At 47.2% G+C, this 113,189-nt stretch carries 121 protein-coding genes, 4 tRNA genes and 1 pseudogene (2 of these 126 cut by a window edge); 81 read left to right on the plus strand and 45 right to left on the minus strand.

The annotated features are described in order from the left end of the window. The 6 genes from mnmE to B5066_RS02980 form a co-directional block, all read left to right on the plus strand. A protein-coding gene (gene mnmE / locus B5066_RS02955; RefSeq protein WP_079474473.1) for a tRNA uridine-5-carboxymethylaminomethyl(34) synthesis GTPase MnmE crosses the window boundary here: on the plus strand, positions 1 to 553 show its 3' end. 824 nt of this gene lie to the left of the window's left edge; 553 of the gene's 1,377 nt are visible here — the last part of the coding sequence; its start codon lies off the left edge, out of view; the stop codon is at positions 551 to 553. A gap of 46 nt (positions 554 to 599) precedes the next feature. Further along, on the plus strand, positions 600 to 2,480 hold the full coding sequence (gene mnmG / locus B5066_RS02960; RefSeq protein WP_079474474.1) for a tRNA uridine-5-carboxymethylaminomethyl(34) synthesis enzyme MnmG: 1,881 nt from the start codon (positions 600 to 602) through the stop codon (positions 2,478 to 2,480). 118 nt (positions 2,481 to 2,598) lie between these two features. Continuing rightward, positions 2,599 to 3,312: a 16S rRNA (guanine(527)-N(7))-methyltransferase RsmG gene (rsmG, locus tag B5066_RS02965; RefSeq protein WP_079474475.1), complete on the plus strand. Its 714-nt coding sequence runs from the start codon at positions 2,599 to 2,601 to the stop codon at positions 3,310 to 3,312. 117 nt (positions 3,313 to 3,429) lie between these two features. Then, positions 3,430 to 4,272 carry a nucleoid occlusion protein gene (gene noc / locus B5066_RS02970; protein WP_079474476.1) on the plus strand — a complete coding sequence of 281 codons (843 nt, stop codon included), beginning with the start codon at positions 3,430 to 3,432 and terminating at the stop codon, positions 4,270 to 4,272. Between the two features lie 40 nt (positions 4,273 to 4,312). Beyond that, on the plus strand, positions 4,313 to 5,086 hold the full coding sequence (locus tag B5066_RS02975; protein WP_079474477.1) for a ParA family protein: 774 nt from the start codon (positions 4,313 to 4,315) through the stop codon (positions 5,084 to 5,086). Beyond that, entirely contained in the window at positions 5,067 to 5,915 is an 849-nt protein-coding gene (locus B5066_RS02980) for a ParB/RepB/Spo0J family partition protein (RefSeq protein WP_079474478.1), read from the plus strand. The genes B5066_RS02975 and B5066_RS02980 overlap by 20 nt, the downstream gene beginning before the upstream one ends. An 82-nt stretch (positions 5,916 to 5,997) precedes the next feature. Here the strand turns inward: B5066_RS02980 and B5066_RS02985 are convergent, their stop codons facing one another. Beyond that, positions 5,998 to 6,456, minus strand: a complete 459-nt coding sequence (locus B5066_RS02985) for a GNAT family N-acetyltransferase (protein ID WP_079474479.1) — start codon at positions 6,454 to 6,456, stop codon at positions 5,998 to 6,000. 393 nt (positions 6,457 to 6,849) lie between these two features. Here B5066_RS02985 and B5066_RS02995 point away from each other — a divergent pair, with 393 nt between their 5' ends. Beyond that, positions 6,850 to 7,560: a DUF554 domain-containing protein gene (locus B5066_RS02995; RefSeq protein ID WP_079474481.1), complete on the plus strand. Its 711-nt coding sequence runs from the start codon at positions 6,850 to 6,852 to the stop codon at positions 7,558 to 7,560. Here the strand turns inward: B5066_RS02995 and yyaC are convergent. Then, entirely contained in the window at positions 7,498 to 8,220 is a 723-nt protein-coding gene (gene yyaC / locus B5066_RS03000) for a spore protease YyaC (protein ID WP_079474482.1), read from the minus strand. The two genes, B5066_RS02995 and yyaC, sit on opposite strands and share 63 nt — an antisense overlap. Positions 8,221 to 8,429: 209 nt before the next feature. Between yyaC and B5066_RS03005 the strand changes: the two genes are divergently transcribed. The 22 genes from B5066_RS03005 (at position 8,430) to rlmH (ending at position 26,874) form a co-directional block, all read left to right on the plus strand. After that, complete coding sequence (locus B5066_RS03005) at positions 8,430 to 8,618, plus strand: DUF951 domain-containing protein (RefSeq protein WP_079474483.1); 189 nt, start codon at positions 8,430 to 8,432, stop codon at positions 8,616 to 8,618. A gap of 152 nt (positions 8,619 to 8,770) precedes the next feature. Then, on the plus strand, positions 8,771 to 9,871 hold the full coding sequence (ychF, locus tag B5066_RS03010; protein ID WP_079474484.1) for a redox-regulated ATPase YchF: 1,101 nt from the start codon (positions 8,771 to 8,773) through the stop codon (positions 9,869 to 9,871). Between the two features lie 138 nt (positions 9,872 to 10,009). After that, a complete protein-coding gene (rpsF, locus tag B5066_RS03015) occupies positions 10,010 to 10,297 on the plus strand; it encodes a 30S ribosomal protein S6 (RefSeq protein ID WP_022792961.1) in 288 nt (95 codons plus the stop codon). Positions 10,298 to 10,324: 27 nt separating this feature from the next. Further along, the gene (gene ssb / locus B5066_RS03020; protein ID WP_079474485.1) at positions 10,325 to 10,813 is read left to right on the plus strand and encodes a single-stranded DNA-binding protein; all 489 of its coding nucleotides are present in this window, start codon (positions 10,325 to 10,327) and stop codon (positions 10,811 to 10,813) included. A gap of 44 nt (positions 10,814 to 10,857) precedes the next feature. Then, positions 10,858 to 11,094 (plus strand): 30S ribosomal protein S18, encoded by a 237-nt coding sequence (gene rpsR, locus B5066_RS03025; RefSeq protein WP_079474486.1) that lies wholly within the window; start codon positions 10,858 to 10,860, stop codon positions 11,092 to 11,094. 163 nt (positions 11,095 to 11,257) lie between these two features. After that, positions 11,258 to 11,395 carry a hypothetical protein gene (locus B5066_RS16650; RefSeq protein ID WP_158219096.1) on the plus strand — a complete coding sequence of 46 codons (138 nt, stop codon included), beginning with the start codon at positions 11,258 to 11,260 and terminating at the stop codon, positions 11,393 to 11,395. A 249-nt stretch (positions 11,396 to 11,644) separates the two neighbouring features. Then, positions 11,645 to 12,583 carry a YybS family protein gene (locus B5066_RS03030; RefSeq protein WP_079474487.1) on the plus strand — a complete coding sequence of 313 codons (939 nt, stop codon included), beginning with the start codon at positions 11,645 to 11,647 and terminating at the stop codon, positions 12,581 to 12,583. Between the two features lie 12 nt (positions 12,584 to 12,595). Continuing rightward, the gene (locus B5066_RS03035) at positions 12,596 to 14,566 is read left to right on the plus strand and encodes a DHH family phosphoesterase (protein WP_079474488.1); all 1,971 of its coding nucleotides are present in this window, start codon (positions 12,596 to 12,598) and stop codon (positions 14,564 to 14,566) included. Beyond that, positions 14,563 to 15,006, plus strand: coding sequence for a 50S ribosomal protein L9 (gene rplI / locus B5066_RS03040; protein ID WP_079474489.1), 444 nt, complete (start codon positions 14,563 to 14,565; stop codon positions 15,004 to 15,006). The genes B5066_RS03035 and rplI overlap by 4 nt, the downstream gene beginning before the upstream one ends. 95 nt (positions 15,007 to 15,101) lie before the next feature. Then, positions 15,102 to 16,466, plus strand: coding sequence for a replicative DNA helicase (dnaB, locus tag B5066_RS03045; RefSeq protein ID WP_079474490.1), 1,365 nt, complete (start codon positions 15,102 to 15,104; stop codon positions 16,464 to 16,466). A gap of 220 nt (positions 16,467 to 16,686) precedes the next feature. Continuing rightward, positions 16,687 to 17,979, plus strand: coding sequence for an adenylosuccinate synthase (locus B5066_RS03050; RefSeq protein ID WP_079475045.1), 1,293 nt, complete (start codon positions 16,687 to 16,689; stop codon positions 17,977 to 17,979). A 142-nt stretch (positions 17,980 to 18,121) separates the two neighbouring features. Continuing rightward, positions 18,122 to 18,197 (plus strand) — tRNA-Lys (locus tag B5066_RS03055). A 5-nt stretch (positions 18,198 to 18,202) separates the two neighbouring features. Then, positions 18,203 to 18,277: transfer RNA gene (locus B5066_RS03060), tRNA-Glu, on the plus strand. Between the two features lie 60 nt (positions 18,278 to 18,337). Beyond that, a tRNA-Asp gene (locus B5066_RS03065) sits at positions 18,338 to 18,413 on the plus strand. Between the two features lie 182 nt (positions 18,414 to 18,595). Further along, positions 18,596 to 18,671 (plus strand) — tRNA-Phe (locus B5066_RS03070). Between the two features lie 226 nt (positions 18,672 to 18,897). Next, positions 18,898 to 19,608 carry a response regulator YycF gene (yycF, locus tag B5066_RS03075; RefSeq protein WP_079474491.1) on the plus strand — a complete coding sequence of 237 codons (711 nt, stop codon included), beginning with the start codon at positions 18,898 to 18,900 and terminating at the stop codon, positions 19,606 to 19,608. A 3-nt stretch (positions 19,609 to 19,611) separates the two neighbouring features. After that, positions 19,612 to 21,462, plus strand: coding sequence for a cell wall metabolism sensor histidine kinase WalK (walK, locus tag B5066_RS03080; protein WP_079474492.1), 1,851 nt, complete (start codon positions 19,612 to 19,614; stop codon positions 21,460 to 21,462). After that, entirely contained in the window at positions 21,459 to 22,823 is a 1,365-nt protein-coding gene (locus tag B5066_RS03085; protein WP_079474493.1) for a YycH family regulatory protein, read from the plus strand. The genes walK and B5066_RS03085 overlap by 4 nt, the downstream gene beginning before the upstream one ends. A 1-nt stretch (position 22,824) precedes the next feature. Further along, a complete protein-coding gene (yycI, locus tag B5066_RS03090) occupies positions 22,825 to 23,760 on the plus strand; it encodes a two-component system regulatory protein YycI (RefSeq protein ID WP_158219095.1) in 936 nt (311 codons plus the stop codon). 18 nt (positions 23,761 to 23,778) lie between these two features. Then, the gene (locus B5066_RS03095) at positions 23,779 to 24,573 is read left to right on the plus strand and encodes an MBL fold metallo-hydrolase (protein ID WP_079474495.1); all 795 of its coding nucleotides are present in this window, start codon (positions 23,779 to 23,781) and stop codon (positions 24,571 to 24,573) included. Between the two features lie 213 nt (positions 24,574 to 24,786). Further along, complete coding sequence (locus tag B5066_RS03100; RefSeq protein WP_079474496.1) at positions 24,787 to 26,043, plus strand: S1C family serine protease; 1,257 nt, start codon at positions 24,787 to 24,789, stop codon at positions 26,041 to 26,043. Between the two features lie 351 nt (positions 26,044 to 26,394). Next, entirely contained in the window at positions 26,395 to 26,874 is a 480-nt protein-coding gene (gene rlmH / locus B5066_RS03105; protein WP_079474497.1) for a 23S rRNA (pseudouridine(1915)-N(3))-methyltransferase RlmH, read from the plus strand. A gap of 549 nt (positions 26,875 to 27,423) precedes the next feature. Here the strand turns inward: rlmH and B5066_RS03115 are convergent. Next, entirely contained in the window at positions 27,424 to 27,696 is a 273-nt protein-coding gene (locus B5066_RS03115) for a DUF4190 domain-containing protein (RefSeq protein WP_079474499.1), read from the minus strand. A gap of 199 nt (positions 27,697 to 27,895) precedes the next feature. Here B5066_RS03115 and B5066_RS03120 point away from each other — a divergent pair, with 199 nt between their 5' ends. Together B5066_RS03120 and B5066_RS03125 are read left to right on the plus strand one after the other, a co-directional pair. Continuing rightward, complete coding sequence (locus B5066_RS03120) at positions 27,896 to 28,585, plus strand: uracil-DNA glycosylase (protein ID WP_079474500.1); 690 nt, start codon at positions 27,896 to 27,898, stop codon at positions 28,583 to 28,585. Further along, positions 28,582 to 29,424, plus strand: a complete 843-nt coding sequence (locus tag B5066_RS03125) for an aldo/keto reductase (protein ID WP_079474501.1) — start codon at positions 28,582 to 28,584, stop codon at positions 29,422 to 29,424. The genes B5066_RS03120 and B5066_RS03125 overlap by 4 nt, the downstream gene beginning before the upstream one ends. Before the next feature lie 55 nt (positions 29,425 to 29,479). Here the strand turns inward: B5066_RS03125 and B5066_RS03130 are convergent, their stop codons facing one another. Then, positions 29,480 to 29,968: a glutathione peroxidase gene (locus tag B5066_RS03130; protein ID WP_079474502.1), complete on the minus strand. Its 489-nt coding sequence runs from the start codon at positions 29,966 to 29,968 to the stop codon at positions 29,480 to 29,482. Between the two features lie 176 nt (positions 29,969 to 30,144). Between B5066_RS03130 and B5066_RS03135 the strand changes: the two genes are divergently transcribed. From B5066_RS03135 to B5066_RS03175, 9 genes and pseudogenes are all read left to right on the plus strand, one after another. Then, positions 30,145 to 31,194: an AbrB family transcriptional regulator gene (locus B5066_RS03135; RefSeq protein WP_179124019.1), complete on the plus strand. Its 1,050-nt coding sequence runs from the start codon at positions 30,145 to 30,147 to the stop codon at positions 31,192 to 31,194. A 333-nt stretch (positions 31,195 to 31,527) separates the two neighbouring features. Beyond that, complete coding sequence (locus tag B5066_RS03140) at positions 31,528 to 32,808, plus strand: ammonium transporter (RefSeq protein ID WP_079474504.1); 1,281 nt, start codon at positions 31,528 to 31,530, stop codon at positions 32,806 to 32,808. Between the two features lie 3 nt (positions 32,809 to 32,811). Further along, entirely contained in the window at positions 32,812 to 33,825 is a 1,014-nt protein-coding gene (locus B5066_RS03145) for a DUF294 nucleotidyltransferase-like domain-containing protein (protein WP_079474505.1), read from the plus strand. Next, positions 33,826 to 34,533, plus strand: a complete 708-nt coding sequence (locus B5066_RS03150) for an exonuclease domain-containing protein (protein WP_079474506.1) — start codon at positions 33,826 to 33,828, stop codon at positions 34,531 to 34,533. 48 nt (positions 34,534 to 34,581) lie between these two features. Continuing rightward, positions 34,582 to 34,827: pseudogene (locus B5066_RS03155) on the plus strand (MerR family transcriptional regulator); the annotation flags it as partial. A gap of 130 nt (positions 34,828 to 34,957) precedes the next feature. After that, positions 34,958 to 35,143, plus strand: a complete 186-nt coding sequence (locus B5066_RS03160) for a hypothetical protein (RefSeq protein WP_022792988.1) — start codon at positions 34,958 to 34,960, stop codon at positions 35,141 to 35,143. Positions 35,144 to 35,323: 180 nt separating this feature from the next. Then, the gene (locus B5066_RS03165) at positions 35,324 to 36,790 is read left to right on the plus strand and encodes a nicotinate phosphoribosyltransferase (RefSeq protein WP_079474508.1); all 1,467 of its coding nucleotides are present in this window, start codon (positions 35,324 to 35,326) and stop codon (positions 36,788 to 36,790) included. Positions 36,791 to 36,962: 172 nt separating this feature from the next. Continuing rightward, a complete protein-coding gene (locus B5066_RS03170) occupies positions 36,963 to 37,262 on the plus strand; it encodes a DUF5327 family protein (protein ID WP_079474509.1) in 300 nt (99 codons plus the stop codon). 18 nt (positions 37,263 to 37,280) lie between these two features. Beyond that, positions 37,281 to 37,658 (plus strand): DUF423 domain-containing protein, encoded by a 378-nt coding sequence (locus B5066_RS03175; protein WP_079474510.1) that lies wholly within the window; start codon positions 37,281 to 37,283, stop codon positions 37,656 to 37,658. Between the two features lie 67 nt (positions 37,659 to 37,725). Here B5066_RS03175 and B5066_RS03180 read toward each other — a convergent pair whose 3' ends face one another. The 5 genes from B5066_RS03180 to B5066_RS03200 all read right to left on the minus strand — a co-directional run bounded on the left by B5066_RS03180 (position 37,726) and on the right by B5066_RS03200 (position 43,348). Further along, positions 37,726 to 38,553 (minus strand): DUF368 domain-containing protein, encoded by an 828-nt coding sequence (locus B5066_RS03180; protein WP_079474511.1) that lies wholly within the window; start codon positions 38,551 to 38,553, stop codon positions 37,726 to 37,728. A gap of 144 nt (positions 38,554 to 38,697) precedes the next feature. Continuing rightward, positions 38,698 to 39,012, minus strand: coding sequence for a DUF3817 domain-containing protein (locus B5066_RS03185; protein WP_079474512.1), 315 nt, complete (start codon positions 39,010 to 39,012; stop codon positions 38,698 to 38,700). Between the two features lie 99 nt (positions 39,013 to 39,111). Then, positions 39,112 to 39,618: a GNAT family N-acetyltransferase gene (locus B5066_RS03190; protein WP_079474513.1), complete on the minus strand. Its 507-nt coding sequence runs from the start codon at positions 39,616 to 39,618 to the stop codon at positions 39,112 to 39,114. Between the two features lie 63 nt (positions 39,619 to 39,681). Beyond that, the gene (locus tag B5066_RS03195; protein WP_079474514.1) at positions 39,682 to 40,731 is read right to left on the minus strand and encodes an NAD(P)/FAD-dependent oxidoreductase; all 1,050 of its coding nucleotides are present in this window, start codon (positions 40,729 to 40,731) and stop codon (positions 39,682 to 39,684) included. Between the two features lie 436 nt (positions 40,732 to 41,167). Continuing rightward, complete coding sequence (locus B5066_RS03200; RefSeq protein WP_079475046.1) at positions 41,168 to 43,348, minus strand: ATP-dependent Clp protease ATP-binding subunit; 2,181 nt, start codon at positions 43,346 to 43,348, stop codon at positions 41,168 to 41,170. Between the two features lie 405 nt (positions 43,349 to 43,753). On the opposite strand from B5066_RS03200, the gene B5066_RS03205 reads away from it, so the two are divergent. Next, positions 43,754 to 44,023: a hypothetical protein gene (locus B5066_RS03205; protein WP_143745386.1), complete on the plus strand. Its 270-nt coding sequence runs from the start codon at positions 43,754 to 43,756 to the stop codon at positions 44,021 to 44,023. Positions 44,024 to 44,040: 17 nt separating this feature from the next. On the opposite strand, the gene B5066_RS16555 is transcribed toward B5066_RS03205, so the two are convergent. Continuing rightward, positions 44,041 to 44,223, minus strand: coding sequence for a hypothetical protein (locus tag B5066_RS16555; RefSeq protein ID WP_143745387.1), 183 nt, complete (start codon positions 44,221 to 44,223; stop codon positions 44,041 to 44,043). Positions 44,224 to 44,410: 187 nt separating this feature from the next. On the opposite strand from B5066_RS16555, the gene B5066_RS03210 reads away from it, so the two are divergent. The 5 genes from B5066_RS03210 to B5066_RS03230 all read left to right on the plus strand — a co-directional run bounded on the left by B5066_RS03210 (position 44,411) and on the right by B5066_RS03230 (position 48,592). Continuing rightward, entirely contained in the window at positions 44,411 to 45,766 is a 1,356-nt protein-coding gene (locus B5066_RS03210) for an aspartate aminotransferase family protein (RefSeq protein ID WP_079474516.1), read from the plus strand. A 160-nt stretch (positions 45,767 to 45,926) separates the two neighbouring features. Then, a complete protein-coding gene (locus tag B5066_RS03215) occupies positions 45,927 to 46,727 on the plus strand; it encodes a helix-turn-helix domain-containing protein (protein WP_079474517.1) in 801 nt (266 codons plus the stop codon). Between the two features lie 59 nt (positions 46,728 to 46,786). Continuing rightward, positions 46,787 to 47,191 (plus strand): VOC family protein, encoded by a 405-nt coding sequence (locus tag B5066_RS03220; protein ID WP_079474518.1) that lies wholly within the window; start codon positions 46,787 to 46,789, stop codon positions 47,189 to 47,191. 44 nt (positions 47,192 to 47,235) lie between these two features. Further along, positions 47,236 to 47,643, plus strand: coding sequence for a VOC family protein (locus tag B5066_RS03225; RefSeq protein WP_079474519.1), 408 nt, complete (start codon positions 47,236 to 47,238; stop codon positions 47,641 to 47,643). A gap of 61 nt (positions 47,644 to 47,704) precedes the next feature. After that, a complete protein-coding gene (locus B5066_RS03230; protein ID WP_079475047.1) occupies positions 47,705 to 48,592 on the plus strand; it encodes a DUF5996 family protein in 888 nt (295 codons plus the stop codon). Positions 48,593 to 48,633: 41 nt separating this feature from the next. Here B5066_RS03230 and B5066_RS03235 read toward each other — a convergent pair whose 3' ends face one another. The 3 genes from B5066_RS03235 to rpiA all read right to left on the minus strand — a co-directional run bounded on the left by B5066_RS03235 (position 48,634) and on the right by rpiA (position 50,507). Beyond that, on the minus strand, positions 48,634 to 48,954 hold the full coding sequence (locus B5066_RS03235) for a hypothetical protein (protein ID WP_079474520.1): 321 nt from the start codon (positions 48,952 to 48,954) through the stop codon (positions 48,634 to 48,636). 172 nt (positions 48,955 to 49,126) lie between these two features. After that, positions 49,127 to 49,663, minus strand: coding sequence for a macro domain-containing protein (locus B5066_RS03240; RefSeq protein WP_079474521.1), 537 nt, complete (start codon positions 49,661 to 49,663; stop codon positions 49,127 to 49,129). Between the two features lie 160 nt (positions 49,664 to 49,823). Further along, the gene (rpiA, locus tag B5066_RS03245; protein WP_079474522.1) at positions 49,824 to 50,507 is read right to left on the minus strand and encodes a ribose-5-phosphate isomerase RpiA; all 684 of its coding nucleotides are present in this window, start codon (positions 50,505 to 50,507) and stop codon (positions 49,824 to 49,826) included. 241 nt (positions 50,508 to 50,748) lie between these two features. On the opposite strand from rpiA, the gene B5066_RS03250 reads away from it, so the two are divergent. Both B5066_RS03250 and B5066_RS03255 read left to right on the plus strand, forming a co-directional pair. Next, on the plus strand, positions 50,749 to 51,807 hold the full coding sequence (locus B5066_RS03250; protein ID WP_079474523.1) for a sulfotransferase family protein: 1,059 nt from the start codon (positions 50,749 to 50,751) through the stop codon (positions 51,805 to 51,807). Positions 51,808 to 51,900: 93 nt separating this feature from the next. Continuing rightward, positions 51,901 to 53,034: an alcohol dehydrogenase catalytic domain-containing protein gene (locus B5066_RS03255; RefSeq protein WP_079474524.1), complete on the plus strand. Its 1,134-nt coding sequence runs from the start codon at positions 51,901 to 51,903 to the stop codon at positions 53,032 to 53,034. 160 nt (positions 53,035 to 53,194) lie between these two features. Here B5066_RS03255 and B5066_RS03260 read toward each other — a convergent pair whose 3' ends face one another. The 10 genes from B5066_RS03260 to B5066_RS03305 all read right to left on the minus strand — a co-directional run bounded on the left by B5066_RS03260 (position 53,195) and on the right by B5066_RS03305 (position 60,138). After that, positions 53,195 to 53,743 (minus strand): GNAT family N-acetyltransferase, encoded by a 549-nt coding sequence (locus B5066_RS03260; RefSeq protein ID WP_094908153.1) that lies wholly within the window; start codon positions 53,741 to 53,743, stop codon positions 53,195 to 53,197. Between the two features lie 96 nt (positions 53,744 to 53,839). After that, positions 53,840 to 54,031, minus strand: a complete 192-nt coding sequence (locus B5066_RS03265) for a YwbE family protein (RefSeq protein ID WP_079474526.1) — start codon at positions 54,029 to 54,031, stop codon at positions 53,840 to 53,842. A gap of 96 nt (positions 54,032 to 54,127) precedes the next feature. Continuing rightward, on the minus strand, positions 54,128 to 55,054 hold the full coding sequence (locus B5066_RS03270; RefSeq protein WP_079474527.1) for a prenyltransferase: 927 nt from the start codon (positions 55,052 to 55,054) through the stop codon (positions 54,128 to 54,130). A gap of 123 nt (positions 55,055 to 55,177) precedes the next feature. After that, a complete protein-coding gene (locus tag B5066_RS03275) occupies positions 55,178 to 56,353 on the minus strand; it encodes a chromate transporter (protein ID WP_179124020.1) in 1,176 nt (391 codons plus the stop codon). A 17-nt stretch (positions 56,354 to 56,370) separates the two neighbouring features. Further along, positions 56,371 to 56,676 (minus strand): PadR family transcriptional regulator, encoded by a 306-nt coding sequence (locus B5066_RS03280; RefSeq protein ID WP_079474529.1) that lies wholly within the window; start codon positions 56,674 to 56,676, stop codon positions 56,371 to 56,373. Between the two features lie 155 nt (positions 56,677 to 56,831). Then, positions 56,832 to 57,572: a class D sortase gene (locus tag B5066_RS03285; protein WP_079474530.1), complete on the minus strand. Its 741-nt coding sequence runs from the start codon at positions 57,570 to 57,572 to the stop codon at positions 56,832 to 56,834. A 131-nt stretch (positions 57,573 to 57,703) separates the two neighbouring features. Continuing rightward, positions 57,704 to 58,717, minus strand: coding sequence for a DUF6612 family protein (locus B5066_RS03290; protein WP_079474531.1), 1,014 nt, complete (start codon positions 58,715 to 58,717; stop codon positions 57,704 to 57,706). A 197-nt stretch (positions 58,718 to 58,914) separates the two neighbouring features. Beyond that, complete coding sequence (locus B5066_RS03295; RefSeq protein WP_079474532.1) at positions 58,915 to 59,280, minus strand: DMT family transporter; 366 nt, start codon at positions 59,278 to 59,280, stop codon at positions 58,915 to 58,917. A 16-nt stretch (positions 59,281 to 59,296) separates the two neighbouring features. Then, entirely contained in the window at positions 59,297 to 59,608 is a 312-nt protein-coding gene (locus tag B5066_RS03300; RefSeq protein ID WP_079474533.1) for a DMT family transporter, read from the minus strand. Continuing rightward, on the minus strand, positions 59,608 to 60,138 hold the full coding sequence (locus B5066_RS03305; RefSeq protein ID WP_079474534.1) for a TetR/AcrR family transcriptional regulator: 531 nt from the start codon (positions 60,136 to 60,138) through the stop codon (positions 59,608 to 59,610). Before B5066_RS03305 ends, B5066_RS03300 begins: the two co-directional genes overlap by 1 nt. A 175-nt stretch (positions 60,139 to 60,313) precedes the next feature. On the opposite strand from B5066_RS03305, the gene B5066_RS03310 reads away from it, so the two are divergent. The 8 genes from B5066_RS03310 to B5066_RS16655 all read left to right on the plus strand — a co-directional run bounded on the left by B5066_RS03310 (position 60,314) and on the right by B5066_RS16655 (position 67,032). Further along, on the plus strand, positions 60,314 to 61,408 hold the full coding sequence (locus B5066_RS03310) for a GGDEF domain-containing protein (RefSeq protein WP_079474535.1): 1,095 nt from the start codon (positions 60,314 to 60,316) through the stop codon (positions 61,406 to 61,408). Positions 61,409 to 61,539: 131 nt separating this feature from the next. Next, positions 61,540 to 62,454: a methyl-accepting chemotaxis protein gene (locus tag B5066_RS03315; protein WP_079474536.1), complete on the plus strand. Its 915-nt coding sequence runs from the start codon at positions 61,540 to 61,542 to the stop codon at positions 62,452 to 62,454. Positions 62,455 to 62,610: 156 nt separating this feature from the next. Continuing rightward, complete coding sequence (locus B5066_RS03320; RefSeq protein WP_079474537.1) at positions 62,611 to 63,678, plus strand: NAD(P)H-dependent flavin oxidoreductase; 1,068 nt, start codon at positions 62,611 to 62,613, stop codon at positions 63,676 to 63,678. 62 nt (positions 63,679 to 63,740) lie between these two features. Further along, positions 63,741 to 64,160, plus strand: a complete 420-nt coding sequence (locus B5066_RS03325) for a DnaJ family domain-containing protein (RefSeq protein ID WP_079474538.1) — start codon at positions 63,741 to 63,743, stop codon at positions 64,158 to 64,160. Between the two features lie 265 nt (positions 64,161 to 64,425). Further along, positions 64,426 to 65,406 carry a sodium:calcium antiporter gene (locus B5066_RS03330; RefSeq protein ID WP_261763955.1) on the plus strand — a complete coding sequence of 327 codons (981 nt, stop codon included), beginning with the start codon at positions 64,426 to 64,428 and terminating at the stop codon, positions 65,404 to 65,406. 199 nt (positions 65,407 to 65,605) lie between these two features. After that, positions 65,606 to 66,142 carry a MarR family winged helix-turn-helix transcriptional regulator gene (locus B5066_RS17070; RefSeq protein ID WP_425320077.1) on the plus strand — a complete coding sequence of 179 codons (537 nt, stop codon included), beginning with the start codon at positions 65,606 to 65,608 and terminating at the stop codon, positions 66,140 to 66,142. Positions 66,143 to 66,282: 140 nt separating this feature from the next. Next, positions 66,283 to 66,831, plus strand: a complete 549-nt coding sequence (locus B5066_RS03340; RefSeq protein WP_079474541.1) for a DUF2812 domain-containing protein — start codon at positions 66,283 to 66,285, stop codon at positions 66,829 to 66,831. A 33-nt stretch (positions 66,832 to 66,864) separates the two neighbouring features. Next, a complete protein-coding gene (locus B5066_RS16655; protein ID WP_158219092.1) occupies positions 66,865 to 67,032 on the plus strand; it encodes a hypothetical protein in 168 nt (55 codons plus the stop codon). Positions 67,033 to 67,051: 19 nt separating this feature from the next. On the opposite strand, the gene B5066_RS03345 is transcribed toward B5066_RS16655, so the two are convergent. Further along, positions 67,052 to 67,687, minus strand: coding sequence for a class I SAM-dependent methyltransferase (locus B5066_RS03345; protein ID WP_233133247.1), 636 nt, complete (start codon positions 67,685 to 67,687; stop codon positions 67,052 to 67,054). A gap of 231 nt (positions 67,688 to 67,918) precedes the next feature. Between B5066_RS03345 and B5066_RS03350 the strand changes: the two genes are divergently transcribed. From B5066_RS03350 to B5066_RS03370, 5 genes are all read left to right on the plus strand, one after another. Beyond that, positions 67,919 to 68,179 carry a metal-sensitive transcriptional regulator gene (locus tag B5066_RS03350; RefSeq protein WP_079474543.1) on the plus strand — a complete coding sequence of 87 codons (261 nt, stop codon included), beginning with the start codon at positions 67,919 to 67,921 and terminating at the stop codon, positions 68,177 to 68,179. A 512-nt stretch (positions 68,180 to 68,691) separates the two neighbouring features. Further along, positions 68,692 to 69,144, plus strand: a complete 453-nt coding sequence (locus tag B5066_RS03355; RefSeq protein ID WP_079474544.1) for a hypothetical protein — start codon at positions 68,692 to 68,694, stop codon at positions 69,142 to 69,144. Between the two features lie 88 nt (positions 69,145 to 69,232). Further along, entirely contained in the window at positions 69,233 to 69,580 is a 348-nt protein-coding gene (locus B5066_RS03360; RefSeq protein ID WP_079474545.1) for a YflT domain-containing protein, read from the plus strand. A 139-nt stretch (positions 69,581 to 69,719) separates the two neighbouring features. Then, positions 69,720 to 70,526 carry a ZIP family metal transporter gene (locus B5066_RS03365; RefSeq protein ID WP_244897337.1) on the plus strand — a complete coding sequence of 269 codons (807 nt, stop codon included), beginning with the start codon at positions 69,720 to 69,722 and terminating at the stop codon, positions 70,524 to 70,526. Positions 70,527 to 70,796: 270 nt separating this feature from the next. Further along, positions 70,797 to 72,176, plus strand: coding sequence for a sigma-54-dependent transcriptional regulator (locus tag B5066_RS03370; protein ID WP_079474547.1), 1,380 nt, complete (start codon positions 70,797 to 70,799; stop codon positions 72,174 to 72,176). A 90-nt stretch (positions 72,177 to 72,266) separates the two neighbouring features. Here B5066_RS03370 and adhP read toward each other — a convergent pair whose 3' ends face one another. From adhP to B5066_RS03385, 3 genes are all read right to left on the minus strand, one after another. Then, entirely contained in the window at positions 72,267 to 73,283 is a 1,017-nt protein-coding gene (adhP, locus tag B5066_RS03375; protein ID WP_079474548.1) for an alcohol dehydrogenase AdhP, read from the minus strand. 215 nt (positions 73,284 to 73,498) lie between these two features. After that, a complete protein-coding gene (locus tag B5066_RS03380; protein WP_079474549.1) occupies positions 73,499 to 73,780 on the minus strand; it encodes an iron-sulfur cluster assembly accessory protein in 282 nt (93 codons plus the stop codon). A 266-nt stretch (positions 73,781 to 74,046) separates the two neighbouring features. Next, complete coding sequence (locus B5066_RS03385; RefSeq protein WP_079474550.1) at positions 74,047 to 75,345, minus strand: arsenic transporter; 1,299 nt, start codon at positions 75,343 to 75,345, stop codon at positions 74,047 to 74,049. A 170-nt stretch (positions 75,346 to 75,515) separates the two neighbouring features. Here B5066_RS03385 and B5066_RS03390 point away from each other — a divergent pair, with 170 nt between their 5' ends. From B5066_RS03390 to B5066_RS03400, 3 genes are read left to right on the plus strand one after another with little or no spacing between them, the layout of a single operon-like run. Continuing rightward, positions 75,516 to 76,100, plus strand: a complete 585-nt coding sequence (locus B5066_RS03390) for an NADPH-dependent FMN reductase (protein ID WP_079474551.1) — start codon at positions 75,516 to 75,518, stop codon at positions 76,098 to 76,100. 32 nt (positions 76,101 to 76,132) lie between these two features. Beyond that, entirely contained in the window at positions 76,133 to 76,630 is a 498-nt protein-coding gene (locus tag B5066_RS03395) for a cation:proton antiporter regulatory subunit (RefSeq protein ID WP_079474552.1), read from the plus strand. Between the two features lie 5 nt (positions 76,631 to 76,635). After that, on the plus strand, positions 76,636 to 77,793 hold the full coding sequence (locus B5066_RS03400) for a cation:proton antiporter (RefSeq protein ID WP_079474553.1): 1,158 nt from the start codon (positions 76,636 to 76,638) through the stop codon (positions 77,791 to 77,793). A 139-nt stretch (positions 77,794 to 77,932) separates the two neighbouring features. On the opposite strand, the gene B5066_RS03405 is transcribed toward B5066_RS03400, so the two are convergent. Together B5066_RS03405 and hemQ are read right to left on the minus strand one after the other, a co-directional pair. Continuing rightward, complete coding sequence (locus B5066_RS03405; RefSeq protein ID WP_079474554.1) at positions 77,933 to 78,538, minus strand: trimeric intracellular cation channel family protein; 606 nt, start codon at positions 78,536 to 78,538, stop codon at positions 77,933 to 77,935. Between the two features lie 402 nt (positions 78,539 to 78,940). After that, complete coding sequence (gene hemQ, locus B5066_RS03410; protein ID WP_079474555.1) at positions 78,941 to 79,690, minus strand: hydrogen peroxide-dependent heme synthase; 750 nt, start codon at positions 79,688 to 79,690, stop codon at positions 78,941 to 78,943. Positions 79,691 to 80,050: 360 nt separating this feature from the next. On the opposite strand from hemQ, the gene pta reads away from it, so the two are divergent. Beyond that, complete coding sequence (gene pta, locus B5066_RS03415; protein WP_079474556.1) at positions 80,051 to 81,055, plus strand: phosphate acetyltransferase; 1,005 nt, start codon at positions 80,051 to 80,053, stop codon at positions 81,053 to 81,055. Between the two features lie 46 nt (positions 81,056 to 81,101). Here the strand turns inward: pta and B5066_RS03420 are convergent, their stop codons facing one another. From B5066_RS03420 to B5066_RS03430, 3 genes are all read right to left on the minus strand, one after another. Next, positions 81,102 to 81,968, minus strand: coding sequence for an MBL fold metallo-hydrolase (locus B5066_RS03420; RefSeq protein WP_079474557.1), 867 nt, complete (start codon positions 81,966 to 81,968; stop codon positions 81,102 to 81,104). 109 nt (positions 81,969 to 82,077) lie between these two features. After that, entirely contained in the window at positions 82,078 to 83,424 is a 1,347-nt protein-coding gene (locus B5066_RS03425; protein ID WP_079474558.1) for a sugar porter family MFS transporter, read from the minus strand. Between the two features lie 133 nt (positions 83,425 to 83,557). After that, positions 83,558 to 84,400, minus strand: coding sequence for a lipoate--protein ligase family protein (locus tag B5066_RS03430; RefSeq protein WP_079474559.1), 843 nt, complete (start codon positions 84,398 to 84,400; stop codon positions 83,558 to 83,560). A 238-nt stretch (positions 84,401 to 84,638) separates the two neighbouring features. Here B5066_RS03430 and B5066_RS03435 point away from each other — a divergent pair, with 238 nt between their 5' ends. The 6 genes from B5066_RS03435 (at position 84,639) to speB (ending at position 90,297) form a co-directional block, all read left to right on the plus strand. Further along, entirely contained in the window at positions 84,639 to 85,883 is a 1,245-nt protein-coding gene (locus B5066_RS03435; RefSeq protein WP_079474560.1) for a dicarboxylate/amino acid:cation symporter, read from the plus strand. A gap of 146 nt (positions 85,884 to 86,029) precedes the next feature. Then, positions 86,030 to 87,343, plus strand: coding sequence for an HD domain-containing protein (locus B5066_RS03440; protein ID WP_079475048.1), 1,314 nt, complete (start codon positions 86,030 to 86,032; stop codon positions 87,341 to 87,343). 71 nt (positions 87,344 to 87,414) lie between these two features. Continuing rightward, positions 87,415 to 87,918, plus strand: coding sequence for a YwgA family protein (locus B5066_RS03445; RefSeq protein WP_079474561.1), 504 nt, complete (start codon positions 87,415 to 87,417; stop codon positions 87,916 to 87,918). A gap of 52 nt (positions 87,919 to 87,970) precedes the next feature. After that, a complete protein-coding gene (locus B5066_RS03450) occupies positions 87,971 to 88,519 on the plus strand; it encodes a YwhD family protein (RefSeq protein WP_079474562.1) in 549 nt (182 codons plus the stop codon). A gap of 60 nt (positions 88,520 to 88,579) precedes the next feature. Then, complete coding sequence (gene speE / locus B5066_RS03455; protein WP_079474563.1) at positions 88,580 to 89,419, plus strand: polyamine aminopropyltransferase; 840 nt, start codon at positions 88,580 to 88,582, stop codon at positions 89,417 to 89,419. A gap of 2 nt (positions 89,420 to 89,421) precedes the next feature. Then, positions 89,422 to 90,297 (plus strand): agmatinase, encoded by an 876-nt coding sequence (speB, locus tag B5066_RS03460; RefSeq protein ID WP_079474564.1) that lies wholly within the window; start codon positions 89,422 to 89,424, stop codon positions 90,295 to 90,297. Between the two features lie 56 nt (positions 90,298 to 90,353). Here the strand turns inward: speB and B5066_RS03465 are convergent, their stop codons facing one another. Then, complete coding sequence (locus tag B5066_RS03465) at positions 90,354 to 91,565, minus strand: cytochrome P450 family protein (RefSeq protein ID WP_079474565.1); 1,212 nt, start codon at positions 91,563 to 91,565, stop codon at positions 90,354 to 90,356. Positions 91,566 to 91,733: 168 nt separating this feature from the next. On the opposite strand from B5066_RS03465, the gene B5066_RS03470 reads away from it, so the two are divergent. After that, entirely contained in the window at positions 91,734 to 92,321 is a 588-nt protein-coding gene (locus B5066_RS03470) for a hypothetical protein (protein WP_079474566.1), read from the plus strand. A gap of 18 nt (positions 92,322 to 92,339) precedes the next feature. Here the strand turns inward: B5066_RS03470 and eutB are convergent, their stop codons facing one another. Then, a complete protein-coding gene (gene eutB / locus B5066_RS03475) occupies positions 92,340 to 93,302 on the minus strand; it encodes a hydroxyectoine utilization dehydratase EutB (protein ID WP_079474567.1) in 963 nt (320 codons plus the stop codon). Between the two features lie 147 nt (positions 93,303 to 93,449). Between eutB and B5066_RS03480 the strand changes: the two genes are divergently transcribed. Further along, the gene (locus tag B5066_RS03480) at positions 93,450 to 94,319 is read left to right on the plus strand and encodes an NAD(P)-dependent oxidoreductase (RefSeq protein ID WP_079474568.1); all 870 of its coding nucleotides are present in this window, start codon (positions 93,450 to 93,452) and stop codon (positions 94,317 to 94,319) included. A gap of 46 nt (positions 94,320 to 94,365) precedes the next feature. Here the strand turns inward: B5066_RS03480 and B5066_RS03485 are convergent, their stop codons facing one another. The 4 genes from B5066_RS03485 to B5066_RS03500 form a co-directional block, all read right to left on the minus strand. Further along, positions 94,366 to 95,841: an MDR family MFS transporter gene (locus tag B5066_RS03485; RefSeq protein WP_079474569.1), complete on the minus strand. Its 1,476-nt coding sequence runs from the start codon at positions 95,839 to 95,841 to the stop codon at positions 94,366 to 94,368. After that, a complete protein-coding gene (locus tag B5066_RS03490) occupies positions 95,838 to 96,719 on the minus strand; it encodes a TetR/AcrR family transcriptional regulator (RefSeq protein ID WP_079474570.1) in 882 nt (293 codons plus the stop codon). The genes B5066_RS03485 and B5066_RS03490 overlap by 4 nt, the downstream gene beginning before the upstream one ends. 143 nt (positions 96,720 to 96,862) lie before the next feature. Then, positions 96,863 to 98,524 carry a putative ABC transporter permease subunit gene (locus B5066_RS03495; RefSeq protein ID WP_079474571.1) on the minus strand — a complete coding sequence of 554 codons (1,662 nt, stop codon included), beginning with the start codon at positions 98,522 to 98,524 and terminating at the stop codon, positions 96,863 to 96,865. Further along, a complete protein-coding gene (locus tag B5066_RS03500; RefSeq protein ID WP_079474572.1) occupies positions 98,521 to 99,294 on the minus strand; it encodes an ABC transporter ATP-binding protein in 774 nt (257 codons plus the stop codon). Before B5066_RS03500 ends, B5066_RS03495 begins: the two co-directional genes overlap by 4 nt. A gap of 118 nt (positions 99,295 to 99,412) precedes the next feature. On the opposite strand from B5066_RS03500, the gene B5066_RS03505 reads away from it, so the two are divergent. Together B5066_RS03505 and B5066_RS03510 are read left to right on the plus strand one after the other, a co-directional pair. Beyond that, on the plus strand, positions 99,413 to 99,655 hold the full coding sequence (locus tag B5066_RS03505; RefSeq protein ID WP_079474573.1) for a hypothetical protein: 243 nt from the start codon (positions 99,413 to 99,415) through the stop codon (positions 99,653 to 99,655). Positions 99,656 to 99,673: 18 nt separating this feature from the next. Next, positions 99,674 to 99,862 carry a hypothetical protein gene (locus B5066_RS03510; protein WP_079474574.1) on the plus strand — a complete coding sequence of 63 codons (189 nt, stop codon included), beginning with the start codon at positions 99,674 to 99,676 and terminating at the stop codon, positions 99,860 to 99,862. 33 nt (positions 99,863 to 99,895) lie between these two features. Here B5066_RS03510 and B5066_RS03515 read toward each other — a convergent pair whose 3' ends face one another. Beyond that, the gene (locus B5066_RS03515) at positions 99,896 to 101,092 is read right to left on the minus strand and encodes a DUF418 domain-containing protein (RefSeq protein ID WP_079474575.1); all 1,197 of its coding nucleotides are present in this window, start codon (positions 101,090 to 101,092) and stop codon (positions 99,896 to 99,898) included. A gap of 233 nt (positions 101,093 to 101,325) precedes the next feature. On the opposite strand from B5066_RS03515, the gene B5066_RS03520 reads away from it, so the two are divergent. The 3 genes from B5066_RS03520 to B5066_RS03525 all read left to right on the plus strand — a co-directional run bounded on the left by B5066_RS03520 (position 101,326) and on the right by B5066_RS03525 (position 102,914). Further along, on the plus strand, positions 101,326 to 101,655 hold the full coding sequence (locus tag B5066_RS03520; RefSeq protein ID WP_079474576.1) for a hypothetical protein: 330 nt from the start codon (positions 101,326 to 101,328) through the stop codon (positions 101,653 to 101,655). 97 nt (positions 101,656 to 101,752) lie between these two features. Then, complete coding sequence (locus B5066_RS16660; RefSeq protein ID WP_158219090.1) at positions 101,753 to 101,917, plus strand: hypothetical protein; 165 nt, start codon at positions 101,753 to 101,755, stop codon at positions 101,915 to 101,917. A gap of 277 nt (positions 101,918 to 102,194) precedes the next feature. Beyond that, positions 102,195 to 102,914, plus strand: a complete 720-nt coding sequence (locus tag B5066_RS03525) for a Na-translocating system protein MpsC family protein (protein WP_079474577.1) — start codon at positions 102,195 to 102,197, stop codon at positions 102,912 to 102,914. Between the two features lie 61 nt (positions 102,915 to 102,975). Here B5066_RS03525 and B5066_RS03530 read toward each other — a convergent pair whose 3' ends face one another. The 3 genes from B5066_RS03530 to B5066_RS03540 all read right to left on the minus strand — a co-directional run bounded on the left by B5066_RS03530 (position 102,976) and on the right by B5066_RS03540 (position 107,198). Continuing rightward, the gene (locus tag B5066_RS03530) at positions 102,976 to 103,944 is read right to left on the minus strand and encodes a S8 family peptidase (RefSeq protein WP_079474578.1); all 969 of its coding nucleotides are present in this window, start codon (positions 103,942 to 103,944) and stop codon (positions 102,976 to 102,978) included. A gap of 123 nt (positions 103,945 to 104,067) precedes the next feature. Continuing rightward, entirely contained in the window at positions 104,068 to 105,780 is a 1,713-nt protein-coding gene (locus B5066_RS03535) for a bifunctional metallophosphatase/5'-nucleotidase (RefSeq protein ID WP_079474579.1), read from the minus strand. Between the two features lie 209 nt (positions 105,781 to 105,989). Next, positions 105,990 to 107,198, minus strand: coding sequence for a multidrug effflux MFS transporter (locus B5066_RS03540; protein ID WP_079474580.1), 1,209 nt, complete (start codon positions 107,196 to 107,198; stop codon positions 105,990 to 105,992). A gap of 205 nt (positions 107,199 to 107,403) precedes the next feature. Here B5066_RS03540 and B5066_RS03545 point away from each other — a divergent pair, with 205 nt between their 5' ends. Continuing rightward, a complete protein-coding gene (locus tag B5066_RS03545; RefSeq protein ID WP_079474581.1) occupies positions 107,404 to 108,102 on the plus strand; it encodes a TVP38/TMEM64 family protein in 699 nt (232 codons plus the stop codon). A 35-nt stretch (positions 108,103 to 108,137) separates the two neighbouring features. Further along, positions 108,138 to 108,929, plus strand: coding sequence for an SDR family oxidoreductase (locus tag B5066_RS03550; RefSeq protein ID WP_079474582.1), 792 nt, complete (start codon positions 108,138 to 108,140; stop codon positions 108,927 to 108,929). A 278-nt stretch (positions 108,930 to 109,207) separates the two neighbouring features. Here the strand turns inward: B5066_RS03550 and B5066_RS03560 are convergent, their stop codons facing one another. Next, the gene (locus tag B5066_RS03560) at positions 109,208 to 110,227 is read right to left on the minus strand and encodes a zinc-dependent alcohol dehydrogenase family protein (protein ID WP_079474584.1); all 1,020 of its coding nucleotides are present in this window, start codon (positions 110,225 to 110,227) and stop codon (positions 109,208 to 109,210) included. 226 nt (positions 110,228 to 110,453) lie between these two features. Between B5066_RS03560 and yidA the strand changes: the two genes are divergently transcribed. Continuing rightward, positions 110,454 to 111,269, plus strand: coding sequence for a sugar-phosphatase (yidA, locus tag B5066_RS03565; RefSeq protein WP_079474585.1), 816 nt, complete (start codon positions 110,454 to 110,456; stop codon positions 111,267 to 111,269). Positions 111,270 to 111,329: 60 nt separating this feature from the next. Here the strand turns inward: yidA and B5066_RS03570 are convergent, their stop codons facing one another. Together B5066_RS03570 and B5066_RS03575 are read right to left on the minus strand one after the other, a co-directional pair. After that, positions 111,330 to 112,295, minus strand: coding sequence for a Gfo/Idh/MocA family protein (locus B5066_RS03570; protein ID WP_079474586.1), 966 nt, complete (start codon positions 112,293 to 112,295; stop codon positions 111,330 to 111,332). A gap of 99 nt (positions 112,296 to 112,394) precedes the next feature. Beyond that, positions 112,395 to 113,189, minus strand: partial view of a potassium channel family protein gene (locus B5066_RS03575; RefSeq protein WP_079474587.1) — the 3' portion only. Its footprint extends 243 nt past the window's final position; the window shows 795 of its 1,038 coding nt (coding positions 244-1,038); its start codon lies off the right edge, out of view; the stop codon is at positions 112,395 to 112,397.

Consider the following 113,189-nt stretch of genomic DNA (forward strand, 5'->3'; position numbering starts at 1 on the left):
TGCCGGTATACGCGAAACCGAAGATATTGTGGAAAAGATTGGCGTAGAGCGTTCCCGGCAAGTACTTCAGGAAGCGGAACTGATCCTTCTTGTCATTAACAGCGCAGAGCCGCTGTCTGATGAAGACCGAGCATTATTTCAGGCAGTTCAAGGCATGAATGTTATTGTTATAATGAACAAAACGGATCTCCCCAAGCAAGTAGACGAGGAAGAACTCCGGGAGTTTACATCTGGCCGGCCGATTATTGCTGCTTCTTTTCTGAATGATGAAGGCATCGACAGTCTTGAAGAAGCGATCGCCCATCTCTTTTTTGATGAAGGGGTGGAAGCGGCAGACATGAATTATTTGTCCAATGCCCGTCATATCGGGTTATTGAATCAGGCCAAACGTTCGGTGAATGATGCTTTGGAAGCTGTGGAAATGGGAGTGCCTGTAGATATGGTACAGATTGATATTACGCGGGCCTGGGAACAGCTCGGCGAAATTGTCGGGGAAAACGTACATGATGGATTAATTGACCAGCTGTTTGCCCAGTTTTGTCTCGGAAAATAGATATATCCGCTGTAGGCGGAGGAAAATACTAGAAGGAGGAACCGTAATGAGTTACAACGGAGGAAATTATGACACGATCGTCATCGGCGCCGGACACGCGGGAGTAGAAGCAGGGCTTGCTTCTGCACGCATGGGGGCCAATACATTGATGCTGACGCTGAACCTGGACGCCGTAGCTTTTATGCCCTGTAACCCGTCCGTAGGAGGACCGGCAAAAGGGATCGTCGTCCGTGAAATTGATGCACTCGGTGGAGAAATGGCTAAAAACATCGATAAAACGCATATTCAAATGCGAATGCTTAATACGGGGAAGGGCCCGGCAGTCCAGGCACTTCGTGCGCAGGCTGATAAGTTTCTTTACCAGCAGGAAATGAAGCGGACTCTTGAGAACACAGAAAATTTAACGATTCGCCAGGGGCTGGTAGAGGAATTGATCGTTGAAGATAACGTTTGTAAGGGTGTAGTGACTAATACTGGTGCCAGCTACTACGCTTCATCGGTTGTAGTAACTACGGGCACCTACCTGCGCGGTAAAATTATCCTCGGAGAACTGGCTTATGAAAGCGGGCCGAATAATATGCAGCCTTCCATCAATTTATCGGACAGCATTAAAGCACTCGGCCTGGACATGGTCCGTTTTAAAACTGGCACGCCGCCACGGGTAAACAGTAATTCTATTGATTACAGCAAAACAGAAATTCAGCCTGGCGATGAGCAGCCGAGAGCCTTTTCCTACGAAACGGTGGAATTTATTACTGATCAGCTGCCATGCTGGCTTACCTATACCGGTTCGGAGACACATGAGTTGATTACAAACAACCTGCAGCGTTCGCCGATGTATTCGGGTATGATCGAAGGAACCGGACCGAGGTATTGTCCTTCAATTGAGGATAAAATCGTGCGTTTTAATGACAAACCAAAGCACCAGATTTTCCTTGAGCCTGAAGGCAGAAACACAGATGAAGTATACGTACAGGGGCTGTCCACCAGTCTTCCGGAAGACATTCAGTTCGGTATCCTTAAAACGATCCCGGGGCTCGAAAACGTAAAAATGATGCGTCCGGGCTATGCGATTGAATATGATGCCATTGTACCGACGCAGCTTTGGCCGACGCTTGAAACCAAAACGGTGGAAGGTCTATTTACCGCAGGTCAGATTAACGGTACGTCCGGGTACGAAGAGGCTGCCGGGCAGGGAATCATGGCCGGTATTAACGCAGCCCGCAAGGCTCAGGGCAGGGAAGGCGTTATCCTCGACCGTTCGGATGCCTATATCGGTGTATTGATTGATGACCTGGTCACTAAGGGCACTAACGAACCGTATCGCCTGTTAACGTCGAGAGCGGAATACCGCCTCCTTCTCCGTCATGATAATGCTGACCTGCGTTTAACCGAAACCGGCCACGAAATCGGATTAGTCCCGGAGGCCCGCTACGAGCGATTTATTCATAAAAAAGAAGCGATCGAAGCCGAGAAAAAACGACTGGAAAGCTTTACCTTGAAGCCCCATGAAGCGATTAATGAAATGCTTATTTCCCAGGGATCTACAGCGATGAAGGAAGCAGCTTCGGCAGCCCACCTGATGAAGCGGCCGGAAATCGGTTATGCTGACATCGCTCCGTTTGCTGAGGCGCCTTCGTCAATTGCGCCGGATGTAGCCGAGCAGGTGGAAATTCAAGTGAAATACGAAGGATATATTTCGAAACAGCTTGAACAGGTGGAGCGTATGAAGAAAATGGAAGAGAAAAAGATTCCGGAGAGCATCGATTATCATGACATTTCGGGTATTGCAATCGAAGCAAGACAAAAGCTTTCAGAAGTACGTCCGCTGTCTGTCGGCCAGGCTTCCCGTGTATCCGGGGTGAACCCGTCCGACATATCTATACTGCTTGTATATATCGAACAGGGCCGTATGGCAACAACGTAACAGTAGCGCATGACTAAGCCCCTGCTTTCAGTAAGCAGGGGCTTTTTTCAAGATATCTCTATTCCCGGAAGAAAGTCCGGGAGTGTTGTATTATCCAGTGAAGGGCAGGAAAGATAAAATGAGTAAAGAAGCGTTTCCAGAATGGCTTCAAGCCATACATATTACTTTGGATGATAAACAGAAAAAGCAGTTTGAGCAGTATTATCAACTGCTTGTTGAATGGAATGAACGCATGAATCTGACAGGGATTACCGAAGAACAGGAGGTGTATGAGAAGCATTTTTATGATTCTCTCACCGGAGCTTCTCTCCCGGCTTTCAAGGCAGAAGGATCTTTTATCGATGTAGGATCGGGGGCCGGATTTCCGAGCCTGCCGCTAAAAATATGCTTCCCGGAACTCCAGGTTACGATTGTTGATTCTTTAAAAAAACGTATTGGTTTTCTGGAAGAAATCGTAAGTGAGCTTGGGCTTGAGGGAGTGACTCTAATCCATGACCGGGCCGAACAGCTTGCACGGCAAAAAGCGTATCGGGATCAGTTCGATATGGCCAGTGCCCGTGCTGTGGCCAGACTTCCGGTGCTTTTGGAGCTATGCCTGCCTTTTGTAAAGCCGGGAGGCGTATTTATTGCATGGAAGGGAGCAAGTGGCGAAGAGGAACTTCACACTGCGGAGAACGCCCTGGCAAAATTAGAAGCAGAAGCCGGGAGCCCGGAGAAAATGAAACTCCCGAAAGAAAACAGTGAACGAGTGCTTCTAACATTCGCAAAAAAGAAAAAAACCCCAAAGGCGTATCCAAGAAAATCAGGAACACCGGCAAAAAATCCTTTATAATCACTACCGGCTCATTCGACAACCTTTAGAAACGTGATAGAATGAAAATAGCAAAGGCACGAAATCCACTAGTGAAGCATCAAGGGTCGCAGTTTTTAAGTGAGGTGATATACGGGTATGAAACAGTCGATTCAAAAATGGTTCGGCCTGGGCGATAATCAGGCTGAAAAAAGCGGCATTAATGAACACGAAGTCAAAATGATTCCAATTCATCAAATCATGGCTAACCCATTTCAACCGCGGACGATCTTTTCAGATGAAAAGCTTTCGGAGTTAGCCCAGTCGCTGCAGACGCACGGGCTCCTGCAGCCAATTACGGTCAGAAAGCAGTCCGGGGGGTACGAAATAATTGCCGGTGAAAGGCGTTGGCGTGCTTCGCAAAAGCTTGACTGGAAAGAGATACCGGCGCTGGTGAAAGAATTTAATGATACACAGACGGCTTCGATTGCGCTTATTGAAAATTTGCAGAGGGAAGCGTTAACTGCGCTTGAAGAAGCAGCTGCTTATGCCAGGCTGCTCGAAATGAATCAGCTCACGCAGGCAAGTCTGGCGCAGCGGCTGGGGAAAAGCCAGTCTACGATCGCTAATAAGCTTCGTCTTTTACACCTGTCTGAGTATGTGCAGGATAAGCTGTCAGAAAAAACTATTACAGAACGACACGCCAGAGCACTTCTAAAGCTTCCGGATGCAGAGCGCCAGGATCGTATCGTTGATGAAGCGATAGAAAAGGACTGGAATGTAAAACAGACGGAAGATAAGATTGCTGCTTTGCTCGATCCTAAGCCGAAAAAAACAAAGCAGCCGAAGAAGCATGTCTCCAGGGATACCCGTATTGCCTTAAATACGATCCGCGAGTCAATAGAGATGGTAACAAAAAGCGGTATGGTGATTGATACAAATGAGGAAGACTACGATGGTTATTATCAGGTGACTATTCGAATACCAAAATCAAAGCAGTAAACAAGAAGAACAGCATGGAACTTGGAAAGTAGGTGTATCGATGGCAAAAACTGTTGCTATCGCCAACCAGAAAGGCGGCGTTGGGAAAACAACAACAGCAGTAAACATAAGCGCCTGCCTGGCGCATGTAGGCCAGCGGGTGCTTCTCGTAGACATTGACCCGCAGGGAAACGCCACCAGTGGGGCCGGTATTGAAAAAGGGGACGTGGAGCGGTGCATATATAACGTTCTCGTCGAAGACACGGACATTCGTGATATTGTGCGGGGGACTGCTTTGGAACAGTTGGACGTAGTACCTGCCACTATTCAGCTGTCCGGAGCAGAAATTGAACTGGTTTCCACTATTTCCCGGGAAATAAGACTAAAAAATGCTCTGGAGGATGTGGCTGAGCAGTACGACTACATAATAATCGATTGCCCGCCCTCTCTGGGACTTCTAACGATTAACGCGCTTTCTGCTTCGGATTCGATTTTAATTCCGGTACAGTGTGAATACTACGCTTTGGAAGGATTAAGTCAGCTGCTCAATACGGTCCGTCTCGTACAGAAGCACTTAAATCATGATTTGGAAATTGAAGGAGTGCTTCTTACGATGCTCGATGCAAGGACCAATCTTGGTTTCCAGGTCATAGAAGAAGTAAAAAAATACTTTCAGGAAAAAGTATTTGAAACGATTATCCCCCGGAATATACGACTTGGGGAAGCTCCAAGCCACGGTCTTCCAATTATTATGTATGACGCGAAGTCTAAGGGTGCCGAGGTCTATTTAGAATTAGCAAAGGAAGTGGTTGCTGGTGGCCAAAGGTCTAGGTAGAGGGTTGAACGCTTTTTTTCCGGAAGAAACAGGCAGCAACGAAGATCAAATCACTGCGGTACCAGTACAGGAATTGCGGCCCAACCCTTATCAGCCGAGAAAACGGTTTGAAGAAGAAGCCATTGAAGAGCTGAAGCAGTCTGTGGCAGAGTTTGGCGTTCTGCAGCCAATTCTTGTCCGCAAAAGTATTAAAGGATATGATATTGTCACCGGAGAGCGGCGGTTCCGGGCTGCTTCGGCAGCGGGATTAAAAGAAATTCCGGCAATCGTAAAGGATTTAAGCGATGAACGGATGATGGAAGTCGCTTTGATTGAAAACTTGCAGCGGGAAGATTTGAATCCCTTGGAAGAAGCCCATGCGTATCAGCGCCTGGTGGAGTCACTCGATATTACTCAGGATGAACTGTCTAAGCGTCTCGGGAAGAGCAGACCGCACATTGCCAACTATATCCGGCTTCTGCAGCTGCCAGCAGAAGTACAAAAGCTCGTGGAAACAAAGGGAATTTCTATGGGGCATGCCAGAACGCTTCTTGGATTGAGAAAGAAAGAGCTGGCCGCTAAGGTGAGCGAGCAGATTGTTAAACAGTCTCTTAATGTAAGGCAGACGGAAAAGCTCGTTCAGCAGATGAATGAAGGTGTTCCACGTGAAACAAAGCAGAAGCAACCTGCTTCTCCTTTTCTCGAGCAGAAAGCAGAAGAGCTTCAATCGTATTTCGGAACTTCTGTTTCTATTCAACAGGGGAAAAATAAAGGCAAAATTGAAATTGAATTCTTTTCGGATGAGGATCTCGATCGGATCCTCCAGCTTCTGAGCGAAGAGAAAGAATAACGAAAGGGCTTCCAGTTATCAAAACGGGAGCCTTTTCTAATTTTTATAGTTCAAAAGAGGCCTCCCGGGGAAAAAGACCTTTTCAGGCATAGGAAGAATAGCGTTCTAGCACTACCATAGGATGCCCGTCCGGGAGATTGAATTTACGGGATATGACAAATCCAAAAGAATAATAAAGATCGATCGCCGGCTGATTCTTTTCGCTCGTATGAGCGTAAATTAAAGTATCGAGATGGTGGTTTAATAGATATTTCATCAGGTAGGAAGCAAAGCCCCGCCGGAAAAAATCCGGATGCACGACGAGCCTTGTAATTTGCAGCTTTTTTTCCTGGTGTTCATAAGCAATTAAAGCACGGAGTTCACCCTCTACAAAATAACCTACAAAAGTTTCCTTCGAAGAGCGGATGGCTTCTACTGATTCGTTTAAAGCAGGGATATCAAAATTATCTATAAGCACAGCCTCTGTATAGTAGGATTGCTGCTGCAGAGCAAGTATGCTTTTTGCGGTTTCGTATTTATGATTGGATAACTGGACAATCATAACGATCTCTCCTTGAAATGAAAGAGGCGGGGGAACTGTAAAAGATCTTGGCTATGTAACTTTTGCCGTATAGTACGGGCCCGCTCTATTTCATTTTATAGTAAAATATTTAAAGCCCAGCCGTTACTAACAAAGGTGAACGGCAGTTGGAGAGTGCCTGCCAGAAGAGACGGGGCACGGAGATCTTTAAGACATGCTGTATGCAAGCAAAAAGGAAAGCTTTTATCCAACCTGGAAAGAATGAAATGACAGCTGAAAAGAACTCCCGAAAGAAAACGAAGAGGAAAGCAAAGCCTGTTCCTGCTTCTGACAAACGTTTACCGTTATGATTTTGAGTTCTGGATGGGCACATATAAAAACAAAGAAACAAGCAGGAAAAGGGAGCGGACGTTTATGGTGCTTACAGGAACGCTGGTTAACGGAGTGACCATTATTATTGGATCGTTAATGGGATTGTTATTTCACCGTATTCCGGAAAGAATGAAAACTACCATTATGCAGGCATTGGCGCTGGCTGTTGTACTTCTCGGCATACAGATGGGACTGCAGACAGAACAATTTTTAATTGTCGTAGGCAGCCTGGTGACAGGAGCCTGGGCAGGAGAACGGATACGAATTGAGGACAAACTGGAATCTCTTGGGCGGTGGGTGGAAAAACGGATTGGAAGCGGTAGTGCAGATAATAAAGTAGCCAAAGGTTTTGTAACGGCCACGCTGGTTTACGTGGTGGGAGCGATGGCGGTTCTTGGAGCAATGGACAGCGGCCTGCGCCAGGAACACGACGTTTTATTTACAAAATCAATGCTGGATGGGTTCTCAGCGCTTATCTTTACAACGACGATGGGGATAGGTGTGCTTTTTTCATTTATACCTGTTGTCCTCTATCAGGGATCAATCGCTCTTTTTGCTGTCCAAATTGACAGGCTGGTACCCCAGGAAGCCATGGATACCTTTATTACCGAAATGACGGCTACTGGCGGCGTGATGATTATCGCCATTGGATTGAAGTTAGTGGGGCTTTTAGAAATCCGGGTAGCCAATCTACTTCCGGCGATACCGATGGTGGCTTTTTTTGTGTTTATTATCCGCCTGTTCGGCGGATGAAGCTTCACGCAGAAAACGGATATGATCATCATCATTATGAAATGTAACGGGAAGAGCAGCAGCTTTTCCCCTGCGTAAAATATCCTGCTTTGATAATGACTGATCAACGAGAAGAAAGGTGTCTGCTATTAAAGAAGCCATCGTATTGATAGTATAAAGCCGGGTGTTTTGCAGTACAAAATATTCCATCATCCCACTGACATTCACTATGCCGTTAATGTGCATATCTCCAACTATAGGGAGTTTCTTTTTCATCGCAGCCCCTGGAGTTACTCCTCCTTCATTCAAAGTAACTTTTCCGACATTCTGCAGATAGCCAAGGCAGGCGTCGACAGCGATAACAAAAGCATGCGGATGGTCTGCTTCAATGAGAGAGAGCGTTTCCTCCAAATTAACAGCGTGTACTGGGTATTGGAGAGTACCATATACATAAAAATTTTCCAGTCTTTTTTCAAGAAGCTTGCTGCCAGTCAAAGGGCCGAGTGAATCTCCGGTGGATCGGTCTGTTCCGATACACACGACTATAATGTCTTCGTCTGTGACACGCTCACGGAGATGGCTGGTCAGGCATTTTGCCAGTTCTCCAGCGCTTTCGGGCTCATTCATGCTGACATGGCAGTGAGTACGATAGGTTTCACGTGAAACAGCTTTTTTCCCCATAGCAGATAGCCCCTTTCCGGAATTGCAGCCAAAAATAAATGATATTAGCCTACTATACCCGCGTGTGGGCAAAAATAACGGTTATATTTAAGCGACAGGCTTCGTGAATAAGGAAATGCTGGTTTTATTGAGGTTTGCGGCGGAGTAAGATAGGATAAAAAGTATCAAATTGTTCAGGTAAAAATGATGGGAAAGGAGAAACGGGAGCTATGGCGGAAAAGCAGCCTTTTGAAATCAATAATATTGTAGAAATGAAAAAACAGCATCCGTGCGGAGAAAACCGCTGGAAAATTATTCGGATGGGCGCCGATATCCGGATTAAATGTGAGGGGTGCGGGCACAGCGTGATGCTTCCGAGAAAAGAGTTCAATAAAAAGGTAAAAAAGGTGCTCGAATAACCATCGAAGCCGCTCTTGTTGTCGCAGAAAAGAAATTATACTATACTCAAAGCAATATACTAACGATAAAGAGTTGCTTTACAGGACAGCTGCGGTTGTCCTCTTTGTTATGTTTAGAGAAATATTAATTGAAAGAAAGAAGGAAATAATAAATGGCTTTAACTACAGGTATAGTCGGGCTTCCAAATGTCGGGAAGTCAACATTGTTTAATGCGATTACGCAGGCAGGGGCGGAGTCTGCCAACTATCCGTTCTGCACCATTGACCCCAACGTAGGCATAGTAGAAGTTCCGGACAGCAGGCTCGAGCAGTTAACAAATATGTTTCAGCCGAAAAAAACGATTCCTACCGCATTTGAATTTACAGATATCGCCGGCATTGTGGAAGGCGCAAGCAAAGGGGAAGGCCTCGGGAATAAATTTCTGTCTCATATCCGGGAAGTGGATGCGATATCCCATGTAGTACGCTGCTTTGATAGTGATGACATCACCCACGTGTCCGGGAAAATAGATCCGATTAACGATATCGAAGTAATTAACCTTGAACTGATTCTTGCAGACCTTGAAACAGCAGAAAAGCGGATTGATAAGGTAGCAAAGCTTGCCAAGTCCAAAGATAAAGACGCGATGCAGGAGCATGCGGTTCTCGAAAAAATCATCGAAGCATTAAAAGAAGAGCAGCCAGTGCGCAGCCTGGAGTGGACCGAGGAAGAGCTGAAAATCGTCAAGGGCTTCCAGCTCCTCACGATGAAGCCGGTATTGTACGTAGCCAATGTCAGTGAAGACGACTTAATGGAGGAAGGGGACAATGAACATGTCTCCCGCGTAAAAGAATTTGCAGCAGCTGAAGGCGCCGGCGTGGTCGTTATTTCCGGGAAAATTGAAGAGGAGCTTGCAGAGCTTGAGGGAGAAGAAAAAAATGAATTTCTTCAGGATCTCGGCATTGAAGAACCGGGACTCGACCAGCTGATCCGGGAAGCTTATTCCCTGCTTGGGCTGCAGACGTACTTTACTGCAGGCGAACCTGAAGTGCGCGCCTGGACGATCCGCAAAAATACAAAAGCACCGCAGGCAGCCGGAGTTATTCACAGTGATTTTGAAAAGGGCTTTATTCGTGCAGAAGTAGTCGGTTATGAAGACCTAATGCAGGCAGGTGCAATGAACAGTGCCAAAGACGCAGGCAAGGTAAGGCTTGAGGGCAAAGAATATATTGTTAAAGACGGGGACGTTGTCCACTTCCGCTTTAACGTTTAATTTTTCTGCCGGGAATATTGTAAAATGAAAGTCAAGCTGATATAATTTTAACTTGCGAGTTAAAAACGGATAAGCGTTTTTTGCTCCTTGTTCTTTTCCACTGGAAAAGAGCCGAAGACCAAAAGGAGGTGACGCAGCATGCGGAATTATGAGGTACTTTACATTATCAGCCCGAATGTTGACGAAGATGGTGTGAAAAACACAATCGAACGGTACAACAAAATCTTAACAGATAACGGCGCTGAAATTGAAAAAGTAGACGAAGTAGGGAAAAAACGTCTCGCATACGAAATCAATGATTTTCGTGACGGGTATTACGTTGTAACTTACATTAAAGGCACCGCGGACGCTACCAACGAATTTGACCGTCTGGTTAAAATCGATGATAACGTAATCCGCCACTTAGTTGTTCGTAACGACGACTAATTTCATTAACAATCAGGAGGGGTTTAAATGATAAATCGTGTCGTGTTAGTCGGCAGGCTGACCGCGGACCCTGATCTGCGTTATACCCCGAACGGCGTAGCAGTCGCTAACTTTCGCCTTGCGGTAAATCGTCCATTTACCAACCAACAGGGCGAACGTGAAGCAGACTTTCTTAACTGCGTCATTTGGCGGAAGCAGGCAGAAAATGTGGCCAATTACTTGAAAAAAGGAAGCCTGGCCGGTGTAGACGGACGTATGCAGAGCCGGAGTTATGAAAACCAGGAAGGCCGTCGTGTAACAGTAGTAGAAGTTCAGGCGGAGAGCGTGCAGTTCCTTGAGCCGCGCGGAGCATCCGGAGGCGGAGGTTCTTCGCAGGGAGGCGGCTATTCTCAGCAGCAGAACAGCCAAAGCTCAGGTTCAGGCCAGCAAAATCGCGATTCGTCTAATTTAAACGATGATCCGTTTTCGGACAACGGGCAGCCAATCGACATTTCAGATGACGATTTGCCATTCTAAAACCCCTGAGAGCATAAACAATCTTTTATAAAGGAGGATAAACAATGGCAGCAGCAGCACGTCGTAGAGGAAAAAGACGGAAAGTTTGTTACTTCACAGTAAACAAAATTACTCATATCGATTACAAAGATACTGAACTCTTGAAGAAGTTTATTTCAGAAAGAGGGAAGATTCTTCCACGCCGCGTAACTGGAACGAGTGCGAAATATCAGCGTAAGTTGACCCGCGCTATTAAGCGTTCCCGTCACGTAGCATTGCTTCCTTATGTGCGTGAGCAGTAAGGAAAACATCTAAACACCCTTTTCCAGGTTTCATGCCTGGAAAAGGGTGTTTGTTTTTTTCGGCGGAGCTGTTTTGCATCGTCTCGATGTTTAGTGTTTTTCCTCCGGGGTATACATAAAGTAATCGTTGACGCACTTTATACACCAAGAGGGAGGCTTTTGTATGGACGTTCAGTCTTATATTACAAAAATTAATAAACAGCTGGAAGAACTGAAACAGGATGATATTCAGGCCGCAGAGGAAAACATAGAAGCAGAAGTGCCGGATAACTCTTCTTTCAAACTGCCGAAGGAAGAATAGAAAGAAGCTTTTCAGCAAGCAAATAAATGAAACAGGGCGCTGGCGGAAGTCAGCGCTTTTTAAATATGGACAGCCTTTGACTATTCGGCTGTTCGTCTTTCTTTTTGAAAAGGAATAAGCTAAAATGAACGAATGGAATTTCCATGAATACGAAGGAATAAAGGCAGCACGGGGATAATGTTGGAGTGAAAGCGCTGAGCGGCTGCTGTACATTTATTTGACTGCCTTTGCAAATGAGGTGAACGTGAAGTGAGAAACGCTAGAAGTGTCGCAGAAGCAGCTGTTTTTAGCGCTGTGTTCCTGGTGCTGGTACTGCTGTTGATTTTTGTGCCGGTCCTGGGGAGTTTATTAACGATAGCGATGCCGCTTCCGTTTATTATTTTTGTAGCAAGAAACGGATGGAAGCCGGGCATTTTTATGTTTATTGTCTGTGCGCTGCTTGCCACTCTGTTTACGGGTGGAATCGGCTTTCCGACGGCTTTGATTTTCGGTCTTGGAGGCATTGCGGCCGGGGCACTTATTCATCAAAGGAAACCCGCTTTTGCTGTGTTTGCTGCGGGGACTGTGGCATATATAACCGGCCTGGTTCTATTTTATTTGAGCTCCGTTTTTCTGTTTGATATTGACCCTATCCAATTAATACAACAAACACTGAACGAGTCTATTTCCCAGGCGAGAAGCATGATGGAAAGCATTGATCAAAATACCTCGAACCTGGACGCCCTGGCTGAGATGGTTACGCTGATTCAATATATCGGCCCAGTTCTCCTTATCGGTACAGGCATTATTCTTTCGTTTATAACTCAGGCGTTTGCCCACATTATTCTGAAGCGTGTCCGGGTGGATTACCAGCAGTTTCCGGCATTTCGAAACTGGAACTTTCCGAGGTCCCTTATATGGTATTATTTGACCGGTTCTATATTTATTTTGATTGGGCTTGAAGAAGGCACCGCTATGTATATTGTTGTCATGAACCTTTTTCCTCTTTTGGAGCTTGCTGTAGCGATTCAGGGCTTTACCGTTATTTTCTATTTTCTGCATGCCAAATCCTATCCAAAATACTACGGGGTTCTCATTATCGTCGGGAGTATATTATTATCAACAATAGCATTATTTTTAGCCCGCATTTTAGGTATAATAGATTTAGGTCTAAATTTGAAGCAACGCATTCAAACCGACACGAAGTAGGGGTTGAGTTACATGCCGAAGTTTTTAATACGGCGGTGGTACGGCTATCATATCGTCGGATTGTTCATACTAGCCGGAATAGCCCTGGCCTTTCTCACATGGTTTCAATGGGAAATAGGGGCTGTAGGTTTTATTTTGCTCGGAGCTTTGGCTGTTTATGTTATCCAGGCGGAGCGTTCATTTGAAAAAGAGCTGGAGCGGTATATATCTACGCTGACCCACCGGGTGAACAAGGCGGGGGAAGAAGCAGTCACTGAAATGCCCATAGGCATACTGCTGTACGACAGGGATTATCAAGTACAGTGGGCAAATCCCTTTATTCTTTCCTATCTACCGAAAGAGTTCATGGGAAAACCGCTCAGTACTGTTTCTGAACGTCTGTCTGCAGCGATTAAGCAGGGCGAAAGTGAAATACAGCTGACGATGAGAAATCGCCATTACACAGTGTATATTCACCGCGAAGAACGCCTGCTGTACTTTTTTGATATGACCGAAACGATAGATACCCAGGCGCTTTATCAAAAAGAAAAATCCGTTGTATCATTTATTTATTTAGATAATTTCACCGAAGTCACCCAGGGCATGGATGATCAGACAAGAAGCCGGCTGATGAGTCATGTAACCACCGCTTTAAATGAATGGGCGGGCGATCATGACATTTTACTGCGAAGTATTGCAGTGGACCGGTTTATTGCTGTCATGAATCAGGGGGCCCTTGATCATCTCGAGCAGACAAAGTTTGAACTGCTCGATTACGTTCGTGATATTACCAGTAAAGAAAAAGTAACCATTACGCTGAGCATTGGCATTGGAGCGGGCGAGCCTTCGCTCCAAGAGCTTGGTTCGCTGGCTCAGTCCAGTCTGGATCTGGCGCTTGGACGTGGAGGCGACCAGGTAGCCATCAAAGATGCTAATGGAAAAGTGCGTTTTTATGGCGGAAAGTCCAACGCAGTCGAAAAACGCACGAGAGTTCGCGCTAGAGTTATTTCCCACGCGCTGCGTGATTTCGTGCTTGAAAGCGACCAGGTTATTGTAATGGGGCATAAGAACCCGGACATGGATGCGATTGGCGCTGCGATCGGTGTACTTAAAATCGCGGAAGTAAACAATACGGATGCGTATGTTGTAGTGGACCCGGATGAAATTAATCCGGACGTGAAAAAGCTGATGGAAGAAATCGAAAACCATGAATATCTGTGGTCTCAATTTATTACGCCTTCAGAAGCAATGGATGAAGTGACAAAGCATACGCTGCTTGTTGTCGTGGACACACACAAACCATCCATGGTTATTGAGCCGCGGCTGATTGACCGCGTGAACCGTACGATTGTGCTTGACCATCACCGCCGGGGGGAAGAGTTCATTGAAGACCCGGTGCTTGTATATATGGAGCCGTACGCTTCCTCCACAGCCGAGCTTGTAACGGAGCTTTTGGAGTATCAGCCGAAAAAGCTCAGCATGGACGTGCTTGAAGCAACAGCAATGCTCGCAGGCATTATTGTGGATACGAAAAGCTTTGCCATCCGGACAGGATCGAGAACATTTGATGCAGCCTCATTTTTAAAAATGCACGGGGCCGATACGACGATGGTGCAGATGCTGTTAAAAGAAGATCTCGATCAATACGTGGAGCGGTCGCACCTTATCGAACGGGCAGAAGTGTACCGGGATGGAATGGCTGTCGCAGCAGCAGCAGAAGACGAAATGTACGGCCAGATTTTAATCGCCCAGGCAGCAGACACCCTGCTTACGATGAATGATATTAAAGGTTCTTTTGTGATATCTAAGCGCCAGGATGATAAAATTAGTATCAGCGCCCGTTCACTGGGTGAAGTGAACGTGCAGTTAATAATGGAAGCTTTAGGCGGAGGCGGTCATTTGACGAATGCAGCAACGCAGTTGACCGATGTTACGATTGATGAAGCGGAAAAACGCCTGAAGCAGGCCATTGATGAATATTTGCAAGGGGGCACAACCGAATGAAAGTTATATTGAAGCAGGACGTAAAGGGTCAGGGGAAAAAAGGTGAAGTTGCAGACGTTTCCGAAGGATATGCCAGAAACTACCTGTTAAAGAAAAACCTTGCCGTAGAAGCGAGCAAAGGCAACCTGCGGGACCTGGAAGCTACGCAGAAAAAGCAAAAAGAGCGGGAGCAGGAAGAGCTCGAGCAGGCGAAGAAGTTTAAAGAGCAGCTCGAAAAAACAGATGTGGAGCTCACAGCTAAAGCGGGCGAAGGCGGCCGTTTGTTCGGAGCGGTTTCTACAAAACAAATTGCTGAAAAACTGAAGAGCATGGACATGAAAGTAGATAAAAGAAAAATAGAAATTGACCAGCCAATTCGTTCGCTTGGCTACACAAAAGTACCAATCAAGATCCATCCTGAAGTCACGGCTGTCGTAAACGTACACGTGACCGAAGAGTAACAGCTGCGTGGATGAATAAAGAGCCTGTTTCCCCGTCATAAACAGAGGGTAAGAACCAGGCTCTTTTTTCAACACGTTCTATCGAGGTGAAAGCAATGAATGATATTTTCACAGAACGGGTCCCCCCGCAGAATATTGAAGCAGAACAGGCCGTTTTAGGTGCTGTCTTTCTAGAGGGAGAAGCACTCATTACTGCCACGGAGCATTTGATGCCGGAAGACTTCTATCGCCAGTCGCACCAGCGTATTTTTAATACGATGATTGAGCTGTCTGAACGGGGAGAACCGGTCGACCTTATTACAGTCAGCACGGAACTGCAGACAAAGCAGGCACTTGAAGAAATCGGCGGCCTGTCGTATCTGACCGATCTGGCAAATGCTGTACCGACAGCAGCAAACGTTGGATATTACAGCCAGGGTGTATACAGCAAATCCCTGCTTCGGCGGCTGATAAGGGCAGCAACCAACATAGTAAATGAAGGCTACAGCGGAGAACACGATGTAGAGGAAGTACTTAATGAAGCTGAAAAAACCATTATGGAAGTATCACAGGAACGCCGGTCCTCGGCCTTTGTTTCTATTAAAGACGTACTCATTGAAACATATGACAATATTGAAATGCTGCAAAACCGGGAAAATGATGTCACCGGAATCGCAAGCGGCTTTGCCGAACTTGACCATATGACAGCCGGTTTTCAGCGCAGTGACTTAGTTATTGTAGCTGCCAGGCCTTCGATGGGGAAAACAGCTTTTGCCTTAAATATCGCCCAGAACATTGCGACAAAGTCTGAAGAAAACGTAGCAATATTCAGCCTGGAGATGGGTGCTGCCCAACTTGTGCAGCGTATGCTCTGTGCGGAAGGAAATATTGACGCCAATCGTCTTCGTACCGGTGCTTTGCAGGAAGAGGACTGGGAAAAGCTGACGATGGCGATGGGAAGCTTATCTTCGGCTGGCATTTTTATTGATGATTCCCCGGGCATCCGGGTAAACGACATACGCGCAAAATGCCTTCGTTTGAAGCAGGAACGGGGTATTGGCATGATTTTGATTGATTATCTGCAGTTGATCCAGGGAAGCAGCAGGGGCGGAGAAAGCCGCCAGCAGGAAGTCTCGGAAATTTCCCGTAATTTAAAAGCTCTTGCCCGTGAACTCAATGTGCCAGTGATTGCGCTGTCCCAACTTTCCCGCGGAGTAGAGTCCAGGCAGGATAAACGCCCGATGATGTCTGACCTGAGGGAATCTGGAAGTATCGAGCAGGACGCAGATATCGTATCGTTTTTGTACCGTGATGATTACTATGACCAGGAATCTGAAAACCAAAATATTATTGAAATTATTATCGCCAAACAACGTAATGGCCCGGTCGGTACGGCAGAGCTTGCTTTTATTAAGGAATACAATAAATTCGTTAATTTGGACCGGCGACATGACGATAATCAAATCCCGCCCGGAGCTTAAGCTTCGGGCTTTTTACATAAACGAACAAATTAAGCTAATAAAACTTTTAACGTTCGTGTTTTATTGACTTTGTCAGCCGTGGTTGATAGACTATCTAAGGGATTTTCTCCAGAGTGGAATTCATATGAAAGTTTTAAATGAAGCCAACTGAACGTTATCGAATAAGCAAAGAAAAAACATGCCTAAGGTGCCGGCAGGAGAGATTGTGGAGGTGGACGCTGTGTCGTCAATAGTAATTGTAGGAACTCAGTGGGGAGACGAAGGAAAAGGAAAAGTGACGGATTACTTATCAGAAAATGCAGAGGTTGTGGCTCGTTACCAGGGTGGAAATAACGCGGGTCATACGATTGTGTTCGGGGGAACTAAATACAAACTTCATTTAATTCCGTCCGGAATTTTTTATGATGACAAGACGTGTGTCATTGGAAACGGCATGGTTATCGACCCGAAAGCGCTTGTCGAAGAGCTGGAATATCTTCATGAGCGCGGGGTGGATACAAGCAATCTGCGTATCAGCAACCGGGCGCACGTTATTCTACCGTATCACCTGCGTCTCGATGCTGTGGAAGAAGACAGCAAAGGCACAAATAAAATTGGAACGACCCGAAAAGGCATCGGCCCGGCGTATATGGATAAGGCGGCGCGTGTCGGCATCCGTATTGCGGACCTTCTGGACAAAGATGAATTCCGGGAAAAGCTGTCACGGAATTTAAAAGAAAAGAATCGCCTGCTGGAAAGAATGTATGACGCAGAAGGATTTGAACTTGAAGATATTTTGGATGAATACTACGACTACGGCCAGTTTTTTGCGAAGTACGTATGTGATACCTCGGTAGAATTGAATGAAGCGATCGATAAAGGCCGCCGTGTACTGTTTGAAGGCGCGCAGGGTGTCATGCTTGATATTGACCAGGGCACATATCCATTTGTAACGTCTTCGAATCCTATTGCCGGCGGCGTAACTATTGGCTCCGGGGTAGGACCGTCCAAAATTCAGCATGTGGTGGGTGTTTCTAAAGCATATACAACCCGTGTGGGCGACGGGCCGTTTCCAACAGAGCTTTCCGACGAAACCGGAGAGCAGATTCGTGAAGTTGGAAACGAATACGGAACTACTACCGGCCGGCCCCGCCGAGTTGGCTGGTTCGACAGCGTTGTCGTACGCCATGCGCGCAGAGTGAGCGGTATTACCGATTTATCCTTAAATTCCATTGATGTTTTGACCGGTATTGAAACATTGAAAATATGTAAAGCCTACAAGTATCGGGGAGAGATTATGGAAGAATTCCCTGCGAGTCTTAAAGTACTTGCCGAGTGCGAGCCGATTTATGAAGAACTGCCCGGCTGGACAGAAGACATCACCGGTGCTTCTTCGCTCGGGGACCTTCCAGTAAACGCCCGTCACTACATTGAACGTATCTCCCAGCTGACCAACATTCCTATCAGCATTTTCTCCGTAGGCCCGGATCGGAATCAGACAAATATGGTCCGCGGTGTATGGGCGATTCAATAAAAATCACTAAGCATCTGCCACAGAGGCGGATGCTTTTTTCCAAGAATCATTTTTTTCATATAAAACTAGTTGAAATTGATACTGTGACGTGATAATATTACTCATGTTGTCGTTATCCACAGCGACAATTTCTTCGTATCAAGAGCCATTAGCTCAGTTGGTAGAGCATCTGACTTTTAATCAGAGGGTCGGAGGTTCGAATCCTCCATGGCTCACCATGAAAGGCCCGTTGGTCAAGTGGTTAAGACACCGCCCTTTCACGGCGGTAACACGGGTTCGAATCCCGTACGGGTCACCATTTTCTTTAGCAAAAAGAAATGGAACAGACGAAAAGATTCACGGTGTATTCTTTTTAAAAGGGCCTGTGGTGTAGTGGTTAACATGCCTGCCTGTCACGCAGGAGATCGCGGGTTCAAATCCCGTCAGGCCCGCCATTTTAATTTTCTGATTTGCAAATTTTAAGGCGGCTCGGTCAGTAGAACAACAAGCATTACTTCTCCGAATGTTCTGCGAGTTGTCCGTCCCTAATTGCTTCATCGAATAAGCAAAGAATGAGGATAAGGACAATTAGTCTAAAGGCAAGACAAGCATTCAAGCAGAAATACTCTTTTATTATGGCTCGATAGCTCAGTCGGTAGAGCAGTGGACTGAAAATCCTCGTGTCGGCGGTTCGATTCCGTCTCGAGCCACCATTTTATAAGATAACCAGCGCCTGGACTTCAACGTCCAGGCGCTTTTTTCACAGGCTCCGGGCCTCGATAGGAAGAGATAAAGAGCTATGTTACAATATGAAAGAGTATTGTAATCCGCTTAAATATTTTGCAATAAACATAAAAAGGCATGCCCGTGCTGAGTGTTACTACACATAGATGAGTGAATTTATGCCTTTTCACATTTGAGGAATGGAGCGGTGGGAACATGGACGAGAAAATATTAGTAGTCGATGATGAACAGCCAATTGCTGATATATTGGAGTTTAATCTTCAAAAAGAAGGGTTTCAGGTCGTTTGTGCTTACGATGGTGATGAAGCACTAGAAAAGGTGGACAATTTCGGTCCTGACCTTATTCTTCTCGACGTCATGCTTCCAAACAAGGATGGCATGGAAGTATGCAGAGAAGTCCGAAAACGGTTTGATATGCCGATTATTATGTTAACCGCCAAAGACGGGGAAATCGATAAGGTTCTCGGCCTGGAGCTTGGAGCAGATGATTATGTAACAAAGCCGTTCAGCAACCGGGAGCTTCTGGCCAGAGTGAAAGCCAATCTCCGCAGGAAACAGCCGGCAGCGGAAGAAGGAAGTACGGAGCCCCAGAACGCTATAAAAATCGGCGACCTTCTAGTAGATCCGGATGCGTATTTGGTAACAAAACGCGGGGACCCGATGGATCTTACGCACCGTGAATTTGAGTTGGTGCTATATCTTGCCCGCCACATCGGCCAGGTGATGACGAGAGAGCATCTTCTTCAGGCGGTGTGGGGCTACGATTACTTTGGGGACGTACGTACCGTGGACGTAACGGTACGCCGTCTGAGAGAGAAAGTAGAAGACAATCCGAGCTTCCCTGAATGGATTGTGACAAGACGTGGGGTAGGTTACTACTTAAAACATCCAGAACAGGAGAAGTAAGGTATGAAGATTATCGATTTTTTCAAATCGATTCATTTTAAACTCATTTTGATCTTCGTGCTGCTGATTTTTGTAGCGATGCAGTTCATTACCGTATTCTTTACGAGCGCGCTTGAAGATACGCTCGTAGAGAATTTTAATGATACGCTCGCCGAGCAGACAGATCTTCTGGAGTATAATGTGCAGGAGGAACTGACACAGAGTCGGGGAGAAGACGATAATACGGTTCAGGAAGATATCGACAGTTTATTAAGCCAATTTGCCAACTCAGGAGCCAACAATGATCCCGGCCACTCGAGTCCGGAAGCAAGGGTCATCGGCTCTAATCAAATTATTTTAGGTACGTCGAATATAAATGAGCAGGATATCGTCAATAATCAATCGAACGATGACCTTGTGCAGCGGGCGTTATTAGGAAATACGCTGGAGGAAGTACGCTGGGATGCCGAGAGCGGCCACAGGGTCAGCTTAATTGTGCGGCCGATCGAAGAGGATGGGGAAATTCTGGGCGTATTGTATGTGCGTTCTGACATGTCGAGCGTATACAGCCTGGTAAACGATATTAGCAGTATCTTGATTGCAGCAAGCATTATCGTGCTGATTTTAAATGCCATCCTTGGAATTCTGCTTGCGCGCACAATTACGCGCCCAATCGCAGATATGCAGCGCCAGGCGAAAATTATGGGAGAGGGAGACTTTTCCCGCAGAGTTCGTGTGTATGGTAACGATGAGATTGGGCAGTTGGCCCATTCCTTTAACCAGCTGACGCTGAAATTAAAAGAAAGCCAGGCAAGCACCGAAGACGAGCGAAAGAAATTAAGCTCGGTGTTGACCCATATGACGGATGGCGTTATAGCTACTGACGAACTTGGCCGTATTATTTTGATGAACAAGCGTGCCGAGCAGCTGTTGAACAAAAACAGCGATGAAATGGAAGGCACGTACATTACGGAGGCGCTGCACCTGTCAGAGACGTTAACGTCGAGTGATCTGTACGATTATAATGAAGCGATTATGCTTGATTTCAGCAGCGAGGAACAGGATTTTCTGCTGCAGGCAAACTTTTCGATCGTACGGAACGAAGACGGGCCGGTGACCGGGCTGATTACAGTGCTTCATGATGTCACGGAGCAGGAAAAAATCGAAAGAGAGCGCCGGGAATTTGTATCGAACGTCTCCCATGAATTAAGAACTCCGCTGACTACGCTGAAAAGCTACATGGAAGCCCTGGAAGACGGAGCGATGCAGGACGAAAATCTTGGGCCCCGGTTTTTACAGGTAACCCAGAATGAAACGGACAGAATGATCCGGCTCGTGAATGATCTGCTTCAGCTTTCACGGATGGATAGTGACGAAATCAGCCTGGAGTTTTTTACAGTGGATCTGTCTGAAATGATAAACCAGGTCATTGAACGTTTTGAAATGATTAATAAAGATAAAAACATTGCTTTCTATAAAGAGGTCCCCTCCTACCCGGTATATGTAGACATGGACAAAGACAGAATTTATCAAGTATTTGATAATGTGCTTTCGAATGCCGTGAAATACTCACCGGATGGCGGAGAGATCAGTGTGCAGATGTTTACGCGTGCCGACGCTGTAGATGTTGAAATCAGCGACCAGGGCGTTGGAATTCCAAAAGAAAGCCAGCACCGTATTTTTGATCGCTTTTACCGGGTGGATAAAGCAAGAGCGAGAAATCTTGGCGGTACCGGCCTGGGGCTTGCGATCGCCAAAGAATTTATCCATGCACATGGTGGAAGAATTGCGGCTGACAGTGAATGGAAAAAAGGAACCACTATATTAATTACGCTGCCTTATTCAGTAATTAATAAAGCGGAGGCTGGATCATGAAAGAAACCATTAAATCCTGGGTGTTGACGATTCTAGTGCTGGGAAGTCTGCTTCTTACCTGGCAGAATTGGTCGTTTCAGCCCGAATATGATAATGTCAATTCCTCTGAAAGCGTACAGGAAACGACGGAAATAGCAGAGACCCGGGAAGCAGGAGAAGTCATCCGCCCGAATCAGGCAGTCGTGCGTTCAAACGGAAGAAATGTTCTCATGACAGAGGACCAGGCTTCAACCGATCTGGATAAAGCCTTCCGGCAGCTTGAGGAAGCGAGTATTACAGAAACAACAGCAACCGATCTCGATCATGATGAACTGTATCAAAACGCTTCCTCAGCGGAGTACTCCACGGAGTTTGTATTTCCGTCACCGGTGTCGTGGTCGATGGTAAACGAGTTGTTCAGCTTTGAAGATGAAAGCGAGGAAGCCTCCAGCATCCTGGACGGCTCAATTGACCGTATTATATTAACAGCTTCACCTGGAAGCGAAGAACTGAACGCTGCATTTGTTTCCTATAGTGAAGGTGTCGTTGTAAACAGCAATACAAGCCTTGATAAAAACGATGTAGAGTACGAACGGTATCTCACAGAGCACGAAAGCATGCTCACATACAGCACTGATGAGGAAGGGTATGAAAAGCATATTTATATTCCTGAGAATCCCGGCTCCCGTACGAACTATACCTACGCTTCAACTAGTCTGTCAGCCGACAGCTTTCAGCAGGTATTGCTGCCGGAAGGAAATGGCCAAAACCTCCAGACGTATAACTATGACTCATCAGAGGTTATTACAGACGGCACGAGAGAGCTGCGGATTAACAACGCCGGCGATTATCTTCGCTACGCTAATCCGACCTACTCCGAACAGACAGAGGGAAATAACACGAGCAGCCTGGTTTCATCATTTGAATTTGTAAATAATCACGCCGGCTGGTCGGATGATTACCAGTATTATGATTCTAATACCCTGGACGGGGAAACGACAGTTACATTCAGGATGAATAAAGGGGGGCTGCCTGTTTTTCGTGATTCCAACGGCAGTGACTTTGCTTCCATTCAGGTGTCTAACGTGGGAACGCAGACGAGTGGATACTCGCGCCCGCTGTTTGATTTAGAAAACAATCCGGTCAGAACCGGGGACGCTGGTGTTTCCACCGATCTTCCCACTGGGGAAGAAACGCTTAACGCGGTCCAGGAGCAGTGCAGTTCCTCCCTGATCGAAGATATCCAAATTGGATACAGCATTTCAAGGAACGGGGAGAATTCCGGCTATTATGACTTGGAGCCCGGATGGTTTGTCCGCTGCGACGGCAGCTGGTCTCCTGTGGACTTTAATGGAGACGACAACGGAGAAGGAGGAGAATAAGATGGACTGGGCAAGAACAAAGACCATTTTTATTATTGTTTTCCTGCTTCTTAATACGTTTTTGCTCTCTAGCTATTTAGAACAGCAGACCAACTACCAGCAAAGCTCCGCCTCTCAAACGAGCGGAGAAGAATCGGAACAGCGGCTTTATGGTTACGAGGAAGAGGAGCTTCCGGAGCGGATTGAACAGCTTCACCTCGAAGCGAGCTACATGGATTTTGAAAGCGGCAACCGCTCCCAGAAAGTAGAGGGTAATTCAAACATCAACGATATTACGTATATATCAAACGAACGATTGATTGGAATGAGCGCTACCCTCGAGGAGCCGGTAGAAATATCTGAGGATAACCGGAACGAAGATTTGGCTGCCTTTTTAAACAATTATGTCTGGAGAGCGGAAGACTATGAGCAGGGCCAGATGGATGAAGAGTTAAACAGGCAGTATTACTACCAGACATTTGACAATAAACAAATATATAAGCCGGAGACGTCTGCTCAGCTTGAACTGGTGTTTAACGACCAAAACGAGATTGTCGGCTTCCGCCAGTCATATTTTGAGCTCGACGCCACTCCTGCCGATAGTACAATTCCCCCAGAGGATGCTATCGAAGCCCTGGGGAACCCAAGTAACGGTATTTTGCAGACTAACGATACGGTGACCGATGTGAGCGTCGGTTACTTTAACCAGGTGACACCACAGGGGGAAAACGTTTATTTATATACACCCATGTATATTGTAGAAGTAAATGGAGAATCCAGGTACCTGGTGAACGCAAGAACTCAGCGTGTCCAGTCATGGGATCAGGTTATGGAGAATAACGGCGAAGAAGACGTTATGGTCGAGCCGGAAGTGCCTGAGAACGGCACCGGCTCTGAGGAAAATGCGGAAGAGAATGGACCGGCAGAAAACGGGGAAGAAGCACCGGCCGGTGAATAGAGAAAGCAGGAGGATAGAATGACATTGCAGTTCAGCGTACTTGCCAGCGGCAGTACAGGTAATGCCATATACGTACAGACCGGAAAGCAGCGTTTGTTGATTGATGCAGGCTTGAGCGGCAAAAAAATAGTGGAGAATTTATGTGCCATCGGCGTTGATCCAGCGGCACTGGATGCCTTGATTATCACGCATGAACACAGCGACCATATTAAAAGTGCGGGAGTATTAAGCCGAAAATACCAGCTGCCGGTTTATGCCAACCCAAAAACCTGGCAGGCCATGGAAGGGCTGATCGGCAAGGTGCCTCTCGAACAAAAATTTCATCTTGAACGGAATCAGCCGGCGTTGTTCGGAAACATTGAGCTCGAACCGTTCCATGTATCGCATGATGCTGTGGATCCAATGTTTTTTGTTTTCCATCATGAAGGTAAAAAGTTGGCGCTTGCCACAGACATGGGGTATGTCAGCGACCAGATCAAAGGCACGGTAAAAAATGCCGATGCGTACATTTTTGAGTCAAATCATGATATTAATCTGCTGCGCATGGGCCACTATCCGTGGAATGTTAAAAAACGTATCCTTGGTGATTCCGGCCACGTATCGAATGAAGACTCCGCCTATGCACTCGCTGATGTTGTCGGTGACCGGACGAGTAGAATTTATCTTGCTCACTTAAGTCGGGATAATAATATGAAAGACCTGGCACGAATGACGGTGCAGCAGGTACTTGAGGAAGAGGAAACAGGGATAGGCCATACGTTTCACCTTTACGATACGGATCCGTTTGTTCCCACCAGCCTGCATACCCTCTAACCTAAGACATGTAGTACACCTGCCGGGTATTTTTTATAAACGTAAAAAATTATCAAAAGCACGCCCTTTTACTAGACGGAGCTTGCTTTTTCTTCGTACAATAAATATACATCCCGGCACCCGAGACGGGTATGATAAAGGGCTCTTGTTTCAACCTGCATCAAAAGCACTGGAAGAAGTCCCGGTATCTTATGGAAAAGGAAGTGTCGGAATATGGGTTATTATGATGATCATGCAAGAAAAGAAAGCCATAAACAAAAAAGAAGTCGCAGAAATGTAGGTATCGCAGGCTTTGTGGGGGCCATTATCGGTGCAGGGGTAATGACAGTATCAGCACCTTTTATATATGATTCAGTTTCAGGGGAAAACACGGAAACGGTTGATGGGACGGCTGATCTTTCAAACGACAGCTCCGGGTCCAATGTTTCCACGGAGGAAGTAAGCGCTGATTCCGGTACGGTGACAGCAGCAGCGGATAAAGTCTCCGGAGCTGTAGTTGGAGTATTTAACCAGGTACAGGCACAAAACGCCGGCGTTCAAGGCAGCCAGGGAAGTGAGGGGCAGGAAGATGGCTCTGTGGAACAGGGAACCGGCTCTGGTGTCATTTATAAAAAAGAAAACGGCTCGGCATTTATTGTTACCAACAATCATGTAGTGGAAGGAGCCAATTCTGTAGAAATCAGCTTAGCGGATGATACCCGGCTGGAAGCAGAAATTGTCGGCACCGATCCTTATACTGATCTGGCTGTGTTAAAAGTAGACGGCGAAAAAATAAATACCGTCGCGGACTTTGGCAGCTCCGAGGATGTGCAGGTTGGCGACCAGGCTATCGCTATCGGGAACCCGCTCGGTACAGATTTAACACGGACGGTAACTGAAGGGATTATCAGCGCAAAAGACCGAAGTATCCCTGTCGATTACAACGGGGACGGCCAGAATGACTGGGAAGCAGACGTTATGCAGACAGACGCTGCGATTAACCCAGGTAACAGCGGAGGCCCTCTGGTTAATAGTGCCGGCCAGGTAATCGGAATTAATTCGATGAAAATTGCACAATCTTCCGTGGAAGGAATCGGCTTTTCAATCCCGACGTCGGTAGCTGTGCCGATCATTGAGGATTTAGAAGAAGACGGTGAAGTAGAACGCCCGCAGCTGGGAGTAGCCATTCAATCTATTTCTGAGCTGTCAAGCTATAACTGGACGGAAGAATTAGGGCTTCCGGAAGACGTGGATCACGGAGTATATGTGACTCAGGTACAGCCAAATTCTGATGCCCAGGAGGCAGGCCTTGAGCAAAACGACGTGATTACGCAAATTGATGGTGAAGAAGTGCAGGGAGGCAGCGATCTCCGGGAGTATCTGTATAATAGTGCTGAGATTGGGGATACGGTTACTATAACGTATTACCGGGACGGAGAGAAGCAGACTACAGAGATAGAATTAACCCAAACTGCATCCACAGGTGAATAAATTATTTAAAGACCTTTTAACGAAGGTCTTTTTTTGTGGATAAATAGGGAGGGCGATGGCTGGAAAAAGAATTTGTGCTACAATGGATGCTGAAAAAATCGGTAAGCGAAACAACGGAACCCCTTGGTATACTGCTGTGAAGAACGCTTAGAAGAAGCGTTGGATGATGCCGTGGAAAACGGTAGAGAAAAAGCTCCGGGTGTGTATAAAATTGTGGATAAACACTAAAAAATATCCACAGTCTGTGAGTATTTTACAAAAAGATCAGTATTTACCGTGTCAATTTAAGGTCGTTCACTTGTGAATATGTGGACAATTTCTGTGGAAAATTAAGACTTTGGAGGAGTACCTGTGAATATATTAATCATTGCTGTCGGCAAATGCAAAGAAGCATTTATCAATGAAGGAATCGCTGAGTATAGAAAAAGACTGACGAAACAAGGCTCAGTGGAAATTGTGGAAGTAAAGGATGAAAAAACACCGGAACAGGCAAGCGAGAAGGAGAAGGAGCAGGTGAAGGAGACAGAAGGGGCACGTATTCTCAAAAAGGTTCCCGAACGTGGGTATGTGATCGCTCTTGAGCCGGAAGGCAGAATGATTTCTTCTGAACAACTGGCTGCAACCTTTCACGAATCAGCTGTACAGGGAACCAGTACTATCATTTTTGTTATAGGGGGATCGCTCGGTCTTTCTGAAGAAGTATTAAAACGGGCTGATTTTAAATGGTCATTCTCCAAATTGACTTTTCCGCACCAATTAATACGCTTGATGCTTACAGAACAGATTTACCGGGCTGTACAGATTAACGCAGGAAGTCCGTATCATAAATAAAAGCTATGCAAAAAGCGCTTATTCTTGAAGGAGTATGCGCTTGAGTGAGTTTTAATCATTGTAGCCACTTAATTGTTCTTCATATGCGAATTCGACTATAACAAAGATGTATTTCCGGTGTCATAAGCATGTTGCAGCAGTGTTTCTTTCGAACCGGTATTGGATGGAAAGCTCTGATAAGTTTTGATAGGCGGTCGTCTGCGTCGCTTTCCGTAATAGAAGCAATAACGTTGGTGTAGCTTCTGTCTCTTTGCTGGGTTCAAGGAAAGTTTCTGCCGTTTCTTCCTGCAGTTCTTCTTTCGCAGAAGATCCCTCCAGCAGCTTCAGAATTTGCGGAAGTGCTGCAGGCTGACAATGAGAGTAAAGAAACAAGACCTACGGAAAGGGCAAACTTTTTATTCGTATACCTCTCTGTAAAATGTATTTAGTGGTTATATAGTACTGTTTTAGCAGAGGATAAACAAACATTTATTTGCCAGGTGCTTCTTTTTTTATGCAAAAAAGGCCGGCGCTATCAGAATATACACATCTGAAACCGCCGGCCTTTTCTCATAGCACAAATACATTTAACGTAATAATGGCTCCTGTCACCATTCCAATTAAGCTGAAAATCACTCCGGCCCAGGCCGCTTTTCTGCCTCGGTAATGATGGTTCTTAATATCCTTCAATGCTTTGAGGCCGGTCCACAAACCGATAATGCCAAAAATTAGGCTGAAAGGAAAAAGAATTACAAGAAAAATAAATGCATCAAAACCAAGTACTAACGAAATAATGGCTTTAATGCTGCTTGGCTGTCTTGCTTCTGTATGAGTATCGTTCATGGCCTGCCGCTCCTTCACTTTCCTGTCTCACATTCATGTTCTTTTATCGTAACGCGCCCGTAAAGCAAAAACAATGGATAGGAGTGGCTTTCTATTGACAATTCTGGGTCGGGCTACGTTTGATCTGTCGAAAAAAAGGATATTAATGATTTAGGATGGACAGTAAAAGAAGTCAGCTGATGAAGGAGTCGACGCCGTGATGGAAATTCTGCAGAATGACTGGGATCCTGTACTCAAGAAAGAGTTCGACAAAGAATACTATCAGGAGCTGCGGGAATTTTTAAAAAAGGAATATCAGGAGCATGCCGTCTATCCTGATATGCACGACATCTTTAATGCGCTGCATTACACTGGCTATGAAAATACTAAAGTAGTTATACTCGGCCAGGACCCTTATCATGGGCCAAACCAGGCTCATGGGTTAAGTTTTTCAGTGAATCCGGAGGTCTCTATTCCGCCATCGCTAAAAAATATTCACGCAGAGCTTGAAGAAGATCTGGGATGTGAAAGGCCCCGGCATGGGTCTTTGGTTTCCTGGGCAAAGCAGGGAGTGCTTCTGCTAAACACAGTACTTACGGTGCGAAAAGGGGAAGCAAATTCGCACAAAGGAAAAGGGTGGGAAGACTTCACGAATGAAGTTATCCGGCTGACGAATGAAAAAGAGTATCCTGTTGTATTTATTTTGTGGGGGCGCCATGCTCAGGCGAAAGAAGAACTTATTACTAATGAGCACCATTTAGTCATTAAATCACCACATCCGAGTCCGTTTTCCGCAAACAAGGGATTTTTCGGCAGCCGTCCATTTTCAAAAACAAATCAGTTTTTAAAAGAAGCCGGGCGGCCGGAGATTGACTGGTGTATTCCAACAGAGGAGGAAGATCAGACATGAGTATCCAAACATCTGCAACAACGTTAGCAAACGGAGTAAAAATGCCTTGGCTCGGCCTTGGTGTCTACCAGGCAGAAAAGGGCGATGAGGTGAAAAATGCTGTGTTAACAGCCCTGCAGACAGGCTACCGCTCTATTGACACTGCATCCTTTTACGACAACGAAGAAAGTGTCGGAGAAGCGATTCAGGAAAGTGGAGTGCCGCGTAATGAATTATTTATTACCACAAAGCTCTGGAACAACGAACATGGCTTCGACGAAGCGCTGGAAGCCTTTGAGCGTTCCCGTAAAAAACTCGGTGTCGATGTAGTGGATCTTTATTTAATCCACTGGCCGGTGCCCGGAATGTTTAAAGAAACCTGGGGAGCGCTCGAAAAGCTGTATAAAGATGGCAAGGTGCGCGCCATAGGCGTCAGTAACTTTACGGACCAGCACCTCGAAGAGCTGCTAAAAACAGCGGAAATCACACCGATGGTTAACCAGGTAGAGTTCCATCCGCGCCTGTTCCAAAAAGCGCTGCTGGAATATTGCCAAAACCATGACATTCAACTTGAAGGATGGAGACCGCTTGGCAAGGGCGACCTTCTCGAACACGATGCTGTGAAAGAAATTGCTGACAAGCACGGCAAAACGCCGGCACAGGTTCTCGTACGCTGGGCACTCCAGCACAACGTTGTGTCTATTCCTAAATCAGTAACAGCCGAACGGATCCGCTCCAATGCGGAGGTCTTCGATTTTGAACTCGATACGAAAGATATGGACACCATTAACGGCATGAACGAAAACGCCCGTTACGGGATGCACCCGGATGAATTCGATTATGCATCAACGACAAAATAACGCAGTAAAACAGCCGGCACATTCGTGATGCCGGCTGTTTTTTTATGTGAAATTTTTAAGACTGTTCAAGCCCGGTTTCGATCATACTTGTTATTTGCGGATCAGTAGGCCTGGTGCTGCTTTTGAAGCTGCCTAAAACTTCGCCGCGGCGGGAAACAAGAAACTTTTCAAAATTCCATTCGATCTCGCGGCCGGGGGCAGTCTGGTCCAGAAGCCAGGCAAACAATGGATGCTTTTCATTTCCTTTGGCATGGGTTTTGTCAAAAATGTCAAAGCTGACTCCGTAGTTGGTTTCACAAAACTCCGTGATGTTTTCAATAGTGTCTGGTTCCTGGCCGCCAAAATCGTTTGAAGGAAAGCCCAGTACCTGAAAGCCCCGATTTTTGTAGCGTTGGTACAGCTCCTCCAGTTCCTCATACTGCGGAGTGAATCCACATTCTGAAGCGGTATTGACGATTAAAAGTACATCTCCCTGGTACTCACTTAGCGTTTTTTCCGTGCCGTCAGCCTCGACGGCCTCGATATTATAAATGCCGGCTGTCATATGTTTCCTCCTTTAGAGTGAATGATACTTTCCGTATAACCTTCGTATTTTCCGTTTAAACTCCTCTGCTGTGAACAAAATGCAATTAATGCAGGAAATAGCAGGAAGGTTTTTCAATTGCACCAGGGTGCTATAATAGTAACCGATATGGATGAATGAGGAAAGAAGGCATCATGATGAAGGGAACAAAACTACTTTTATTGGCAGCTGCCATATTCACAGGCAGCTTGTTCTCCTACTTACAGATTCCGGCAGGATGGCTGCTCGGCGGGCTTGTCATAGGAGTTACCTGCGGCATGGCATATAGACGGCTCGTCTTTGATGGCTGGCCGTTCCGCACCGTCCTTGCCCTGATTGGATGCAACATTGGTTTTATGATGGAGCCCGGCATCTTTGCCCTTCTAGGGCAGTACATTTTTCCGCTGATTCTTACGCTCAGCTTAACGATGGCGCTTGGTGTCGGGCTTGGATGGCTGATGAACCGTTGGACGGACCTGGATCCGCTGACGGCTTATTTTTGCTGTGTGCCGGGAGGGGCTTCGGAGGTGATCGGCTTAAGCAGTGATTACGGAGCTGATAACCGGATGGTTGCTGCCTTTCACACTACGCGTATAACGCTGTTTGTGTTAACAATACCAATTTTTATTGGTCTTACGACCCCGGCAGACATTGGTTCGATGGGAAATGCCGGACCGGCAGTGTCCGAAGTTTCTCCAGTAGTAATGGGAGTGTTTGGCATTTGCGTTGCAGTGACAGTCCTGCTGTATTATTTGTATAAAGTGCCGGCGGGAACACTGTTTTACGGTTTGGTTATCGGGTTTGTGGCCGGCCACTGGGTGGTGACCACAGACCATGGGCTGCCGTCTGTTATTGGCGGAGCCGGACAGGCTCTGCTCGGTGCGATGGTTGGTATCCGCTTTGACCGCCCGACATTTTACAAATTAAAAGAAATCGGGCGGCCAAGTGCGGTACTTCTGACTTTTTACTTTGTTTTCAGTCTGCTGCTTGCTCTGATGTTTCACGCTGCGACCGGCCTGCCGTACGTAACGAGTCTGCTCAGTACAGTACCGGCAGGGGCAGCGGAGATGAGCAGCACAGCGATTGCGTTAGACCTTGAGCCTACTCTTGTGTCGAGCCTTCACATTATAAGAGTGCTTGTGTTATTTATCTGCCTGCCGTTTTTTGTACGTCTGCTGCAGAAACTGATCCAGAAGCAGTCTGCATAGCTGAAACAAATAGATATAAACAGCTGGGACGATATTTAATTTTATCGTCTTTTTTTGTTGTCTTTGGAGGCGAAAATGTTAAAAAGAGCTGGCTTTTTACGATAACGCTTCAATGATAATAGAAATAAAATTATTTCGTAAAAAGCAAACCTTTTGAACTCCTTATGTATCACTGGTTTTTCGAATTTTTAAATAATCAGGGCAATATTTTTGTGTGAGATTATCTTACACAATACTAGATTCTGAAAATTTAAACGGTAAAATACTATTTAACGCAAGATGTTAACTAAGTTCACATGAATCTTGCACGATAATAACAGAGGGGGAAAAAACGTGGATCCGATAGTATTGCTTGATAACCTTTGGGTTATGATTGGATTTATTTTAGTTATTCTTATGCAGGGTGGATTTATTCTATTGGAAGCAGGTTCGACCCGGATGAAAAACGCGGGTCATATTGCAGGAAAAACAATCTTCACACTGGGAATTTCCTCACTTGTCTTCTGGGCTGTCGGGTACGGTTTTATTTACGGCAACGATGTCGGTGGTATCATTGGGCTTTCGAACTTCTTTTACGGAGATGCAAGCACTGCAGACGGTTTAACGCCTGCCGTCGACTTTATCTTCCAGCTGGCGTTTGCAGCGATTGCCCTTACGATTGCTTTCGGCGGATTCGCTGAACGTGCCAAGCTTGCTGCTTACGTAGTATTCGCTATTTTATTCTCTGCTATTGTATACCCAATCGTAGCACACTGGATCTGGGGCGGCGGCTGGATCTCCGGTCTTGGCAAACAGGACTTTGCCGGTTCCACGGTAGTCCACCTCACTGGTGCAATGGGTGCTCTTGCGGCAACAATTTTACTTAAGCCGCGGATTGGGAAATATAATAAAGATGGCTCAGTTAACAACCTTCCAGGCCACAACCAGGTATTTACTGCCTTAGGTGTACTTCTGCTGTGGGTCGGCTGGTTCGGCTTTAACGGTGCCAGTACATTTGGGGTAGCGGACGGATTCTTTGGTTACGTTTCTATGAACACGCAGCTTGCAGCTGCAGCAGGTGCTTTTGCAGCGCTTTTGATTGCCTGGGCGGTACTTGGGAAAGCAGACGTACCAAGCATGCTCAATGGAGCACTTGCAGGGCTGGTAGCAATTACCGCTTCCTGCGCATTTGTAGCACCATGGGCATCTGTGGTTATCGGTGCAATTGGCGGTATGCTCTGCTTCTTCAGCGTTCGTTTCTTTGAAAAACGCAACATCGACGATCCGATCTTCGCCCTTTCAGTGCACGGCATGGCCGGCGCCTGGGGAACGATTTCTACCGGTTTCTTCGCTACACCACAGCTTGCTGAGATGAATGGCGGCCGCGCCGGGTTGTTCTACGGCGGCGGGTTAACCCAGCTTGGGGTACAAATTATCAGTGTCGTAGCATGCGGGTTGTTCGCTTTCATTGCTTCGTATATTCTACTCTTGATTACGAAATCGATTATCGGCGGACTTCGCGTATCGGAGGAAGAAGAAATTATGGGTCTTGATATGAGTGAGCACGGTGCATACGGTTATCCGGAGAACGTGCAGCCTACTCTGGACAATTCTTCAGAAAGAACAGGAGCATAAAATATGTCGAATTCTTCATTCTCACAAGTACAGGGATTTTCACCAGAACCTTCCTTTAAGAGCTATGAAGAAATAAAAAAAGACAAAGAAGAGAAGATGAATGATTTGGCGGGAGAGCCAGTAAAGCTTAATGAAGCCCACGATAAGTGGATTTCAGAGACGGTTACTCTTGCTGTTCATCATCACCAGAGTGAGCGGGGAGACCTTCCTGCTCACTTTGCTTTTTTTCTTATGGGAAGCGCAGGAAGGCAGGAGCAGGCAAAATTCAGTGATCAGGACCATGGAATTGTTTTCGAGGGCAGAGACGATGAACATCAGGATTATTTTCTCGGCCTGGGAGCGGAAATACGGGAAGGGATGGCGATTGTTGGCTATCCGCGGTGCGAAGGGTTGGTTATGGCTTCACATAAGCGCTGGTGTCACGATGTGGAAGGATGGAAAAAGCAGGTGGACGGCTGGATTGAAGCCGATGAATGGGGGCCGTTCCGCCACCTCCTCACCTTCATCGATGCCAGAACGCTGCTTGGAGAAGATAAGCTTCTTGAGGAAGTGAAGGAGCATGTCTTTGAGCAGGCCGGCCGGGAAGACGTGTTAAGACGGTTATCGGAAAATACCGCGTACCTGCACAAGGGGCTCAACGCTTTCAGGCAGCTTCTTCCGGAAGAGAAAGGGCCGTATGCGGGTTCGATGCATATAAAAGACGTAGGTTTTTTCCCGTATGTTCATGCCCTTCGGCTGCTCGCCATTTATGAAAGAGTGTATGCTTCTTCCACGATAGAACGTATCCGCCAGGTGTCAGAAAAGCATGCTTATGTCCAGGGCAAAGACGTACATTTTAAAAATTTGCTGGAGCTGCGGGCCTCGTTTTCCGAGCAGCAGCACGCCTATGAAGACGTTCACTACGTGCCGGTACAGCAGCTTTCGAAAACCCAGAAGTCCGAACTGAAGTCTGCGTTAAAAGAAGGAAAGCACCTGTTTCAGCATACAAAAAAAATCATGGAGTCGGGTGATTTTTAAATGTTCCAATGGATGCGCAGTATTTCGAGTCGGTTTGGCGGCCTGGACTCCACGAACCCCCAGCACCAGTCTTTCATGCGCCAGCTGCAAAAAGACGTAAAAGCGGAGCAGCCTCTGCAGAAATCGGTTTCTTCGCTGAATGTTACCGTCCTTGACCTGGAAACCTCGGGCTTTAATGCGGATGCCGGAGATAAGATATTGTCGATGGGAGCTATTAAAATTAAACACAACCGGCTGGTGCGGGATGACGCCTTTTATACGCTTGTTCGTGAACCGGAGGCTGTGTCCCCGGAGGTAAGCGAGGTTACCGGATTAACAGCGGAGGAGCTAGCGGCGGACGGCCAGCCAATCAGCGAGGCTCTCGAGCAGTTCTATCAATTTGCCCAGGCAGATATACTCGTAGCCCATCATGCCAGTCATGAACGAAAGTTTTTGCAGAAGTATACGTACCGGACAATGGGGTCGAATCTTCAGCACCGCCTGCTTGATACTTCATTTGTGTTCAGTATTGCTGCGCCGGACTTTGAGTTTCGTTCGCTTGATGATTGCTGCAGCTATTACGATGTCCCTATAAAGGGAAGACACAATGCTCTCGGGGATGCCATTATGGCTGCCGAGCTCTGGGTACGTTCCATTCAGACAGTCCAGGAGCTCGGATACGAAACACTTCAAGACGTCTATGCCCATCTCAGTCACCGCCGTAAATGAACGGCCCCGTACGGCCGGCTGAAAAAATTTAAAAAGGAGGAGGGCGCGGTGAAAGGTAATATCCCTCGTAGCGCTGCCTGTTTTCCCATTAGCGTGGTACAAGAAATCACATCATTGTCAGCTCGCCAAATCCGTTACTACGAAGAGCAGGGGCTGGTTGATCCGGAACGAAACCAAGGAAACCAGCGCCTGTTTTCGATGAATGATATTGACCGGTGTCAGGAAATCAAAGAGCTTATTGACCAGGGGTTAAATATTGCCGGCATTAAAGCCGTGCTCTCCGCCCGGAACAAAAATTCCGGCTGACAATTAGAAGGCTGGAAATGTATTAATAAAAAAGTCCCTTTTTCAAAAAAATTCTTTATATTTGTTTGAATAAAGAAATGAACGGGAACACTTTCGAAACAACGGAGGTGTTTTATTCATGTCATTTATCATTGTAGAAGATATTCAAGTGCCGGCGAAAAAATTCGACGAGCTTGAGAACGCCCGTGAAGACGCATCGGAAAAGGAAGTTATTGTGCGCAATAACGATGGCCAGTACTGGGTGGTTGATGAGGAAGACTACGCAAAGATCGAAGCCTATGGCTATGAGCTTGTAGAGAAGTAAACACACGTATAAGAGTCCGCACCTAAATTTTAGGGCGGACTCTTTTTTAAATGTAAATAAATCCGGAAAAAAGCGGAAATGGAAACGGGTTTCAAAGGAAAGAAGAAGTGAAAAAGTACAAGTAGTGCAAAAACGGCTCAGGAAAGTATAAATGACAGGTTTTTTAGGAGGGGGACTGGAATGACACGCTATGAAGATGACAGTTTATCGCTGCATACGGATTTGTATCAGGTGAATATGGTGGAAACGTATTGGCGAAGCGGTATGCATACCCGTAATGCCGTATTTGATCTATACTTTCGGGAGCTTCCGTTTGGTAATGGCTTCGGCGTATTTGCCGGGCTGGAACGGGTGGTGAATTTTTTAGAAAACTTCCGGATGACAGAGGAGGATCTTGCCTACTTGCGGGAAGCAGGCTACGGAGAAGATTTTCTTTCCTATTTAGAGGAACTCAGGTTTACCGGCAGCGTTTATGCTATGAAAGAAGGCGAGCTTGTCTTTGGCAACGAGCCGCTGCTCAAAGTAGAAGCGCCGCTTGGAGAAGCCCAGTTAATCGAAACGGCGCTTTTAAACATGGTGAACTATCAAACGCTGATCGCTACGAAAGCAGCCCGGATTAAACAGGTGACAGGGGGAAATGGGCGCGCGATGGATTTTGGCCTGCGGCGGGCCCAGGAGCTGGATGCCGGCTTATGGGGAAGCAGAGCAGCCTTTGTCGGCGGTTTTGAAGTAACGAGCAACGTCAGGGCAGGAAAGGTATTCGGACTCCCTACAGCAGGCACACATGCGCATTCTATGGTTCAGGCCTGCGAGACTGAATATGAAGCTTTTAAAATGTATGCTGAGCACCATACGGATTGCGTGTTCTTAGTGGATACGTACGACACCCTTCGTTCCGGAGTTCCTAACGCAATTAAGGTTGCAGAAGAAATGGGAGAAAATATCCGCTTTAAAGGCGTGCGTCTCGACAGCGGGGATCTGGCCTATCTATCCAAAGAAGCGAGGCGAATGCTCGATGAAGCCGGCTTTACCGACACCCAGATTATCGCTTCCGGAGATCTGGATGAGTACACGATCACCAATTTGAAATCCCAAGGAGCAGAGATTGATACGTGGGGCATCGGAACAAAGCTTATTACTGGCTATGACCAGCCTGCTCTTGGGGCAGTATACAAGCTTGTAGCCATTGAGGGCGATAACGCCCGCATGCGTGACACGATGAAGATTGGGGCAAAAAAATCCGGTAATCTGGAGAAAATGACTACACCCGGTGTGAAAAACGTCTATCGGATTATAAATACTGAAAACAAACGCTCAGAAGGAGATTACGTTACGCTTGCCGGGGAAGAGCCAAACGAGCAGGAGGAACTGCATATGTTCCATCCCGTGCATACGTACATCAGCAAAAAGGTCCGGAATTTCAAAGCTGTGAATCTTCATGAAACAATATTTAAAGATGGGAAGCTGGTTTACAGCCTGCCTTCCATGGCAGATATCCAGGCCTATATGCAATCAAATCTTCCGCTTTTATGGGAAGAATACAAACGTTCGTTAAACCCGGAAGAATACCCGGTCGACTTAAGCCCGAAATGCTGGGAAAATAAAGTGCAGAAAATGCATGAAATTCAAAATGAGTTCAGTCAATAAGCAATTGCCTGCCGGGCCGGTTTTTCCGCCCCGGTATTTCTTTTGCATCAGCCAATTGCGAACGTCTCGTGACAATAAGAGGAAACGTAAGGCTGCGGGCTGCACATATGATATAATTTGGCAGGATCCTAATTGTACTATGATGAACGCAAAGAAAGGGAGGGCAGAGCTTATGCAGATATCTGTTCAGACCGTGATTGAAAAAATGGAAGAGGAATTGCTCCAGCTCGCCGAGCAGGGGGAAAAAGGAGACGAGCGGGCGCTGCAGGAGCATGCAAGAACGCTTCGAAACTACTGCGATATTCTGCTTTCTTCAAGGGAGGCTGAAGTGAAGCAGCCAGTTGCATCGCCCCCTCGTTCCGGGGCGCCAGCTTCTGCTTCGGGAGTGACTGCGGCAAGGAACCCCCGCCGGGAACCGTCCGGGGAGGAAGAGGAAATTCCGTCCACGGAAGGTAATTTACTGGATTTTTAAAAAGAAGGAGATTTGGGCATGCTTTGGAAAGTACTCGTGATATTAGGAGCAGTGAACGCTGCGATGGCTGTAGGAATAGGGGCATTCGGAGCCCACGGCCTGGAGGGCCGGCTTTCAGACCGTATGATTGACACGTATCAGACTGGCGCGCAGTACCATATGTATCATTCCCTGGGGCTGATCGCTATTGGTGCAGTCGCAGCATACACCGGCGGAGGTTCAGCACTGGTGGGGTGGTCCGGATGGCTTTTATTTGCAGGTATCGTTTTGTTTTCAGGCAGTTTGTACGCATTGTCGCTTTCAGGCATTTCCTGGCTGGGGGCCGTCACTCCTTTAGGCGGAGTTGCTTTTATTGCCGGTTGGATTTGTTTAATTATATATGTGCTGAAAGCCTAAAAGGCATAAAAAGGGCCGGCTGCGGGTGGTTTATCCGCGGCCGGCCTTTTTCTGTTTGTAATAAAAACTATACTGCTCTTGTGCGGTCAATCCGGCCAAGAAAAAGTGCCAGGCCGAGGCCGGTAACAAATGTTACGAGACTTACGACGAAAGCAATTACGCCGTCATTTAAACCTGGAAATATAACATAAAGCGAACCAACAAGCAGGCCGGTAATTACTGCATACGTTCCCACCGTATGAGCATGCAGCATGTAGCGCAATAGCTTGCTCATGATCGCTATTCCTACAAGAACGCCAACGCCGAAGGTGAAGAGCACCGGCAGGTTCAATTCTGTCAGAGCATTAATGACGGTTTGATAAACGCCAATAATCACAAGCACAAATGAACCACTGATGCCGGGAAGAATCATCGCTGTGCTCGCAAGCCAGCCTGAGAAAAACAAAATGGCAAAGCTTCCTGCGCTCCCGGTAGCAATCACAGCTGTCTCCTCATCCCCCTGGAAAAGGCCGGAGAGTAAGACAATCACGGCTGCGAGCAGTAAAATGACGTAATGGTTCTTTTTGAAATTTGTTTTATAATTCACTTTATACAAAATAAAAGGAATCGTTCCGAGTATCAGCCCAAAAAAGAAGAAAAACGTTGGCTGTGGATGTTCGGCAAGCAGCCATTCGAGCAGATGGGCAAGCGACAGGATAGCTGCCCCCATTCCTACTCCCAAAGGAATTAAAAAGCCGAGCTGCTGCTTCCACTGGCGTGAAAAAAGCAGGCTGATCGCAGACAAAAGCCGGTAGTAAATGCCAAGTATCAATGCCAGAGTGCCACCGCTCACGCCCGGGATAACGTCACTGGCGCCCATGGCCATGCCGCGTAAAATATTTTTCCATTCAATCATGTACATCGAGACTCCTCGTTCATCAGAAATTGGTTTATGTAAAAACTGCAAATTTTTCACAGCTTCAATTCTTTATATCACGTTTTAAAAGAAATTACTATAACCCTCAGCAGTCCATGAAAAAAACCGAACAAAGGGTTCGGTTTAAAAAACGGCGTCAGGCTCGAGCTCGTCATTTTCTTCGCGGCGGAGGCTTCGTTCAAACACGAACGGGCCAAACGGAATGACAGATACAATAACAGCAATGAGCATACGCAGAAACGGCCAGCGTTTTTGGATCCAGACAAAAAGAGCAATAGCTACATATAAGATAAACAATCCACCATGGGCAGCTCCAACAACGGTAACAGCCATGTCAAAGCCAGCTCCATACTTTAACGGCATGGCAATAAAGAGCAGGAGCAGAAACGAGATTCCTTCAATAATACCGGCCCACCTAAGCGATTGGAGAGAATTCATGCACGGCCTTCCTTTCTAATAGCAAAATCACGATAAGAATACATCGTTAACATAGCACAAGAGGGAAGCCGGAACAATGGACGAATTGTGACAGTTGCGTTAGGAGCGTTCAGCCGCATATAAGCTTAAGGAACGGTTCCACCGCCTGACAGGGCGCTGGTAGGTCATCCCGATGTTTTCTGCTACTTTAATAGAAGGCGTATTGGCAGGATCGATGACTGAAACAAGCTTTGGGATGGCAAGTGAATAGAATGCAAAATCCCGGACCATAGCTGCTGATTCAGAAGCATAGCCCAGTCCCCAGTTTTCAGGGGTGAGCAGGTACCCAAGTTCAATAGAAATGTTTCCTTCTATTCTTTCGGGCACAAGTCCGCACTGGCCGATAAAGCTTTGAGTGTGCCGGTCTTCCACTATCCACATCCCGACCCCGTATGATAGATAGTGACTTTTGTTCCAATGGATCCATTCATTGATTTCTTTTTCGGACTTTAAGTCGGCGTAATAGCGCATAACGTCTTTATCCTGAAAAATATTTTTCAGCAGTGGGTGGTCTTTATGCTGCATAGAACGAAATGAAAGACGTTCTGTGGAGCGGGGGAGTCGCAACGCTTTCACCTCTTTGATTAAAATTAGCAGCTGGCGGGTCTCCCAGTCTTTCGGTAAACTCTTTTAAAGTTGCTTGGAAAGAAGATTTTTTTGAATTTCCTGGTTTTTTTCTGCGAATCGTTCGTTATGGGAAGAAACCATTGCTTTCGCCCCGGCGCCGGGTTCCAGGTACTGCTTGACGCTGTTCGCAGCGGAAGCGCCTTCTACAAACGCTCCGGCAATTAGGTGAACCTTTCCATGGTGGCTGGTAATGTCCCCGGCAGCAAACAAACCTTCGATATTTGTGCCCATCCGCTCGCTTACGAGAATTTTATTTTCTTCTGTTTGCAGCTGCAGGTTTTCGAGAAGCTCAAATTCCATCTGGAAACCGTGGTTCACGATGACGGCGTCCACTTCTTTTTCTACACGTTCGTCAGTATCAAGATTTGTGCACAGCACTTTTTCGATAGCGGTGCCCGCGTCGTTGCCGCGAAGCCCGGAAAGGGCAAAAGGAGTCTGCACGTTCACTTCGGAGTCCTTCATTTCCTGGACATGCCGCTCATGGCCGCCGAACTCATCGCGCCGGTGTACGACTGTAACTTCGCTTGCGATCGGGCAGAGAGCATTAGCCCAGTCGACGGCAGAGTTTCCGCCGCCGGAAATGATAACCCTCTGATTACGAAATCGCTCAAGGTGCTGTACAGTATAGTGAAGGTTGGAAAGCTCGAATTTTTCTGCGCCTTCGATGTCGAGCTTTTGGGCATGAAGAATGCCGTGCCCGACAGCGACGATGACAGAGCGGGAATAGTAAATGCCGCCTGTTTCCGCCTCCAGGCGAAAAAGCCCGGCCTCGTCTTTTTCTACGTGAATAATTTTTTCATTTGTCGTGATCGCGGGGCGGAAAGTTTCTGCCTGGGCTACCAGCTGATCCATCAGCTGTTTTCCAGAGGAAGGGGGCAGGCCGCCAACATCCCAGACAATTTTTTCGGGATAGGCGTGAATTTTTCCGCCCAAATCCGGCTGTGCTTCAATAATGTGAGTATCAAGCGCCCGCATTCCACAATAAAAAGCAGTATACAGGCCGGCGGGTCCGCCGCCGATGATAGTAACGTCATGTATTTGAAAGTCAGACAAGGTGTCCAGCTCCTTTAGTGATAATCGTTATCAATTACATTGTACGCTCTTTTGATGTAAAAGTAAAAGGAAGATGAGAAATATATTTACACAAAAAATGTTCCACGTGGAACATTTAAGATTTCAGAGGAGAGAGCTTATAATACGTGCCCGCCACCGTGCTTAATAAAACGATGAAAAAATTCCATTCTCCAGCCTGAATGCCGGCTGCTGTAAAAGAACCGTGGATAGTATAAATATTGCCCACAAAAAACAGAGTACATTTTCCCTCATCTAATCAACCTTTCTGGAAAAGCGGCGTTAAAACCGGAAAAAGCTGCTTTGATTGATGCGTGATTTCGGGAAAAGGATAAGACAAGGAAGCATTTCACAGTAGATTTCCTTAAGCAAAAAAGCCCTGCAGCAGAATGCCGCAGGGCTTGTCCTCGTATAAGAATTACTCTTCAGTGGAAGCGGATGTTTGGGCACTGGCTACCTGAATGTCAGTGTCATTTACGGTGATCGTAATGTTTTGCACATCCTCTTCTTCAAGCATGAGATCGGCAATGCCGTCTTCTACTTTTTCTTCGATTACCCGGCGAAGAGGGCGGGCACCGAAGGCAGGATCGTAGCCTTGATCGGCCAGCATGCGTTTAGCATCATCAGAGACGGTAACGTTCAATCCCTGCTCACTGGCTGCTTCTAAGATGTCTTTAAGCATCAGATCCACGATAGTGACCAGATCTTCACGAGCCAGTTCTTTGAAGCTTACAATGCTGTCGAAACGGTTCAGGAATTCCGGGCGGAAATAATCGCTGAGAGATTCCATGATTTTTGGCTCTACCTGGTCCTTGTCTCCAAAGCCTACCGTAACACGTTTCATTTGTGAGCCGGCGTTTGAAGTCATAATAATGACTGTATCCTTAAAGCTGACCGTGCGTCCCTGACTGTCAGTCAGGCGGCCGTCTTCCATGATCTGCAGGAACATATGCTGCACATCAGGGTGCGCTTTTTCAATCTCGTCCAAAAGAATAATGCTGTACGGTTTCCGGCGTACTTTTTCTGTAAGCTGTCCGGCTTCATCGTGTCCGACATATCCTGGCGGCGAACCGATAAGCTTGGATACCGAGTGTTTTTCCATATACTCACTCATGTCGAGGCGGATCATCGCTTCAGGGTCGCCAAACATTTCAGAAGCGAGCGTTTTGGAAAGCTCAGTTTTACCGACACCGGTTGGTCCGACAAATAGGAAGGAACCAATTGGACGGCTGCCGCGGCGCAGGCCGGCACGATTTCTGCGAATGGAACGGGCAACTTTGCTTACAGCTTCTTCCTGGCCGATGACATTCGCATTTAGACGTTCAGGCAGATCGCGCATTTTCTTTTGTTCATCGCGCTGGAGGCGGCGAACAGGGATGCCGGTTTTATTTTCCACGATCATCTGGATCGTTTCTACATTCACTGTTGGTGTTTCTTTTTGAATCTTGCCGTTTTGTTCAGCTTCTTTTACCTGCTCCTGCAGCTTGGCTTCTTCATCCCGAAGCTTAGCTGCACGTTCGTAATCCTCCTGCTGGGTGGCACGTTCTTTTTCTGCGGCAATCTGCTCGATGCGGCTTTGCAGGGACTCGCTGTCGTCATCGCTGTGGGCGAGGTTTATCTTGGAGCCTGCTTCATCCATTAAGTCGATCGCTTTGTCCGGCAGGAACCGGTCCTGTACATAGCGATTGGACAAATTGACGCAGGCTTCTAGTGCTTCATCGGTAAAAGCAACGTGATGGAATTTTTCATAGTTTGCCTGCAGGCCTTTTAGGATCGCTACGCTGTCTTCGAGGTTTGGTTCGTTAACCATGACCGGCTGAAAGCGGCGTTCAAGCGCTGCATCTTTTTCAATTTTGCGGTATTCAGCAAGTGTAGTTGCACCAATTAATTGAATTTCCCCGCGGGCAAGCGCTGGTTTCATAATGTTGCCTGCGTCAGAAGAGCCTTCTGCTGAACCTGCGCCAACGATTTGGTGGACTTCATCGATAAAGACGATGACATCCTGGCGTTCCTGCAATTCCTTCAGCAGCTGCTTCATGCGTTCTTCAAACTGGCCGCGTACCCCAGTATTTGCTACGAGGGAGGTTACGTCCAACAGATAAATGCTTTTATTTTTCAGCTTGTTTGGCACATCACCTTCCGAAATACGGAGGGCAAGACCTTCAGCAATCGCTGTCTTACCGACACCCGGTTCGCCGATAAGAACCGGATTGTTTTTATTGCGGCGGTTTAATGTTTCAATGACACGTTCAACTTCTTTATCGCGGCCGATGACTGGGTCAATGAGGCCGGCACGTGCAACGTCGGACAGATTTTTACCTAAATCGTCAAGAAGACCGCCGCCCTGGCCGCCGCCGGACTGAGCCTGCTGTTCCTGCCCCTGTCCTGCGTTTTGCTCTGAGCCGCCCATCATATTATTAAAGAATTGGTCAAATGGGGACTGGGAGCCGCCGAAGCCGCCCTGACCGGATGGCTGATTCATGCTTTGACGGATTTCTCTATAGCACCGTTCGCACAGGTGCATCTTTTGATGGCTTCCATTAACATTCATGTTCAGTTCAATGCGTGCTGGACGCTGTTCACAATGTTCACATCTCATCATAACTGAACCGAACCTCCTTATTTTTAAAGTAGTATTATTGACGTGTGCATCGTTCGTATTCATCTTCGTAAGGTCAGAATTACTTCGTTGACTTTGACTATCTTTGACCTTGTAACAGTATTATATACCCGCTTCCTGTATAATGCAAGAGATAAATTTGATTTTCTCTGACCAATTGATTTACACCTACATAATAGGAAATGGAGAAGAGAGTTTCAAGAAATATGCTCGAATAATATCTGTGGAAAACGGTAGAGAATGTATTAACGTTTTTGCGAAAGTCTAAACGTTTCTGACCAATAAAGAGTGATGAACTGGAAGAAAAGCACAGACGGTGAAAGGTTTAGCGGAAAAAAGGGAAAGGAAAAAAGAAACGAAGTTATACAGAAGAGGAGGAAAAAGATGAGAAACAGCGGGCAGCGTCCAGCGACTAAAATATATAGGTTGTCAGAGCCCCGCCACTTGTTTGGAGGAAGTCGTCCAGTGCCAAGAAAAACATTTCCGGAGCCGCACGTGCCTGTGGTAGCGGCAGCGCGAAGAGTTGAAAACTGGAATCCGGTGGAAGCAGTGGTAGTGGCCGGAGAGCTAAAGGTAAAGCTGTTCCGGTGGACACTGCTCCGCGTGGATATTCCTTCACTGACAGTAGACCTGCGCCGGCGAAAAAAAAGGTAGCTGCCAGAGGGCAGAAATTAAGAAGCACGGGCCTTCCCGCTTTTTGTTAACGGAAGGCAGAGCTGGTAGCTGATGAAGCCGACAACGCCTAAGAGAACGAATAGTGTCGACATTCCCGCTGGAGGAATGACGGCACTTGCCGTAAGCATAAAACTGCTGAGAGGGAGGGCGGCATTATACATCATTGACTCCATTGCCATGTAAGAACCACGGGAATCATATGGAAATTTTATCAATATGCTTCTGAAAACCGCTGAAAATACGGGCAGCAGGTTCTATTCATAAATGGCCCGGAAGTGGACCTTTTCTTTTCAGTAGAGACGTGAGAAGATCACGGTAGACCACATTTTGTATGCGCTGACATTTAAAGCAGGAGGGGTGATCGTCATGAATTGGGAACCGGAAGAAATAAAGAAAAAAGATGAAGAAAGTGTTTGGCATGCCATGAGGCCTTACAATCCAGAGGGAGGCATGGTGGCAGAGAAAGCAGAAGGTTCTTGGGTGACTGATATAGATGGAAAGTCATACCTTGATGGCATGGCGGGTCTCTGGTGTGTAAATGCCGGATATGGACGAAAAGAAATTGCCGACGCTGCCTACGAGCAAATGCTGAAGCTTCCATTCTATCCTTTAACGCAAAGCCATACTCCTGCCGTACAGCTTTCGGCAAAGCTTGATGAGTGGCTCGGGGACGGCTATATGTACTTTTTTTCCAATAGCGGATCGGAAGCAAATGAAACTGCCCTGAAACTGGTGCGTCAATATTTTCAACAAATTGGGGAAGGCAGCCGGTATAAAACCATTTCCCGCTACCGGACCTATCATGGAAGCACGCTTGCAACGATGGCGGCTGGAGGACAGACGCAGCGGAAATACCGGTATGAACCGCTGCCGCCGGGCTTTGTACACGTTACTCCTCCAGATCCGTACCGGAAGCCGGAAGGTCAATCCTACGAGGAGTACAGCCTGGCGTGCGCTGATGAAATTGAACAGGCGATTTTATGGGAAGCTGAAGAATCCATAGCGGCAGTAATAATGGAGCCCATTATTACCGGCGGCGGAGTGTTGGTTCCTCACACTTCCTATATGAAACGGGTCCGGGACATTTGTGACCGCTACGGTGTTCTTTTAATCAGCGATGAAGTTATTTGTGGATTTGGACGGACTGGGAAGCGTTTTGGATTTATGCACGCAGACGTAAAGCCGGATATTGTGACAATGGCGAAGGGAATCACAAGCGGATATATGCCTTTATCTGTTACCGCAGTGCGAAAGGATATGTACCAGGCGTTTACCGGCAGTGAAGCCTATGACCATTTCCGCCATGTAAATACTTTTGGGGGTCACCCTGCAGCCTGCGCAGCCGCTGTGAAAAACCTGGAAATCATGGAGCGGGAAAAATTAGTGGAACGATCGGAGAAAAAGGGCAGAGAGCTGCTGGAGGCGCTGGCAGATTTGGAAGAGCTTCCTTACGTTGGCCAGGTCCGGGGCCAGGGGCTGTTAGCCGGTATTGAATTTGTCGAGGACAAAACGACAAAAAAGACAGTACCAGAAAAGCTCGTGAAGCAAATTCTTGCAAGCTGCAAAAAAGATGGGGTCATTGTTGGCAAAACGTCTGATATTGCCAGGCACCATAACAATGTTTTAACTCTTTCCCCGCCTTTGAACATTGAAGATAAAGATCTTCAACTGCTCATTACCACCTTGAAAAAGCGTATAAAAGAAGCGGTACAGCCCGGATAGAATACAGTTGTGCCCCTGCCATGAGGCAGGGGCAATTTTAAGGAAAAATTTACATAGCCAGAGGTTTTATGAAATCGCTTTCTGATATAATTAATAAAAGAACCCCTTGAATGAAACAGAATATCTTCAGGATTAGGCCGCAAGTCGGGAGGTAGTTTTGATGGAACAATCATATTCGGCGGCTGTTTATGATGCCATTACGTATATGCACGCTCATCTTCACGAACCGTTGGACCTGACCGGACTGGCCGCCCAGGCCGCTTACAGTCCGTATCATTTTTCACGCCTGTTCAAGAAAAGTGTTGGAGTGCCTCCGTTGTACTATCTTTCCGGACTACGACTTCAAAGGGCCAAAGAACTGCTGATTGAAACCACTTTCCCTGTGCGTGATATCGGGATGGAGATCGGCCAGCAAAGCGTAGGGACGTTTACTACGAGCTTTGCTGCAAGGGTGGGGGTGACGCCGGGCGCCTTTCGTGCTTCCATGGCCTCTGCAGAAAATTCTTTTTCCTCGTTAAAAACGACACGGCACTGGGCAGAGCCGGCTCTCCCTACAGTGGAAACGAGTATTCAAGGCCGTATTTACAGTGAAATCCCTTTTGAAGGATTTGTATTAATCGGCCTTTTTCCCCGTCCGATGCCGGAAGGTGTACCGCTTTATGGTACGCTTTGCGATACTGCAGATGAATATCACATTCCGTGTGTAAAGCCAGGATTGTATTATGTAATGGCTACGTCAATTGCCTGGAAAATGAAGGTGAATGACATTTTAATCCCTCACCATACGTTCCGCACCCGCTCAAGAGAAGCGCTTCATGTAGAAGCCGGACGGCCGCTGGAAAAAAAGGATATATATTTATATCCGCCGCGCTTCGATGATCCTCCTATTCTCGTTTCGTTATCCCTGTTAATGAATAATTTTCTGAGGCGTCAGGCCGAAACCGCAATCGGTAAGAAATAAAGCAGCGGCGGCCGTGCTATAGTAAAGATAATTATTCATATGAGGGGAGAGGAGCGCCAATGATTATCGGAATGAACCCGTACCTTACATTTGACGGGAAGGCCAGGGAGGCAGCCGCATTCTATGAAAAGGCTTTAGGGGCAGAGGTGATCGAACGTCAGACCTATGGGGAAGTCGAAGGGATGGAATTACCGCCGGGAACCGAATCACTAATCATGCATGCTTATTTAAAAATTAAAGACATGGAGATAATGCTCTCCGATACGTTACCCGGGGCTCCGGACCAGCAACAGCTTTCAGGAAGCCTGGTGTCTATTGCACTCAGCGTAAATGATGCTTCCTCGGCTGCCAAAACGTTTCATGCTCTTAAACCGGGCGGAGAAATAATCATGCCTCTGGCAGAAACATTCTTCAGTTCCTCTTACGGCCAGCTGAAAGACCAGTTCGGTGTTTTTGGCACATAGTCGTTTAAGGAAAAATCAAGTCAAGAAAGAGAGGTTTAAGAATAATGGCTCTGCAGACAAAGCAAATATTTGTAAACATTCCAGTTAAAAATCTCGAAGCTTCCATGGAGTTTTTTCAAAATGTCGGCTTTTCATTTGAGCAGCGCTTCACGGATGAAAATGCAGCGTGCATGGTACTGGGGAACGGTATGTATGTGATGCTGCTTCACGAAGCATTTTTTCAAACGTTTACTAATAAAAGTGTAGTTGATACCAATACCGGGGCGGAAGCAATCCTGGCCATTTCTGCAGACAGCAAAGAACAGGTGAACGAGATTGTTCAAAAAGCTCTGGATGCAGGAGGCCTTCCGTCCAACGAGCCAATGGACGGCGGGTTTATGTATGGATGGAGTTTTCAGGACATCGATGGCCATCTCTGGGAAGTTATGTATACGGATGAGGACGCTGTGTAGTATAAAGTCATCAGAAAGCAAAAAAGCTTCCGGGAGAAAGGGGTAACGTTTAGTGGAAATCATGCCTTTTAAGGAATGGAAGGATACAAAACTGACACTGCAGCTTCTGTCTCAGATTCTTGGTAAAATACGGCTCGAAACAGCCCCGCAGGAGCCTCAGTGGGCGCACGTGATGCTTGAGATTACTCCGAATGGCTTCTCTACAGGGATGCTGATCCAGGACGGGAAAGCTTTTGAACTCGAAATAGATACACGGAACAGCCGTCTTCTGGCGGTAGTGGAAGATACTGTGGAAGCCACAAAGCTTGAAGATGGAACGCCTATTCAGACGTACTACGAATGGATTTTCAGCTGTCTTCATCAGGCAGGCATCCACGTGCGCATCTATCCCAAGCCACAGGAGATGCCGGTAACGGTATGGCTTTCTGAAGACCAGGTGCATAAACGGTACGATGCTGAAAAGGCCATGAAGGGACTTAAAATGATGCAGGCGGCGTATCAGGAAGAATTAGCTTTTATCGGACCACTGCGAGGCCGTAAAATTAAACCGGGGTTATTCTGGGGCACCTTTGACGTCTCGACGCTCATCGTGGAAAATATTCCAGAGCCGTTTCCCGAAGAAAAAACAATTGAAAAGGCAGCTTTTGACGAACAGTTTATCGAGCTTGGATTTTGGCCCGGTGATGATAATACAGACCATCCTTCCTTTTTTGTCCTGCCATACCCTTTTCAGGAAAAGGATTTAAACAGCCCGGCAATCGAGCCTAAAGAAGCCTATTACGATCCACAGGCGAGCGAATACTTTCTTCCTCTTACAGACAGCTTTGCTGGCTCGACTGTGCAGCAGTTTTTCCGCACTACGTTTGCTTTTCTGCACGCCGAGCTTGGCTGGAAGGACCCTGAATATTTTTACCGGCCCCTCCTGATGAAAAAACCTCCTACCATTTAGTAGAAAAACCCCGCGCAGCACTGGCTGCACGGGGTTAATATTTATATGACCAGAATGCGCCCATCTTCATATACATGGTACGTCCGAAGCAGGCCATCTTCTCCCTGTTCAATAAGCGAAGGATCCAACGCCTCTACCTGATAGTAAGTCTGGCCTTCTTCATTGCTGGAAGGATACTGGTCAACTTTTAATTCTGCTTCTGTGCCTTTCTGATCATGCACCGTCTGAACCGCTTCATAAGGGGTGAATTCCTGTTTCTGCTCTTGCTGGACAGTTGTTGGAGTTTCAGAAGCGTGCGCCGGAACAGCCGATCCTGTCACAAATAGAGCTGCGAGACCAACGACAGTAAAGAATTTTTTCATATATAGTCTCCTTTCAAAGAAAGATATGCCTCTATTTTCCCTTCGTAAAAGGAAACGTAACCAGCAGCGGCAGATTCAATTCGAAAGTTGGAGCACCTTAGCCGAATAGTCACGAACCAGTAGTTTAATGACAGTTATTTTTTATTGCTGCGGTCCCTGGTTCTTAGAGAGGTTAGGGCGAAACAGCCTGCTCAATATATTTTTCGTAGACGGCAGCGTCCTGGTCACTAAAGAGCACAAACCGGATATGCTGGACAGAAGCAGCATGAGAAAGTCTGTCTAAAAAGGGAGGCATAAAGTCTTCAAGAGCTTCCTCAAGGGGATAGCCAAAGGCCCCAGTGGAGAGGGCTGGGAATCCAATGCTTGCAATCTCTTTATCTTCGGCCAGCTGCATGGTGTTAAGGTAGCAGGCACGAAGGAGTTCGTCCGAAGGCTTATCGACGCCGTAGACGGGCCCGAGGCAGTGAATAACATAATCGTTTGGCATTTGAAATCCTTCCGTAATTACTGCTTCTCCGGGAGAAATAGGAGCCAGCGGTTTGCAGGCTTCTTCGAGCTCGGGACCTGCCGCCCGGTGAATGGCACCGGCGACGCCTCCGCCGGTTAAAAGCTGGGCATTGGCGGCATTGACTACAGAGTCGAGGTCGTCCTGCTTTGTAATATCGCCTTTAACAGATTCGATGGTGATACCCTGATATTCGGTCTGCATAAAATTGTCGCCTCCTAATACGTAGTTTGCAGAGCTCTTTTCTCTCGTTACTGTTTTTTATTTGCGGGCTCTTTATGCAGCTTTTATAGAGGGCGGGGTATTAATATTGCCGAAAAACTTTCTGCCCCCGGTTTTTTTAACGGAACTGCAATGGTTGATTTTACCGTTTATTTTCGAACGTTTCAGCTCCGCTGTCTGTACCTGCAATGACGATATCTGCCTGATCGACAAATAAACCAGTTTCTACAACTCCGACCAGCTGAATTAGCTGGTTGTGCAGCTCATCCGGGCGCTCAATCAACTGAAAATCACAATCAATCATGTAATTGCCGTTATCTGTTTCAAATGGAGCACCGTGGCTTCGGCGGAGGACAGGGTCGCAGCCAAGCGATTGGATGTCACGTACTATTTTCTGCCATCCGAAGGGTGTGACTTCGACCGGCAGTGGAAAGGAGCCGAGCTGTTGGACAATTTTGCTTTCATCCACAGCAATAATCACCTTATCTGCGGCGTCGGCAATAATTTTTTCCCTTAACAGGGAACCGCCGCCTCCCTTGGTCATATGAAAGCCGGGATCTACTTCATCTGCCCCGTCAATAGCCACATCTGCTTTTGTAATTTCGGTGGAAAAGTACACGAGCGGCACGTGAAATTCCTTGGCCCATTTTTCTGTAGTGGGGGAGGAGGGGATACCCTGGACATGCATCCCTTGCTGCACCAGTTCTCCGAGCTGCTGCATAACCCAGTACATAGTGGATCCGGAGCCCAGGCCGACAATAGAATTATCTGGAATATACTCAACAGCTTTCGCTGCTGCATCTTGTTTTTGCTGTTCCCTGGACATAAGAAAGCTCCTTTAGGATGTATTTAAGCAGGCTATTTCCTTTTCGGCGTTTGGTCAAACCTGGTGAAAGCCAAACCAGCCGGGCGCAGCCCAAGCTGTTAGTTGCGTCAGAGGATCCTTCTCCTGCTCATATTTTTCCTCTTGCACTGAAATAATCTGAAAGCAGCTTCGGACGTCATAATCACGATAAAAGTGGGTAGAGGAAAAGGTGAATGTATCATGATAAAAAGGAGGGTGTTCAATGACTGAACCAGTGTTTATTATTTCCACCGGAAGAAGCGGATCAACAGCCGTGTCCAACTGCATTAACCTCCATCCTAAACTTGTGAGCCTGTCCGAAATGATTCTTTCTGTCCATTACAATTTCGGGATCAGCGGGGAAGGATGGAAGGGATTCGATAAACAAGTTTGGACAGGCAAAGAGTTCTGGGAGCTGCTTGCCCAAAAAGAACCGGTACGCCTGGCCCCGTATGAAAAGAAAGGGCTTTACAATAAAGAAATTCTCTATGAAAGAAAAGAAAATTCTCTGTTTAACGAAAAAACAGGGCTGCCGGCTATTGCTTCAATCACTCTTCCTCATTTAACTAATGAGCCGGACAAGCTGTATCAAGAGCTTAAAGCAGTGGTACCGGCCTTTCCGGAAGGTTCGCTATCAGAGCAGTATCTGCGGTTGTTTGAATGGATGCAGGATCGTTTTGGAGGCGACACCAGTGTCGAGCGTTCCGGGTTTTCTACAGACGCAGTGGAATACTTAATAGACATGTTCCCGAACGCAAAATTTATTTTTTTATACCGGGACCCCCGTGAAATTGCTGTAGCTTTTAACCGTTTTCAGACGATGAAAATGGGAAAAACCATCTTAAAAGCGATGGAAGATACAGGGCTTGATCCTTCAGACCCTTCCACCGAGGCCGAAAAGCTTGGTGTCTATCAATGGCTGCATCCAGATTATTTTGAACTTGAAAAGCTGCACCAGGTGGAGATACCTTACAATGAACTCGGGTCCTGGATTTCAAAATCACTGCTGCATGCAGGCCGGGTGATCGAAAGCCTTCCAGAGGCTCAGCAGCACTGGCTCCGATACGAAGAATTACTGCAACAGCCTGAAAAAGAATTACGGAGCCTGATTGCATTTATAAACCCGCCCTCTGTATCGGGAGAGGAAAATGAAGAATGGATCAAGGCGGGTGCCAGCCGCATCAATCCCAAGCCTGATACGTGGCCCGGTCTTCCAGAAGAGAAAATAACGACGCTCGAAAAAGCGGTGCAGCCGGCCCTTCGTTATTTAGGATATGAATAACTCGAAGTTTACGAAGTCATATAAGCGGAAATAGTATTTAAAACCAGTAACTCCAGACACAGATCAAAATAACAGAAAGGCTGGTCTAAAATAATGAAGGCAGTAACGATTCAAGGCAAAGAACACATGGAAGTCAAAGAAGTCGCAGACCCGAAAATTGAACGCAGCGATGACATGATTGTACGCATTACAGCCAGTGGTATTTGTGGATCGGATTTGCATTTATATAAAGGCGGTATTCCAGCTCCGGAGGATTATGTTGTCGGTCATGAGCCAATGGGGATCGTAGAAGAAGTCGGCTCTGATGTCAAAACATTAAAAAAAGGAGACCGCGTTGTCATCCCGTTTAACATTGGGTGCGGGGAATGTTATTACTGTACTCACCAAATGGAAAGCCAGTGTGACAATTCAAACCCGCATGCTGAAATGGGCGGTTTGTTCGGATTTTCTGAGGATTTCGGGAACTTCCCGGGCGGCCAGGCAGAGTATCTGCGCGTGCCGTATGCTGATTTTACTTCCTTTAAAGTACCGGAAGACAGTGAACTGAAGGACGAAAGCGTATTGTTCCTTTCTGATGTCGTGCCTACTGCATTCTGGAGCATTGAAAACAGTGGAGCGACTTATGGGGATACGATCATTATTTTAGGCTGCGGGCCGATCGGATTAATGGCCCAGAAGTTTGCGTGGATGAAAGGGGCTTCCCGAGTTATTGCTGTGGATCAGGTGCCTCATCGTCTTGAGCATGCAAGAAGAACAAACAATGTGGAAACGTACAACTTCAGCGATACGAAAGAAATAGGCAAGCTTCTTCATGAAAATACAAAAGGCGGGGCAGATGTAGTAGTGGACTGTGTAGGCATGGATGGTACCGTGCCGCCGGACACAACATTCGGTTCCGAGAGTGACAATCAGTTTGGTACCATCAGCCCGATTGTGACAGCTTCTCAGTCCGTGAAGAAAAACGGAGTAGTACAGCTGACTGGTGTTTACGGCACAGAAGCCAACAGTTTCCCAATCGGTGACTTCTTCACGAGAAACGTAGCGCTTACGATGGGCCAGGCGCCGGTCATCCACATGATGCCTAGCCTGTATCGCATGATTGAAAACAAACTATTTGACCCGACCGATATTATCACACACCCTATTCCATTAGAAGATGCGGCTGAAGGCTACCGTATCTTTGATGAAAAAGAAGACGGAAACATTAAAGTGATTTTGAAGCCTTAAAATAATACTAATATAATAAATGCGGGGTCCTTATGCGAATATAAGGGCCCCGCATTTATTATGGTGATAAAGTGTTAATTGATTAGAAGAATAAAATATAGATGCGTGTGAAAGTATGAAACCAGATAAGAAATAAAATGTTTCACGTGAAACACTTTATTTATGAGTTCTTATAATAAATAAGGTTGTCTGTCCATGTATCATTTTCATAAATGAACTTATGGCGTGTACATTCATATTCCATCCCGGCTTTTTCTGCAATAGAGATGGAGGGCTCGTTATCTACATTAATGTGGGCTTCAATCCGGTGAAAATGCAAATCTTCAAAAGAAGCCTTTAGAACCTCACGTACAGCTTCTTTGCCAAAACCCTGATTCCAGTGCTGGTTATGGATAATATAGCCCAGCATCCCCCACTGGAATTCCTCGCGTATTAGGGTAGTGATGTCTGCATGTCCCAGGTGGCTGCCGTTTTTGTGGAAAATATCGTATACATAAGTGCGGTCCTGCTCAGCCATATCCTCGCGCTGCTGAATCATATTTGTAAATTGCCGTTTAGTAAAGCGGTTGATTTTGGGACGTCCAGGATCATAAAAATGTTGAGGTGCTTTTCGCTCCGAGAGTGCCTGCTTGTAGTTATCGAAGTCATTCGGCTGCAACGGGCGCAGGATTAACCGCTCCGTACTCCTTCCTTTTTGCTGGAATTTCACTATAAGCCTCCTGTCATTGGTATATTAATATAGTTTATTTTCGTTTTATAAAATGAAAAAACTCCGTCTCTTTGAGCAAAGAGAGGAGCTTTCATTCTAATGAATATGCTTGACGCGGCCGACCTGGCCGTCTTCAAGCCGGACTTTTATGCCGTGCGGATGGCTTGGGGAATTGGTGAGCAGATCTTTGACTACTCCGCGGGTCAGTGCGCCGCTTCGCTGATCTTTTTTTAAGACAATATCCACTTCCGCTCCCGGGGCAACATCTTTACGCTTTGTGCCGTCCATAGTATACCCTTCCTTTCAAAGGTGATGCTTTATTATAGCAGACAATTAAAAAGAGAAAACAACAAATTCCCTTTCTAAATCGCTGCATTGCCGATTCTAAATAAAAATACCCAGCCACCCAGCGTTTATCATGGCAATCAGTAAAAGAGTCTTTTCAACAGCTGATACATGCTCGGGGTTGGAGTTATCCATGCGGCTGACGAGTATAAGGGACGCTGCCATAAGTATGGCAAGCCCGATAGCGGCCTCCAGGCGTTCGCTCCCGAGCCAGAAAATGGATAGAGCCGAGACTGCTAAATAGCATACAGCAGGCATATGGGCATAAGGAGAGCCGAATTTACGGGTGAACCATACTACAGTGGTTCGCTTTTCGGGAGAGGCCTGCATATCTGCTTCCCGGTCCGGAATATGATGGACCATCACCCAGGCAAGACAGATCATGGCATTGATAAACGCGTTCTGCAGGGCCCACTCGGGCACCGTGCCGAGTGCCAGCCAGGCTCCGCCGATGCCAAGAGAAAATATGGATGGAAAAAGGCTGATCCATTCTCCGAGAAATGGTTTGTAGCTGAGACTGAGTGGGGGCAGGGAGTAAGAAGCAGCTGCGAAGACTCCGATAAGAAGAAGCACGCCTACTTTAAAATAGCCAAAAATAAAGCAAAGTACGGCAGCGCCAATTAATGAAATAGCGAGCCATTTTCCCACCAGCCACAATGATTTGAGCGACATGGCGTTAGTCTGCAACACCCGGCTGCCCCCGGAAAGGATAGCCGGGCTATGTGCATCGGTCCCGGAAAGGTAGTCGGCGTAATCATTAAAAGCGTGAGTGAGAAGCCCGTGGATAAGAAAAGCTCCGATGGCCAAAAGAATAAAAATAGCTATCAAATAAGGAATAGAGAGCGACGAATACAAAAACAGCGGCAGCATTGTAGAAACGATGGTAGCAATGCTCGAAGAGATAACAGCAATGGCACGGACGAGCATCCAGGCACTGCGCAGCGTACCGGCGAATTGGTTGGCCATTCACATCTTTCCTTTTTCGTTCCTGATAATTTCAATTTTTTCTGGTACCAGTATCCCATTTCTTGAAGACTTCGTACAGCAGCTGGGCGTATGTACTGAAAAACAGCATTAAAAAAACGCTGTTCATAAAAGAACAGCGCCTGCAGCTGCCCCGCTCACTACGATGACCCACGGCGGCAGCTTCCAAAAAGCAAGCATTGTAAACAAAAAAGCAGCGAGTATAAAGTCAAGCGAGGTCGTAATTGATGACGTCCAGATTGGATTATAAAAGGCAGCAAGCAAGATGCCGACGACCGCGGCATTCACGCCGGTTAAAGCCCCTTTTATGTGGGTGTTTTTACGGAGCAGGGACCAAAAAGGCAAAGCTCCAATGATTAACAGAAACGCGGGCAGAAAAATACCTGCAGAAGCGATAAGGGCACCCTGCCAGCCAGAAAGGACAGTCCCCAGATAAGAAGCGAAGGTGAATAAAGGCCCCGGCACAGCCTGGGCCGCTCCGTAGCCTGCGAGAAACGTCTCTTCACTCATCCACCCGGTTGGGACAAATTCCCGTTCCAGCAGAGGAAGAACCACGTGGCCGCCGCCAAATACAAGCGCTCCGGCCCGGTAGAAACTGTCGAACATGGCAATGAAGGTAGAACCGGTCCAGTCCCGCGCAAGCGGAAGGAGAGCGAGCAGAACAAAAAAGAGAGTCAGACAGAAAACCCCTGTTTTGCGCGATACGGTTTCGATGACTGCCGTATAATCTGCCTCCTGGGCCGAGCGGTACAGCAGCCAGCCGGTACCGCCTGCTGCGAGTATGACTAGCACCTGTGCAAGAGAGGTCTGCCATAAAAGTGTACCGCTCATGGCGAGCAGAGCGATGGTACGACGCTGAAGATCGGGAGTGAGCTTTTGCGCCATGCCCCATACTGCGTGGGCCACTACCGCCACCGCCACGATTTTAAGCCCCTGAAGCCAGCCGGCATCACTGACATCAAGCCCTTCAAGCAAGAGGGCGAATATCACCAGGGCAATAACAGAGGGGAGGGTAAACCCTAGAAAAGAAATAAATCCTCCCACGGGCCCGCCTCGGATGATCCCTATTCCGATGCCCACCTGGCTGCTCGCAGGACCGGGAAGAAACTGGCATAATGCGACCAGGTCCGCATAGCTCTGTTCGTCGAGCCATTTTTTTCGCCGCACGTATTCTTCGTGAAAATAGCCTAAATGGGCGATGGGCCCTCCGAAAGAGGTCAGGCCCAGCCGTGTGGAAATTAAAAATATTTCCATCCATTTTTGGCCCAGGGTTTTTTCCATGCTGTTCTCTCCTATCCTTACTTAATTTCTTTAAACAATTCGTAAGCTTTTGCGCGGGCTTCCTGCAAAATGCGGCCTCCTTTGTCGGTAGTGGTGTAGTATTTGCGGATCTTTCCGTTTACGTTTTTGTTTTCTTTGTGTAAGAGACCGTCACTTTCCATTGTATGAAGAATGGGATAAAGAGTGCCTGCGCTCATGGAATAGCCGTGCTCCTGCAGCTCTTCGAGCATCCACTGCCCGTAAATGGGATGCTCGGAGGCGTGATGCAGAATATGAATATGAATAAAGCCTAAGAAAAGCTTACGAAGTGTTTTGTCTTCCATGATCAATCATCCTTTCGGTATTCGATATCGAAAACCGATATCGATAGAATAACAATTCAATTTCATTATAGCAAGAGGGAGATATACATTTAAATCGATGCTGAAGAAATGAGAAAACGGCTCTGCCGGTTGGCCGGCGGAGCCGTTCTGAATGCTTACAGGCTGTTTGTCTGTTCGAGTGTGGCTTCTACAATGTAACGGTCAGGAGCGCTGCCGATATAATCAAAAGGGTAACAGGTAGTAAGCGTAAGCGTTGGTTCCTCTTTATCAACAATTACGGAGCGGTCTTCTGCATCCGTCACCCATGTTTTCTGCAGCCGGTAAACGTATTGGGTATCGTCATATTCGACGATGAGAGAGTCCCCGTCTTCAAGGTTGTCGAGTCCCGTAAAAACCGTGTCCCGGTGACCGCTGAGTACTGTATGGCGGGACTCCGCCGGAGTGGTTGTCCATTCGCTGACATACATGCCAACGCCCTGGTCAAGCGATTCGTCGTCTGTACCCCAATAGACAGAATAAGAGTTTCCAAGCTCCGGGATTTTTAATTTGGCTACATTTTCGCCTTTACTCCATTTTTCTATTTCATCGCTCATCACTGGTGGAGTTTCGTTGTTTTCAGAGGCGGGGACTTCGCTTGTACCGCTGTCTGAATTTTCTCCTTCAGGCAGCGTGTAGGCCTCAGGCTCTTCGGCAGCATCTTCGCCGGAGGAATCGTTCTCCCCTTCAGAAACATTTTTATCCGGGGTTTTCGGTGCATCGTCCGAAGAATCGGCGATGACATCTTCTTCATTCGTAGAGATTTTATCTACTCCGGCTCTGGCGTCAAACCACTGATAACCGAAGTAGCCGGTGATGCTCAGGCCGATAACAATCATCGCAATAAATATTCTTTCCATATATGTTCACTCCAGTAAAGGGACATAACGGACCGTAATAGACGTTACTATTATTTCCATAATACACGTTCCATAAAGAAAAAAACAACCTTCACCGAGAAGGCGAAGGCTGCTGCGTGGTTAAAAGTGTATTATGCCTGCTGACGGCGTCTGGTCCAAAGCAGTGCCCCGCTGGCAATTACGCTCAGGGCCAGGCCGGCAGCCATATAAGCCGGCTGGGAGCTGGCTGTTTCAGGCATTTCTCCGCCTTCAGCGTCTTCTTCCATGGAAGCGTCTTCTCCGGCCATGCCTTCTTCAGGCATCTCTTCCATCTCATTCATTCCATCCATGCCTTCCATTTCATCCATCGGTACAGCGTTGTCCATAACTTCCTCTGGAACAGTAATATCACTCACGCTGTTGAAATTGGAATAAGTGGAATCAGCTGTCAGCTTCATGTCTGTTGTAATTTCTTCCATATCATAAGAAGCATCCAGGTTAATAGTGCTCGCTGTCATGTAGTGCGTTTCCTTATCCAGGGTTAAGCTCATGGAGACATCCTTAATATCGATCATGCTCCACGTTTCTTCCAGCATTTCTTCATTTGCCATGCCGCTTCCCATATCAGACTGCATCATTTTACTGGCCGCTTCTTCTATTTCTTCACCGCTTCCTTCGTAGGTGAGTACGTAGGAATTTTCTGTCTCCTCTATGTCCATTTCTTCAGCGAAGGCTTCCGATGCTTCCATATGCATGCCGGGGCTTGTAGTCATTTCTTCCATGCTCCCCATCATATCAGCGGGCATCATAGTCCAGCTGCCATCCGGCATTTCGACGTAGTAACCGTCTTCTGTCCAGTACATTTCTGTAGACACTTCTTCACCGCTGACTGGATCGACTGTGTTAGTTGTCTGGTAGAGGGCGAAAGGATCCATTGTAATATCCTGCTCCGAGGTGGAGCTGTTTGTCATTGTTTCACCTTTACCGGCGGCGTTTGTAATTTCCTGTGAAATTTCTGTAGTGGCAGAATAGCTGTCAAGTTCAGCCATCGTTTCGTTTGACTGCTGTAAAATGTCACCGGTATTCAATTCCTCCGCTTGAGCGGGCACGGCAATTACGCCAAGTGCTAAAACACCGGCACTGCTTCCTGTAATCCACTTTTTCATCATTATTCGTCCTTTCTTTACTTTCATGTATTCATCAAAAGCTTATGTGAAAAAATACTGGCTTCTGGTATTCTATGGTAATTTTACCTTATAAATGTCGGGAGTAAACGCTTTTTTTAAAATTTTATGTAAAAATGTGAGAAAAAAATCCCGCATATCCATGTTTCACGGAGACTGCGGGTTTTTAAAAACGAAGCTTAAGTGTGCCGGGCACGGGGAAAATACTTGCCTTTTCTATTACGGCGGCCACTCTTCACATGAAGCAGGATAAGGCCGGAAATAACTAAAAACAGCCCGATGGCCTTCATCCATCCGAATGATTCCTGAAAAAGCACAATGCCTGCTCCGGCTGTTAAAGCCGTGCCAAGTCCTGCCCAGATAGCGTAAGCGACAGACAGCGGGATCGATTTTAAAGCAAGGCTGAGAAAGAAAAAAGCACTAATGAATGCTATAAAAACAGTTAGAGAGGGAATAAGGTTGGTAAATCCTTCGGAGAGCTTTAAAGACGTAGAAGCAACGACCTCAAATAAAATGGCGGCCAATAATAGAAGAGCAGCACGCATAATTTGTCCCTTCCTTTCATCCTAAATTCATCATAAGAATACCGATTACCAGGCAAATAATGCCTCCGGCGTTCGTTTTGTTCATTTTTTCCCTGAAATAAAAAACTCCAATGCCTGTAGTCAATATGGTGCCAAGGCCGCTCCAGGTAGCGTAAACAACACCAAGAGGGAGAGTCTGAAGAACTAGAGCCAGCAGATAAAAAGCAATGCCCATACCCGCTGCAAACCCGAGAGAGGGAAGCAGCCGGGTAAAACCATACGAAAGCTTCAGCATGGAGGAGGCAAATACTTCGCAAACGACAGAGATAATAATGAGCGCATAAACCATTACAGCTCTCCTTCGCCGAGACGGTTCAAAAGATTTTGAAGCAGGCGTTCAGCCTGTGAAAGAGGCATGGTGTTAATCTCAAAAATATGGGAGAACCAAATACCGTCACTTAACAGCCGGATCATGGAAGCATCATCAGCATGAAAGGTGTCAGAAGCAAAAAGTGTCTCCCAGCGTTCGTTGTATTCCTTCCAAAGGTCGAGCACTTCTTTATGATCAGCAAGGGTGGCCAGCAGACTCGCATTTATTAAAAAATTACTGCCTGAACGAAGCTCTTCGAGTGTTGCTTCTGCATATGCTTTAATATAACTTCCCGCCACATGGCGTTTTTCTTCAATTAATTCATGAAAGCGTGCAAGCGCATAAGCGTTCATCTCATAAATGAGCTGTTCTTTATTAGGAAAATGATAAAGCAGGCCGCCTTTACTTACATCAGCTTCTTCTGCCACCGCATGGAGCGTAAGACGGTTAAACCCTTCCCTGCGGATAATACGGGCAGCAGCGTGCATAATATCTACTCGTTTGCTCATTGTTAATTCTCCTTATAGTTAACAGTCTGGACGGTATAGTAAGTAGTATAGCAAAGAAAAGGTGAAAAGGCGAAAAAGAAGCCCAGGTATCCCAAACCAGCGTAGAAACTACATCTTAAAAGGATCAAACCACGGGATACATTCGTGCACGGGGACTGAATGATGGGAGGGGGCCATGGTGTTAAGTCAGCTTTTTGTTAATTTAACTATTTTGGTGTCATTCCTTTTCTTTTATTATCAAGTATTCCGGGAGCACTCTTTTTCACACATTACTACTACACCGGTGAGGTTGATGACTGGCGTGCTCTTTGGATTGCTCGGCATGGTTTTAATCGAGTTTGGCATCAAGGTTAATGAATACACGCTGATCGACCTTCGCCATATTCCAATTATGATCAGTGCTTTGTTTGGAGGATGGATGCCTGCAGTCACAGCTGCGGTTATTATTTCGTTTTCCCGTCTCGCATTTGGAGGGGGAGTAATCGTTTTGTACCCGCTCAGCATGATTATTTTCAGCACGGCGGTATCGGTTTTTATCGCCCGTGCGGTACGGGACCCGTGGCTTGCAGCATTCTATATGCTTCTCAGCTCCAATCTCTATTTTCTCGTTATCATGCTTTATCAGTTAAACACTGTCGCTCTTTATACAGAAGTAGCGCTCAGTTATTGGTTTGTTTCATTTGCTGGAGTATTCGCAGCTGTATATATGGTAAAGCGGCTGACTTATTCCAACCAGCTGCTTCACAAGTACCGTGCAGAATCCTTAAAGGATCCTCTTACGGGCCTTGATAATCCAAGGAGCTTCACTTATTCCTTAACAAAAAAACTGGAGCAGGCTTCGAAAACAAAGCAGGCAGTATCTCTACTCATTATTGACATCGATCATTTTAAAGATATTAACGATCAATACGGTCACGCAGCCGGAGATGACATCCTAAGGCAGCTCGGCGCGGTGCTTCTCGAAATGGTCCGGCCTGAGGATTCTGTATATCGTAAAGGCGGGGAGGAATTTACAATCATATTGTTCGGCTGTTCCGGTTTTAGGGCAGCTGGTATCGCTGAACGCATACGTCAGCGGGTGGAAAAATATCCTTTCATAACAGAGCACCGGACATTGAACATTACTGTGTCAACCGGAGTTTCTACTTTCCCTGATACTGCTGTGGAGGAGAGAGAGCTTTTTAAACAGGCGGATGAAGCTTTGTACCAGGCAAAAGATCAAGGCCGTAACCAGACATGTATGTATTCGAAAAAAGACCTTAAAGAATAGGTCTTTTTTATTGTTATTGAATAATTAAGACTTTTTTATAAATATGTATTAAAAAAAGTGTTTTTAAAATAGCCTAATGGGTATAAAGTATTAATGATATATAATTAAAAAGAACTAGAGAGGTAATAGTAATGCAAACAATAAAAAACAATGACCAGGTTTTAGAAGCGTCCCAGGTATTGCGTGCGCTTGAGCAATCGCTTGCTTTAATTGAATTCGACCTCAATGGAAGAGTTTTGTGGGCGAACCGCCATTTTGCTGCTGCAATGGAATACCATGAAGAAGATATGGCTGGTATGCACCACCGGCAGTTTTGTACCCCGGATTTCGCCTCAAGCCGGGATTACGAAAAATTTTGGCAGGATCTGCGCGCGGGAAAATCTTTTCAGGATAAAATCCAGCGGATGACGAGAAGCGGCAAGCTGGTAAGGCTTGAAGCTACGTATATGCCCGTATTTGATGATAGGGGGAAAGTACATGCCGTATTGAAGGCAGCGACAGACATTACACTTCGGGAGAATGAGATGACAAAAGTTTCGAATTCCGTACAAAGTATGTCTGAGGAGCTGTTGAAAAGAGCGGAGGACGGGATGATAAAAAGCCGTGATATCATCGAAAGCTCTCATCAGGTGGTGGAAGAAGCAAATAACAACCTGGTGATTCTCGCATCATTGGAACAGCAGGCAGATTCTATACGCGGCATCGTAAAAACGATTCGTGAGATAGCAGACCAGACGAATTTGTTAGCTTTAAATGCGGCCATTGAAGCGGCACGGGCCGAAGAACATGGCCGGGGGTTTACAGTGGTGGCAGATGAAGTACGGAAACTGGCGACGAGGGCCCATTCCTCTATCCAGGAGGTAAACGGGCACGTTGAGGGCATCACCGGGGAAGTAAGTAAAATAAGCGAAGGCACGCTCCGTTCCCAGAAGGGGATGGAAAACAGCCAGGAGCACATCAAACAGGCTGTGGAAGAATTTGAACACATTGGCACAGCAGCGAGGAGCCTGGAAGAACGGGCAAAACAATTTCGGAATATTTTGTAAAAAGCAGCGGGCTTATGCCCCCTGTTTTTTTGTTCGAAAAACGCATACTGAAACTTTAGGCTCGATGCAAAAGATTCAGGCGTGTCTGGTGTCGTGATATAATAAATACATTTCCAATTAATTGTATAAAACATTGTCATAAAGGAGAGAGCATACATGGCGGCACGTCCTGAATTACTTATGCGTCTTCGAATTGAAAAACCCATTATTCAAGCCGGGATGGCAGGCGGGATCACTACCCCGGAGTTAGTAGCAGAAGTCACAAAAGCTGGCGGACTTGGAACTATAGGAGCCGGGTATATGCACGCGGAGAATCTTCGTTCTGCCATCCAACGTGTTAAAAAGCAGACAGAGGGTGCGTTTGCGGTGAACGTTTTTGTGCCGGAAACCCCGGAAGTGGTTCCTGGAGATGTGCAGAAAGCCAATGAAAAGCTCTCCCTGATTCATAAAAAGTTAAATTTAGACTCTGCACCAGTGCCCGAAAAGCTGCCCTCTTTTTTTGAAGAACAGCTCGAAGTTGTTATAGAAGAAAAAATTGAAATCTGCAGCTTTACCTTTGGGCTTCCTTCTCCTGAACAAATGAAGCGGCTGAAAGCCCACGGCGTCTTTTTGATCGGCACCGCCACCTCCGTGGAGGAAGCTGCCCGGAATGAGCAGGCAGGAATGGACGCAGTGGTGGCCCAGGGAAGTGAAGCAGGCGGACATCGGGGTACCTTTGCAGAATCGTTTGAGAAAGCGATGGTAGGAACCATGGCCCTGGTACCGCAGGTCGTAGATAAAGTCGATATTCCAGTTATTGCAGCTGGGGGGATTATGGATGGTCGTGGTGTTCTGGCTGCGCATGCTCTGGGCGCGGAAGCCGTGCAGATGGGCACTGCGTTTTTAACATGCAGGGAAAGCGGTGCCCCGCCCGCCCACCAGCAGGCTGTATTAACGAGTAAAGAAACTGACACTGCCATTACTACTATATTCAGCGGCAAGCCGGCCAGGGGAATAACGAATAAAATGATGGCGTGGATGGAAGCGCTTGATCACAAATGGCCGCCGTATCCAGTCCAGAACATGCTTACCCAGCCAATTCGCCGGGAAGCGGCCAGGCAAAACGAGTCTGCATTTATGTCTCTATGGAGCGGCCAAGGAACACGCCTTAGTGTACAGGAGCCGGCAGCTGCCATGATTAAGCGTCTTATGGAAGAGGCGGAAGAAGCCTGGGAAAGTCTCTAGAAGGACTCTCTGCGCTCTGTTTGTTAAAATAAAATTATCATTAGAATAAAGGAGCAGAACAGATGGCGTTATCGAAGGAATATAATGAGAAGCTGGCTGATGAAAAAGAAGGACTAACGTACCGCGACCCGATTGGTGAATTAATCCGGGAGCACGAAAAAAAAGGCGGTTTTGACAACCTGCAGGGACGTGGGGAGCCGCTTTCGAAAGAATATCTGCAGAACGACACCTTTGATACGCTTTTAAAGCGAAATGGATTTGTGCCTTCGTGGGTTCGGCTTCAGCGGGAAATACGGGAAGAGCTCGAGAAAGTATTGAACCAGCAGTTGTATAAAAAGGCCTCTGAACACCGTATAAAAAAAGAAATCAGCAAAATAAATAAAAAAATTCGTCGTTACAACCAGCTTTGCCCAACGCCGGGTCTGCAGCGCTGTTTAATAGAAATAGACAGTATCCAGGGCCAATATGAGAACTGGCGTTAGGCTGGCCTGAAAACCATGTGATAGTTTCGCGTGCAACCTCGGAGATGTTTATAATATTTTTCGTTTGGAGTCATTGCAGGGATAAAAGCTTTTTACTATTTTAAATATTTAAATATCCTGTAGTGCCTCCTGAGAATAAGAGAATGAAGGTTACTATCATATTCGAGAGGGTAAAACGGGAAGGAGTTCTTTAATATTAAAAGTGCGAAGCTGTGATTTGTAAATAGATGGAAGGAGTCAATGCTTTATTACTGCTACTTTATCAATCGTTGCATTTATACTTTCTGCTGCAGTTTCAGTGTTTTCAGCTGTGAAATTGTCAGGCTATGCAGATATTATCAGCAGAAATACGAAAATTGGCGGTCTGCTTGCGGGTACTATCCTTCTGGCCGTTGCAACGTCTCTTCCTGAATTAACCGCGACGATCTCGGCTAGTGTGATTGGCAACGCCGATATCGCAGTAGGGAACGGACTTGGAAGTATTATTTTTAATATTTTCTTTTTGTTTTTACTGGATATTTACTTTCGAAACAAACGGTTATTTCTTAAAGTATCAGATGATCATCTTTATACAGCCATCATTGCGCTTTTGCTCTGCGTAGTGACGGCCGGCGGCCTAATACTTCACTACCCGCTTTCCTATTTTGGCGTAAGTGTTATCAGCTTACTGGTAGTTATTATTTACCTCGGCGGCATGTTTTATATATCCCAAAAGCAGAACGATACTGCTGAAGAGGAAAAAACAGCTTCGCCGGATCAAAATGTAAACATCCGGCGAACCATTATTAAATTTATCACGTTTGCTGTGATTATTTTTATTTCCGGAAGCACTCTGTCTATATCCGGAGACATTATGTCGACTACTACGGGAATAAGCGCTACAGCGGTCGGCAGTATTCTGGTCGCAACTGCCACTTCCCTGCCGGATGCTGTTAGCGTATTTGTAGCGCTGAGGCTTGCCAATGTGAATATGGCGATTGGTACGATTCTTGGAAGCAATATTTTCAACGTACTCGTAACAGCGATCGGAGACGCCTTTTACCGCGGCGGGAGTATTTGGGTGGATACGAGCAACCAGACCACGGTGGTGGCTGTAGCCGGGTTCGTACTCACGGGGCTCGTAATGATCATTGTGAAAAGGGACCGGACCAGAAATGCGTTTACCTACATGCTCCCTTCGCTAGTGGTAGTGACTGGCTATATGATTATGATTGCTTCTATTTTATTTTATAACGAGAGTGCGTAAAAGCAGGCTGCGGCCTGCTTTTTTTATGCTGGAGAAGTATAGACAGGCACATTAATTGCGCGTGCAACTAATTATTAATGCGCTGGCCAAAGGAAAACAGTGCAAAGCTTTATGTATTTTGGGCAGTTTTTGTCTCCGCTTGTGCTGAATGCTATCGGTCGTTTGGCGGGTAGACCGCTCGGCCCCAATCAATTTATTTATGCCTTTTCAGGAATCACAGCGGTCGCAGCAGCGTTTGTTTTTCTGTTTAAAGCTTTCCAGGGCCGTACAGTTTCGGAGGAGAAGAGATAGCATAACAATTTATTCTGTTGGCAAATGGGCTGCCATTATTCAGCGTTTTACTCACCAGTATATCGATAAACGGTTCAATCATTTTGGTTTAGGGAATACAGAAGGGCTTGTACTTTTAACGCTGTATGAACAGGGAAATGTATCGCAGGAGTATATCACAAGGCAGATAGTGACGGACAAAGCCACCGTCACGCGCGCAATAAAAAGACTTGAAAAAAAGGTATCTTTACCGAAAAGACAGCGTTTCAGATCGGAGAGAAAAGACCCTTTTTCTTACTGGTGCGGCCTGGAGAATAGAAAAAGAAGTCGTGGAAACAATGCAGGAATGGACAGAAATTATGACAAAAGAGTTTACAAAGGAAGAAAAAGAAAGACTTCTGAGGCTTATGGGAAAAGCAGCGGAGAACGCCTGAACCGAAGTCGGCGGCAGGTAGAGTATTTGTGACTGCAGATAGCTCATGGTAGCATAAAGATATATACTTCGTTCAATCTTATGATCTTCCCCGGCGCTAATCTGCCCTTCATCGTTTTTATCTTATTAAATTCCAACTGTGTGTATTTCATATACAGGAGGTGTATAGTTACTTGCGAAGAGAAACCAAATTTTTATTTTCTTTTATGCCTTTCACTACTTATGACAAAGAAAAAAGCCGTTTGAAGGAGCAGCGTCAAAAAGGATGGCAGGTCCAGGACTGCTCTCTGCTCGGGTATTCGTTGTCAGAAGTAAGAGAAGAAGAAAAGGAATACCAGTTCATTATGTCGAAAGACTATCAGGGACTGCGAAAAATTTCTGAAGATGAGTGGACGCTTCTTTGCTCTTCTCCAGTTCTTCACATATTCGAAGGGGAAAAAGACGCTTCTTCCTTTCAGGACCATTGGACGCTTTACTTTTTAGAGGAATACCGGAAAAAGTGCCGACGGTGGGGGATTATGGCTGCCATCAGTGTTCTTTTGTTTATAATCTTTTTACTCCTGGTAATAACTGATTTGAACCTGCCGGGCATGGCGGTGAATTTTGCCTTTTTTATGCTTTCACTGTTCACGGGGATAGTAGCCTTTACAGTGGTCCGGTGGCTCCGGACGCTTACCATCATCAGTCAGGCCAAACAGATTATCAGTATCCGCCCAGAATAAATATTTTATCCTGCACATGAAAGGACGACCTTCATGGAAGAAGAGCTTCGCTATTTAAACGAAGAGGACAGGGAAAGACTGGAAGAAATTCAATCATTGCTTGAAGGAAATATTTCATATGAAGACCAGAAGAAGCTCGTAACAGAACTGGCGATACTGCGTGAAAGAAATGAGCTTAGAAAAAGATCCCGGCCGGAATAGGCACGGGATCTTGCTGTGTTTATTTCTCCGGTTTAATGCATACAGCGACGCCAAAAGGATAGTGGACACCCGGACGAGCGGACCGTTCGAAAGCGACGCCCTGCTGGTAATAAAGCTGCAACTCCTGCCAGGGCCAGGCTTTATCGGTTAAAAGTTCTTTCCATTCCTCCAGGGTTAACTGGTGGTAGTGAAAAGGAGAATTGCTGGGTCTGTCTCTTCCCCGGCCGAATGGCGTAGAAACGACGAGCGTACCTCCAGGCCGGAGCAGGGCATACATGCGTTTCATAAAGGTATGGTCATCAGGCACGTGTTCAATGGTTTCGAAAGAAACAATGGTGTCAAATGTACCTATTCGTGCTGGAAGATTTTCGTCAAGTGCATCTCCGGTCTGAAAGGAAAGCTGGGGATGATAATAGTGTTTTTGGGCAAATGTGATTGCCTCAGCATCAATATCGACGCCGAGAACATGACCCACTTCGCGTTTTTTTCCTTTCGCCGTCATTTGGGCTCCGTAGCCGACCCCGCAGGCAATATCGAGCAAACGCCCCCTGGCATAAGGCATGGCAAAATAATAACGGGCCATATGTTCGAGCAGCATACCATTGGTCGGTTTCATTTTTGAAGGGATGATTCGTTCTCCTGTGTCTTCTAACACGCTCAGTCACCGCTATCTGTATAGTCTTATTCTTTTATCATATAGAAAGAAAGAAGGGGATTGCAAGGATCGAAAACATTTTAAAGGCTAACGGCTGTGCGTGGGCTGTTGTATTTATACATATGTTTGACAAATTCAGCAGTGGCGTTTATATTTTTTATATACCCCTTAGGGTAATGAAAAGATAAATGACAGACATATAAATAATCTATTTGAAAGGAGGAAGTTTTGATGGAATACAATGATCAGATGAAAAACCGGGTAAAACGGGTGGAAGGCCAGGTCCGGGGCATTCTGCGCATGATGGAAGAAGAAAAGGATTGCAAGGAGCTCGTTTCCCAGATGAATGCTGCGCGCACAGCGCTTGACCGCACGATTGGCCTTGTAGTAAGCACAAATCTGGAAGAATGCGTTCGTGAGCAGATAGAGAAAGGAGAAGACAGCGAAGAGCTGATTCAGGAAGCTGTCAATCTATTGGTTAAAAGCAGGTAAATATATTTATATAATGTGTATGTAGGGAAAGTAAAGGCTAAGCCATAAAAATAGACCGGCAAAGAAAAGACCGGCAGCTAGCAAAAAATAAAACAGCCTGTTTAATTGCAACAACCCGCGCAGCCGTGCTCTTCATAGAAGAGCGCGGTTTTTTAGTATGGCATACGTTCCTGATCTTCGTGAACACTTGTTTTTGCCAAAGGTTGTTTTTTGACGTTTTAATATTTCAGCCATAGTGCAAAAAATCAACTGCTCAGCTGAGAGTAGTTGATTTTCTACACACAGCTGTTTCACGTGGAACACTATCCCTGCCTTAGGATAAAATTGTGACGTTTTAAAACTGTCGGCGGGGAAGCCTTTGAAACCGAAATGTAATGACAAGCCTCGTTTATTAAGTATTGCAAATGGACGGAGGCATTATAAAATTCACCGTATGATAAAAGGATAAAAAGGGTATAGATTTTAGGGCAACAGGCACAGGTTAACTAAAATCTAATAAAGGTGGCTTCATAATGCAGAGAGAGGACCAGGAAGTAGTATTTATTTCCGACAAGATTCATGCAATTATTCTTTTTTTGGATGATATAATTATCCAGGAAAAGCACCATATGAAAGACATTGAGCAAATGCAGCCTGAAACGATGAAATCGCAGAGACACAAATCAGAAATCATTCTGAACATTATGGAACGTTCGGCAGAGCTACTCCGGGGAAGGTTTCCGGACTGTTGCGAAGCAGGATCACAGGTGACTTACACTGTGAAAGACCTGGAAAAAGCCAGGGAGGATTTGAAAAACATTCATAATGACACATTTAAAGAATATGGCATTATTAAATCAAACTATGAGCCGGGCCAGGCCAATGAAGATTCCTTTATTACAAAAACGGTGGTAGGCCTGGTTAATTATAATGTCCACTTATTTGAAACAAAGTTTTTGGACTATATGGAACCGCACGCTCTATAGGTGAAAAGTAAGAGTTTAACGGCAGCCGGTTTAAATAAAGCCAGAATTGTTTATTAAGAGTAGCAGTAAGCAGCAAAAGGAGGCTTTTATGAAACCATTTGTTAGAGAATATACCAATGATGAAGCACTGCAGCAGGACGTTCAGCGTCTGGCTGAAAAGGGTATCGATAAAAAGAACGTGTACGTTATGACCCATGATAACGATCGTACCGGACGTATCGCAGAAAATGCGAATGCCAATACCGTCGGAATGAAAGAAGAAGGATTAAAAAACGCAGTAGGAAATATGTTCAGCAAAAAAGGTGATGAGCTTCGCAACAAATTACAGGAAATTGGTTTATCACAGGAAGAAGCCCACGAATATGAGGATGAACTCGATGAGGGGAAAATTCTTCTTATCGTGACAGATACCGAAGGCGTCAACACGATTATTTAATAGCAATAAACGAAGTCGCTTCCTGTACCAGGGGCGGCTTTCCGTTTATAAATTGACAAGCTTCCATTTCAAGGAATAGAATAATGTTAGATTTTCCTTAGGGAAACTTTTTTTAATAGAGCAAAAAGGGGATTGTATTATGGAATGGTTTGCGGAGCTGCATCCTACACTACAGGCATTAATCGGCTCTTTGTTTACTTGGGGCATGACCGCGGCGGGGGCTGCAGTAGTGTTTTTTACGAATAGAAATAACCAGAAGCTGATGGATAGCTTGCTGGCATTTGCCGGAGGGGTTATGATTGCTGCAAGTTTCTGGTCGCTGCTTTCTCCAGGCATTGATATGGCAGAAGAGCAGGGACAGATACCTTTTTTACCGGCTGTTGTTGGTTTTTTGCTTGGCGGCGTGTTTCTTCTTTTGTTGGATAGAGTCATCCCGATGATGAACGAGGATACGTATTTTACAGAGATAAAAGATAAGTACGCCAAGCACCGGACGACAATGCTTGTTTTTTCGATTACGCTGCACAACATTCCTGAAGGTTTGGCTGTAGGTGTTGCGTTCGGGGCACTGGCCTCAGAATTCAGCAGCTCAACGCTTGCGGGAGCCGTAGCTCTTGCTCTTGGCATCGGTATTCAGAACTTTCCGGAAGGCACTGCAGTCTCGATGCCGCTGCGGCGGGACGGAGTATCGAAAAAGAAAAGCTTCTTTTATGGACAGCTGTCTGGTTTTGTGGAACCGGTGGCTGCAGTGATTGGTGCTGCTGCTGTAATCATAATTCAGCCGCTGCTGCCATTTGCTCTCAGTTTTGCAGCGGGTGCAATGATATTTGTCGTGGCGAAGGAAGTTATTCCGGGTTCGCAGGAAAAGGGGAACATACGGCTGGCTACTTTCAGTCTGATGATCGGGTTCAGCGTTATGATGGTGCTGGATGTAGCTTTAGGATAGCACAGAGCACAGGGGCGCTCTGTGCTTTTTTATTTGTACTTAAAGACGTGGGAAGTCTTTGCACAATCGCTGGGGCTGAGCGATAATAAATACATATTTAGTAAGCGGTCTCAATAACGGAGGAAAGATTGAAGATTACGAGGGAAAGGGACCGGATTGTACAAAACCTGCTCTTTTTCTCCTTGCTGGAAAGAAAGTACTGAATGCGGTGTTAATAAAGCAAAGAGGTTATTTTCCAGTTGAAGCTGCCGTTAGAAAAAGGGGGCAAACATGAAAATATTAGTAATTGACGACGACTACGATATCGGCACGTTTTTCCGTTACCTGCTTGTAGAGCAGGGCCATCATATTGACCTTGCCCATGATGGAAAAGAATACGAACGCCTGCGCGGCCAGAACCATTTGTATGAACTGGCATTTATCGACTTAAAGCTGCCCGACACGAATGGATTGAAGCTGCTCGCAGACCTGAAACAGACTCAGCCTTCCTGCCGCTGCATTGTCATGACGGGTTACAGTACGATTGACACAGCTGTAGAAGCGGTCAAGCTTGGAGCCGAGGACTATATTGAAAAACCGTTTGAAGACATCAGCATTATTGAAGAAAAATTACAGCAGCCGAAGCAGAACCTTGAAGCCGATGACCAAATTGAACAGGCGGCCGCACAAAGTGGTATGATAATGGGAACAAGTGAAGCAATGCAGAAGGTCATCCAGCTGGCTGCGCGCTTTGCGCAGAAGCCACTGACGATCCTAATCGATGGGGAAACGGGGACTGGAAAAGAGGTGGCTGCTCGCTTCATTCATGAGCTTTCCGGTCTCAGGGAGCGCCCGTTTCTTGGGGTGAACCTCGGCGCCCTGCCAGAGCAGATACTTGAAAGTGAGCTATTCGGTCATGAAGCAGGAGCGTTTACTGGAGCGCAAAAAATGAGGAAGGGGTATTTTGAAATGGCTTCAGAGGGTACGCTTTTACTCGATGAAATTGGCGAAGCATCCTTATCAACCCAGGTGAAGCTACTGCGGGTGCTTGAATCGAAAGAATTTTACCGGGTAGGCGGGGAGCGTCCGATCAAAACCCAAGCCCGCATTATCGCTGCTACAAACCAGGATTTACACCTTGCTGCATTAGCTGAAAACTTTCGTGAGGATCTGCTGTACCGGCTTGATGTCGTGCGTCTGACAATGCCCCCGTTGCGGGAGCGTAAGGAAGATATCCCCGAGATTAGCCGTTTGATCCTTTATAAGGAAATTTCAGAAGATGCAGTCCTTAGTGAAGAAGCTTTGGAAACGCTGCAGGCTCACTGCTGGCCGGGTAATATTCGTGAGCTGACAAACGTATTAGTGAGAGCGGCTGCGGAGGCAGACGGGAAAATTGAGCGCCGGCATATAAATATGAGGGCCCCGGTCAGGAGGACTGCTGCACAGAACCATATTGTATCCAGGGAATGGCTCAGGGAGAAAAAGCAGGAGCTTGAAGAGGAAAACTATTTATCGCTTGAAAGCATTATCGAAAATATACGAAATGAAGAAAAGAGAAGTGCTCGGGATATTATCGACCATGCTTTAATGATTACGCGTGGAAATCGCCGGGAGGCTGCGGAGATACTCGGGGTAAATACACGAAAGTTGCGCTACTGGCTGAATGAATAACTGTGGCAGCACAATGGGGCAAAACCCGGCGGGAAGAGGAGCCCGCCCGGGTTAAGCCGTGTGTAAGTGTTTCATAAATCTGTCAGGTACTCAGTCCTGAATTTTGAGTACAATTCTGCCGTTGATGTCGCCTTTTTCCATTGAATCAAATACATTGTTAATGTCATCCAGTTCCTTTGTTTCAATAATCGGACGGATCTTGCCTTTGGCCGCTAGTTGAAGGCATTCCTGCAGATCTTTGCGTGTGCCGACGATGGAGCCCTTCACATTTACCGCGTTTAACACCGTATCGAAAATTGGGATGGGAAGCTCTCCCACAGGGAGACCTACAATAACTAAATTTCCGCCCCTTTTGACCGTAGAGTAAGCCTGTTCAAACGCTTTGGGGCTGACAGCTGTGCTGATAGCCGCTTCCACTCCGTTTAATTTTTCCATCAACACTTTTCCCGGATTTTCGTTCATGCTGTTAATAGTCATATCTGCGCCCATTTCCTTCGCGAGCTCCAGTTTATCATCGCGAATGTCGACAGCGACGACGTTTAAAGCCATAGCTTTTGCGTACTGTACAGCTACGTGCCCGAGGCCGCCGATGCCAAAAATAGCAACCCAGCTGCCTGGCTTGGCTTCAGAGACTTTGAGCGCCTTATAGGTCGTAACACCAGCACAAAAGAGCGGGGCTACTGTATCAAAATCCAGGCTGTCCGGAATTTTTGTTACATAGTGGGCCGGCGCTTTGCAGTATTCCGCATATGCTCCGTCGACGGAATAGCCGGCATTCAACTGCTGCTGGCACAGGGTTTCTCTTCCGGACAGGCAGAATTCACATTCACCGCATGCAGAGTAGAGCCATGGAATGCCGACGCGGTCTCCGGCTTTGATGGATTTGACTCCTTCCGCGACTTTTTCTACAGTGCCTACACCTTCGTGGCCCGGCACAAGGGGAAGCTTCGGTTTAACCGGCCAGTCCCCGTGAGCCGCGTGCAAATCGGTATGGCAGACCCCGCAGGAATGAATTTTGACAAGCACTTCCCCGTAATCAAGCTCGGGTACTGGGATATCTTTGATTTCCAGCTTTTGATGAAATTCATTAACTACTGCTGCTTTCATGAGTGGACCCCTCCTTGTAATTTTGCAGGATGCATCCTAAATATATGCAAGGAGCGTGCCAACAATGTAGGCACTACAAAAGGTGCCTGGAATGGTGACGGGGTAAGGAGAGTTAAATAAGCAAGCCGAAATTTCGGCCCGATCGGACAAAAATCAGCGTTGAAATGAAAAAAAGCAGTTCTGCTTTAAAAGCAGAACTGCTTGATGGCGTTTAATTATTCAGCTTCCGGAAGTCCGGCCATCACGAGCTGTGTTTCGCCGTCATCGTTCTCCTGCGTGTCGAGTGTAACGTCCTGCATCAAGTCAGTAACCCGGTTGTCGACTGCTACTTTAATGCCGTTTGCTTCTACCACCTGGTCGTTTTCCTGCGGATCCTGAAGCACAAGGCCGATTTGAGAGGAATCTTCCATCTCTTCGACTGCTACGCGAAGGTGATCCATGTTGTTTTCTTCCATAAGTGGTTCTAGTACTGCTTTAGCACCGTTTGTAATTTCCAAGGGTGAGCCTCCTTTGTTTTTAAACCTGTATAGAATATAGCTATACCTTTTTTTCTGGTTCTGCAAACTGCTGAATACATCCCCTGCTCTCCGCAAAGCATAAAATGCGCGAAGCCGGGCGCTGGATCTTTATTATTTGCAACTCTGCCAAGGGTAACAACAAAACCGCTGTTATTCAAATAATTCATACAGGAAACATGGCGGATGCCCCTATTTCGAACATAGAACACGTTATATTTCCCAGGAAATAGTCGATCGTTTTCCGCTCAGTTTCCAATGATTAAAAGCCATACGTATAGGCCGGCAAGAGTAATAAACAGCGTAGGAATGGTCAAAATGATACCGACTTTAAAGTAATAAGCCCAGGAAATATGAAAGCCGAACTGTCGCAGCACATGAAGCCACAGCAGAGTAGCGAGTGACCCGATTGGTGTTATCTTTGGCCCAAGGTCGCTGCCGATCACATTGGCGTAAATAAGGCCTTCGCGTACCGTGCCGGACACAGCTGTTTCTGAAATAGCCAGAGCGTCAATCATCACTGTCGGCATGTTATTCATGATAGAGGACAAGAGAGCGGCAATAAAGCCCATCGAAAGTGTTCCGACAAATAATCCCTGATCAGCAGCAGCCTGTATCACGACCGCCAGCTGCTCGGTAAGCCCGGCATTCTGGAGACCGTAAACGACGACGTACATCCCTACTGAAAAGAAAACAATATCCCAGGGAGCTCCTTTTAATACTTTGCCCGTTTCAACGGCCGGACTGCGGCGGGCCATCAACAGGAAGAATAACGCCACGACACCGGCAATAACAGAAACGGGGACCGCTGCAAACTCGCTGACGAAGTATCCGGTGAGAAGGACCGCGAGCACCACCCAGGAAAGCCGGAACATTTTGACGTCCCGAATCGCGTCCTTTGGATTTTTGACTTTCTTGACGTCATACCGTCCGGGAAGATCTTTTCGGAAAAAAAGGTACAAAACAAGAAGGCTTGCCCCGATAGAGAAGAAATTCGGGATAATCATCCGGGTAGCATATTCAATAAAGCCGATACCGAAAAAGTCGGCGGAAACAATATTGACGAGGTTGCTGATAATCAGCGGCAGGGAAGCGGTATCGGCGATAAAGCCGCTGGCCATGACAAACGGAAGAATCATACGTTCTTTGAACTCGAGCGCTCTGACCATCGCCAGCACGATCGGCGTTAGTATCAGGGCGGCTCCGTCGTTGGCGAAAAGTGCTGCCACAACAGCTCCAAGCAGAATTATGTAAATAAACATCCGCAGGCCGCTGCCTCCGGCGATTTTAGCCATATGCAGAGCGGCCCATTCAAAAAAGCCTATCCTGTCCAAAATCAGGCTGATAATGATAATAGCAACAAAGGCGAGGGTAGCGTTCCATACGATTCCGATGACGGTTTCAACGTCACCGAAGCTCACTACCCCTGCGATGAGAGCGATAATTGCGCCTCCACAGGCTGACCAGCCAATATTTAAGTTTTTCGGCTGCCAAATAACTAATACAAGTGTGATAAGAAAGATAATGATTGCGAATAGGGTGTCCATAAGTACCTCCAGGCGGGGCCGAAAACGATGCGGCTTCCGTTTATTGATTTTATTATATAAGCATATGCTAATGTAAATAAACCGAGAAGTCAAAACACGTCTCTAATCTTTTAAAAAAAGTATGATTGCTAGAGTAAAAGAGTAGAAAAAATGTATAATGAGGCTAGAAGGTGATCGTAAAGGCGGTGAAGTTTATGACGGGGGAACAGATGAACGTAACAGTAATCTGCGGGAGTCTGCGGAAGGAATCCTACAATCGAAAGCTGTTGGATTTGATGAAAGCAGAGTTTCCGGAGCATTGGGAAGTTGAGGAAGCATTTTTGCATCATATTCCGCTCTATCATGCCGATGTAGAAGAAGTGGGGACCCCTGAAGCCGTAGTAAAGCTCAAGCTTGCAATGATGCGTGCCGATGGAGTCATTATCGTGACCCCGGAATACAACAATGGGATGCCGGGGGTGGTAAAAAATGCCCTGGACTGGGCGTCGAGTCCACCTGCCCATTCTGCTCTGACCCACCGTGCTTTTGCGCTTGCCGGAGCAACTCCCGGCAGTGGCGGCACGGCCTTATCGCAGTACCAGGTCCGGCAGACACTTACAGCAGCCGAGGCCTATGTGATGCCCGGGCCGAAAATGCTGGTGGCAGGAGTGGCAAAAAAAACGAACAAAGATTCAGGTATGCTTGAAGATGAAAAAATAACGCGGCACGTACGAAAATTCGTGGAGGCGTTTGACAGCTGGATGCACCGTTTTTGACGGATAAAGAAAAGGCACAGGAGGAATGGCAAATGAGAATCAGAGAACATGACCTGCCTGGAGTAGGAAAACGAGTATCGTTTGAAAACCGGGACGGTATCACTACGGTCATGATTGTACACCACAGCGGTAAAAGAGAAATTTATTTCGTTGAAGACGAAGACGATGACGAGGCGCTGTTTTCCACTATATTCACATCCGATGAAGCAAAGGAACTGGGTGCCCGCCTGCTAGGCGTTCACGATGAACCGGTGGATGAAGAAAGCTTTGAGCGCTTCCGTTTATTGAGAAAGAAAATGTTAGTTGACTGGATTAAAGTGAAAAAAGGCTCCCAGATGGATACACGCTCGGTGGAAGAAGCCCAGACTTCAATACCGGAGGGAGTTTCTATCGTTGGCATCATGAGAGATAAGGATATTCTTCCGAAACCCGAGGATGATTTCATCATTCAGGCCGGGGACACACTTCTTGTGGTCGGAAAAAAAGACATTATTGGTCGCTTTGAAGAAGTTTGTAAGGCGAAAGGATAGTTCTTATGCCGGAAATGCCTGAATTGCTTGCTGCGGGGCTGATGCTGCTCGTGCTGTTTATCGGGGGATGGCTCTCTTTTAAAATGCGGTTCCCCGACGTCATTATCTATCTATTGATTGGAATTGTCGTCAGCAGCTGGCTGGCAGATTCGCATCTGTTGTATTTTGCAGGGGAGATCGGGATTGTCCTGCTGTTTTTTATGCTGGGAATGGAATTTCCGGTCCGTCAGCTTATCCGTGTTGCCACCAAAGTTTTTCGGGCTGGTATTCTTGATATTGTCCTCAGCTTCGGGGTCACGACTGGTATTGCGCTTTTGTTTGAGCTTGGATGGCTTGAAGCATTGATTATAGGTGGAGTCGTCTATGCCACGAGTTCCTCGATTACAGCTAAAATGCTTGAGAACTCTAAACGAATGGCCAGTCCGGAGTCGGAATTTATCCTTGGCCTTCTTATTTTTGAAGATTTATTTGCGCCGGTGCTGGTGGCAGTGCTTGTCAGTATGACTGTCGGCAGCGGGGTTACTGTCGGCACGCTGGGATGGACCTTCGTTCAAATTATTATATTAGTCGCAGGAGCTGTACTGCTCGGAATACTTATTTTCCGAAAATTGCGTTCATTCGTGGACCGCTATATGGATGAAGATTTTTTTCTCCTTTTCGTATTTGGTATTGCGCTCACATATGGAGGTATCGCCCTATACTTGAATCTGTCCGAAGTGCTGGGCGCCTTTTTGGCAGGCATTATTCTGGCCGAAGTCAAGCGAAGCGACGTGCTCGAAGGGTTAGTGGTGCGTTTTCGCGACCTGCTGCTGCCGATGTTTTTCGTTTACTTCGGAACAACCATTGAGGTGGGGGAAGGAGTACCGATGATTCCAATGCTTCTCGTACTGCTCGCCTGGTCGTTGGCTGCTAAAATAATCGTCGGCTTCGCAGGTGGAAAGCTATATGGCCTGTCGTCCAAAGTAGCCCTGCGTGCAGGCTTGTCTTTAACTCAGCGCGGAGAATTCTCCATTATTATTGCGGCGCTTGCCACTGGTACGCTAAGGACCTTCAGTAGTATTTTTATTCTTCTTTCCGCTCTCATCGGAGTATATTTGTTCCAGAAAGCCCCGGAGATTGCTACAGGCATCTACGGCAAGAAAAGAAGCAAAAAAACAGCATAAATGAAAGTGTGGAGGGCTGCTCTGTATAGAGCGCCTCTTTTTTCATGGATTTATTTTTAACTTCTGCTTTATGTATTATTATAATAACCATTAAAGCCCCGTACGGTATAAAAAACCTGCCGGGGACCGGCAGGAGGAACTACATGGATGGAATAGTGCGATGGGGAAGCTTCCATTGAAAACGGTAGGAGCATACACGTCCGGAAACGAGCAGCACGAATAATAAGAAGAGACCAAAGCCGCCGGTAACCCAGCCCATTCCAATAAACAGCCCGCCGACGAGTGCCCAAAGCGCGTAAACTTCGGAGTGAAGCACCATTGGCTTTCGGTTGGCCAATACGTCGCGAATTAGCCCGCCGCCGCTGCCCGTGAGTACTGCTGCCACGATAACAGCGCTGAGCGGATGCCCCATTTCCACAGCGAAGAGGGCCCCCTGCATCGCAAAGGAAGCAAGGCCGATAGCATCAAAAAATGACCCCCAGCTATGCCAGTGCTTCATTAAGATGTTTGGAAACAACACGAACAGCAAAATTGAAAAGAAAGAAACTTGAAAAAACAATCCCTGGCTCCAAAGTTCGGATACAGGAACCCCGATTAAAATATTTCGAATCGCTCCCCCGCCAAAAGCAGTAATAAATCCTAAAAATAATACCCCGAATATATCAAGGTCTTCTTCCATTGCAACAATCGCCCCACTGATGGAAAACGCAATGGTGCCGATTACGGTCAGCATATCCCAGGTCATACGGCTCCTCCTCTTCTGGATGATGCGTCTTCATATAAAAATCGCCGCCAGAAAGGCAGCGACGGCACATACAATTTTAGTCCGAGGATGATTATAAGCTTTAACTGTAAAAATAGCAACCTGGAACCTGGTGTGAAAAGAGCCGGAACCTTTCTGTTTCGATGGTCCAAAGGGTGGTTAATATTTCAGCAGCCAGGGAAGCATACATTTATAAAAATATGGACGGGCCGTATGCATGCCGTATGCATTCGGTAGAAGACATTGTAGAAAGAATACAGTGTCCGAAGAAGCGTGAAAGGCTTTTAGAATTAAACTATTTCCCGGGAAATAGAAGCTGCATGAATTCTCTCAAGAGACAAAAAACCGCCAACAAGCGTATGCGCTTGTTGGCGGTTTGCTCTATTATACGGAAAAATAAGACTGAATCTTTTCGGGTTCGAGAATATTTCCGACATAAAACGCTCCGAAATCCCCGTAACGGGCAGAAACTTCATCAAAACGCATTTCGTATACGAGCTTTTTAAACTGAAGAGCGTCATGAGCAAATAAAGTAACTCCCCACTCCCAGTCATCGAGGCCGGTAGAGCCGGTAATAATCTGTTTTACTTTTCCAGCATACTGCCGTCCGGTCATGCCGTGGGCCTTCATTAGTTCGCGGCGTTTATCAATCGGCAGTGAGTACCAGTTGTCTTCGCCTTCCCGTTTTTTATCCATCGGGTAGAAACAGAAATGCTCCCATTTCGGCAAAATAGGATAAATGCGGCCACGGATCCACGGGTTATCAAGAGGATCACTGTCATCTTCCGGTGGCGTATAGTTTCCAAGCTCCACAATGGAAACGTACGAATAGGCAGGGGTGGTGTAAGCTGCCAGCCCGGATTTATCAAAAGCAAGTTCAATATCATGAATTTCTTCCATCGTTTCACGAAGCACCATAATAACAAAATCAGCTTTTTGTCCGACGATTGTGTATAAAGCATGGCTTCCTTTTTCAGCCTCTTCGACCTTTTGGAATCCTTCAATCATACGATGAAATTCGTTGACCATCTGGTCGCGCTCTTCGCTTGGCACCTGCTTCCATGCATGCCAGTTAAAGTGGCGGAAGTCGTGGAGACAGTACCAGCCGTCCAGTGTTTGAGAAGCTTCGCTCATCTTGATTCCTCCTTCTTCTAAACCTTCCGTTGCCCACTATACCATAGTACACGAGCGTCCAAAACGAATATGATTGAGCAATTTGTGACAGGAGCAGCCGCCTTTGGTAAATGTTAATGCCCTCTGTGCCAGGAATTAAAAGAAGTCAAAAGTGTGAAAATTTACAAATCATTGAATTTATTCGTCTTGGTTTATTTTTCACGGCAGAAGGAGTATGCTAATGTATGAAAACGAAACAGGCATTTTCATAATAGACAATCTTGAGGCAGGCTTCAAAAGCTTCGCGTAACATCTGAAAAACTACTACAATAAAATCAATACGATATACACTTGTTTACAATATTTAGAGGAGGTATTTTGTTGAGCGATCTTTTCGCATCCATTTACGATCAGGTGAAAAAAGAGCATCCTTCCATCGTACTGCCGGAAGGAGACGACGACCGTGTTGTTCAGGCAGCTTCGCGTTTGGGAGAAGAGAATGTCCTCACACCTATTCTCATTGGAGATGAACAGGAAATAGAAACGCGTGCCACGAATTTAGGTGTCTCTCTGGATAACGTTACGATCTTCAATCCAAAAACGTATGAAAAAATGGACGAGCTTGTAGCAGCTTTTGTAGCCCGCCGAAAAGGAAAAGAGACAGAGCGGACAGCAAAAGAAAAGCTGACAGACGTCAATTATTTTGGCACGATGCTCGTATATATGGATTTCGCAGACGGACTTGTCAGCGGGGCCGCCCACTCTACTGGAGATACCGTCCGTCCGGCGCTTCAAATTATTAAAACGAAGCCAGGTATTCAAAAAACGTCCGGCGTCTTCATTATGGTGAAAGAAGACCAGAAATTCGTATTCGCAGACTGCGCTATTAATATATCGCCAAACGCTGACGAATTGGCAGAGATTGCTATTTCCACCGCGGAAACGGCGAAATCGTTTGATATCGATCCAAAAGTAGCGATGCTCAGCTTCTCTACCAAAGGCTCGGCTGCCTCCATGGAAACCCAGAAGGTGTCTGAGGCGACAAAAACGGCCCAGGAGACTCGTCCAGACCTTGTTATCGACGGGGAGTTCCAGTTTGATGCTGCGTTTGTCCCGGCTGTAGCTCAGAAGAAAGCACCGGAGTCTCCGCTCCGCGGCGAGGCGAATATATTTATTTTCCCAAGCCTTGAGTCAGGAAATCTTGGCTATAAAATCGCCCAGCGTCTCGGTGGCTATGATGCTATCGGCCCGATTCTCCAGGGCTTGAACAAGCCGGTAAACGATCTTTCAAGAGGCTGCAGCATAGACGATGTTTATAAGCTTTCCCTGATCACTGCCAAGCAGGCTATCACCGAACGTGAAGCAGTGGCAAATAAAGGATCATAAAAGTAAAGAAACCTTCCGGAAGTTTTCTCCGGAAGGCTTTTTTGTGCTATTGCCGGGTGTCGTGCGTCTGTGTTTCCGGTACGGCGAGGTTATCAAAGTCATCTGCAAGCTTTTGAAGTCCATCGCTTAGCGCGTTGCCGCGAATTGGCATGCCGTGGCCCGTAACGGCAGCTGCCGGCTCGAGCTGGTTTAACTTCTCGACAGACTTTTTAGCTGCACTCCAGTCCATCGTTAAATATTTTGGCGGGCCGTGGATTTCAAGCTTCTGCGTTGTTACGCGGGAAAGAGACTCTTGTTTTACGGTAACAAAAGCGTCACCGGCAATAAGCGTCCGGTCTTCTTCCCGGAATAATGAAATATGCCCCGGCGTGTGCCCAGGTGTGTGCAGCCATTTCCATTCATTCAAATATGGGACGGAACCATCGGATGGGAGAGGCTGCACAACGTCTCCTAAATCGATTGGTTCAATTGGAAACCTTGGCGACATTTTCGCAACGAGTCCGCGGTCTACAGAGCTGTCCGCTTTTGGATATGCTTTCTGTCCGGTCAGATAAGGCATTTCTTCCGGGTGGGCGTAAACGGGGACATCCCATTTTTTAACGAGCTCCACCACGGTGCCCACATGGTCAAAATGGCCGTGGGTTAGAATGATAGCGTTTGGTTTATTGTTTGTTCCGTATAAGTCTTCGACTGCCTGAATAACTTTTTCTGAAGATTTAGGCATACCCGTATCAATCAGCACCCAGTTGTTGTTATTGTTATGCTGCTCCACGGTGCAGATATTAACAATTTTATTTGTATAAGCATGAACCCCCGGAGCCACAGTGTGCTCTTTGCCACTCTTCACCGATGTCATCGGCAGATATTTGTCTGCCATTGGATTATAAAGCTTTTCGTTCGTTTCTTCGCTCATCATGCTCCTCCTTTAGAAATGAGTATGTATGATACGTATTTCCGTGCCCTGTATAATTAAAACCACAAAAAAGACGGATGCCCACATGAGCATCCGTCTACAAAGGTGATCACGCTTTGGAGGAAGCTCCTCCGCGAAGATCTTGTTCGATATCTTCGAGGCTGCGTCCTTTGGTTTCTGGAATAAACCGCAGTACGAATAAGAAAGCAAGAACGCCCATAAAAGCGAAGATAACGAAAACCCAATTGATACCTATAGCACCTAATAGAATCGGGAAAGTTAAGGAAACAATCAAGTTAGCAAGCGACAGCACTAGTGTCGTGATACCAGTCGCCGCTCCGCGTGCCTTCATTGGAAACAGTTCTGGAAGCATCACCCATACAACCGGTCCCCATGTGGCGGAGAAAAACATGATAAACACGCCAAGGAAGACCACAATCAGCCAGGCAACGAAAGTAGTCAGTTCGACGCTGAATAAGGTGATGGATAATATGGCAAGACTGCTGACCATGCCAACGTTACCGATCAAAAGCAGCTTTTTCCGGCCGAGCTTGTCGATTGTTGCGATTGCTACGAGCGTCATCAGTACGTTTACTGTACCGATGCCGACTGTTCCAAGAATGGATGCGGCATTGCCGAGTCCTGCTTCTGTAAAAATGGTCGGCGCATAGTAAATGACGGAGTTAATCCCAATCAACTGTTGAAAGGCAGCGAGCAGACAGCCAACCACAAGCATTGGCCGCAGCCATTTTGCTTTCAGAAGGTCGCCGGTGCCTTCTTCAATGTTTTCAATTTCCTTCATTTGTTTCATTTCATCTTCAATTTCCGACTGATCGCGCGTCATGCCCATGACGTTTCGGGCTTCTTGTTCGCGGTCCCGCTTAATCAGCCAACGCGGGCTTTCCGGCATGAAGAGCACGCCGATCATAAGCAGAATCGCAGGCACAGCTGCGAGCCCAACCATCCAGCGCCATCCTTCGATTGGAGTAAAGGCATAGTTCACGATGTACGCAAGCAGAATACCAAGCGTGATCATGAGCTGGTTTAAAGACGCGAGGGCCCCGCGCTGACTTGTTGGAGCCATTTCTGACAAGTAAACAGGTACCAGCGCAGTGGAGCCGCCGACTGCCAGGCCGAGAATAATACGCCCGGTAATAAGTACACCAGCGTTTGGAGAAAAGGCAAGAGTCAATGAACCAATTAAGTATACAAGTGCTATTACAAATACAACCCGTCTTCGCCCGAACTTATCCGAGACATAGCCACTCAAACCGGCCCCTACAATAGCACCGGCCAGTAGAGAGCTGACGACGACGCCCTGCAGAAAGTTCGATAGAGGAATGTCCTGATTAATGAAAAGCAAAGCGCCGGATATAACACCGGTTTCATAACCGTACAGCAAACCACCCAGGGCTCCAAAAAAGTATATCCAGCCTTTGCTTAAGCCGTTAGACATAATACACCCACCTTTAATTTTTTTGTCCTGACAGAATTCTTCCACGTTTAAGGGGGGCCCAAACATTTCCATTCAATAAATTCATAAGAAAACAGCCACAAACAACTTGTGTTTTAGGCTGTATAAGGTTTTCTTATGAGCGTGGCTGGGTCGCTTTTTTGTTTCTTGCAAGCACCCGCTCGTAATAGTGATTGAAGCGGGCCTGTTCGTCTTCTGTAAGCTGATCTTCGTACACAGAAGCCCCCAGGCGCTCTGCTGTCTGCTGCATCCGCCTGTTGATATCCTGAATGGAAAAAGCAGTACCGTACAGCTCTTCAAGAGAAGTCATTACAGAAGGGTCAACGGCTGGCCAGGTGATCTTTATATCTGGCTGAGCACTAGCAGCCCGCTCGTAGAATTCCCGTAAAACCTCTGCACGGGCAGCTCCGCTCCGGGTAACCGCCAAATAAATCTGCACCGCTACACCTCCCCGGATACGGCGCTGCGAAATGCCTGCAAATTTTTTTCCGCCGATGCTTAAATCATAAGACCCTGGACAGTACGAGCCGACGATCTCATAGGCATCAATATAGCCCGGACTGTCAGCAAATACCTCCTGCATAAATGCCCACATCCATTCATAGCCGGCATGGATAGAAGACCCGCGTTCCTCTTTAAAAATAAGGGATAGATTATAAATTCCTTCATCAAGCACGACAGCAAGGCCTCCCGAATTGCGTACAATCACTTCGTATCCCTGCTCCCGGAGATATTCAAGCCCGTCGGCCGCAGCCGGCAGCCGGGTATCCTGAATACCCAGGACAACAGTGGGGGCATGCACCCAGGCACGCATAACAGAAGGGGAAGAACCCTCTCCAAGACTCACACAAAAATTATCATCAAAGGCAAAAGATTGCAATGGATCCATACTTAATCCTGTAGTGGAATGGTCGATCCACCGCCACCTCTTCCCTGTAAAAATATCTCTCATTTCCATTTTATGTACCCCGATTCTATTCATTTTCATTTTGATCGGTTTTATTATAACACTGCTATTTCTATGTAAGGTATTACATACTGCTAAATAATAGAAGAAACCAGGATTTTTCCTTTCCAAATGGGATAATGAACAGTATAATTACGGTATCTGCCTGAAAGAGTTTTTAGTGGAGGGGCCCAAAAACAACATAGAGAGAATATTCATAATATTTATATTTGAAGAGGGGGACCTGGTCATGAACAAAAAATTAACGATTTGGATTTTAATCGCGCTCGTCGCAGGTGTGATTGCAGGGATCATTCTAAGCTTTGGTCCGGACAGCGTGTACAATCCGTTGGATACATATGTGCTATATCCTATCGGCGAAATTTTCCTTAATTTAATTACGATGCTCGTAGTACCGATTGTGTTCGTTTCGATTACACTCGGGGCAGCGGCTTTGAACCCAAGAGATCTAGGGCGGATTGGAGGCAAGACGATTGCGTTTTACCTTGTGACGACCGCGATTGCCCTGACCATCGGTGTTATTGTTGCTTATGTGCTTCAGCCGGGGGCCGGCGGAGACTTTGATATTCAAAACGCCAGCTATAACGCAGAAGAAGCGCCTTCCATTACTGACACCCTGCTTGGCATTATTCCGGACAATCCGGTACAGGCGATGGCAGAAGCGAACATGCTGCAGATTATTGCCTTTGGTATCTTTGTTGGTATTTCCCTTGCCATGCTTGGAAGTAAGGTATCGATGGTGACAAAATTCTTCGAACAATTAAACGACATTCTTATGTTTTTGGTTACAATTGTTATGTACACAGCTCCGTTTGGCGCCTTTGCCTTAATTGCTTCTGCAATTGGCGAAGCGGGACTGGGAGGCCTCCAGTCCATTCTAATGTATGGTCTTGCAGTTATTCTTGCTCTCGTGCTCCAGGCAGCTGTAGTTTACACTCTTGCTATCTCTTTGCTTGGCAAGGGCAATCCGCTCACTTTCTTTAGAGAATTCTTCCCGGCGATGGCTGTGGCTTTCAGTTTATCGAGTTCGAGTGGGACGCTGCCGATTTCGATGAGGATGGCCCAGGAACGGCTGAAGGTAAGCAAGCCGGTATCAAGCTTTGTTCAGCCGCTTGGCTCGACGATTAATATGGACGGTACCGGCATTATGCAGTCCGTGGCGGCAGTATTTATTTCGCAGGCGTACAGCATCGAACTTTCCTTTACCCAGGTAATTGTGATTATTCTGACGGCAACACTGGCAAGCATCGGTACTGCCGGCGTGCCGGGCGTAGGACTGATCATGCTTTCACTCGTGCTTACCCAGGTGGGGCTGCCAGTCGAAGGTATTGCCCTGATTATCGGTATTGACCGTCTTCTTGATATGCTCCGGACTTCCCTGAACGTAACAGGCGACGCCGTATGTGCGTTTGTCATCGACCGTTCGGAGAAGCGGAAACGGGGAGAAGACATTGAACACATTGGAGCGGAATGATTTTAACAAGTACCGGCGGCATATGCTGCCGGTATTTGTTATGGCTGCTTTTTTTGCTAAGCCAGGAAAGAAATTGCTATAATAATAGTATTAGATACACGATCAGCGGGCCCGCTGAAACAGAAACGGAAAGGAACGCAATGACCATGCCGGTTGGAAACAAGAAGCTTCCAGAAGAAAAAGTGTTTAAGGATCCGGTCCACCGCTACATTCATATTAGTGATGAGCTTATTTGGGATCTGGTTGGGACAAAAGAATTCCAGCGGCTGCGCCGTGTACGCCAGCTCGGAACGACGTTTCTGACATTTCACGGAGCGGAGCATACCCGCTTTAATCATTCCCTGGGCGTGTATGAAATAATGCGTAGAATTATCGAAGTATTTGAAGGCCGTCCGCATTGGAATGGGAATGAGGGACTGCTTTGCCTGAGTGCGGCGCTCCTACATGATATCGGTCACGGTCCGTTTTCCCATTCGTTTGAAAAAGTGTTCAACACAGATCATGAAGAATGGACGCGCCATATCATTTTAGGGGATACAGAAGTAAATACCGTTCTTCGGCGGATGGGAGAGGATTTTCCCCAACAGGTTGCAGATGTGATCGAAAAAACCCATCCGAATAAATTGATTGTCAGCATGATCAGCAGCCAAATTGATGCCGACCGGATGGATTATCTGCAGCGGGATGCCTTTTACACCGGGGTCAGCTACGGTCATTTTGATATGGAGCGCATACTCCGGGTCATGAGACCGACAGAAGACCAGGTGGTAATTAAGGCGACCGGCATGCATGCGGTGGAGGATTACATTATGAGTCGGTATCAAATGTACTGGCAGGTATATTTTCATCCGGTGACGCGGAGCGCAGAAGTAATACTGACCAAAATCCTGCAGCGCGTCAAAGACCTTAAAAACGAGGAGTACCCATTCAAATATCCTCCGCACCACTTTGAAAGCTTTTTCCGCGGGGCCATTACGCTCGAAGATTACCTGGACCTCGACGAGTCGGTTGCGATGTACTATTTCTTAATGTGGCAAAAGGAAGAAGATGCGATTTTGCAGGATTTGTGCCGTCGCTTCATGAACAGGCGGCTGTTTAAATATGTGGAATTTGACCAGCATTTTATGATGAACGAATGGCTGCGCCTGCAGCAGCTGTTTGCAGATCTCGGGGTGGATCCTGCCTATTATCTGGTCGTCGATTCTTCTTCAGACCTGCCTTATGATTTCTACCGCCCTGGTGAGGAAGAGGACCGGGTGCCGATTCATCTTTTAATGCCGGACCGCCGCCTTCGCGAATTGTCGAGAGAATCGGATGTAGTAGAAGCAATTTCAGGTAAAAAACGAACCGATCACAAGTTATACTACCCTTCAGAAGTTCTTGAGGAGCCCGGCCAAGAAGATACAAAGCAGCAGATTAAGGACATCCTTCATCTGAAATTAGGGAAAGTGGAACGTTAACCGCGCCGTCCTTCCGGTTGAAGCCGGAAGATACATACAGAATCAACAGAAAGAGAGGGGTGCAGCACATTATGTTACCGGATCATGCCAAAATCATGGCCCTGCTTGAAGATACCGAAGAAGTTATTGGACGAAAAAAACTCCAAAAAATCGTGTACATTGGAAAAAAGCTGAACCTTCCCTTCCAGGAAAAATATACGTTCCGCATGTACGGGCCTTATTCAGAGGAGCTGACGCTGCGTCTCGAAGAGCTGTGCGGCCTTGGCCTTATTACAGAGTGCAAAGAGACAAAAGCCGGCTACTATCAGTACCGGTACGAGCTTTCAGAAGACGGGGCTTCTTTTTTGGAAAAGTTTCCGCTCGATTGGCCGGCCGAGCGGGCAAAGCCTGTACTGCAGAGCCTGAATAACCAGAGTGCCCGATTTTTAGAGCTCGTTTCCACGATGCTTTATTTTGATCACCTGCCCAATGAAGCAGTGGAAACCCGGGTGGCCGAGCTGAAAAAAAGCCAGAATTACCGCCCCGAAGAATTCAAAGAGGGCTGGGAATATATTGAATCGTTGCAGAATCAGTAAGAAAACAGGTACGATAAGGATAAGGAACGATTAAAGGAGGAGCTTTTTACGAATGAGTGAATTCAGTAAAGATAATAATAAGGGCGCTGAAAAGAAACGCGGCAGCCAGTTTAATATTTTAAGCGGGGACGCCACTAAAGGGGACGGCGGCTTTAATGCCGGCGCCCTCAGCCTCGATAATGTGACCCCCGTCTTTATCGATCCAGCGGAAGATGCGGCTTTCATTGATATGGGAGCGCTGCACGCCAGATCCGAACCGGAAAAGCGGGTGAAATTCGGGCCGGATAAAAGCAACGTGCCGGACGGCAAATTGTACTGGCTCGTATGGGTGTCCACAGAGCATGGTGAAAATGGCCCATATTATGCCGGCCTCGGCGCCTGCGAGATGCTCGTAGATAAAAAAGCCCGCCGTGCATACAAAAGTATGCCGGAGCATGTAAACAACTTGGATAAAGCAATCAAAGGACGCATAGCGATCGCGCATATGGATGAGCATTCCCGCTACATCCTGCAGGAATATCTAAAAGCATTTAACCGGAACATGTGGGACAATTCGACAGAAGAGCTGTATGAGGCTTTCCGCGGAGCGGCGGAGCAATAAAAACTGGGCGTGCGGGAATGTTTCCCGCACGTTTCGTCTGTGAAAAGAGGAGGAACGTTCATGGAAATGTGGTTTACGGAAAAACAAACGGAGCACTTCGGCATTACGGCCCGTATTACGAAAACACTGCATTCTGAGCAGACCGATTTCCAGCAGCTCGATGTAGTGGAAACAGCAGAGTTTGGAAACATGCTGCTGCTCGATGGCATGGTCATGACAACAGAAAAGGATGAGTTCGTTTATCATGAAATGATGGCCCACGTGCCGCTTGCGGCACATCCGGAGCCAAAGCATGTGCTAGTTGTCGGCGGTGGCGACGGCGGCGTTATCCGGGAAGTGCTGAAGCATCCCTCGGTAGAAGCAGCTACGCTGGTGGAAATTGACGGCCAGGTGGTGAAGTATTCAAAAAAATATCTACCTGCCATCGCCGGGGCGCTTGAGGATCCACGGGTGGACGTGCAGGTGGCCGACGGATTTATGCATATCGCAGAAAGTGAATCAGCGTATGATGTGATTATGGTAGACTCCACAGAACCGGTGGGTCCGGCCGTGAAGCTGTTTGAAAAAGGTTTTTATGAAGGAATTCACCGGGCACTAAAAGACGACGGCATCTTTGTCGCCCAGACGGACAATCCGTGGTTCCACGCGGACCTGCTTCGGACGGTGTATAACGACGTAAAAGAAATATTTCCTCATACCGACGTGTATACCGCCAACATTCCGACGTATCCGAGCGGCCTGTGGACGTTTACCATCGGTTCAAAGCAGTACAAGCCCAAAGAGGTGCACCGGCGCCGGGCTGAAGAGCTGGATACTCACTACTATACGGCGGATATACACGAAGCAGCATTTGCGCTGCCGGCTTTTGTGCAGCGTGGCCTTGAACGGAAGGAGGGGTAATGATGGACGCCTTTGATCCGGCTTATACTGGAAAGGTGTTTATCGGGAGCTCTGCTTCCTATGAGGATAGCAGCGTAGTGCTGTACGGTATGCCAATGGACTGGACGGTCAGCTTTCGGCCGGGCTCCCGTTTTGGCCCGAACCGGATCCGGGAGACCTCTATTGGCCTTGAAGAGTACAGTCCTTATCTGGATAAGCATCTGGAAAATTATTCGTATCACGATGCAGGAGACATGATGCTTCCATTCGGGAATCCGGCCAAAAGTATAGAGATTATTAAAGAAACGGCAGGCCGTTTCTTTGCAGATGGCAAATTCCCTCTTGGCATAGGCGGCGAACACCTGGTTACCTGGCCGGTTATGCAGGCGGCTTGTGTACATGATCCGTCCGTTGCTTTCATCCATATTGATGCGCATACAGACCTTCGGGAAGACTATGAAGGAGAGCCGCTGTCCCACGCCACCCCGGTGCGGAAAATCTGTGAAAAAATAGGGCCGGAAAACGTGTACTCCTACGGAGTGCGCTCCGGGGAAAAAGAAGAGTTTGATTATGCCCGCACATCCGGCATGCATTTCTCTCCGTTTGAAGTAGCAGAGCCGCTAAAGCGGGACTTGCAAGAACTGCAGGGCCGCTCGGTGTATGTATCGATTGACATTGATGTATTAGACCCGGCGCATGCTCCGGGCACGGGGACGGCAGAAGCTGGCGGCATTACGTCAAAAGAACTGCTGGAGGCCATTCATGCAATTGCTGCTTCCGGAGTTCATGTGGTCGGGGCCGATATTGTAGAAATTTCCCCGCCTTACGATAGCGGCGACCAGACCGCAATTGTGGCCGGAAAATGCATTCGGGAAATGCTTCTTGGCTGGACAAAATAGAAGTTCTGGCCATTAGAAAGTCCGGCAAGCCCCTACGAGGCCTGCCGGACTTTTATTTATGCCAGACGAACGGGAAGCTCCGTGAGGCCGCGCATGAGTATGCCGGGGCGCCACTCCAGTTCAGCAGAAGACGTATCCAGCTGGAGTTCAGGAAAGCGTTCGAGCAGCGTATTTACAGCGACTTCCGTTTCAACTCTGGCAAGCGGGGCCCCGAGACAGAAATGCATGCCTTTACCAAAAGCAAGATGTTTGCTTTGGCCGCGGGTAATGTCGAAAACGTCCGGATCCTCAAATGCTTCGGGATCGCGATTGGCTGCATCGAGAGCGACAAGCACGTGGTCCCCTTTCTGGATTGTCTTTCCCTGGATTTCTACGGTTTCAGCGGCCCAGCGGTCGGTGCTGAATTCAACAGGCCCCTCGAAACGGAGCATTTCTTCAATGGCCGGGCGGATGAGCCCGGGCTGCTGCCGTAACGTGCGCATCTGCTCCGGATGCGTCATTAAAGCAAATAGGCCATTTGAAATGAGGTTTACCGTTGTTTCATGCCCGGCGATAATTAACAGCGAAACGACGCCGTAAAGCTCCTGCTCGGAAAGACGGTCGCCTGCTTCCTCTGCCTGGATGAGTTTACTGACCATGTCATCCTCCGGGTGTTCCCGTCTGGTGGCTATCCATTCCCTAAGATAGGAAGTGAATTCCTCCGTATGCTGCTGAATTTTTTCAGCCTTTCCCGGGTCGTTGGACGCTTCGACGAGAGTGTTGGACCAGGTCCGGAATTTATCTCTGTCCTCGCTTGGCACGCCAAGCATTTCGCAAATAACAATGATCGGAAGCGGAAAAGCAAAATCGTCGATAATATCGATTTGGGAGCGGCCCTGCATATCATCAATCAGTTCATTTGCAATTTCTGTAATCCTGCCCCGGAGCTCTTCGATCATTTTTGGTGTAAATGCCTGCTGAACGAGTCCGCGCAGTCTTTTATGATCCGGCGGGTCCGCAAAAAGCATATTTTGCGAAAAAATATTTTTCTGTGCTTCAGCGCGTTCTGCTTCATTTAAAAAAACAGTGAAATCCTTAATGAAACGTGTGTCTTTTAGAACAGCAACAGCATCTTCGTACCGGGTGATGATCCATGCGTAATGGCCATCGGGCATTAAGGCCTGGTGTACCGGGTCATGCTGGCGGAGAGATTGAAAGGCAGGGTACGGGTTCTGGTTAAAGGCGTGGGTGAACAAGCCGGCATCTTTGCTGTTGAACTCATTATTCATTGTAATCGGCTCCTTTATAGTAGGCTTGACAAGAAAGCATCCGCGCATTTAAAGAGACGGGGACAGGTTAATGTTATTCCCGTTTTTTCGAAAGCGTCATCATTGTTGTTTGAAGAAGAAACAATTAGAATGTAGGAAAATCCATCCCTTGCGGAGGTAGAGCAAATTATGATCTATCATGAATGGAAGCGTAAATGGAATGAACTCGAATGCCGCCGGCTATACCGCAACGATGATTTAGAAAAAGATAAACATGGCTACATTGCTTATGAACGGGAGCTTCCGTTTTTCAAAAGCTATCGAAGCCGTGCATTCTATGTGGCTGATGCGCCCCTTTATATTGAACAGCGGGCTGAGGCGGAGGAACGGGAAGCAAAAGCAATCACGCGCCGTTTTCCGGAAAAATTCCGTGAGCAGAAAGAGGACGCCGACCGGCTCATCCGGGCGGACTACCGGCTGCTGCTTTACCGCCGTCTATACGAAGGAAGGGTGCCGTACGTATTGATGTCCCCCCGGCAGATGAACGCATGGCTGCAGAAGGAAGAGGCATTCCAGCTGCAGCTGACAGCGCTGAGCACCGAAGAGGGGCCGCTTCAAAGCCTTTCCTTTTTGAAAAAGCAGATGGGAAACAAAAATTACCGTAAATGGTTCGGGCAGCGCCGGAAGGAATGGGAGAAAACAAAAAAACAGGATACAATGGATCTGCTTTCTTTGTCTCCGTACCGGTCACGCCAGCGGGAAGAAAAGAAAATATAACCGCAGTCAGCAGCCTGTTTAAATGTACGGAGCAACGGCTTCGCGGTGTGTGTGCACATCTATACTGCTGCCGGAAATGATAAGGACGGCGGGACCGTTAACGGTTACGAGCCCGTCTAAAAGAGCGCCAGCACCAACGGCAGCTGCGCCTTCGACGACCATTTTATGCTTATCATATAAAAATCCCATGCCCCGGGCGATCGTGTCTTCATGCAGCCGGAGACGCTGGTCAGCATAGTGCTGAACCATGGAAAAAGTATACTGGTTTTCCAAGCCAATGCCTCCAAGCAGACTGTCGGCAAGGGTAGGGGCCTCCGGCACCAAGGTCGGCTTGCCGATGTTCAGGCTCTCATCCATAGCAGCCCCTTCCCGGAGAGACAAACCGACAAGCTCAAGATCAGAGATTTGTTCCTTTAAGGCAAGCCCAAGGCCGGAAAGCAGGCCGCCGCCGGACAGCCCGGTGAGCACGTGCTTCACGGAGGGCAGGTGTTCGATGATTTCGAGTCCCATCGTTGCCTGTCCGGCAATGACGGAAGGGTGGTCAAAAGGGGGGATAAGAGTCAGTCCTTCCTCCTCCACGAGGCGGGCACTGACTTCTCCCGCTTCGTCCTGGCCGCTGCCTTCTACATGCAGCTCAGCGCCGCTTGCTTTGAGGGCCTCAATTTTATTTGCCGGCACGTTTTCTGAAACACATACGACAGCGCGGATGCCGAGAGCGGCGGCTGCGGTGGCCACCGCGAAGCCGTGATTACCGGTGGAAAACGTAACCACGCCCTGGGCACGTTGATCTGCAGGCAGGGAGCGAATCATGTTAGTTGCCCCCCGGAGCTTAAAGGAGCCTGTCACGTGCATTTGTTCAAGTTTTAAATAGACGGGCTGGCCTGTAATCTTTGTCAGCGGCTGTGAAAAAAGAAGCGGTGTTTCGGGAAGTACCGGACGTAGACGCTGTCTTGCTTCCCAAGCGTGCTGAAGTGTTAACATAGAATCATCTCCTGCTGCAGCAAAAATAATAATTATACTTATTTAAACATAAGCGGAGAAGCGAAAACAATATGCTCTGGCAGACGTTTGCCAGATGGCGGATAGGGAACACTCAAATAGAAGCGTGCGTAGAAAGGATGAAGTAGTGTGAGAGTTGGGTTTATTGGAACAGGAATTATGGGCTCAAACATGGCAAAAAATTTAATGGATGCCGGGGAGAAGGTTACGATTTACAACCGTACCAAGCAGAAGGCACAGCACCTGCTCGATGCAGGAGCTGGATGGAGGGAAACGCCGAGAGAGCTGGTTTCCAAGGTGGATGTCGTATTCACCATGCTGTCGAACCCTGAAGCAGTAGAGGAAATCGCAAATAGCGTTGACGGTCTGTTTGCCGGCGAAACGAGCCGGAAAATATGGGTGGATATGAGCACAGTTAACCCCGGATTTACCCGGCAGATGGCCAAAACTGCAAAAATGAAAGAAATGCGCCTGGTGGATGCGCCGGTATCCGGATCTAAAGGCCCCGCTGAAAAGGGCGAGCTGGTGTTTCTTGCCGGCGGCCGTGAGGAGGATGTACAAAAGGTACAGCCGCTTCTCGAAATTATGGGCAAAAATGTCCACTATATGGGAGGCACCGGGAGCGGGTCCGCGATGAAAATGTCCGTGAATTTAACGCTGATGCATGCGATGACCAGTTTATCGGAAGGACTGCACGCAGCGGAAGGGCTCGGGCTCGACAAGGAGCAGGCGCTTGATGTGCTGCTCCAGGTGCCGACGACAGCACCTGCCGTAGCCGGAAAGCGGGACATGCTTTTGAGCGGCAGCTATGAAACTCAGTTTCCATTGAAGCATGCCTATAAGGATTTACACCTGCTTGAGGAATCAGCCTACCAGGCTGGCATTTCTCTGCCCGTCACCGGCTCGGTGCGGGAGGCTTATGCGCTGGCAAAGCAGTATGGCATGGGCGATGAAGACTTTGCGGCAGTATATCAGCTGCTGTCTAAAGGAAGCGAATAAAAAAAACCCCGACAGTCCTTTTTATTAGGTCTGCCGGGGTTTTTTACTATTTGGCCGGGGCGTTGCTCTGCTGTTCTTCGTTTGCGGCCCGGGTCATTTCCTTTTCTCTTTTTGGAGAGCTTAAGAAAAGAGAAAGTACCAGAGCTACAAAGGCAAGAGCCGTGCTTCCCATAAAGGCCCATTCAAATCCTGCTACCTGCGCGAGCTGGGGAGCCGCTTCTGCGGAGGTCGAGGCGTCAGGCTGGTATTGCTGGGCGCCTAAGGCTACAAATGTAACCAAAAGAGCCGTGCCGATAGAAGCTGAAATTTGCTGCAACGTATTCGCCATAGCTGAACCGTGGGCATACCATCTCATCGGCAGCTGGTTTAACGCCGAGGTCATTACCGGCATCAAAGCGCAGGCGAGCCCGAACATACGGATGGCATACACGATGGTTAAATACGTAAACGACGTTTCCAGGGAAAGATTTGTAAACATAAAAGTAGTAATAGTGACAATGGAAAGGCCAGTGATGGCAAGCCACTTTGCCCCGAAGGCGTCAAACAGGCGACCGGTAATCGGCGACATGATCCCAATCACAATCGCTCCCGGCAGCAGCATTAAGCCTGATTCAAGCGGCGTAAAGCCTAAAACGTTCTGCATGAACAGCGGCAGAAGCGTTTCTGCTCCTATTAATGAAATCAACACGGCCATCGTGATTCCAATGGCGAGGCTGAATATTTTAAATTGAAACACGCGGAATTCGAGCATCGGCGACTTTAACGTAAATTGGCGCCAGATAAACAATCCGATAATCAAGGCACCGACGATCACGGCGGTGAGAACGGTTGGGCTGCTCCATCCACTTTCTGAAGCCGTGCCGAAGCCGTATAAAAAGGAACCAAAGCCAAATGAAGAAAGAATGATGGATAACACATCAATCTTCGGGCTGCCCAGTTCGGTTACATTTTTCAAAAAGATGGCACCTGTAATAATTGTCAGCGCGACGATTGGAAGCACGGTAATAAACAAGGCCCTCCAAGGAAAGTGCTCAAGAAGAAAGCCAGAGAGCGTTGGCCCAATAGCGGGCCCGAACGAAATAACAATTCCGATCATGCCCATCGCTGTGCCTCGGCGTTCCACTGGAATGATGGCCAAAAGCACCGTCATTAAAAGCGGAAGCATAATGCCTGAACCCGAAGCCTGAATGACGCGTCCGAAGAGAAGCACCGGAAACGACGGGGCGATGGCGGCGATGGCAGTACCAACCCCGAAAAGGCTGATAGCGGTTAAAAATAAACCTCTGGTGGTAAAGCGTTCGATTAAAAAGGCGGAAATCGGAATCATAATGCCATTTGTCATTAAGAAGGCTGTGGTCAGCCACTGGACGGTCCCCTGGGTGACTCCGAGAGCGTCCTGAATTGAAGGGAGGGCAGTGGCAAGCAGTGTTTCATTGATAATTCCCATGAAGGCGCCGAGCAGCAGAGCCGTAATCATAGCTGCTTTTTGCCCGGTGGGGATATCCCAAGATGAAGAACTCATAATACGTGTTTCTCTCCTTTCCATGCGCTCCATTTTACACTTAGCTTCTGCGTATGTGTATGGAGAACCGCGTGGTGCTGCAGTTGGTGTAGTAAGGCGTCGATCAAGAATTCCCGTGGTATATCCGCTTTGAATTCCTTGTGAAGCATGTCGGTCGTCTGGAGCGTTTTTTCAGGCAAATCACCCTGCGAATAACGGGATTTTACAAATAAGAGCAGTGCCTCGGCTTCGCAGCGAATACTTTCCATGCCCTGTACGGGTTCATCTCCACCGGCCCACCCTCTGGGAAGCTGGGCCTGTAAATCACTGTCATCTTTTACGATGGAGTGAAGCCTCTCGACAATAAAGGCAGATAATTGATTCAGCGGAAGGGTGGGAGCATGCCAGGTCATGAGTGTTAAATAGGAGTGCATGATGCCTTCGAGGATGACAGCCAAATCGCTGACATAAGGACGCACCCGGGGGCCAAAAGCTTCTAAAAGCGATTGTTCATGCCATTCCTGAAAAAAGCGGCGCATACGGTTTAAGTAGTTGGAAATTTTGTTTTCCGTATGGGGAGGAAATTCTGTAAAGAGCATCTGAAAAAGTGGACGGTACTCCGTGAATTTTTCCAGCTCGATGCGTATTTTGCCTTCAAGCCGCTTGAGTTCAGGTTCATGCTGCTTTCCCTGATAATTTTCGGCCTCATGGAGCATGTTTTCGTGCACTTTACGCAGCAGTTCCAAAAGCATCGCTTCCTTAGAGTCGAAATGCTTGTAAAAACCGCCTTTAGATATACCGCAGGCCGCTGTAATGTGCTGAATGGAAGTGGAGTGAAATCCCTGCTGCACAAACAGCTGCAGAGCTGCGTCCAAAAGTTCGTCCTTGCGCTCTGTCATGCAATGTTCGGCCCCCTTTTGACTGATTGGTTACTTTTAGTGAACGTTTAGTCACAAAGAGTATCGTAGCATTTGCTATGCGAGGAATCAAGTAATGAGCTTGGAGGTTTTAAATAAAAAAACCTGCCGGCAAAGCGGCAGATTTATGCATCTAAATAATCGACACCACGTTCGGTGAGCTCTTTTGTACCATGCCGCAGATGTAAATATACGAGCAGCAGCGCAAGTCCTGAGGCAGAAAGAATTCCTCCGGCTCCAAGCAGAGTGATCCATTGCCAGGGGGCAGTGTTCCATAAAGGAAGAAAAGCTGGTTCGGGACCACTCCATTTGGCCTGCAGGGAAAGGCCAGCGCTTAAAAGCATCCAGGCAGGTATAAAGAAAAGAAGAAGATACAGCATGTTAAGAAAAAAGGAAATGACGCCAGTATCAAACCGCACTCGCTTTTGCGGGTTTTTCTCATCATATGTGCCTCCGGAAGCGCCAGCCCAGATACCCGAAGCTGCAGCGACAGCTGTGAGGGAAAGCGTCAGTACTAGTCCGGCGAAAAATAATATAATGTTCCATCCGAAGACGAGAAAGGCCAGCAGCTCTAAGCCTGCGAGCGTCATTCCTGTCATAATCCAGTGAGCCAGAAACTTCCCGAGGACAATCTGCCGGGGAGTGACGGGAAGAACCCGAAGCATCCAGCGGGACTCACCTTCTCTGCCAAACGCGGCAGCGGCAAACTGCTGCAGGCCCAGTAAAATGGCAGGGCCGAGCATAACGTGCACACTGCTCCAGGCAGAGGCGGGATTTGCCCAGGGCGAAGCAAGCGCTGAGCCGCTGCTAAAAAAATTGATAAACATTAAAATCAGAATGAGAGCAAATGTAAAGCAGGTGGTCCACTCTTTAGGATTTCTCTGCACAGCCCGCCACTCTTTAAAGGCAATGGCATAGGGCACAGAACGGGCTTCCCCGGGACGGGTGGATTTGATTTTGTTTTTCACAGGCTCGGTTGCCCGCTGCCAGGAAGACATGTAGTGCTTCTCGGCAAACCAGAGGACCCCGAGGCTTGCGACAGCTAAAGCCCCCAGGCAGGCGGCTGTGTAAACGACTCCTGAGCCTTCCCCTTGAAAAGAAGCAAAAAGAGCTGCAGCCACCGGCTGCGTAGGCAGCCACTCAGGCGCTTCTTCAATAGTAAGAGAGGTGCTGTCGTTTTGCATGACGATATTTGGCGTCTGCGAGGCCAGGATAAACAGAGCTGCAGATATGAAGCTGATGATAGTAGTCAGCTGCTGGGCGCGGTGGGCCGGCAGAATATATACAAGAAACAGATTCAATAGAAACGAGAGACCTGCGCCCAAAACAGAAAGGCCAAAGAAAAGCAGAGCAGCGGCCGGGTAAAAGAGAACATGAGCGCCGGAAACAGCTCCAATAATAATGCACAGTCCGGTTAATAACAAAAATGAAAGCAGAGGGAAACCGGCCCATCCGGTGAAAAACTGCATGGCAAAAAGATGCCTCGAAGGAACAGGAAGCGTAAATAAAAACTCTATGTCCTTTGACCCAAACAACAATTGAAAGGTACGCGGCATAGTCACAAAGGTGATGACAGCAAGTGTGCTTAGCATCAAATAAACGATAACTGCACGTAAGCTTTCCGGGGAAAAAACATTCCCGGCCGCAGCCGCTCCAAGACCAAAGGGAATCATAATAAACAGGGCCAGGGCTATGAGAGTAATGTATAATACTTTGCGCCCGGACGGCAGAGCCTCGTATTGGTGGCGCATGGTGGTTTTCTGATAATACCAGAGCGTCTTTATCACGGAATTTCTCCTTCAGAGCCTTGAGAGACCTTTTGTGCTGTCATGCGCAGGAAGACATCTTCAAGGGTGGCTTCAGCATAACTGGCGTGCTCCTGTTTAAGGGCGTAAGGCGTGCCGGTCTGCAAAAGTCTTCCCTCATGAATGATTCCGACCCGGTCACAGAGCTGATCAGCAACGTCCAGCATATGAGTAGAGAAAAAAACAGCAGTACCGTCTGCTGCTGTCTCGCGCAGAATAGTCCGGAGGTCACGGGAGCTTTTTGGATCGAGGCCAACTGTCGGCTCATCGAGAAAAATAACGGACGGTTGATGAATCAGGGCCCCGGTTAAAGCCATTTTCTGTTTCATGCCGTGTGAATACGTTTCCATCAACCTTCCGGCGCTTTCTGTTAAATCGAATCGTTGCAGCAGGCTCCGGGCATGTTCTATCCATACGTTTTTATCGAGTTTAAATACAGAAGCAATAAACTGAAGAAATTCCCACCCGGTGAGCTTTGGATAGATATCTGGTTTATCAGGCAGGTAGGCAAGCTGCTGCTTCGCTTCGAGTGGCTGACTTTTAATCGATTTGCCATGAATACACCCGTCCCCGCCGCTTGGTTCGAGCAGGCCGGCGAGCATCCGCATGGTCGTTGTTTTACCGGCTCCGTTTGGCCCGAGAAAACCGAATATTTCATGAGCATGAACTTCGAAATTCAACGGGTGTACAGCGGTCGCCTCCTTAAAGCGTTTTGTCAGTTGTTTTGCTTCTACCGCGGGAGAATCGGGCATGTCGGGCACTCCTTTATATGATATGCTGTGGGCATACGAATAGTTATGTTCATCATAAACGATGTAGAAAATAATGGAAATGATAAAAATAAAGTGCATAAGGGGGCGGAGAGCTGAAATGACCTATGGAGAACTGGCGGATAGATTGGACCGCACATCGGACGGTGAAATGATTGGCTTTTTGATGGTGCCAAAAGCGCACCGGAAACAGAAGGAAAAAGTGAACAGCTATTTAAAGGAGCGCTACGCTGCATCAGATTCCGATTCCTTAAGAGACATTGTAGATCATTTTTGCGAAGAATACCTCGAACCGGGGGAAAGCCGGGAAATTGAGTTTTATCCAACGGAAAAATTAACATAGCCAAACGGGGGAGACGCATTGAAACCGAAAACAGTGATGAATCTGGCAACGCTTATTAATGGCATTGGCGTGTTTTTATTTATTTTAGCCGGTGTGCCAAACTGGATTCCTGCGATTTTATGCCTGTTTGGATGCACGCTGCTCGTGTTTCGCAAGCAGGCAGCAGACTGGTGGAACAAAAACATTATGAAAGAACCGGAGCAATGAAGGCAGCTGAACTAAAACAGCTGCCTTTTTGATTTACGCTGTTCGGGCATAGGTCCATTTGCGCCACAGGTATTCTATTGGCCCCTGGGAAAATTTTTTCATATACCAATGGCTGCCGGCGAGCTGAACAATATAAATAACCAGCGCGGTAATAAACCCTCCGGTAACAGAAACCTCTCCAAACAGTCCCAGTCCATATCCATGAAATAAAAGTACAGCGATAATTGTCTGCATCAGGTAGTTTGTTAAAGCAAGCCTGCCCATAGAGGCGAAAGGAAGAAGAAAATGGCGAAGACTCTGACTTTTTGCGGCCAGTACAAAAGAAGAAACGTACCACAGGGTCAGCACCGGCCCGGCAATGTAATTCAAGCCGTCTCCAAGGCCGGCACTTATTCCGCCGGGGAGGGTTATCCATTCCTGTTTAAGAGCTGTAACGACAGCATTTAAAATGAGTCCCAGCCACAGGCTGTGTATAAAGAGACGCTTCCATGTTCTCAAATGGGCTGCCGCCTCTGTGAACATATTCCGGCGCCCGAAATAAAAACCGAGCAGAAACAGCCCGAGAATAAATGGCACAGAAAACGGAAGCTGCAGTAAAACGAATATGACTTCATTACTCAGCCGGTAAGTTAAAATATCAATGTAGGATCCGTCTTTCATGGCGGAAATACCCGAAGCAACAGACCGTTCAGCGGGCTCCGGGCTCATAGAGGCGGTTCCTGCAGAAGCAGCAGTCAGAAGGAGCGTCATAAAGAATCCCGAAGCAAAGATAAGCCCGAGCGCCCAAGTTAAAACTGCTTTACTGCTTCTGTAAGTAAACATAAGCAAAAAGAAGCCGGTCACCGCGTATAAATGGAGAATATCCCCCGACCACAAAAATACGAGATGAATCGTTCCAATAAACAGCAAAAAAAGAAGCCGGCGCTGAAAAATACGGTCAGCAGAAAAGTTTTTTTCCGTCAGACGCTGGTAAAACATATAAAATCCGAGACCAAATAAAAAAGAAAACAAGGGATAAAACTTTCCAATGACAAAAAAATCCAGCAGCGTATTGACAGCCTGATCGGCTGCTGTAGTCTCTGTGAGGCTGGTGTTTACCATGTCTGCGTACTGGCTGAAGCCCAGCGCTTTAAACGCAGCCATGTTTGCCAGTATAATGCCGAGCAGGGCAAAACCACGGAGCATGTCGATCGTATGTATACGTTCTGTTAAAGCAGTTGCCTGCGGCATATGAGTGCCCCCTTCTTAGGAACTGGATACAGTATACCAAAACTACGCACAGATGAAGCAAAGGTTGCGGTAATTCCTGAAAGAAAGATTACTGGAAGAAAAATAAGGGTAGTAAGAAAGTACGGCAAATATGTCATTTCTCTACATTGATAGAGAATATAAAAATACAGGAGCGCTTTATCATATACCGATGCGCACGCCTCCCGAAACACGTTTAGAAAAGGAGAGATATATTGAGAACAATAGAAATTAACATTCTTGAAGACGAAATGCATGGCACAATTGATGAAACGCATAAGTTCAAGTTTAGTAAGATGGAAGAAAGGTCCAAAAAAAGCTTTCCCTTTGGCTTATTTAAAGGGCACGCAAAGGAGCATTCAAACGCCGCGTATCTTGAGATCTACCAGGAAGAACAGCGGGTGCTTTACTGGGAGCTGGAAGATTTTCAGGACCAGGATTCCCTCGTCTTTACCCGGGAAGGCCTGCTTGAAGAAGGAGAATGGAATCCGGAAGAACTCACGCTTGAGGGCCTGCGCGTAGAATTCTACGAACCAAAAATATAGAAATTCGTACATAAAGGGAATCCGCCTCTAAGACTGCTGCCTCTACGTCCTTGTTATGGTAATTTTCACATTTTACCACTATTTGGGAGGGGTTATCATGTTTGCTTTTTTGATCGGACTGCTGATTGGAGTTATTTTTTCCGCCATGATTTTTACGATAAAAACCCAGCGGGCCGCGCACGTCCGCACCCAGCAGGAAAGCATTCACCGGCTGCTTGCAAATGAACGGAGGAACCGCTTTGATGTACGGAGTATGAGATGAATACAGAAAAAGAACCGGGACTTGAAAAAGTTTCCGGTTTTTTTATGTGGGTTTCATTTAACAATAAAGCAAGTTAAACGCAGATTATTGAAATTAAATGATTGAACGAAGCGCCGGGGTGGGAATGTAACTATAGAATATCATTTATTAAGGTGGTATTTGTAGGCACAACGGCCGACCTTCCCGGGGAGGTAGGCCTTTATTTTTAAAACAAATACATAGGGGCTTAATCAGGGCCTTTAAATTTAATAGGGAGATATTAAGAGGAGGAGCAGGGATGGCTGAAAATCACTCAAGTGAAGATCTCAAAGAACAACAGAAGCAGTTGGGAAGCTACCTCGGAAAATTATTGCGGGATCACTTTGGGAAGGGGCCTGAATCGGTCTACGTCAGTATTGATCCTCATTGTATCGTGATGCATATTCGTAAATTTCTTTCTCCTATGGAGGAAGTGATTATGGGCCAAAGAAACCAGGAAGCGGTGGAAGAACTCCGTGAGACTATGATGGAGCAGATTCTTCCGGAAGTGAAGCACTACCTTTCCAGAACCGTGGATATAGAGGGATGGGAATTTTACTTTGACTGGAATATTGAAAACCGCTCAGGGATGATTACTGCCCTGAATTCCCAAGAACTCAAAACCAAAAAAGAGAAAAAGAAACTGGAGTATGAAGAAAATATTAAAAGAAAAGTAAATGATGTCAGTGCTAAAACAGAAAAAATTCCTGACGATATTGCAATGTATCAGGTTAACGAACGAACATTGATAGCTGTCCGGACAGGTATTTTAATTTTGATTGAAAAAGAATTAATCAATCTGGGCCACGGGGCAACCTTAAAAACAGCAAAACGCCACCTGGAAAAGCAGCTGTTAAATGAGATGCGCTTTGACAGCCTGTTCGGTACGAAGGTCCGTGATATTTTCGTCGACTGGGATTTTTATAACGATACGAGTGTGGTCGTATTTGTTACAGACCCTGTGCCGGCGGTGGAATAGCTCTATGAATATGTAAAAGCCAGACCGATACCCGGCCTGGCTTTTTTATACACCCGCAGGGTTAGCGGACGGCGACTTCGCTTTGGATTGTCTGAGCTAGACGTTCGACAATGCCTAGCTTCAGCAGACCGCTGCCCTCTGCGCTAAGTGGATAACCGAGAGGAACAGTGCGGCGAAGCAGCTGTGCATACATCTCCGGCTCAGAAATACGCCGGCCAAACCCTGATTCGGCCCAGTTAGTTACAAGAGCAAGGGCGCCGGAAACGTGGGGGGCTGCCATGGACGTACCACTTAGCCTGGCGTAAGAGCTTCCTGTATAAGTCGAAAGAATTGAAGCTCCCGGGGCCACCAGGTCAATTTCGTCATTGGTATTTGTGAACGGAGTCAACTTGGTGGAAAAGTTTACCGCCCCAACCTGAATGACTTCATTATAAGCACCTGGATATGCGAACTCTTCGGTACCTGCGTCCCCGTCTCCTTCATTTCCAGCGGCGCAGACAACAGCGATATCGGCTGCAACTGCTTCTTTGATGGCCTCATGAAGCTCAGGCACGTCCTGTGGACCGCCAAGAGACATACTGATCACGCGAACCTGTTCTTCGTTGCTGCCGCGCCAGGAGACCGCGTAGCGGACAGCCTCAATAATTCCCTGCATGCTTCCGCTCCCGGCTCCGTTCAGTGCTTTTAAAATCAGCAGCCTGGCTTTTGGTGCAACCCCGGCTATACCGAGGCCGTTGCCTGCAGCGGCGATGGTGCCGGCCACATGGGTGCCGTGGCCGTTGTTGTCTTCAATCATGGATGGGGCCCCGTAGTAGTCACTGGTGAAATTACGTCCGCCGACAATTTGATGCTGCAAATCTGGATGATCCGTCTGACAGCCGGTATCAATAACTGCGATAATATTGCCCGTTCCCTGAGACGTTTCTTTCCATTGCGATGGTGCTTCGATCATTTCCACCCCAGCTGGCACGTAAGATGTTGCAGAAACACCGCTTTCTTTCCGGAACGGAACTAAAGATACATAACTCATAATAATGCCTCCTTATTAGGCTGTAATAGCGTTACCTGGTATAAAAAGGCATGATCGAAGGGAAAAGTAAACCACTGAAAAAAACAGGACCGGGGGGACCCGGTCCTGCATCTTGTTGCGTTGTTACTCCGCCTGAGCCTGGTCAATGCATTCCTTTGCCGGCTCTGCTGCAGCAGGGACTTCTACGTCTTTCCCGTTCTTATACTTTTGGAGTATAGAAATCAGCTGGCCGCGGTTAAAGCCGGAGTCATTTTTATTTGGATTGCCGTTTGGCACTAGTTCATGAACTTCATCGATAATACATTCTTTTGTTACATTCTCAACGGGGGCTTCCGGTTCTTCAATGGCCGGTTCCCCGACTTCAAGGGCGATCCGTCCCTCTGTTTCATAATCCACGGCGCCTTCTGTTTCCATTAAGAATTCAGCATAGGTGATCATACTGTTGGTCACAAGCCCGGCGTCAGGTTGGATAATTTCTCCTTCGAAATTATAGCCGTCCCCGCCGTCCGCGAGGAAATTTGGCAGAGCGACCGAGTAGGTTTCTGTGCTTTCTACCGGCTCCCCGTCAATAGTGAGCCCGGCTCCGTTAAATGTTCCGTCTTCAGTGGTGTAAATAGTGTAGTTCAGCCCGGACGTCTGCAGGTCCACCTGCTCGCTGCGATTGTAGGACTGTTCAATTACATCCTCAAGAGCTTCCCCCGTCATATTCATTTCAACGATATTATTTCCAAACGGTTCAATGGAATAAATATCTCTTGCAGTAATTTCACCAGGCTCGATGCCAGCCCGTAGGCCACCGTTGTTATAAACAGCCACGTCTGTATCCGTAGTATAGCGCATGGAGTCGGTCCAGAAGTTACCAAGAGGGGCGTCTTCCTCATAGCGGCTGTCTCTAGACAGGCCGGTATTTGTTTCCCCGATGACTTCTCCCAGCAGTTCATCGGCTTCTGCTATATAATCATCCGCCTTCGCCTGAACGTCTTCATTCATCGCTTCTATGCTCTCGATATCATGCAGCTGTCCTTCAGTATTTGTTACTTCTCCGGTTTCATCATCCAGGGTGAAGGTCATTTCTCCAATAAAATCGAGGCTTGAACCTGCTTGGGCAATAGGGGTGCCATTTACGACAGCTGGCTCTTCAAGAACAGTGTGCGTATGACCGCCAATAATGGCATCAAAAAAGTCCACGTCCTCTGCGAGCTGCTCATCCTCGCTATAGCCTATGTGGGTGAGAGCAATAAATAGGTCTGCGTTTTCTCCAAGGGTTTCGTACGACTCTGCCACCCCTGCATAGTTGTTGTCAAAGCTAAGTCCTTCGATGCCATCAGGCGCTGTACCAGGCGGCGCCTGGGTCAATCCAAGAAGGGCAATGTCGATGCCGTTAACGTTAATTTCGTCATAGGCGGCGGGCTCTTCAATAGGAATGGAGCTGTCTTCAACTGAGGTATTGGCACTAATCCAGGTGAAATCACTGTCTGCTTCATTCCGGGCGAAGACTTCCTGACCGTAATCAAATTCATGGTTGCCGATCGTCATCGTTTCAAGTCCGACATCGTTCATTAAGTCGACCATAGGAGCGCCGTCCTGCAAATCAACTACAGGGTCACCGCTAAAAATATCTCCGGGACTGACAAACACGACGTGATCTGATTCTGCTTTTTTCTCATCAATATAGCCGGCAAGCTTTCCCATATCCTCAATGGATGAATGAATGTCATTGGCGTGAATGACTGTGACTTCCGTTTCTCCCCCGGCTGCGCCGGCATTAGCTGCAGGCAGCACAAAAGCAGCAGAAGCGCCGGCGGCAATTCCCCACCGTAAATATGAGTTGTTCATGTAATCCCCCCTGATATGTATAAAAGCACCGATTAAAATGTAAGAAAATTTTGATCTTTTGCCAATAAGCAGGAATTACTGCTTGTAAACAGAGGGGAAAAGGCAGAGGATATACCCAGGTTTCGGCAGACTAATACTACAGTCTTTGGAAAAATTTGCGTCTGCCTCCGCTATTTTTTTGCATCCAAAGTCGCGATTCTTTTAGATTATTAAGCCGGCTTTTCTGCCGGTCCTCCGCGTTTAGCCATGAATACGTAGGTTGCGAGAGCCAGGGCACTCATTAGAAAGATGGTCAGCCCCATGGGAACGGCGGTATCTTCGCCAGCAATGCCCACCATTGGGGCCGTAACGGCACCAAGCACAAATGGCAGAAGGCCTAAAAGTGCCGAAGCGCTGCCAGCGACATGGCTCTGGGTTTCCATCGCAAGGGAAAACGAAGAAGTAGCGACAAAGCCGATAGAGGTAACAAAAAACAGAATAGGGAGCACAATGCCCCAGAGCGGCCCTTCAAAAATAACGACCACAAGCAAAGCCAGACCGGCGATAAAGGCCATCACAAGTCCGGATTCAAGAAATATCTTTTCAGAGATAACAGAGGCAAAACGGCCGACCATAAACGTGCCCAGAAGAAGGCCGAGCCCGTTTAATCCAAACAGAATACTGAACACCTGCGGAGACACGCCGTATATATTTTGATAGATAAACGGGGTACCGGCCACGTAGGCAAAAATACCGCCGATCATAAACCCCTGGGAGAGAGCGTATCCTGAAAACTGCCGGTCTTTAAGAAGAGATACAAAATTGCTGAAGGTAGTCCCCAGATTGCTTGGCACGCGGTCGTCTACAGGAAGGGTCTCACCTAACCGGAACGCTGTGATCAGGAGCAGAATAGTGCCAAGTACAGAAAGCGTTAAAAAGATACCGGGCCAGCTGGTGAAAAGGAGCACTCCACTCCCTATAGAAGGGGCGAGCAGCGGCACAAGGTTGTTGACAAGCATCAACAGGGCAAACAGCTTTGTGAGTTCAGCTCCACTGCTGACATCCCGGACAATTGCCCGGGAAATAACGAGTCCGGCTGAAGCCGCAAAGCCCTGTATAAAACGTCCGGCGATCAGAATGAAAATGTTCGGCGCAAAAATGCAGGCAGCTGACGCTGCAATATAAACGATTAGTGCTATAATGAGCGGCCGGCGCCTGCCATACACATCACTGAGAGCCCCAGCGACGAGCTGGCCAACACCGAGCCCGAGCAGACAGGCCGTTAAACTCAGCTGTACGACGGAAGCACTGGTTTCATAGGAAGCGGTAATATCAGGAAGGGCGGGAAGGTACATATCAATAGTTAAAGGAATCAGTGCTGCAAGTGCTCCGAGCAGGACAACAAAGCGGGCCCGCTTGAAGCCGGTTAATTGGTTCATATATGTAAGCCGCCTTTCTAGCTGAAAATGAAATAGATGAAAATGCTCAAATCTGGTTCAGCTTACCTAAAAAAAGAAAAGATGGAAAGTTTTTTGCTCATATCATAAAAATAAAATGCTTTTACAGGTATAATTTTTGGGGAAATAAGGCGTAATGCCTCGCTTCTCCGTTATAATAAAGATAGATACTTAGGAGGAAGGCGTTATGAAAGCAAAATTAAAACACTATGCTCTGAGGCTGACAATTACGGTCGGTGCCGCTATTCTACTTCTAATGCTTTCCCGCTTTTATCTGCATCTCAACCCTGAAGATGTAAAAGGATGGATGGAAAGCATCGGGTTTTTTGGCCCTGTCGTCCTGCTGCTGTTATTTGTAATCCGGCCGTACCTGCTGATTCCTCTCCCAGTGATCGCCGTGGCCGCCGGGTTTTTGTTCGGACACTGGCTGGGAGCTGTCCTCATTTTTCTTGGAGCCGTGCTGGGCGCCACCGTTTCTTTTTTCACGAAGCGTCGTAAGGCGGGCGATTTAGACTTAGGTGATAAAAACATGGAGGAACTGGACAAAATCAAAGAAGAGCTCGAGGATCACGGGTTCAAATTTTTATTAATGCTCCGGCTCATTCCGGTGCTTCATTATGATTTATTGACCTCTCTCAGTGCTCGTCTGGATGTTGGGTGGAGGCAATACCTTGGCGCCACCGTGATCGGTACTATACCTAGGGCTGTGCTGCTGGGCTTTTTTGGCTCGAGCATTCTTTCCTTCGAGCCATTGAAAATGATTATTCTGGGTGTGGTGGCAGTGGTAATAGCTGTGCTCGGCTTTGTGCTTAAACAGAACGTAGAAAACAAATTTGATACAGAAGAATTGAAAGAAGAAACCAAACAGCTGCAGCCGCCGGTATGAACACCACCGGTCCGCAGTAAGAAGGGAAGAAAAGCATGGATCTGAAGCTTGCGGGAAAAACAGTACTGGTATTGGCATCGAGTCGGGGCCTTGGAAAAGCATCGGCCGCGGCATTTGCGAAAGAAGACGCTAATATCATGATTACGGGCCGCTCGGAGGAGAGCCTGAAAGAGGCAGAAAAAGAGCTCCTATCTCTAAGCTGCCGCGGTCGGGTTGGTTATTATGTTTGTGATATTACGAAGGAAGCAGAGATTAAAGCGCTTGTGGAACATACGATGAAAATATTCGGTGCGGTCGATGTGCTCGTCAATAACGCCGGCGGCCCTCCTGCTGGCACATTTGAGGACTTCGATGACGACGACTGGCAGAGGGCATTTGACTTAAATCTGATGAGCTTCGTGCGTGCAATACGCGCAGTGCTGCCATTGATGAAGCAAAGTGGGGGCGGACGAATCGTCAACATTACGTCTTCTTCAATGAAGCAGACGCTGGACAATTTAATTTTATCGAATACGTTCAGAGCCGGCTTGATGGGCCTTGCCAAAAGCCTGTCCCAGGAACTTGCACCACATGGCATTCTCATTAATTCCCTGGGCCCCGGAAAAATAGCCACGGACCGGGTAACAGAGATCGACGGAAGAAAGGCTGAACAGGAGAGTAAGAAAGCAGAGGACGTACGCCGGGAGTCGGAAGCAGCTATCCCGCTTGGGCGCTACGGGTATCCGGAGGAGTTTGCTGGCCAGGTCGTTTTTTACGGATCCTTCGCTAATACCTATGTCACCGGCCAGACACTGCTCGTGGACGGCGGACTGATAAAGGCGCTTTAAGGCGGGAAAATGTACCCTCTTCGCTGCCGGATAACGCTTATGCCATATTTCATATAGAAAAGCGAGAAGATGTCAGCGTCCGGCAGATAGGCTTTTGTGGCCACCCTCTCACTTCTGGCCGATTTGACGAAGCGGTTTTTAAAAGTCATGTTCTTATTATGTAACGTAAACGGGGATGCGGCTGTGAGATGTGCCAAAGTGACCTTCTCCTGGCGGTTCAGATGGATTAGGAAGAAAAATAAAGCGGAGCGCGTAACAGAAGCGCTCCGCTTGTTTTATTACTGGTCGTGGGAAATAACAATCTTGCCGAAGAAGTTTTGGCTTTTCAGGTGGCGGTAGGCTTCCTGGGCCTGTTCGAATGGATAGACTGTATCAATTACCGGCGTCAGCTGATGGGCAGCGATGGCTCGATTCATGGACTCGAACATATCCCGGCTGCCGACACCAATCGTTCTTGTGGAAGCCTTTCCGAACAGGTCGTAGTAATCGATTTTGTCCCCGGTTCTTGTAAGCACACCGATTAAAGCTACTTCTTCGCCGGGGGCGACGGCTTCAATGGATTGATGAAACGAAGCAGGGCCGACCACTTCGACGACACGATTTACGCCGCCGTTGGAGAGCTCTTCTGCCCGCTTTCCCCAGTTGGGCGTGTCGTTGTAATTGATAATGTTGTTAGAACCAAGCTCCTGCAGCTTTTTCTCTTTCCAGCTGCTCGAAGTGGTGGAAATAACACGAAGGCCGAGAATTTTCGCGAGCTGTACGGCGAAAACAGAAACGCCCCCAGTGCCAAGCGTCAGCACCGTATCTCCCGGTCCAGCCGGGGAAGGGCCGTGCAGAGCATTCCAGGCGGTCACCGCTGCGCATGGAAGCGTGGCTCCCTGCTCGTACGTCAGGTGGTCCGGCAAACGAACGAGCTCTTCGGGGTCGATCACCTTATAGTCCGTCAGCCAGCCGTTACTGTGTGTGCCATACGGCTCCATGTACGAAGGGCGCTTTCCGCCGAACCATTCCCTCGTGAAATTGCCGGCTACCCGGTCTCCGACGCGGAAGCGGCGCACATCTTCGCCTGCTTCAACAATTTCCCCAGCGCCGTCTGACAGCTGGACGAGATTTTCCCGCAGCTCTCCCGGATAACCGCCTTCGACCATAGCGAGGTCCCGGTAGTTTAAGGAAGTAGCTTTCACCCGGACGAGCACTTCTCCTCGCTGGACCTGCGGCATTGATTCTTCTGTCATCTCTAAATTCTCTATGCTTCTCGGCTCACGAAGCCGAAAAGCCCGGTTTTGTGCTGATGCCATCGTATAGCCTCCTCGGATGTTTGAACTCGAACTCCTTACTGTTCATTCCCTGGAAAACGATTTTTTAAAAGAAAGCAGCTTGATTTTAATTAAAAAAATAATTGGAAAGCAATATTAAGGGTTGTACTGTAAAAACACAAGAAACTCTATTAAGCTGAATGTATAAGAATGAATCGCGGGATTGAAGCAGGGCGGGGAGGCACATTTGAATAAGTGGGAGGTTGACATGTATAAATTAATCGCCGTAGATATGGATGGAACTATGCTGAATGATCAGCATGCATTGACGCCCGAGGTTATCCAGGCTGTCCGGAACGCAAAAACAGCCGGCATCAAAATCGTGCTGTGTACCGGGCGTCCGCTTCCGGGTGTCCAGCGTTACATTGACGAGCTGTCGCTTCGGGAAGAAGGAGACTATATTGCTGTATTTAACGGGGCGCTTGTTCAGGAGACGTTTACAAAAAAGGTTGTTAATCAGCTTGATATGCTCTATGAGGATGTCCGGGAACTTGAAGTGCTGAGCCGGGAGCTGCCAATAGCTATGCAATATTTTAGTGAAGAGCATATTTACACGCCGCAGAAGGACATTGACCGATATACCGTGCTTGATGCGTATTTAAATAATATACCGCTCCGCGTTCGTACGCTTGAAGAAGTCGGGCCCTCTGTGGCGCTGCCGAAGGTGATGTTTGTCGGTGACAAAGAAGACATCGACCGGACAGAACTTTTACTGCCGGCGGGAATTAGAGCCAGAAACGAGATTATGCGCAGTACCTCGCATTTCCTGGAATTTCTTCATCCAGAAGCAAGTAAAGGCAACGCAGTGATGGATCTGGCTGCCCGGCTCGGTATCACCCGGGAGGAAGTAATGTGCATTGGAGACAACGGCAACGATTTATCTATGATAAAGGCAGCAGGGTGCGGAGTGGCAATGGGCAACGCCATCCCGGAAATCAAGGCGGCAGCCGATATTATTACATTCACAAACAATGAAAACGGCGTGGCAGAAGCGATCAACAATGTATTGCTGCATGCCCTTTAAGTATTAAAGCCTTTATCCCATGTGGATAAAGGCTTTTGCCGTATTTCCCGGGAAATACTTTTATTCAAATGGATACCGGAAGTTCCACTGCCGGCGTGCTTCGTCCATCAGTGTCATCACATCGGAAGAGTACTGAAGGAGAGGGGCGTACTCCATGCTGGAGACAGAGCGTTCCATTTCCCGGATTTCGTAATGCAGAGCTTTTGAAGCCTCGCCCTGGGTAACGCGCTCGGTTTCTCCGTTAGTGTACTCGATGACTGCCTCGTCGGCACGCGGAAAATTCTCGACTGTAATCGCCCCTTTATCGCCAGCGATGATTCCTCTTTTGGGAAGTTTGGAGCTGAAGGAAAGCTGGACGACAGCGATTTGGCCCCGGTTGTTTTTTAGGACGATGCCGGATTGGTCATCCACGCCGCTCCCCGCCATTTCCCCAATGGTTGTTATCTCAGTGGGCTGCTCTTCAAGGAAAAAACGGGAGAAAGAGAGGGCATAGACACCGATATCGAGCATCGCGCCCCCGGCGAGATCCGGGTTAAAGAAGCGGTTGGTCGTGTCATACTCTTTAATAGTGCCAAACGTCACGTTAATAGAGCGCACGTTGCCAATTACCCCATCTGCGATTTTTTGCTGAAGCTCCCGGTGAAGCGGGTGGTAATACAGCGTCACTGCTTCAAGCAGCACCAGGCTCCGTTCGGAAGCGAGTGCTGTCAGTTCGTCGAGCTGCTGCTTGTTAACGGTGATCGCCTTTTCGCAAAACACATGCTTCCCGCTTTCGAGACAATGCCTGGCGATCTCATAATGGTTCGTATGGGGAGTGGCGATATAGACGATATCAAGCGCTTCGTCTTCGAGGCATCTGTCTAGCGAGTCAAAAGGATGCTCAATGTTAAAATCACTTGCAAAGCTTTCAGCTTTATCCATTGTGCGGGAGCAGACAGAATGTATCCCGCCTTGCTCATCGTTTAATGCTTCAGCAAATTTCCCGGCAATATTGCCGGTGCCGATAATGCCCCAGTTAAAGCTCATACGCCTCACACCTTTTCATTTAGTAGTTTACCCGGCTATTATATCGCAGTTAGAGAATTATAAGGGGATAATTTTCAATTTAAACAGGGCAGGTGAAATTCATTTTGCCTCTTTTCCACTGATTTTATGGTACGTATCTTCATGGCAGATAACGAAAAGCTGGGCATCCTCCGGAATATGTTCGTCGAGCTTATGGTTAATGTTTAAGTCATCGTGGTCTGAGACGAGAGTGGCCCCTTCTTCGAGCAGATCCATATAAGCTTCGCGGTACGTCCTCCAGGAGGGGCGTTTAGGTATTTCATATAAATCTTCCCCGTGCCTTTTGGATAACAGCTGTGAGACGATCCTGGAGGTGCCCCGGCTGAAGGCGGAACGGACAGCCAACTGCGAGATCATTTCCGAGCTCACAATAAACTCATCCACCTCCACATGAGTAAAATTATGAATATTGTTTCGTTCTTTGACCTCCACGATAGTGTAAATGTCTTTAAAGTGCCGTTGGATGCTTGTAGCAATTAATAATGATTTCCCATCGATGTAAGAAGGATCATGAATGTATTCTCCGCTGATGGTAATTTCATTTGGAAAAATAAATACCGCCCGGGCTTCGTTGATATTGGCCTGCTCCAGTACTTCCTTTTCGACTGGGTTGCCGCGGACATAAAACAAGCGGTCGTGGTGATAAGGAGTCTCTTCAAATTGATCGATGAGCACGATCTCAATATTTTTTTCCGTATTTAAAATTTCCTGGATAGCGATTTTTGCATGCTTGCTCCAGTCGGCAATCACAATATGCTCTCTTCCGTTGTAGACCAACTTCCCCAGCTCCTTTCTGCGGTTATACACATACATAAAATCAATAATCTTACTGATCACAATAGAAATCAGGCCGAT

The organism is Marinococcus halophilus, from assembly GCF_900166605.1.
In the GTDB taxonomy this organism is placed as follows: domain Bacteria; phylum Bacillota; class Bacilli; order Bacillales; family Marinococcaceae; genus Marinococcus; species Marinococcus halophilus.

Bases quoted from the DNA above. Each gene is read 5' to 3' on its own strand.
- B5066_RS03165 (WP_079474508.1), top strand. From the start codon at position 35,324: ATGACACGCTATGAAGATGACAGTTTATCGCTGCATACGGATTTGTAT.
- B5066_RS03265 (WP_079474526.1), bottom strand. From the start codon at position 54,031: ATGGACGGCACAAAGCGTAAAGATGTTGCCCCGGGAGCGGAAGTGGAT.
- B5066_RS03450 (WP_079474562.1), top strand. From the start codon at position 87,971: ATGAGTGAATTCAGTAAAGATAATAATAAGGGCGCTGAAAAGAAACGC.
- noc (WP_079474476.1), top strand. From the start codon at position 3,430: ATGAAACAGTCGATTCAAAAATGGTTCGGCCTGGGCGATAATCAGGCT.
- B5066_RS03470 (WP_079474566.1), top strand. From the start codon at position 91,734: ATGATCTATCATGAATGGAAGCGTAAATGGAATGAACTCGAATGCCGC.
- B5066_RS03120 (WP_079474500.1), top strand. From the start codon at position 27,896: ATGGAAATTCTGCAGAATGACTGGGATCCTGTACTCAAGAAAGAGTTC.
- B5066_RS03405 (WP_079474554.1), bottom strand. From the start codon at position 78,538: ATGACCTGGGATATGCTGACCGTAATCGGCACCATTGCGTTTTCCATC.
- B5066_RS03160 (WP_022792988.1), top strand. From the start codon at position 34,958: ATGTCATTTATCATTGTAGAAGATATTCAAGTGCCGGCGAAAAAATTC.
- B5066_RS03230 (WP_079475047.1), top strand. From the start codon at position 47,705: ATGCCTTTTAAGGAATGGAAGGATACAAAACTGACACTGCAGCTTCTG.
- B5066_RS03445 (WP_079474561.1), top strand. From the start codon at position 87,415: ATGTTACCGGATCATGCCAAAATCATGGCCCTGCTTGAAGATACCGAA.
- B5066_RS03150 (WP_079474506.1), top strand. From the start codon at position 33,826: ATGTTCCAATGGATGCGCAGTATTTCGAGTCGGTTTGGCGGCCTGGAC.
- yycI (WP_158219095.1), top strand. From the start codon at position 22,825: ATGGACTGGGCAAGAACAAAGACCATTTTTATTATTGTTTTCCTGCTT.
- walK (WP_079474492.1), top strand. From the start codon at position 19,612: ATGAAGATTATCGATTTTTTCAAATCGATTCATTTTAAACTCATTTTG.
- B5066_RS03125 (WP_079474501.1), top strand. From the start codon at position 28,582: ATGAGTATCCAAACATCTGCAACAACGTTAGCAAACGGAGTAAAAATG.
- B5066_RS03235 (WP_079474520.1), bottom strand. From the start codon at position 48,954: ATGAAAAAATTCTTTACTGTCGTTGGTCTCGCAGCTCTATTTGTGACA.
- B5066_RS03425 (WP_079474558.1), bottom strand. From the start codon at position 83,424: ATGTCTAACGGCTTAAGCAAAGGCTGGATATACTTTTTTGGAGCCCTG.
- B5066_RS03430 (WP_079474559.1), bottom strand. From the start codon at position 84,400: ATGGAAATGAGAGATATTTTTACAGGGAAGAGGTGGCGGTGGATCGAC.
- B5066_RS03490 (WP_079474570.1), bottom strand. From the start codon at position 96,719: ATGACAGAGCGCAAGGACGAACTTTTGGACGCAGCTCTGCAGCTGTTT.
- B5066_RS03205 (WP_143745386.1), top strand. From the start codon at position 43,754: ATGAGAAACAGCGGGCAGCGTCCAGCGACTAAAATATATAGGTTGTCA.
- B5066_RS03170 (WP_079474509.1), top strand. From the start codon at position 36,963: ATGCAGATATCTGTTCAGACCGTGATTGAAAAAATGGAAGAGGAATTG.
- dnaB (WP_079474490.1), top strand. From the start codon at position 15,102: ATGAATGATATTTTCACAGAACGGGTCCCCCCGCAGAATATTGAAGCA.
- B5066_RS03210 (WP_079474516.1), top strand. From the start codon at position 44,411: ATGAATTGGGAACCGGAAGAAATAAAGAAAAAAGATGAAGAAAGTGTT.
- B5066_RS03385 (WP_079474550.1), bottom strand. From the start codon at position 75,345: ATGGACACCCTATTCGCAATCATTATCTTTCTTATCACACTTGTATTA.
- B5066_RS03300 (WP_079474533.1), bottom strand. From the start codon at position 59,608: ATGGTTTATGCGCTCATTATTATCTCTGTCGTTTGCGAAGTATTTGCC.
- B5066_RS03350 (WP_079474543.1), top strand. From the start codon at position 67,919: ATGGAATACAATGATCAGATGAAAAACCGGGTAAAACGGGTGGAAGGC.
- B5066_RS03240 (WP_079474521.1), bottom strand. From the start codon at position 49,663: ATGCAGACCGAATATCAGGGTATCACCATCGAATCTGTTAAAGGCGAT.
- B5066_RS03100 (WP_079474496.1), top strand. From the start codon at position 24,787: ATGGGTTATTATGATGATCATGCAAGAAAAGAAAGCCATAAACAAAAA.
- B5066_RS03365 (WP_244897337.1), top strand. From the start codon at position 69,720: ATGGAATGGTTTGCGGAGCTGCATCCTACACTACAGGCATTAATCGGC.
- ychF (WP_079474484.1), top strand. From the start codon at position 8,771: ATGGCTTTAACTACAGGTATAGTCGGGCTTCCAAATGTCGGGAAGTCA.
- rsmG (WP_079474475.1), top strand. From the start codon at position 2,599: ATGAGTAAAGAAGCGTTTCCAGAATGGCTTCAAGCCATACATATTACT.
- B5066_RS03225 (WP_079474519.1), top strand. From the start codon at position 47,236: ATGGCTCTGCAGACAAAGCAAATATTTGTAAACATTCCAGTTAAAAAT.
- yycF (WP_079474491.1), top strand. From the start codon at position 18,898: ATGGACGAGAAAATATTAGTAGTCGATGATGAACAGCCAATTGCTGAT.
- B5066_RS03545 (WP_079474581.1), top strand. From the start codon at position 107,404: ATGAAAGCAAAATTAAAACACTATGCTCTGAGGCTGACAATTACGGTC.
- B5066_RS03145 (WP_079474505.1), top strand. From the start codon at position 32,812: ATGTCGAATTCTTCATTCTCACAAGTACAGGGATTTTCACCAGAACCT.
- B5066_RS03290 (WP_079474531.1), bottom strand. From the start codon at position 58,717: ATGAAAAAGTGGATTACAGGAAGCAGTGCCGGTGTTTTAGCACTTGGC.
- B5066_RS03005 (WP_079474483.1), top strand. From the start codon at position 8,430: ATGGCGGAAAAGCAGCCTTTTGAAATCAATAATATTGTAGAAATGAAA.
- rpsF (WP_022792961.1), top strand. From the start codon at position 10,010: ATGCGGAATTATGAGGTACTTTACATTATCAGCCCGAATGTTGACGAA.
- B5066_RS02975 (WP_079474477.1), top strand. From the start codon at position 4,313: ATGGCAAAAACTGTTGCTATCGCCAACCAGAAAGGCGGCGTTGGGAAA.
- B5066_RS03435 (WP_079474560.1), top strand. From the start codon at position 84,639: ATGAACAAAAAATTAACGATTTGGATTTTAATCGCGCTCGTCGCAGGT.
- B5066_RS03320 (WP_079474537.1), top strand. From the start codon at position 62,611: ATGGCGGCACGTCCTGAATTACTTATGCGTCTTCGAATTGAAAAACCC.
- B5066_RS03310 (WP_079474535.1), top strand. From the start codon at position 60,314: ATGGTGTTAAGTCAGCTTTTTGTTAATTTAACTATTTTGGTGTCATTC.
- B5066_RS03135 (WP_179124019.1), top strand. From the start codon at position 30,145: ATGAAGGGAACAAAACTACTTTTATTGGCAGCTGCCATATTCACAGGC.
- B5066_RS03515 (WP_079474575.1), bottom strand. From the start codon at position 101,092: ATGCCGCAGGCAACTGCTTTAACAGAACGTATACATACGATCGACATG.
- yyaC (WP_079474482.1), bottom strand. From the start codon at position 8,220: ATGGGGAAAAAAGCTGTTTCACGTGAAACCTATCGTACTCACTGCCAT.
- B5066_RS03175 (WP_079474510.1), top strand. From the start codon at position 37,281: ATGCTTTGGAAAGTACTCGTGATATTAGGAGCAGTGAACGCTGCGATG.
- B5066_RS03465 (WP_079474565.1), bottom strand. From the start codon at position 91,565: ATGAATAATGAGTTCAACAGCAAAGATGCCGGCTTGTTCACCCACGCC.
- B5066_RS03400 (WP_079474553.1), top strand. From the start codon at position 76,636: ATGCCGGAAATGCCTGAATTGCTTGCTGCGGGGCTGATGCTGCTCGTG.
- B5066_RS03560 (WP_079474584.1), bottom strand. From the start codon at position 110,227: ATGGCATCAGCACAAAACCGGGCTTTTCGGCTTCGTGAGCCGAGAAGC.
- B5066_RS16655 (WP_158219092.1), top strand. From the start codon at position 66,865: ATGGAAGAAGAGCTTCGCTATTTAAACGAAGAGGACAGGGAAAGACTG.
- B5066_RS03275 (WP_179124020.1), bottom strand. From the start codon at position 56,353: ATGGAAAAAACCCTGGGCCAAAAATGGATGGAAATATTTTTAATTTCC.
- B5066_RS03305 (WP_079474534.1), bottom strand. From the start codon at position 60,138: ATGAGCAAACGAGTAGATATTATGCACGCTGCTGCCCGTATTATCCGC.
- B5066_RS03540 (WP_079474580.1), bottom strand. From the start codon at position 107,198: ATGAACCAATTAACCGGCTTCAAGCGGGCCCGCTTTGTTGTCCTGCTC.
- B5066_RS03200 (WP_079475046.1), bottom strand. From the start codon at position 43,348: ATGAGATGTGAACATTGTGAACAGCGTCCAGCACGCATTGAACTGAAC.
- B5066_RS03315 (WP_079474536.1), top strand. From the start codon at position 61,540: ATGCAAACAATAAAAAACAATGACCAGGTTTTAGAAGCGTCCCAGGTA.
- B5066_RS03485 (WP_079474569.1), bottom strand. From the start codon at position 95,841: ATGAGTTCTTCATCTTGGGATATCCCCACCGGGCAAAAAGCAGCTATG.
- B5066_RS03295 (WP_079474532.1), bottom strand. From the start codon at position 59,280: ATGCGTGCTGCTCTTCTATTATTGGCCGCCATTTTATTTGAGGTCGTT.
- B5066_RS03255 (WP_079474524.1), top strand. From the start codon at position 51,901: ATGAAGGCAGTAACGATTCAAGGCAAAGAACACATGGAAGTCAAAGAA.
- B5066_RS16650 (WP_158219096.1), top strand. From the start codon at position 11,258: ATGGACGTTCAGTCTTATATTACAAAAATTAATAAACAGCTGGAAGAA.
- yidA (WP_079474585.1), top strand. From the start codon at position 110,454: ATGTATAAATTAATCGCCGTAGATATGGATGGAACTATGCTGAATGAT.
- B5066_RS03360 (WP_079474545.1), top strand. From the start codon at position 69,233: ATGAAACCATTTGTTAGAGAATATACCAATGATGAAGCACTGCAGCAG.
- B5066_RS02985 (WP_079474479.1), bottom strand. From the start codon at position 6,456: ATGATTGTCCAGTTATCCAATCATAAATACGAAACCGCAAAAAGCATA.
- adhP (WP_079474548.1), bottom strand. From the start codon at position 73,283: ATGAAAGCAGCAGTAGTTAATGAATTTCATCAAAAGCTGGAAATCAAA.
- B5066_RS03370 (WP_079474547.1), top strand. From the start codon at position 70,797: ATGAAAATATTAGTAATTGACGACGACTACGATATCGGCACGTTTTTC.
- B5066_RS03355 (WP_079474544.1), top strand. From the start codon at position 68,692: ATGCAGAGAGAGGACCAGGAAGTAGTATTTATTTCCGACAAGATTCAT.
- B5066_RS03185 (WP_079474512.1), bottom strand. From the start codon at position 39,012: ATGAATTCTCTCCAATCGCTTAGGTGGGCCGGTATTATTGAAGGAATC.
- B5066_RS03530 (WP_079474578.1), bottom strand. From the start codon at position 103,944: ATGAGTTATGTATCTTTAGTTCCGTTCCGGAAAGAAAGCGGTGTTTCT.
- B5066_RS16555 (WP_143745387.1), bottom strand. From the start codon at position 44,223: ATGGCAATGGAGTCAATGATGTATAATGCCGCCCTCCCTCTCAGCAGT.
- speE (WP_079474563.1), top strand. From the start codon at position 88,580: ATGGAAATGTGGTTTACGGAAAAACAAACGGAGCACTTCGGCATTACG.
- speB (WP_079474564.1), top strand. From the start codon at position 89,422: ATGGACGCCTTTGATCCGGCTTATACTGGAAAGGTGTTTATCGGGAGC.
- hemQ (WP_079474555.1), bottom strand. From the start codon at position 79,690: ATGAGCGAAGCTTCTCAAACACTGGACGGCTGGTACTGTCTCCACGAC.
- B5066_RS03270 (WP_079474527.1), bottom strand. From the start codon at position 55,054: ATGGCCAACCAATTCGCCGGTACGCTGCGCAGTGCCTGGATGCTCGTC.
- B5066_RS03215 (WP_079474517.1), top strand. From the start codon at position 45,927: ATGGAACAATCATATTCGGCGGCTGTTTATGATGCCATTACGTATATG.
- B5066_RS03505 (WP_079474573.1), top strand. From the start codon at position 99,413: ATGACCTATGGAGAACTGGCGGATAGATTGGACCGCACATCGGACGGT.
- rpiA (WP_079474522.1), bottom strand. From the start codon at position 50,507: ATGTCCAGGGAACAGCAAAAACAAGATGCAGCAGCGAAAGCTGTTGAG.
- B5066_RS03035 (WP_079474488.1), top strand. From the start codon at position 12,596: ATGCCGAAGTTTTTAATACGGCGGTGGTACGGCTATCATATCGTCGGA.
- B5066_RS03500 (WP_079474572.1), bottom strand. From the start codon at position 99,294: ATGCCCGATTCTCCCGCGGTAGAAGCAAAACAACTGACAAAACGCTTT.
- B5066_RS03285 (WP_079474530.1), bottom strand. From the start codon at position 57,572: ATGGAAAGAATATTTATTGCGATGATTGTTATCGGCCTGAGCATCACC.
- B5066_RS03395 (WP_079474552.1), top strand. From the start codon at position 76,133: ATGAGAATCAGAGAACATGACCTGCCTGGAGTAGGAAAACGAGTATCG.
- B5066_RS03440 (WP_079475048.1), top strand. From the start codon at position 86,030: ATGCCGGTTGGAAACAAGAAGCTTCCAGAAGAAAAAGTGTTTAAGGAT.
- B5066_RS16660 (WP_158219090.1), top strand. From the start codon at position 101,753: ATGTTTGCTTTTTTGATCGGACTGCTGATTGGAGTTATTTTTTCCGCC.
- mnmG (WP_079474474.1), top strand. From the start codon at position 600: ATGAGTTACAACGGAGGAAATTATGACACGATCGTCATCGGCGCCGGA.
- B5066_RS03535 (WP_079474579.1), bottom strand. From the start codon at position 105,780: ATGAACAACTCATATTTACGGTGGGGAATTGCCGCCGGCGCTTCTGCT.
- B5066_RS03250 (WP_079474523.1), top strand. From the start codon at position 50,749: ATGACTGAACCAGTGTTTATTATTTCCACCGGAAGAAGCGGATCAACA.
- eutB (WP_079474567.1), bottom strand. From the start codon at position 93,302: ATGTTAACACTTCAGCACGCTTGGGAAGCAAGACAGCGTCTACGTCCG.
- B5066_RS17070 (WP_425320077.1), top strand. From the start codon at position 65,606: ATGCCTTTTCAGGAATCACAGCGGTCGCAGCAGCGTTTGTTTTTCTGT.
- B5066_RS03130 (WP_079474502.1), bottom strand. From the start codon at position 29,968: ATGACAGCCGGCATTTATAATATCGAGGCCGTCGAGGCTGACGGCACG.
- ssb (WP_079474485.1), top strand. From the start codon at position 10,325: ATGATAAATCGTGTCGTGTTAGTCGGCAGGCTGACCGCGGACCCTGAT.
- B5066_RS03115 (WP_079474499.1), bottom strand. From the start codon at position 27,696: ATGAACGATACTCATACAGAAGCAAGACAGCCAAGCAGCATTAAAGCC.
- B5066_RS03085 (WP_079474493.1), top strand. From the start codon at position 21,459: ATGAAAGAAACCATTAAATCCTGGGTGTTGACGATTCTAGTGCTGGGA.
- B5066_RS03280 (WP_079474529.1), bottom strand. From the start codon at position 56,676: ATGGAAGACAAAACACTTCGTAAGCTTTTCTTAGGCTTTATTCATATT.
- rplI (WP_079474489.1), top strand. From the start codon at position 14,563: ATGAAAGTTATATTGAAGCAGGACGTAAAGGGTCAGGGGAAAAAAGGT.
- B5066_RS03525 (WP_079474577.1), top strand. From the start codon at position 102,195: ATGGCTGAAAATCACTCAAGTGAAGATCTCAAAGAACAACAGAAGCAG.
- rpsR (WP_079474486.1), top strand. From the start codon at position 10,858: ATGGCAGCAGCAGCACGTCGTAGAGGAAAAAGACGGAAAGTTTGTTAC.
- B5066_RS03420 (WP_079474557.1), bottom strand. From the start codon at position 81,968: ATGAGCGAAGAAACGAACGAAAAGCTTTATAATCCAATGGCAGACAAA.
- B5066_RS02995 (WP_079474481.1), top strand. From the start codon at position 6,850: ATGGTGCTTACAGGAACGCTGGTTAACGGAGTGACCATTATTATTGGA.
- B5066_RS03550 (WP_079474582.1), top strand. From the start codon at position 108,138: ATGGATCTGAAGCTTGCGGGAAAAACAGTACTGGTATTGGCATCGAGT.
- B5066_RS03570 (WP_079474586.1), bottom strand. From the start codon at position 112,295: ATGAGCTTTAACTGGGGCATTATCGGCACCGGCAATATTGCCGGGAAA.
- B5066_RS03325 (WP_079474538.1), top strand. From the start codon at position 63,741: ATGGCGTTATCGAAGGAATATAATGAGAAGCTGGCTGATGAAAAAGAA.
- B5066_RS03220 (WP_079474518.1), top strand. From the start codon at position 46,787: ATGATTATCGGAATGAACCCGTACCTTACATTTGACGGGAAGGCCAGG.
- B5066_RS03180 (WP_079474511.1), bottom strand. From the start codon at position 38,553: ATGATTGAATGGAAAAATATTTTACGCGGCATGGCCATGGGCGCCAGT.
- B5066_RS03095 (WP_079474495.1), top strand. From the start codon at position 23,779: ATGACATTGCAGTTCAGCGTACTTGCCAGCGGCAGTACAGGTAATGCC.